General features: G+C 71.8%; 107 protein-coding genes, 1 tRNA gene, 2 pseudogenes and 2 riboswitches (1 of these 112 running past the window's edge). Of the genes and pseudogenes, 42 read left to right on the top strand and 68 right to left on the bottom strand.

Annotated features, from left to right (window positions below; genetic code table 11):
* From FK529_RS13010 to rpmF, 8 genes are all read right to left on the bottom strand, one after another.
* Positions 1-446 carry the 5' portion of an MspA family porin gene (locus tag FK529_RS13010; protein WP_146561780.1) on the bottom strand. It extends 214 nt beyond the left edge of the window, so only the first 446 of its 660 coding nucleotides appear in the window; its start codon is at positions 444-446; its stop codon lies off the left edge, out of view.
* A gap of 420 nt (positions 447-866) precedes the next feature.
* Positions 867-1,076, bottom strand: coding sequence for a hypothetical protein (locus tag FK529_RS13005; RefSeq protein WP_146561778.1), 210 nt, complete (start codon positions 1,074-1,076; stop codon positions 867-869).
* Positions 1,073-1,699, bottom strand: a complete 627-nt coding sequence (locus tag FK529_RS13000) for a MogA/MoaB family molybdenum cofactor biosynthesis protein (protein WP_438947197.1) — start codon at positions 1,697-1,699, stop codon at positions 1,073-1,075. Before FK529_RS13000 ends, FK529_RS13005 begins: the two co-directional genes overlap by 4 nt.
* Positions 1,696-2,964 carry a S1C family serine protease gene (locus FK529_RS12995; protein ID WP_146561776.1) on the bottom strand — a complete coding sequence of 423 codons (1,269 nt, stop codon included), beginning with the start codon at positions 2,962-2,964 and terminating at the stop codon, positions 1,696-1,698. The genes FK529_RS13000 and FK529_RS12995 overlap by 4 nt, the downstream gene beginning before the upstream one ends.
* Positions 2,965-3,062: 98 nt before the next feature.
* On the bottom strand, positions 3,063-4,508 hold the full coding sequence (locus FK529_RS12990; RefSeq protein ID WP_146561774.1) for a HAMP domain-containing sensor histidine kinase: 1,446 nt from the start codon (positions 4,506-4,508) through the stop codon (positions 3,063-3,065).
* A gap of 97 nt (positions 4,509-4,605) precedes the next feature.
* A complete protein-coding gene (locus tag FK529_RS12985) occupies positions 4,606-5,292 on the bottom strand; it encodes a response regulator transcription factor (protein ID WP_146561772.1) in 687 nt (228 codons plus the stop codon).
* A gap of 80 nt (positions 5,293-5,372) precedes the next feature.
* Positions 5,373-6,029 carry a trimeric intracellular cation channel family protein gene (locus tag FK529_RS12980; RefSeq protein ID WP_146561770.1) on the bottom strand — a complete coding sequence of 219 codons (657 nt, stop codon included), beginning with the start codon at positions 6,027-6,029 and terminating at the stop codon, positions 5,373-5,375.
* A 70-nt stretch (positions 6,030-6,099) separates the two neighbouring features.
* A complete protein-coding gene (gene rpmF, locus FK529_RS12975) occupies positions 6,100-6,273 on the bottom strand; it encodes a 50S ribosomal protein L32 (RefSeq protein WP_013127873.1) in 174 nt (57 codons plus the stop codon).
* A gap of 408 nt (positions 6,274-6,681) precedes the next feature.
* On the opposite strand from rpmF, the gene FK529_RS12970 reads away from it, so the two are divergent.
* The 3 genes from FK529_RS12970 (at position 6,682) to FK529_RS12960 (ending at position 9,350) form a co-directional block, all read left to right on the top strand.
* Positions 6,682-7,620: an AEC family transporter gene (locus tag FK529_RS12970; RefSeq protein ID WP_146561767.1), complete on the top strand. Its 939-nt coding sequence runs from the start codon at positions 6,682-6,684 to the stop codon at positions 7,618-7,620.
* A gap of 138 nt (positions 7,621-7,758) precedes the next feature.
* Positions 7,759-8,691 carry a hypothetical protein gene (locus tag FK529_RS20290; RefSeq protein WP_193559702.1) on the top strand — a complete coding sequence of 311 codons (933 nt, stop codon included), beginning with the start codon at positions 7,759-7,761 and terminating at the stop codon, positions 8,689-8,691.
* Between the two features lie 56 nt (positions 8,692-8,747).
* Positions 8,748-9,350, top strand: a complete 603-nt coding sequence (locus tag FK529_RS12960) for a DUF1707 SHOCT-like domain-containing protein (protein ID WP_146561765.1) — start codon at positions 8,748-8,750, stop codon at positions 9,348-9,350.
* On the opposite strand, the gene FK529_RS12955 is transcribed toward FK529_RS12960, so the two are convergent.
* From FK529_RS12955 to FK529_RS12940, 4 genes are all read right to left on the bottom strand, one after another.
* On the bottom strand, positions 9,351-11,339 hold the full coding sequence (locus tag FK529_RS12955; RefSeq protein ID WP_146561763.1) for a vWA domain-containing protein: 1,989 nt from the start codon (positions 11,337-11,339) through the stop codon (positions 9,351-9,353).
* Positions 11,332-12,732 (bottom strand): sigma 54-interacting transcriptional regulator, encoded by a 1,401-nt coding sequence (locus tag FK529_RS12950; protein ID WP_146561761.1) that lies wholly within the window; start codon positions 12,730-12,732, stop codon positions 11,332-11,334. The genes FK529_RS12955 and FK529_RS12950 overlap by 8 nt, the downstream gene beginning before the upstream one ends.
* A gap of 68 nt (positions 12,733-12,800) precedes the next feature.
* Positions 12,801-13,661 (bottom strand): SCO6745 family protein, encoded by an 861-nt coding sequence (locus FK529_RS12945; RefSeq protein ID WP_146561759.1) that lies wholly within the window; start codon positions 13,659-13,661, stop codon positions 12,801-12,803.
* 42 nt (positions 13,662-13,703) lie between these two features.
* Positions 13,704-14,171 carry an SRPBCC domain-containing protein gene (locus FK529_RS12940; RefSeq protein WP_146561756.1) on the bottom strand — a complete coding sequence of 156 codons (468 nt, stop codon included), beginning with the start codon at positions 14,169-14,171 and terminating at the stop codon, positions 13,704-13,706.
* A gap of 16 nt (positions 14,172-14,187) precedes the next feature.
* Here FK529_RS12940 and FK529_RS12935 point away from each other — a divergent pair, with 16 nt between their 5' ends.
* Positions 14,188-14,535: an ArsR/SmtB family transcription factor gene (locus tag FK529_RS12935; protein WP_146561754.1), complete on the top strand. Its 348-nt coding sequence runs from the start codon at positions 14,188-14,190 to the stop codon at positions 14,533-14,535.
* A 401-nt stretch (positions 14,536-14,936) separates the two neighbouring features.
* Here the strand turns inward: FK529_RS12935 and purH are convergent, their stop codons facing one another.
* The 6 genes from purH to sucC form a co-directional block, all read right to left on the bottom strand.
* Positions 14,937-16,484, bottom strand: a complete 1,548-nt coding sequence (gene purH / locus FK529_RS12930; protein ID WP_146561752.1) for a bifunctional phosphoribosylaminoimidazolecarboxamide formyltransferase/IMP cyclohydrolase — start codon at positions 16,482-16,484, stop codon at positions 14,937-14,939.
* Entirely contained in the window at positions 16,481-17,095 is a 615-nt protein-coding gene (gene purN / locus FK529_RS12925; protein WP_146561750.1) for a phosphoribosylglycinamide formyltransferase, read from the bottom strand. Before purN ends, purH begins: the two co-directional genes overlap by 4 nt.
* A 96-nt stretch (positions 17,096-17,191) precedes the next feature.
* Entirely contained in the window at positions 17,192-18,661 is a 1,470-nt protein-coding gene (locus FK529_RS12920) for a cell division protein PerM (protein WP_146561748.1), read from the bottom strand.
* Positions 18,662-18,719: 58 nt separating this feature from the next.
* Positions 18,720-19,883: a DUF5336 domain-containing protein gene (locus tag FK529_RS12915; protein ID WP_146561746.1), complete on the bottom strand. Its 1,164-nt coding sequence runs from the start codon at positions 19,881-19,883 to the stop codon at positions 18,720-18,722.
* 203 nt (positions 19,884-20,086) lie between these two features.
* Positions 20,087-20,989, bottom strand: coding sequence for a succinate--CoA ligase subunit alpha (gene sucD / locus FK529_RS12910; RefSeq protein WP_146561744.1), 903 nt, complete (start codon positions 20,987-20,989; stop codon positions 20,087-20,089).
* Positions 20,990-21,005: 16 nt separating this feature from the next.
* Positions 21,006-22,169: an ADP-forming succinate--CoA ligase subunit beta gene (sucC, locus tag FK529_RS12905; RefSeq protein ID WP_146561742.1), complete on the bottom strand. Its 1,164-nt coding sequence runs from the start codon at positions 22,167-22,169 to the stop codon at positions 21,006-21,008.
* 271 nt (positions 22,170-22,440) lie between these two features.
* Between sucC and FK529_RS12900 the strand changes: the two genes are divergently transcribed.
* Positions 22,441-23,226, top strand: coding sequence for an LppX_LprAFG lipoprotein (locus FK529_RS12900; protein WP_146561740.1), 786 nt, complete (start codon positions 22,441-22,443; stop codon positions 23,224-23,226).
* A gap of 40 nt (positions 23,227-23,266) precedes the next feature.
* The gene (locus FK529_RS12895; protein WP_146561738.1) at positions 23,267-23,647 is read left to right on the top strand and encodes a DUF4189 domain-containing protein; all 381 of its coding nucleotides are present in this window, start codon (positions 23,267-23,269) and stop codon (positions 23,645-23,647) included.
* Between the two features lie 47 nt (positions 23,648-23,694).
* Here FK529_RS12895 and FK529_RS12890 read toward each other — a convergent pair whose 3' ends face one another.
* The 9 genes from FK529_RS12890 to FK529_RS12850 form a co-directional block, all read right to left on the bottom strand.
* Positions 23,695-24,945, bottom strand: a complete 1,251-nt coding sequence (locus tag FK529_RS12890; protein WP_146561736.1) for an ATP-binding protein — start codon at positions 24,943-24,945, stop codon at positions 23,695-23,697.
* A 96-nt stretch (positions 24,946-25,041) separates the two neighbouring features.
* A complete protein-coding gene (locus tag FK529_RS12885) occupies positions 25,042-26,904 on the bottom strand; it encodes an acetoacetate--CoA ligase (RefSeq protein ID WP_146561733.1) in 1,863 nt (620 codons plus the stop codon).
* A 4-nt stretch (positions 26,905-26,908) separates the two neighbouring features.
* Positions 26,909-28,534, bottom strand: a complete 1,626-nt coding sequence (locus FK529_RS12880) for an AMP-binding protein (protein WP_146561731.1) — start codon at positions 28,532-28,534, stop codon at positions 26,909-26,911.
* 20 nt (positions 28,535-28,554) lie between these two features.
* Positions 28,555-29,397: an HpcH/HpaI aldolase/citrate lyase family protein gene (locus tag FK529_RS12875; RefSeq protein WP_146561729.1), complete on the bottom strand. Its 843-nt coding sequence runs from the start codon at positions 29,395-29,397 to the stop codon at positions 28,555-28,557.
* Positions 29,398-29,901 carry a MaoC family dehydratase gene (locus FK529_RS12870; RefSeq protein ID WP_146561727.1) on the bottom strand — a complete coding sequence of 168 codons (504 nt, stop codon included), beginning with the start codon at positions 29,899-29,901 and terminating at the stop codon, positions 29,398-29,400.
* Positions 29,898-31,046, bottom strand: a complete 1,149-nt coding sequence (locus FK529_RS12865) for an acyl-CoA dehydrogenase family protein (protein WP_146561725.1) — start codon at positions 31,044-31,046, stop codon at positions 29,898-29,900. Before FK529_RS12865 ends, FK529_RS12870 begins: the two co-directional genes overlap by 4 nt.
* A gap of 1 nt (position 31,047) precedes the next feature.
* Positions 31,048-33,069, bottom strand: a complete 2,022-nt coding sequence (locus FK529_RS12860) for an acetyl/propionyl/methylcrotonyl-CoA carboxylase subunit alpha (protein ID WP_146561723.1) — start codon at positions 33,067-33,069, stop codon at positions 31,048-31,050.
* An 11-nt stretch (positions 33,070-33,080) separates the two neighbouring features.
* Positions 33,081-34,613 (bottom strand): carboxyl transferase domain-containing protein, encoded by a 1,533-nt coding sequence (locus tag FK529_RS12855; RefSeq protein WP_146561721.1) that lies wholly within the window; start codon positions 34,611-34,613, stop codon positions 33,081-33,083.
* A 118-nt stretch (positions 34,614-34,731) separates the two neighbouring features.
* Entirely contained in the window at positions 34,732-35,346 is a 615-nt protein-coding gene (locus FK529_RS12850) for a TetR/AcrR family transcriptional regulator (protein WP_146561719.1), read from the bottom strand.
* Between the two features lie 58 nt (positions 35,347-35,404).
* Positions 35,405-35,580, top strand: a riboswitch (M-box (ykoK) riboswitch).
* Positions 35,581-35,871: 291 nt separating this feature from the next.
* Between FK529_RS12850 and FK529_RS12845 the strand changes: the two genes are divergently transcribed.
* The 4 genes from FK529_RS12845 to FK529_RS12830 all read left to right on the top strand — a co-directional run bounded on the left by FK529_RS12845 (position 35,872) and on the right by FK529_RS12830 (position 40,911).
* Positions 35,872-36,576, top strand: a complete 705-nt coding sequence (locus FK529_RS12845) for an MgtC/SapB family protein (protein ID WP_146562048.1) — start codon at positions 35,872-35,874, stop codon at positions 36,574-36,576.
* The gene (locus FK529_RS12840; RefSeq protein WP_193559701.1) at positions 36,573-38,342 is read left to right on the top strand and encodes an ABC transporter permease; all 1,770 of its coding nucleotides are present in this window, start codon (positions 36,573-36,575) and stop codon (positions 38,340-38,342) included. Before FK529_RS12845 ends, FK529_RS12840 begins: the two co-directional genes overlap by 4 nt.
* Before the next feature lie 54 nt (positions 38,343-38,396).
* Positions 38,397-39,704, top strand: a complete 1,308-nt coding sequence (locus FK529_RS12835) for an ABC transporter ATP-binding protein (protein WP_146561717.1) — start codon at positions 38,397-38,399, stop codon at positions 39,702-39,704.
* 196 nt (positions 39,705-39,900) lie between these two features.
* Complete coding sequence (locus FK529_RS12830) at positions 39,901-40,911, top strand: M23 family metallopeptidase (RefSeq protein WP_146561715.1); 1,011 nt, start codon at positions 39,901-39,903, stop codon at positions 40,909-40,911.
* Between the two features lie 72 nt (positions 40,912-40,983).
* Here the strand turns inward: FK529_RS12830 and pcrA are convergent, their stop codons facing one another.
* Together pcrA and FK529_RS12820 are read right to left on the bottom strand one after the other, a co-directional pair.
* The gene (pcrA, locus tag FK529_RS12825; RefSeq protein ID WP_146561713.1) at positions 40,984-43,407 is read right to left on the bottom strand and encodes a DNA helicase PcrA; all 2,424 of its coding nucleotides are present in this window, start codon (positions 43,405-43,407) and stop codon (positions 40,984-40,986) included.
* A gap of 70 nt (positions 43,408-43,477) precedes the next feature.
* Positions 43,478-45,307, bottom strand: coding sequence for a hypothetical protein (locus tag FK529_RS12820; RefSeq protein ID WP_146561710.1), 1,830 nt, complete (start codon positions 45,305-45,307; stop codon positions 43,478-43,480).
* Between the two features lie 43 nt (positions 45,308-45,350).
* Between FK529_RS12820 and FK529_RS12815 the strand changes: the two genes are divergently transcribed.
* From FK529_RS12815 to FK529_RS12785, 7 genes are all read left to right on the top strand, one after another.
* Positions 45,351-45,635 (top strand): chorismate mutase, encoded by a 285-nt coding sequence (locus FK529_RS12815; protein ID WP_146561708.1) that lies wholly within the window; start codon positions 45,351-45,353, stop codon positions 45,633-45,635.
* Positions 45,636-45,785: 150 nt separating this feature from the next.
* On the top strand, positions 45,786-46,583 hold the full coding sequence (gene stf0 / locus FK529_RS12810; RefSeq protein WP_146561706.1) for a trehalose 2-sulfotransferase: 798 nt from the start codon (positions 45,786-45,788) through the stop codon (positions 46,581-46,583).
* Positions 46,580-47,521 carry a sulfate adenylyltransferase subunit CysD gene (gene cysD, locus FK529_RS12805; RefSeq protein ID WP_146561704.1) on the top strand — a complete coding sequence of 314 codons (942 nt, stop codon included), beginning with the start codon at positions 46,580-46,582 and terminating at the stop codon, positions 47,519-47,521. Before stf0 ends, cysD begins: the two co-directional genes overlap by 4 nt.
* Complete coding sequence (gene cysC / locus FK529_RS12800) at positions 47,521-49,410, top strand: adenylyl-sulfate kinase (RefSeq protein WP_146561702.1); 1,890 nt, start codon at positions 47,521-47,523, stop codon at positions 49,408-49,410. Before cysD ends, cysC begins: the two co-directional genes overlap by 1 nt.
* Positions 49,407-50,384, top strand: a complete 978-nt coding sequence (locus FK529_RS12795) for a formylglycine-generating enzyme family protein (RefSeq protein WP_166436416.1) — start codon at positions 49,407-49,409, stop codon at positions 50,382-50,384. Before cysC ends, FK529_RS12795 begins: the two co-directional genes overlap by 4 nt.
* Before the next feature lie 24 nt (positions 50,385-50,408).
* Positions 50,409-50,657 carry a hypothetical protein gene (locus FK529_RS12790; RefSeq protein ID WP_146561700.1) on the top strand — a complete coding sequence of 83 codons (249 nt, stop codon included), beginning with the start codon at positions 50,409-50,411 and terminating at the stop codon, positions 50,655-50,657.
* A 4-nt stretch (positions 50,658-50,661) separates the two neighbouring features.
* Positions 50,662-51,090: a PIN domain-containing protein gene (locus FK529_RS12785; protein WP_146561698.1), complete on the top strand. Its 429-nt coding sequence runs from the start codon at positions 50,662-50,664 to the stop codon at positions 51,088-51,090.
* 1 nt (position 51,091) lies between these two features.
* Here the strand turns inward: FK529_RS12785 and FK529_RS12780 are convergent, their stop codons facing one another.
* Together FK529_RS12780 and FK529_RS12775 are read right to left on the bottom strand one after the other, a co-directional pair.
* Positions 51,092-52,531 (bottom strand): sulfatase family protein, encoded by a 1,440-nt coding sequence (locus FK529_RS12780; RefSeq protein WP_146561696.1) that lies wholly within the window; start codon positions 52,529-52,531, stop codon positions 51,092-51,094.
* Positions 52,532-52,660: 129 nt separating this feature from the next.
* A complete protein-coding gene (locus FK529_RS12775; protein ID WP_146561694.1) occupies positions 52,661-54,124 on the bottom strand; it encodes an NAD-dependent succinate-semialdehyde dehydrogenase in 1,464 nt (487 codons plus the stop codon).
* Positions 54,125-54,236: 112 nt separating this feature from the next.
* On the opposite strand from FK529_RS12775, the gene pgi reads away from it, so the two are divergent.
* Complete coding sequence (pgi, locus tag FK529_RS12770; protein WP_146561692.1) at positions 54,237-55,895, top strand: glucose-6-phosphate isomerase; 1,659 nt, start codon at positions 54,237-54,239, stop codon at positions 55,893-55,895.
* 9 nt (positions 55,896-55,904) lie between these two features.
* Here the strand turns inward: pgi and FK529_RS12765 are convergent, their stop codons facing one another.
* The 3 genes from FK529_RS12765 to yczE all read right to left on the bottom strand — a co-directional run bounded on the left by FK529_RS12765 (position 55,905) and on the right by yczE (position 57,604).
* Positions 55,905-56,132 carry a hypothetical protein gene (locus tag FK529_RS12765; protein ID WP_146561690.1) on the bottom strand — a complete coding sequence of 76 codons (228 nt, stop codon included), beginning with the start codon at positions 56,130-56,132 and terminating at the stop codon, positions 55,905-55,907.
* 129 nt (positions 56,133-56,261) lie between these two features.
* Positions 56,262-56,999, bottom strand: coding sequence for an SDR family oxidoreductase (locus FK529_RS12760; RefSeq protein WP_146561688.1), 738 nt, complete (start codon positions 56,997-56,999; stop codon positions 56,262-56,264).
* The gene (gene yczE / locus FK529_RS12755) at positions 56,918-57,604 is read right to left on the bottom strand and encodes a membrane protein YczE (protein WP_146561685.1); all 687 of its coding nucleotides are present in this window, start codon (positions 57,602-57,604) and stop codon (positions 56,918-56,920) included. Before yczE ends, FK529_RS12760 begins: the two co-directional genes overlap by 82 nt.
* 61 nt (positions 57,605-57,665) lie before the next feature.
* On the opposite strand from yczE, the gene yczR reads away from it, so the two are divergent.
* From yczR to FK529_RS12740, 3 genes are all read left to right on the top strand, one after another.
* Positions 57,666-59,111 carry a MocR-like transcription factor YczR gene (gene yczR / locus FK529_RS12750; RefSeq protein ID WP_146561683.1) on the top strand — a complete coding sequence of 482 codons (1,446 nt, stop codon included), beginning with the start codon at positions 57,666-57,668 and terminating at the stop codon, positions 59,109-59,111.
* Positions 59,112-59,185: 74 nt separating this feature from the next.
* Positions 59,186-60,490 (top strand): phthiocerol/phthiodiolone dimycocerosyl transferase family protein, encoded by a 1,305-nt coding sequence (locus FK529_RS12745; protein ID WP_146561681.1) that lies wholly within the window; start codon positions 59,186-59,188, stop codon positions 60,488-60,490.
* A 94-nt stretch (positions 60,491-60,584) separates the two neighbouring features.
* A complete protein-coding gene (locus FK529_RS12740) occupies positions 60,585-61,154 on the top strand; it encodes a DoxX family protein (RefSeq protein ID WP_146561679.1) in 570 nt (189 codons plus the stop codon).
* Between the two features lie 224 nt (positions 61,155-61,378).
* Here FK529_RS12740 and efeB read toward each other — a convergent pair whose 3' ends face one another.
* The 3 genes from efeB to FK529_RS12725 form a co-directional block, all read right to left on the bottom strand.
* Positions 61,379-62,659, bottom strand: coding sequence for an iron uptake transporter deferrochelatase/peroxidase subunit (gene efeB / locus FK529_RS12735; protein WP_146561677.1), 1,281 nt, complete (start codon positions 62,657-62,659; stop codon positions 61,379-61,381).
* Positions 62,649-64,691, bottom strand: a complete 2,043-nt coding sequence (efeU, locus tag FK529_RS12730) for an iron uptake transporter permease EfeU (RefSeq protein ID WP_146561675.1) — start codon at positions 64,689-64,691, stop codon at positions 62,649-62,651. Before efeU ends, efeB begins: the two co-directional genes overlap by 11 nt.
* A gap of 65 nt (positions 64,692-64,756) precedes the next feature.
* A complete protein-coding gene (locus tag FK529_RS12725) occupies positions 64,757-65,629 on the bottom strand; it encodes a DNA-formamidopyrimidine glycosylase family protein (protein ID WP_146561673.1) in 873 nt (290 codons plus the stop codon).
* A gap of 22 nt (positions 65,630-65,651) precedes the next feature.
* Here FK529_RS12725 and FK529_RS12720 point away from each other — a divergent pair, with 22 nt between their 5' ends.
* The gene (locus FK529_RS12720) at positions 65,652-66,404 is read left to right on the top strand and encodes a 3'(2'),5'-bisphosphate nucleotidase CysQ (protein WP_146561670.1); all 753 of its coding nucleotides are present in this window, start codon (positions 65,652-65,654) and stop codon (positions 66,402-66,404) included.
* 2 nt (positions 66,405-66,406) lie between these two features.
* Here the strand turns inward: FK529_RS12720 and FK529_RS20040 are convergent, their stop codons facing one another.
* The 3 genes from FK529_RS20040 to FK529_RS12710 form a co-directional block, all read right to left on the bottom strand.
* Entirely contained in the window at positions 66,407-66,577 is a 171-nt protein-coding gene (locus FK529_RS20040) for a hypothetical protein (RefSeq protein ID WP_158635112.1), read from the bottom strand.
* A 106-nt stretch (positions 66,578-66,683) separates the two neighbouring features.
* On the bottom strand, positions 66,684-67,442 hold the full coding sequence (cobF, locus tag FK529_RS12715; protein WP_146561668.1) for a precorrin-6A synthase (deacetylating): 759 nt from the start codon (positions 67,440-67,442) through the stop codon (positions 66,684-66,686).
* Positions 67,439-68,062, bottom strand: a complete 624-nt coding sequence (locus tag FK529_RS12710; RefSeq protein ID WP_146561666.1) for a TetR/AcrR family transcriptional regulator — start codon at positions 68,060-68,062, stop codon at positions 67,439-67,441. The genes cobF and FK529_RS12710 overlap by 4 nt, the downstream gene beginning before the upstream one ends.
* A 143-nt stretch (positions 68,063-68,205) precedes the next feature.
* Between FK529_RS12710 and FK529_RS12705 the strand changes: the two genes are divergently transcribed.
* Positions 68,206-69,144 (top strand): hypothetical protein, encoded by a 939-nt coding sequence (locus FK529_RS12705; RefSeq protein WP_146561664.1) that lies wholly within the window; start codon positions 68,206-68,208, stop codon positions 69,142-69,144.
* Here FK529_RS12705 and FK529_RS12700 read toward each other — a convergent pair whose 3' ends face one another.
* Positions 69,145-69,753: a pyridoxamine 5'-phosphate oxidase family protein gene (locus FK529_RS12700; RefSeq protein ID WP_146561662.1), complete on the bottom strand. Its 609-nt coding sequence runs from the start codon at positions 69,751-69,753 to the stop codon at positions 69,145-69,147.
* A 37-nt stretch (positions 69,754-69,790) separates the two neighbouring features.
* Between FK529_RS12700 and rnhA the strand changes: the two genes are divergently transcribed.
* On the top strand, positions 69,791-70,234 hold the full coding sequence (gene rnhA, locus FK529_RS12695) for a ribonuclease HI (RefSeq protein WP_146561660.1): 444 nt from the start codon (positions 69,791-69,793) through the stop codon (positions 70,232-70,234).
* Here the strand turns inward: rnhA and FK529_RS12690 are convergent.
* Positions 70,231-71,397, bottom strand: a complete 1,167-nt coding sequence (locus tag FK529_RS12690) for a metallophosphoesterase (RefSeq protein ID WP_231703065.1) — start codon at positions 71,395-71,397, stop codon at positions 70,231-70,233. The two genes, rnhA and FK529_RS12690, sit on opposite strands and share 4 nt — an antisense overlap.
* Positions 71,398-71,477: 80 nt before the next feature.
* Here FK529_RS12690 and FK529_RS12685 point away from each other — a divergent pair.
* Positions 71,478-71,551: transfer RNA gene (locus FK529_RS12685), tRNA-Arg, on the top strand.
* 17 nt (positions 71,552-71,568) lie between these two features.
* Here the strand turns inward: FK529_RS12685 and FK529_RS12680 are convergent.
* The 3 genes from FK529_RS12680 to FK529_RS12670 form a co-directional block, all read right to left on the bottom strand.
* Complete coding sequence (locus tag FK529_RS12680; protein ID WP_146561658.1) at positions 71,569-73,149, bottom strand: VWA domain-containing protein; 1,581 nt, start codon at positions 73,147-73,149, stop codon at positions 71,569-71,571.
* Positions 73,150-73,239: 90 nt separating this feature from the next.
* A complete protein-coding gene (locus FK529_RS12675) occupies positions 73,240-74,340 on the bottom strand; it encodes an MBL fold metallo-hydrolase (protein ID WP_146561656.1) in 1,101 nt (366 codons plus the stop codon).
* Position 74,341: 1 nt separating this feature from the next.
* Positions 74,342-75,076, bottom strand: coding sequence for an enoyl-CoA hydratase (locus tag FK529_RS12670; RefSeq protein ID WP_146561653.1), 735 nt, complete (start codon positions 75,074-75,076; stop codon positions 74,342-74,344).
* Between the two features lie 23 nt (positions 75,077-75,099).
* Between FK529_RS12670 and FK529_RS12665 the strand changes: the two genes are divergently transcribed.
* Positions 75,100-76,206 carry an NAD(P)-binding domain-containing protein gene (locus tag FK529_RS12665; RefSeq protein ID WP_146561651.1) on the top strand — a complete coding sequence of 369 codons (1,107 nt, stop codon included), beginning with the start codon at positions 75,100-75,102 and terminating at the stop codon, positions 76,204-76,206.
* A 332-nt stretch (positions 76,207-76,538) separates the two neighbouring features.
* On the opposite strand, the gene FK529_RS12660 is transcribed toward FK529_RS12665, so the two are convergent.
* Entirely contained in the window at positions 76,539-77,348 is an 810-nt protein-coding gene (locus FK529_RS12660) for an aldo/keto reductase (RefSeq protein WP_146561648.1), read from the bottom strand.
* Positions 77,349-77,413: 65 nt separating this feature from the next.
* Here FK529_RS12660 and FK529_RS12655 point away from each other — a divergent pair, with 65 nt between their 5' ends.
* Entirely contained in the window at positions 77,414-78,925 is a 1,512-nt protein-coding gene (locus FK529_RS12655) for a carboxyl transferase domain-containing protein (protein ID WP_146561646.1), read from the top strand.
* Positions 78,926-78,928: 3 nt separating this feature from the next.
* On the opposite strand, the gene FK529_RS12650 is transcribed toward FK529_RS12655, so the two are convergent.
* Complete coding sequence (locus FK529_RS12650; protein WP_146561644.1) at positions 78,929-79,225, bottom strand: LuxR C-terminal-related transcriptional regulator; 297 nt, start codon at positions 79,223-79,225, stop codon at positions 78,929-78,931.
* A 146-nt stretch (positions 79,226-79,371) separates the two neighbouring features.
* On the opposite strand from FK529_RS12650, the gene FK529_RS12645 reads away from it, so the two are divergent.
* On the top strand, positions 79,372-83,163 hold the full coding sequence (locus FK529_RS12645; RefSeq protein WP_331456328.1) for an nSTAND1 domain-containing NTPase: 3,792 nt from the start codon (positions 79,372-79,374) through the stop codon (positions 83,161-83,163).
* A gap of 16 nt (positions 83,164-83,179) precedes the next feature.
* Here FK529_RS12645 and FK529_RS12640 read toward each other — a convergent pair whose 3' ends face one another.
* The 4 genes from FK529_RS12640 to FK529_RS12625 all read right to left on the bottom strand — a co-directional run bounded on the left by FK529_RS12640 (position 83,180) and on the right by FK529_RS12625 (position 87,325).
* Complete coding sequence (locus tag FK529_RS12640) at positions 83,180-83,704, bottom strand: DUF4333 domain-containing protein (RefSeq protein ID WP_146561640.1); 525 nt, start codon at positions 83,702-83,704, stop codon at positions 83,180-83,182.
* 123 nt (positions 83,705-83,827) lie between these two features.
* Positions 83,828-85,081 carry an Nramp family divalent metal transporter gene (locus tag FK529_RS12635; protein WP_269432092.1) on the bottom strand — a complete coding sequence of 418 codons (1,254 nt, stop codon included), beginning with the start codon at positions 85,079-85,081 and terminating at the stop codon, positions 83,828-83,830.
* A gap of 66 nt (positions 85,082-85,147) precedes the next feature.
* Positions 85,148-85,633 carry a GAF domain-containing protein gene (locus FK529_RS12630; RefSeq protein ID WP_146561638.1) on the bottom strand — a complete coding sequence of 162 codons (486 nt, stop codon included), beginning with the start codon at positions 85,631-85,633 and terminating at the stop codon, positions 85,148-85,150.
* A 66-nt stretch (positions 85,634-85,699) separates the two neighbouring features.
* A complete protein-coding gene (locus FK529_RS12625) occupies positions 85,700-87,325 on the bottom strand; it encodes a hypothetical protein (RefSeq protein WP_146561636.1) in 1,626 nt (541 codons plus the stop codon).
* Between the two features lie 134 nt (positions 87,326-87,459).
* Here FK529_RS12625 and FK529_RS12620 point away from each other — a divergent pair, with 134 nt between their 5' ends.
* Entirely contained in the window at positions 87,460-88,263 is an 804-nt protein-coding gene (locus FK529_RS12620; RefSeq protein WP_146561634.1) for a HugZ family pyridoxamine 5'-phosphate oxidase, read from the top strand.
* A 2-nt stretch (positions 88,264-88,265) separates the two neighbouring features.
* Here FK529_RS12620 and FK529_RS12615 read toward each other — a convergent pair whose 3' ends face one another.
* From FK529_RS12615 to FK529_RS12605, 3 genes are all read right to left on the bottom strand, one after another.
* Entirely contained in the window at positions 88,266-88,625 is a 360-nt protein-coding gene (locus FK529_RS12615; RefSeq protein ID WP_126194976.1) for an FKBP-type peptidyl-prolyl cis-trans isomerase, read from the bottom strand.
* 51 nt (positions 88,626-88,676) lie between these two features.
* Positions 88,677-89,969, bottom strand: a complete 1,293-nt coding sequence (locus FK529_RS12610) for a citrate synthase (protein WP_146561632.1) — start codon at positions 89,967-89,969, stop codon at positions 88,677-88,679.
* An 87-nt stretch (positions 89,970-90,056) separates the two neighbouring features.
* Entirely contained in the window at positions 90,057-90,944 is an 888-nt protein-coding gene (locus FK529_RS12605; protein ID WP_146561630.1) for an aldose 1-epimerase family protein, read from the bottom strand.
* Between the two features lie 99 nt (positions 90,945-91,043).
* Here FK529_RS12605 and FK529_RS12600 point away from each other — a divergent pair, with 99 nt between their 5' ends.
* Positions 91,044-91,949, top strand: coding sequence for an SDR family NAD(P)-dependent oxidoreductase (locus FK529_RS12600; protein ID WP_166436414.1), 906 nt, complete (start codon positions 91,044-91,046; stop codon positions 91,947-91,949).
* Positions 91,950-91,962: 13 nt separating this feature from the next.
* Here the strand turns inward: FK529_RS12600 and FK529_RS12595 are convergent.
* Positions 91,963-92,490: pseudogene (locus FK529_RS12595) on the bottom strand (MFS transporter); the annotation flags it as partial.
* A gap of 121 nt (positions 92,491-92,611) precedes the next feature.
* On the bottom strand, positions 92,612-93,232 hold the full coding sequence (gene pdxH, locus FK529_RS12590) for a pyridoxamine 5'-phosphate oxidase (protein WP_146562033.1): 621 nt from the start codon (positions 93,230-93,232) through the stop codon (positions 92,612-92,614).
* A 46-nt stretch (positions 93,233-93,278) separates the two neighbouring features.
* On the opposite strand from pdxH, the gene FK529_RS12585 reads away from it, so the two are divergent.
* Genes FK529_RS12585 through FK529_RS12570 form a run of 4 tightly spaced genes read left to right on the top strand, consistent with a single transcriptional unit; the run spans position 93,279 to position 97,077 of the window.
* The gene (locus FK529_RS12585; protein ID WP_146561626.1) at positions 93,279-94,382 is read left to right on the top strand and encodes a citrate synthase 2; all 1,104 of its coding nucleotides are present in this window, start codon (positions 93,279-93,281) and stop codon (positions 94,380-94,382) included.
* Positions 94,383-94,385: 3 nt separating this feature from the next.
* Entirely contained in the window at positions 94,386-95,510 is a 1,125-nt protein-coding gene (serC, locus tag FK529_RS12580; protein WP_146561624.1) for a phosphoserine transaminase, read from the top strand.
* A gap of 25 nt (positions 95,511-95,535) precedes the next feature.
* Complete coding sequence (gene sepH, locus FK529_RS12575; protein ID WP_146561623.1) at positions 95,536-96,321, top strand: septation protein SepH; 786 nt, start codon at positions 95,536-95,538, stop codon at positions 96,319-96,321.
* Positions 96,322-96,324: 3 nt separating this feature from the next.
* The gene (locus FK529_RS12570; RefSeq protein ID WP_146561621.1) at positions 96,325-97,077 is read left to right on the top strand and encodes a DUF6928 family protein; all 753 of its coding nucleotides are present in this window, start codon (positions 96,325-96,327) and stop codon (positions 97,075-97,077) included.
* 364 nt (positions 97,078-97,441) lie between these two features.
* Here the strand turns inward: FK529_RS12570 and FK529_RS12565 are convergent, their stop codons facing one another.
* The 4 genes from FK529_RS12565 to FK529_RS12550 form a co-directional block, all read right to left on the bottom strand.
* On the bottom strand, positions 97,442-98,728 hold the full coding sequence (locus tag FK529_RS12565) for an MFS transporter (protein WP_231703064.1): 1,287 nt from the start codon (positions 98,726-98,728) through the stop codon (positions 97,442-97,444).
* 35 nt (positions 98,729-98,763) lie between these two features.
* On the bottom strand, positions 98,764-99,045 hold the full coding sequence (locus FK529_RS12560; protein WP_146561617.1) for a DUF2537 domain-containing protein: 282 nt from the start codon (positions 99,043-99,045) through the stop codon (positions 98,764-98,766).
* Positions 99,042-99,848, bottom strand: coding sequence for a TrmH family RNA methyltransferase (locus FK529_RS12555; protein ID WP_231703063.1), 807 nt, complete (start codon positions 99,846-99,848; stop codon positions 99,042-99,044). Before FK529_RS12555 ends, FK529_RS12560 begins: the two co-directional genes overlap by 4 nt.
* Before the next feature lie 156 nt (positions 99,849-100,004).
* Positions 100,005-100,445, bottom strand: coding sequence for a MarR family winged helix-turn-helix transcriptional regulator (locus FK529_RS12550; protein ID WP_438947196.1), 441 nt, complete (start codon positions 100,443-100,445; stop codon positions 100,005-100,007).
* A 55-nt stretch (positions 100,446-100,500) separates the two neighbouring features.
* Here FK529_RS12550 and FK529_RS12545 point away from each other — a divergent pair, with 55 nt between their 5' ends.
* Positions 100,501-100,770 (top strand): DUF2530 domain-containing protein, encoded by a 270-nt coding sequence (locus tag FK529_RS12545; RefSeq protein WP_146561613.1) that lies wholly within the window; start codon positions 100,501-100,503, stop codon positions 100,768-100,770.
* Here FK529_RS12545 and FK529_RS12540 read toward each other — a convergent pair.
* Genes FK529_RS12540 through FK529_RS12530 form a run of 3 tightly spaced genes read right to left on the bottom strand, consistent with a single transcriptional unit; the run spans position 100,709 to position 104,566 of the window.
* Positions 100,709-101,305, bottom strand: a complete 597-nt coding sequence (locus tag FK529_RS12540) for a phosphatase PAP2 family protein (protein WP_146561611.1) — start codon at positions 101,303-101,305, stop codon at positions 100,709-100,711. The genes FK529_RS12545 and FK529_RS12540 overlap by 62 nt on opposite strands.
* Positions 101,299-103,836, bottom strand: a complete 2,538-nt coding sequence (locus FK529_RS12535; RefSeq protein ID WP_146561609.1) for a sacsin N-terminal ATP-binding-like domain-containing protein — start codon at positions 103,834-103,836, stop codon at positions 101,299-101,301. Before FK529_RS12535 ends, FK529_RS12540 begins: the two co-directional genes overlap by 7 nt.
* A 1-nt stretch (position 103,837) precedes the next feature.
* A complete protein-coding gene (locus tag FK529_RS12530; RefSeq protein WP_146561607.1) occupies positions 103,838-104,566 on the bottom strand; it encodes a DUF3027 domain-containing protein in 729 nt (242 codons plus the stop codon).
* A gap of 86 nt (positions 104,567-104,652) precedes the next feature.
* Here FK529_RS12530 and FK529_RS12525 point away from each other — a divergent pair, with 86 nt between their 5' ends.
* Both FK529_RS12525 and FK529_RS12520 read left to right on the top strand, forming a co-directional pair.
* Positions 104,653-106,356 carry an MFS transporter gene (locus FK529_RS12525; protein WP_146561605.1) on the top strand — a complete coding sequence of 568 codons (1,704 nt, stop codon included), beginning with the start codon at positions 104,653-104,655 and terminating at the stop codon, positions 106,354-106,356.
* A gap of 4 nt (positions 106,357-106,360) precedes the next feature.
* Positions 106,361-106,891, top strand: coding sequence for a DUF2771 family protein (locus tag FK529_RS12520; protein ID WP_146561603.1), 531 nt, complete (start codon positions 106,361-106,363; stop codon positions 106,889-106,891).
* 11 nt (positions 106,892-106,902) lie between these two features.
* Here the strand turns inward: FK529_RS12520 and FK529_RS20725 are convergent, their stop codons facing one another.
* Complete coding sequence (locus FK529_RS20725; RefSeq protein WP_146561601.1) at positions 106,903-107,325, bottom strand: cold-shock protein; 423 nt, start codon at positions 107,323-107,325, stop codon at positions 106,903-106,905.
* An 80-nt stretch (positions 107,326-107,405) separates the two neighbouring features.
* On the opposite strand from FK529_RS20725, the gene FK529_RS12510 reads away from it, so the two are divergent.
* From FK529_RS12510 to FK529_RS12495, 4 genes are all read left to right on the top strand, one after another.
* A complete protein-coding gene (locus FK529_RS12510; protein ID WP_146561599.1) occupies positions 107,406-107,627 on the top strand; it encodes a hypothetical protein in 222 nt (73 codons plus the stop codon).
* Complete coding sequence (gene moaA, locus FK529_RS12505) at positions 107,624-108,613, top strand: GTP 3',8-cyclase MoaA (RefSeq protein ID WP_146561597.1); 990 nt, start codon at positions 107,624-107,626, stop codon at positions 108,611-108,613. The genes FK529_RS12510 and moaA overlap by 4 nt, the downstream gene beginning before the upstream one ends.
* Positions 108,614-108,616: 3 nt before the next feature.
* Positions 108,617-108,856, top strand: a complete 240-nt coding sequence (locus tag FK529_RS20285) for a MoaD/ThiS family protein (RefSeq protein ID WP_146561595.1) — start codon at positions 108,617-108,619, stop codon at positions 108,854-108,856.
* Positions 108,857-109,013: 157 nt separating this feature from the next.
* Positions 109,014-109,170: riboswitch (cyclic di-AMP (ydaO/yuaA leader) on the top strand.
* 10 nt (positions 109,171-109,180) lie between these two features.
* Positions 109,181-109,855 carry a transglycosylase family protein gene (locus FK529_RS12495; protein WP_146561593.1) on the top strand — a complete coding sequence of 225 codons (675 nt, stop codon included), beginning with the start codon at positions 109,181-109,183 and terminating at the stop codon, positions 109,853-109,855.
* 87 nt (positions 109,856-109,942) lie between these two features.
* Here the strand turns inward: FK529_RS12495 and FK529_RS12490 are convergent, their stop codons facing one another.
* Genes FK529_RS12490 through FK529_RS12475 form a run of 4 tightly spaced genes read right to left on the bottom strand, consistent with a single transcriptional unit; the run spans position 109,943 to position 111,539 of the window.
* Positions 109,943-110,383 (bottom strand): molybdenum cofactor biosynthesis protein MoaE, encoded by a 441-nt coding sequence (locus FK529_RS12490; RefSeq protein WP_146561591.1) that lies wholly within the window; start codon positions 110,381-110,383, stop codon positions 109,943-109,945.
* Positions 110,376-110,876: a MogA/MoaB family molybdenum cofactor biosynthesis protein gene (locus tag FK529_RS12485; RefSeq protein ID WP_146561589.1), complete on the bottom strand. Its 501-nt coding sequence runs from the start codon at positions 110,874-110,876 to the stop codon at positions 110,376-110,378. Before FK529_RS12485 ends, FK529_RS12490 begins: the two co-directional genes overlap by 8 nt.
* The gene (gene moaC, locus FK529_RS12480) at positions 110,869-111,348 is read right to left on the bottom strand and encodes a cyclic pyranopterin monophosphate synthase MoaC (protein ID WP_193559705.1); all 480 of its coding nucleotides are present in this window, start codon (positions 111,346-111,348) and stop codon (positions 110,869-110,871) included. The genes FK529_RS12485 and moaC overlap by 8 nt, the downstream gene beginning before the upstream one ends.
* Complete coding sequence (locus FK529_RS12475) at positions 111,345-111,539, bottom strand: hypothetical protein (RefSeq protein WP_146561585.1); 195 nt, start codon at positions 111,537-111,539, stop codon at positions 111,345-111,347. The genes moaC and FK529_RS12475 overlap by 4 nt, the downstream gene beginning before the upstream one ends.
* Positions 111,540-111,578: 39 nt before the next feature.
* On the opposite strand from FK529_RS12475, the pseudogene FK529_RS12470 reads away from it, so the two are divergent.
* Positions 111,579-112,694: pseudogene (locus FK529_RS12470) on the top strand (helicase-associated domain-containing protein); the annotation flags it as partial.

Raw genomic sequence — 112,694 nt, 5'->3', positions numbered from 1 at the left:
CTCGAGGTGGCGCCCGGGGTCAGCGGCACAGTGAGCTTGGGGGATACGCCGCCGAGGCTGGCGCTCGGGCCGTTCGAGTCGAGTACCGCGCCCGGACCCTCCACCGTGACACCCACGCCGATCTGGCCCGGGAACTGGCAGCCGACGATGACGCCGACGCCGAGCTTGCCCTGGATGTCCTTCGCGTCGGCCGGAGCCTTCACCGTGACGGAGCCGTTGGACGTGTACCACGCGGTCCGCGACTGTGCCGTGGCGAGCGAACCCTGGATCGCCGACGAGTTACCCGTCGACTTCAGAACGACGCTCCAGCCCGCGGGGGCCGGGACGATCTTCTCACCGCTGGGCAGCGGACCGGCGTTCGCCGACCCTGCAGCGACCGAGGCGGCCGCGGCCACCGCGATCGCAACGACGCCGGCGCGCCCTGCAACCTTGCTCATCTTGCTCATTCGTTCCCCTCACCAGGAATCATTGTGTGACGCTCCGGTAGGAGCGCCAGCCCGACGGCTCACCCGGCCACGGGCCGAATCCCGGCCGTTCTCAGGCCGGGATCACTATCGGTTCCCCGGAAGTCTTCACTGACCTTCGGTTCCCGCGGAGCATATCCTCAGGTTTCCAGGTCGCGCAACGCTTTCAATCTTCCTAAATGATGATTTCGTCAACCTGTTCGTGGAGATGGTGAATCTCGTACTCATGCAGCCACCTGCACTTATTAGGGTGCACTCATTCAAAATGCGTGCCCACCTGGGCGAAGGCGGGACGGCCCTCCCACTTAGAATTCATTCAGATACACCAGAGACGTAACCTGACCGTTTCACGACACGGCCGTGTTCTTAGTCACACCGCTGGCATTTGTAGTTTCAAGCGAGCTAGCCGCCGTGATGCGGCGGGCGGTTCTCGCGGTACCAGCGGTCGGTGGAGTCACCGTCGGACCCGGCAACGGGCGACGCCGCACCCGGGCGGGGTGCGGCGTCGTCGGACAGATCGTCCCTGGTCTGTGAGGGCAGGACGTCCCCGAAGATCCGCGCGATATCGCGCGCGGAGTACTTCCGCGGCGTGGGATCTCCGCTGGGCGTCACCGGGCCTGGTCGTCCCCGCCCGCGATGTGGCGGATCACGTGGGTGGCGAGCGGCGTCAGCGTCGCCATGCCGTCGCGGATCGCGGCGCGCGAGCTGGCGAGGTTCACCACTACGGTGCTGCCGGAGACGCCGGCCAGGCCCCGGGAGAGGCCCGCGTCGGTCGCGCCGGCGGCCAGCCCGGACGAGCGCAGCGCCTCGCAGATGCCGCGCAGCTTCTTGTCGAGGATCGCCCCGGTGGCCTCCGGCGTCACATCGCGTGCGCCCACGCCCACCCCACCGATGGTCACTGCCAGGTCGACGCCGCCGATCACCGCGGTGTTCAGCGCGTTGCGCACGTCCACCTCCTCGGCCGGGACCACGACCACGGCGTCCACCTCGAAGCCGGCCTCCTCCAGCAGCTCCGTCACCAGCGAGCCCACCGACTTCGACGCGCCGGACGCCCGAGCGGCGCCGGGCTGCAGGTGGTCGTCGACGACCACCACGAGGGCACGGCCGATCACGCCGGCACTGTCGAGCACCGGATCGTCCAGAACGGGCGCATCCAGCACGTCGCCCTCCAGCCATTCGGCATCCGTTGCTCGGCTCTGGCTCATCTCCGCGGTCATCTTCGACTCCTCAGTCACTTGTCCAACTTATCGAGCGTCACCTGCTTGGTCACCGGACTCGTACTACTCGGGCTGTCGAGGTAGGTAACGGTCACGGTAGCCCCCGGTTGGTAGGCCCGCACGGCTCCGATCAGACCGAAGCCGTCGGAGATGTTCAGATCGTCCAGCTTGGTCACCAGCGCGCCCTTCGGGATGCCCGCGCGGCCGAAGCCGCCCGTCGCCGAGACGTCCACCACGAGCGCTCCCGGCCGGTTCACCGACGCGCGCGGGTCCACCGTGATGCCCACGGCCGCGTGCGTGGCCGAGCCCGAATCCATCAGCTCCTTGCTGATCCGCTGCACCTGGTTCGACGGGATCGCGAAGCCCAGACCGATGCTGCCGCCCTGCTGCCCCGTCGCCCTCGAGCCGAGCGTCGCGATCGATGAGTTGATGCCCACGAGGCGTCCCGTCATGTCGACCAGCGCGCCACCCGAGTTGCCCGGGTTGATCGCCGCGTCGGTCTGCACCGAGTTGATCACCGTCGCCTGGTCGGAATCCCTACCGCTGGTCGCCACCGGGCGGTTCAGCGCGGAGACGATGCCGCTGGTCACCGTGCCGGCGAGCCCCAGCGGGGCGCCCACGGCCACGACCTCCTGGCCGACGCTGAGCTTGCTGCTGTCGGCGAAGGCCAACGGCGTGAGGCCGCGCTTGTCCGTCTGGATCACCGCGAGATCGGTGATCGGATCGGTGCCCACCACCGCGCCGTTGCTCACGCTGCCATCGGAGAACGAGACCGTCAGCCTGCCGTTGCCGGCGACGACGTGGTTGTTCGTCACGATCTTGCCGTCCGCGCTGATCACCACGCCCGAGCCGGACGACTCCGAGGCCCCCGCCTGGTTGTCGATCGACACCACGGCCGGCAGCACGCTCTGGGCCACCTCCTGCACGGAGCCCTTGACCACCGGCGGCGCGTCACCCCCGGACACGATCGTCGTCGGCGAACTACCGCCCTGTCCCCACACCAGGTAGGCCCCGGTCACCGAGAGCAGCGACGCGATCAGCGCGATCGCCACCCCCATCGCGACCAGCGCGCCCATCTTCGGGCCGCGCGCGGGCGGGGGCGTCGTGGTCACCGGGGGCAGGCCGCCCGGCCCCGGGTAGCCCGATGGTGCGCCGCCCGGCGCCGGGTAGGCGCTCGAGTACTGCTGCGTGGGCTGGTACTGCCCCGGCTGCTGGCCGGACTGCTGGCCGTACTGCCCGGCCGGCTGCCCCTGCTGATAGGGATTCTGCGGACCCTCGGTCATGGAGCCCCCTCCTTCATCGTCATTCCCCGCCCAGACTGCATACGACTGCTGTGAGGTGCCTGTGAGCAGATTGTCACTTCCCCGGACACCACGCTTCCTCATTTCCCCCGGAGCAGGCGCAGCCGGGGTTCCCGCTGCACCACCTGCGGCGCCCGCTCGCCCGCGACCGGGCTGCCGGGGATCTCGAGGCGCACCAGCGCGCCGCCGCCGTCGGCCGTGCCGACCGCGACGGACCCGCCGTGCCGCTCCACCACCTGTTTGACGATCGCCAGGCCCAGGCCCGAGCCGGGCATCGAGCGGCTCGCCATCGAGCGGTAGAAGCGCTCGAAGACCAGCTCCCGGTCCTCCTCGGGGATGCCCGGACCGCTGTCGGCGACGCTCAGTGCCGCCCGGTCCACGCCGGTCTCGGCCAGCTCGACCCGGACCACCGAGCCGTCGGGCGAGAACTTCGCGGCGTTGTCCAGCACGTTCACCACCGCGCGGCCCAGGCCACCGTTGTCGCCGTAGACGTACCAGGGCGCGCTCGCGACCTCGAAGCGGACCGTCGGGCGGCGGCGCTCCACGCGCTCGACCGCCTTCTGCACGATCTCCTCGAGGTCGACCTCCTCGTTCACCGCCTCGGGGGCGTCCTCGCGCGCGAGGTCGACGAGGTCGCCGACCAGCGTCGTCAGCTCCTCGACCTGGGCGAGGACGTCGTCGGAGAGCTCCTTCATGTCGTCCTCGGGGATCGGCGGAGCGCCCGGCTGGTTCGCGGCGACGAGCAGCTCGACGTTGGTGCGCAGGCTCGTCAGCGGGGTGCGCAGCTCGTGCCCGGCGTCGGCGACGAGGCGCGCCTGCCGGTCGCGGGACTCGGCCACGGCCTTGAGCATCGTGTTGAAACTGGTGGTCAGGCGGGCCAGCTCGTCGCGGCCCACCACGGGGATCGGGGCCAGGTCGTCGGTGCGGGCGACCCGCTCCGCGGCCTCCGTGAGCCGTTGGACGGGGCGCAGCCCGCCCCGCGCGACGGCCGTGCCCGCGATCGCCGCCAGGACGATGCCGCACGCGCCGACCACGACGAGCACGACGCCCAGCTCGCTGAGCAGGCTCTTCGTCGGCGCGAGGTCCTCGGCCACGATGATCGTCACGCCGTTGTCCAGCCGTCGCGCCATGACCCGGGTGTCGCCTTCGGAACGCAGCGACTGCGCCAGCTTGCCCGAGACCACGTCGCGCTCGGGCTGCCCGATCGGCACCTGGCCCGACGGGCCCGAGTGGTACGGCGTCCCGTCGGGATAGACGACCATCGTGCGGTTGACCGACATGTCCGGCCGGAACATCAGCATCATCATCACCGTGGTGAACTGCGTGACCGGCGAGCTCATCGCCGGGGCGACGGAGTCCACCTGCTGGTGCAGGCGATTGTCGACATCCGCGTACATCGCCCGCTTGACCACGAAGAACGCCGACGCCGCCATGAGCGCCACCGTGATCCCGACGACCGCCGCGGCCAGCAGCGTGACCCGCCAGCGGAAGCTGACGTTGCGGGTGATCGGGTTGGGGTCGCGCATCGGTCGACGGTCCTGTACCTGCCGGTCGCGAGGGTGCCGGTCGCGGGCCTGGCGGTCGCGGGGATCCGGGCGCGAGTGCCTCGGCACCGTCATCGCATCACGGCGGGGTCTCGCGCAGGACGTACCCCACGCCCCGCACGGTGTGGATCAGGCGGCTCTCCCCCTCGGCCTCGGTCTTGCGGCGCAGGTATCCGACGTACACCTCGAGCGCGTTGCCCGAGGTCGGGAAGTCGTAGCCCCACACCTCCTCGAGGATGCGGCTGCGGGTGAGCACGCGGCGCGGGTTGCTCATGAGCATCTCGAGCAGGCTGAACTCGGTGCGGGTGAGGCTGATGTTCCGCTCGCCGCGGAGCACCTCACGGGTGGCCGGGTCGAGGCTGAGGTCCTCGAAGCGGAGCACCTCGTTATCGGCGCCCACCTCCGGCGCGGCGCGGCGCAGCAGCGCCCGCATCCGGGCCAGCAGCTCCTCCAGCGCGAAGGGCTTGGGCAGGTAGTCGTCGGCGCCGGCGTCGAGGCCGCTCACCCGGTCGCTGACCGCGTCGCGGGCGGTGAGCACGAGGATCGGCAGGTCGTCGCCCGCGCTGCGCAGGCGCCGACACACCTCCAGACCGTCGATCCGCGGCATGTTCAGGTCCAGGACCAGCGCCTCCGGGCGGTTGCTGGCGATGTGATCGAGCGCGTCCTGCCCGTCGACGGCGGTCTCCACCTGGTACCCGTTGAAGGTCAGCGAGCGGCGCAGGGACTCCCGCACGGCACGATCGTCGTCGACCACCAGAATTCGCATAGTCCACAGTTTTACCGAAGTCGGGTATGAATTCGCTGAACGGGCCCACTTCGGCGCTCGGCCCAGAGCGAACACGCCGCTCAGCGGCGACGGAAGCCGCGCCTGCACGCCCTCAGGAAACGACCGGCGACGTCCTCGGGTGCGATGGGCACCCGCCAGCCCTGCCACAGCGCGAGGAGGCGGAAGCCCGAGGCCAGGACCGCACCGACGAGCAGCGCGCGGGAGTCGGTCGCACCCCACGACGCGGCGAGCACCGTCGCCACGGCGCCGGTCAGGGCGGGGATGGCGTAGAGGTCGCGCTCCTGGATGAGCAGCGGTACCTCGTTGACCAGGATGTCCCGCAGCACGCCGCCGCCGAGGGCGGTGGTGATGCCGATGAGCGCGGCGGCGAAGGGCGAGGCGTCGTGATGCAGGGCGGTCAGCGCGCCGGTGGCGGAGAAGACGCCCATGCCGATCGCGTCGAGCACGAGTACCGAGTTGCGGAGCCGGCTGAACTGCGGATGGAAGACGAAGACGAAGGCCGCCGCGATCGACGCGGTCGTGAGGTTCTCCCAGCCCTGGAACGAGGCGGGCGGATGGATGCCCAACAGCACGTCGCGGGCGACGCCGCCGCCCACGCCGGTGAGCGCGGCGAGCGTCCACACGCCGAACAGGTCGAGCCGCTTGCGGACGCCGATCAGCGCGCCGGAGGCGGCGAAGACCGCGATGCCCGCGTAGTTCAGCACCGCCAGCAGCACGTGCGCCCCCTCGGATACACCTCAAGAGCGGGCCGGCACAGGGCCGACCCGCTCTTGGGGGAAAGATCAGTTAGCGGCGGTCGAGATCGACCAGGCCCAGCTTCGCGGCGCGCACGAGGCGACGCGGAACCAGGTGGGTGCGGCCGCCGACCTGCACGGCCTGCAGCTCGGGGTTGTTCGCCTTCCACTGCGAGCGGCGAGCATGCGTGTTCGCCCGCGACATACGGCGCTTCGGTACAGCCATGATTCTTCCTATCGGTCTTGACGAAAAAAGCTCTCGACGCGAGCCCCGAGGGCTTCCAACGTCACAAGCACTGAAGTCTACCGTCCCGCGGCCCGCCCGCCAAAACGCGAGTGACGGGGCCGTCGGCGGCCTCGTCGAAGCAGTGACGGTGATGACTCGGGCGGCGGACTCTCCGATTCTGTCCGAGTCGGACAACGCCCGCCGAGGACACCGAACGTCGACCATGCTCGAGCTGTCGCCCCGCGGACACCGTCGACCACGCCCCGCCGTCGTCGCCGCCCCGCCCAGCGCGCTGACCGATTCGGACAGAATCGGAGAGTCGCCGCATCGACGGGCCCCGCCACCGCCACCTCCAGCTCCAGGCGGCACCCATCACAGCGATGCTTCGGTCGCGTAATCTTTTCGCACGTGACATCCGTGCTGGCCGGCTTCGCCGTGATCGCGATCATCATCGCGGCGGGGTGGCTGCTGGGCCGGCTGGGGGTACTGGGTGAGCAGCCGGAGAAGCAGCTGTCGCTGCTCGTGTTCTACCTCCTCACGCCGGCCCTACTCCTGCACGCGCTCGCGACCACCGACGTCACGGTGCTGTTCAGCTCCCGACTGTGGGTGAGCGCGGCATCGGCACTGACGATCGCGGCGGTGTACTACGTGATCGTCCGCGTCTTCTGGCGGAGGTCGACGGGCGATGCCACCATCGGCGCGCTCGCCTCGAGCTACGTGAACTCGTCGAACCTGGGAATCCCGATCGCGGTCTTCGTGCTCCACGACACCTCGTACGTCGCGCCGCTGCTGCTGTTCCAGATCCTCGTGTTCTCGACGATCGCCCTGACCGCGCTCGATCTCGCCGAGGCCCGCGAGCGCACCGGCCCGAAGCAGCCGCTGTGGCGCACCGTCGTGACCCCGCTGCGGAACCCGATCGTCGTCGGCGCGCTGATCGGACTCGCGATCTCGCTGACACGGTGGCATCCGCCGGACTGGATGATGAGCCCGGTGAAACTGCTCGGCGACGCCTCCGTGCCGATGGCGCTGATCGTCTTCGGCCTCTCCCTCGGCGGCGTCCGGGTGATGCAGAAAGGCGAGGCACCCCGCCGGGACATCGCCCTCGCGACCGTGCTCAAGATGATCGCAATGCCCGTGCTGGCGTGGGCGATGGCGCGATTCCTGTTCGGCCAGACGGGCCACGCCCTGCTGGCGCAGACGGTGACCGCCGCCCTCCCGACCGCACAGAACGTGCTGGTCTACGCCCTGCGATACAACCGCGGCGTGATTCTCGCGCGGGATTCCGGCCTTATCACAACGGCGCTGTCGATTCCGACGATCATGCTGATCGCGGTCCTTCTCACCTGAACAATGTGACGCACGACCCGGTCACATTACGCCTGTGACCCTCGTTTTGGCTTGGGTTCACGAAACTACTCATGGGTTAATGAACGCACGAGTAGCGCGCTGAACGGCGCGCCGCGAACCGAACCCAGGAGAGACCCCATGGCTCAGACCGCCGCACAGCGCGCCGTCGCCGTCTTCGTCTCTGCCGTCGAGGCCCGCGGGGGCAAGGCAGAGGTGACCACGAAGGGCAGCACCACGCTCGTCACCGTCTCCGCAGCCGGCGGCCGCACCGAGACGCTCCGCGTCAAGGCCACCACCGGCGACGCATGGCAGGCCCGCAAGAGCGAGGCCACCGCCAAGGCCCCCGTCACCGCCTGGGCCCTCGTCGACCTGTCCGACGGTGCGCCCATCGCCCTCGCCCCCGCCGCCGACTACGCCGCGCACGTGGCGAAGCTCGCCGCCGCGTGGGAGGGCAAGAACCCGGGCAAGTCGCTGACCGCCAACACCAACCTCTCGGTGACCGCCGACGCCGTCGCCGCGTGGGAGGACGCCTGGGCACTGCTGGGCCTCGACGGTGCCGAGAAGCCGGCCGCCGAGAAGCCGGCCGCCGAGAAGCCCGCTGCTGAGAAGCCGGCCGCCGCGAAGGCCGCCCCGGCGAAGAAGGCGCCTGCGAAGAAGGCTGCCCCGGCCACGAAGGCCACCCCGGCCGCGAAGAAGGCCGCTCCGGCGAAGAAGGCCCCGGCCAAGAAGGCCCCCGCGAAGAAGGCGCCTGCGAAGAAGGTGTCCGCGAAGCCCGTCGCCAAGACCACCGCCGCCAAGACCACCGCGACCAAGCCCGCCGCGAAGAAGGCGCCGGTCAAGGCGTCGGAGGCCAAGATCACGCCCATCGCCGCACAGAACGACGCCGCCTCGAAGGGCAAGGCGCCCGCCTCGATCGACGCGAAGAAGCCGGCGACCGCACCGGAGCCGAAGGCTGCGCCGAAGGCGAAGGCGCCGTCGAAGGATCTCGAGAAGGCTGCCCCGCAGAAGGGCCGGCCCTCGGGCATCGCGCTGCTGCTCAAGCGTCTCCCCGTGGTCGGCCGCCTCCTCTGACGCCTCCGGCGAACGCCGCTCCGCCGGACGGAGGGGCGTTCGCCTAGAGTCGTGGCATGTCCGACGAGTTGGAACCCCTCCGCCGCGACGTCCTGCGAGCATCCGATCACGATCGCAACCGCGTCGTGGAAATGCTGTCCGAGGCGCTCGGCCTCGGCCAGCTCACGCTCCCCGAGTACGAGGAGCGCTCGCACCAGGCGGTGGCTGCCCGCACCTTCGCCGACCTGGACCGCCTCGTCGCGGATCTGCCCGCAGTGCAGAACCTCCCGGCGTCGGCCGCTCCCGCCTACCGCGCACCGTCGACGGCCCCGGCGGGCGTGGCGCGCCTGGGCGAGACCAAGTGGGCCGTGATGTCGGAGACGAAGGTGCGCGGCCCGGTCGCCGTCGGCGCCGAGCACACGGCGACCGCCTTCTGGGGTGGCGTCACGCTGGACCTGCGGGAGGCGACGTTCCTCGTCGGCGACGTGACACTGAACGTCTACGCCGTGATGGGCGGCGTGCAGATCATCCTGCCGCGCGGCGTGAACGTGCAGGTCGAGGGCGTGGGCGTGATGGGCTGCTTCGATCACAAGAACCCGCAGACGGGCGATCCCACCGGCCCGCGGATCGTGGTGAAGGGCTTCGCCTTCTGGGGCGGCGTCGAGGTGGAGATCAAGTGATCACCGGCGCGTGCGGCTGCCCAGGTAGTCGCTGACCACGGCGGCGCCGAGGCCGTCGAGGTCCGGAGAGACCAGCCGCCCACCCACGCGCCGCACCACCGCCGTGAGGAACCGGGTCAGCCCCGGGTCGTCGCCCAGCTGGAAGACGGTGATCTGCGCGCCCTGCGCGGCCACGGCGTCCAGGGCGCGCACCGTCAGCGCGACGGTCCGCGGGTGCGGCGGGTAGTCGAAGAAGGGTTCGCCGTTCCGCTCGAGGTGGGCGGTCGGCTCGCCGTCGGTGACCACGAGGAGCACGGGCTGCGCGTTCGGGTGCGCGCGGAAGTGCTGCTGCGCCAACGCCAGCGCATGATGCAGGTTGGTGCCCTGCTCGTACACGCCGTCCAGACCGGTCAGCTCGCCGACGCTCAGCGTGCGTGCGTACCGGCCGAAGCTGATGAGCGCCAGGTCATCCCCGCGGAACCGGGTCGAGATCAGTTGGTGCAGAGCCAGAGCCGTCCGCTTCATCGGCAGCCAGCGGTTCTCCATGACCATGGAGAAGCTGGTGTCCACGAGCAGCGCGACGGCCGCGCGGCTGCGCGCCTCGGTCTCGGTCACCTCGATGTCTTTGGCGTCCAGCGTCACCGGACCCGACTCACCCGAGGCCGCCTGGCGGAGAACGCCGTTGAGCACGGTGCGGGTGGCATCCCACGGCTCGGTGTCGCCGAACCGCCATTCGCGGCTCGCGCCCGTGGCCTCGCCGGTGGCGCCGGCGCGGGCGGTGTTGCGCTCGCCTCCGCGGGAGGTGAGACGGTGCGCGACGTCCCGCAGGATCGACTGGCCCAGCCGCCGGATCGCCTTGGGCGAGAGCCGGAGCGCACCGTCGGGATCCCGCGCGAAGTACCCCTGCTCCTTCAGCGCCTTCTCCAGCTCGGCGAGCGTCCGCGCGTCGGCGACGGCCTCCTCGCCCAACTGCCGTTGCAGCGCATCGAGATCGATGTCGTCGAGCGCGGCGCCGTTGTGCTGCTGGCTCAGCTGCTCCGCGAGGGACTCGAGGTCGGCGATGTCCTGCATGGCCTGCGTCGCATCGCCGAGGCCCATGCCCTCGCCGCCCTCGAACTCCTGGCTGCCGTACCAGTCCTCGCCGGGACGGGCGTCCATGAGCTTGCCGGTGAGGTCGCTCAGTGCCTGCGACAGCTGCGGCGAGCCGAAGGCCGCCTGCGAGAGCTCCTCCAGTTCCGCCCGCTGCTCGGGGGTGAGACTGTTGTAGAGCCGCTGCGCCGCCGCGGACCGCCGCGCCAGCGCGTCGATCAGCTCGTCGATGTTCCGCGGGTTCTCGGGGAAGTACTGGCCGTGCGCGGCCATGAACTCCTCGAAGTCCTCCTGCGTCGCCTCGCCGGCATTGTGCTTGTCCAGCAGCGCGTTCAGGTCGTCGAGCATCGTCTGGATCGCCGCGCGATCCTCGTCAGTCGCGCCCTCGAGGGCCTGCTTGATCCCCGCGAACTGCTGGTCCAGCAGCTCGCGGCCGAGGAGGTCGCGGATCGCCTCGTACTTCTGCGCGGCCTCCGGCGAGCGCCACGAGTAATCGCCCAGCTCCCGCACGGCCTGCGCCGCCGACGGCGGCAGGTTCGAGATCCGCATCTCCTGGAACCGGGCGTCGTCGTCCAGCGCCCGCGCGAGCTCCTTGCGCTCCGCGAGCACGGCCTCGTCGAGAAGCTTCTGCACATCCTCGAAGGTCTTGCCGAGGTTGTTGCGCTGCAACAACTCCTGCCGACGACGGTTCGCCAGCTCCGCGAGTCTGTCGAGGCCGCGGCGGTTCTCGCCGCCGCGGCGCAGGTACTCCTGCAGCGCACGCCGCGGGGAGACGCCGTTCATCACGTCGCGGCCGATCTCGTCGAGGGCGTCGCGCAGGTCCACGGGCGGGGCCAGCGGATCGGGCCCGCCGGTGTAGCGGCGGTACCGGGCCAGGTGCCCCCGCCGTGTCCCCTGCCCGCGCCGGGCCCGATCAGCCATAGACAGTCTGGCCCTCGTCGTCGGACTCCTTGCCGATCCGCCGCGCGAGATACAGCCCCTCCAGCGCGAACTCGGCGGCCGCGGCCCGCTCCCCCGGCGACTCCGCCTCGAGCCGGCGGTAGACCTCCGCGAGGACCGGGACCTCCGGGAGCGCGGACAGCAGCTCCTCGGCGGTCACGTCGTCGCCCGTGACGATCGGCCCGCCGGCCTCGATGGCCTCCACGAGCGGCCCCAGATCGACGCCGAGCAGGTACTCGCTGATGGTCCCGGCCGTCGCGCGCCGCAGCAGGTGCACGAGCGTCGCGATCTCGCGCCCCTCCTCGCCGGCCTCGAACTCGACCTTGCCGCGCAGCACGTCGGGCACCGTCATCAGGTCGACGGGCCGCGCGACGGGCAGCTCCTCGCCGCCCACGGCCGCGCGGTGCAGCGCCGCGGCGGCGATGGTCTCCTGCGCGGCGATCGCGAACCGGGCGGAGACGCCCGAGCGCTGATCGACCGCGGACGACTCCCGCAGCTCGCGGGTGAAGCGGGCCAAGACCTCGGTGAGGTAGTGCGGGACGGAGGCGACGACGTCGGCCTCCTGCTCGATGACCGCCACCTCGTCCTCGAGATCCAGCGGGTAGTGCGTGCGGATCTCCGCGCCGAAGCGGTCCTTGAGCGGCGTGATGATGCGGCCGCGGTTGGTGTAGTCCTCGGGGTTCGCGGACGCCAGGAGCAGCACGTCGAGCGGCAGGCGCAGCGTGTAGCCGCGCACCTGGATGTCGCGCTCCTCCATCACGTTGAGCATCGCGACCTGGATGCGTTCGGCGAGGTCGGGCAGCTCGTTGACCGCGACGATGCCGCGGTGCGCCCGCGGGATGAGACCGAAGTGGATGGTCTCGGGGTCGCCCAGGCTGCGGCCCTGCGCCACCTTCACAGGGTCGACATCGCCCACCAGGTCGCCGACGGAGGTGTCCGGCGTCGCCAACTTCTCGGAGTAGCGCTCGTCGCGGTGGCGCCACGCGACGGGCAGCTCGTCGCCCAGCTCCTGCGCGCGACGGATCGAGGCGGGCGTGATCGGGTGGTACGGGTGCTCGCCGAGCTCGGCACCGTCGATCACGGGGGTCCACTCGTCGAGCAGGCCGACGATGGTGCGGATCAGGCGGGTCTTGCCCTGGCCGCGCTCGCCGAGCAGGACCACGTCGTGGCCCGCGAGGAGGGCGCGTTCGAGCTGCGGGATGACGGTGTCGTCGAAGCCCTGGATGCCGTCCCAAGGGTCGGTATCGGCGCGCAGCGCGGCCAGCAGGTTGTTGCGGAGCTCGTCCTTGATCCCACGGTAGACGTGGCCGGAGGCCCGGAGCTCTCCGACGGTGGCGGGCAGGTCGGGGCGTTCATCAGCGCGTGCGGTGCTCACGAGAACAACGCTACGCCGATCCCCGCCCCCGCCCCACCGGGTAAGCCCGGAGCGAAACCGGGAACAGGCTACTTCTTCCTGGTCCCGGGGAGGACGCCGGAGTCGATCACGGCCTTGCTGACCGGGCGCATCCGATCGACGAGGCCCTCAGCGGCGTCGCTGAATGCGGCGCCGCTCACGGCGTCGGTGCCCGCCTCGATGTCGTCGTACAGGGCCATGCCCTCCGGGGTCAGACGGTGCGCCTCCGGCTCGCCCTCGACGATGCCGCGGGCGGCGAGCCCGGCCACCGCCTCGGCCCACTGGTCCTCGCTCCAGCCGCGGGTGAGGCGGAAGAACTGACGGCCCAGGACCCGGCGGCGGACCGTCGGATCGGGCAGGTCGGCCTCGTGGAGAACCCCGGCCTCGAGGCCCGTCAGGCCGTGCCGGATCAGCTCGGCGAGGTGGTTGTCGCCGCGCCATTCGCGCACGACCGCGACGTTGCGCCACAGGGCGAGCGCCGGAGAGTCCGGGACGGGCGACGCCGCCCACGCGGAGGCGAGCGCCCGTCCGGCCAGCGGCAGACCGTCGATGACGGCGCCGAATCCCTGCGCGAGGGACTCGATCTCGGCGGGGTCGATGCCGGCCAGGATCGTGCCGAACTGCTCGGCGAGCATGGCGTAGCGGCGGTCGTCGACCTCGGCGAGCCCGGCCTGCAGGGCCTGCGACCATCCGTTCTCGATGACGGGGGGCGCGAAGTTGTAGAACGCGGCCGTCACCACCGAGGCGTGCGCCTCGCCCATCGGCGCCGCGCGGGCGCCCACATAGAGCGCGTGCTGGTCGATCTCCAGGTCCGTGCAGGCGGCGTGGATGCCGGGGTTGAAGTAGGCGACCACGTGGAAGGGTTCGACGGTCTCGTAGGCGCGACGGGCGAGGGCGGCGGTCTCGGACATACCTCCACCCTGTCAGGACCGGCGCGGGATGTCGACGGTGGGCTACACGTAGAAGCCTTCGCGCAGGTTGATCCCGTGCTCGACCCAGGCCTTCATCGCGGCGAGCATGCCCGTCCAGCCCATGCAGTTGCCGAAAGCGGCCTTCGCGCCGCCCTCGGTGGCGGTCCAGGCGGATTCGGTGATGGTGACCAGCGTGCGGGTGTCGTCGTCGATCGGGGCGAACTCGAACGTCGTGGTGGTGTGGCCGTCGCCGGCGACGCCGTTCTCGGCCTCCCAACGGATCACGATCTTCGAGTGCGGGTTCGCCTCGACGACCTGCACGGGGAAGGCGCCTGGGAAGTCGGCGAAGTCCCAGGTGACCTCGGTGCCGGGCTCGAGCCGCCCGCGGGCGCCGCCGGTGGTGAAGTACTGGGAGAGCTGTTCCGGGTCGGCGACGGCCTCGTAGACCTGGGCCGTGGGGCGCGCCACGTAGCCGGAGACGGTGAAGGTGAGTTCCTTGAGTTCGGACATGTGATAAAACTACAACATGTCTACGAGTGGTCGCAAGGGCTCCGCGGACCCCGCCGGCGACGAGGATGCGGACGACGCCGTCTTCAAGGCCCTCGCCAACGCCACGCGCCGACGCATACTGGACGTGCTCAAGGAGTCGCCGCGCACCACCGGCGACCTGTGCGATCACTTCCCCGACCTCGACCGCACCACGGTGTTGCAGCACCTGCGCGTGCTCGAGCGCGCGCAACTGGTCATCGGCCGCAAGGTCGGCCGCGAGCGTCACCTCACCCTGGCGCCCGTGCCCATCAAGCGCATCCACGACCGCTGGATCGGCGAGTACGCCCGCGCGGCGGTGAGTCTCCTCGACGAGCTGAGCCGGTGATCGAAGCGCGGGAGGTGCGGCGGGGCGATCTCCACTAGGCTATGCGCCGCACGCATACCCCATCTGAACTGCACATATGCAGCCTCGCCCATGCGTCGGACGCATGGCACCCGCGACGCAGGACAAGCCGCGAGGCGAGGCACGCCGGTTCGACACGGGCACCGTGGGTCGACGGATCATCCGGGCGGTCGGCTCAGCCGGGCGGTCGGCCGGGCCGTAGGCCCAGGCGCAGGGCAGGCGCAGGGCAGCCGCACGTAGAGGTCTCCGCGTGTGCCATGCACGGCACGCATGGCACACGCGGAAACCCGCAGGTCACAGCCATGCGTCTCACGCATGGCTGTTCAGCGATGGTGCCGCCGGATTTCAGCCGGGCACAGACTCGCGATCACCCCACCGTGCGATCAGTGGAAGAAGTGGCGGGTGCCCGTGAAGTACATCGTCACGCCGGCCTCGGCTGCCGCCTCGATGACCTCTTTGTCGCGGATGGAGCCGCCCGGCTGCACGATCGCCTTCACGCCCGCGTCGATGAGGATCTGCGGGCCGTCGGGGAAGGGGAAGAAGGCGTCGGACGCGGCGACGGAGCCCAGCACGCGATCGCCCGCGCGGGTCACGGCGAGCTGTGCGGAGTCGACGCGGTTGACCTGTCCCATGCCCACGCCCACGGCCGCACCCCGGGAGGCCAGCAGAATCGCGTTCGACTTCACGGCACGGCAGGCGCGCCAGGCGAATTCGAGATCGGCGAGGGTGGCCTCGTCGGCCGGATCACCCGCGGCCAGCGTCCACTCGGCGGGGTCGTCCCCGTTCGCATCGATGGCGTCCGACTGCTGCACCAGCAGGCCACCGGTGATCTGCTTGAACTCGGTGCCCGGAGCCGGCGGCTCGGCCAGCAGCACGCGGATGTTCTTCTTGCGCTGCAGCACCGCGACGGCACCGTCGGCGTACGCGGGCGCGATGATGACCTCGGTGAAGATCTCCGAGACCTGCTCGGCCATCTCCAGGCTGATCTCGCGGTTGGCGGCGATCACGCCGCCGTACGCGGAGACCGGGTCGCACGCGTGCGCCTTGCGATGCGCCTGCGCGATGTCCTTACCGATCGCGATGCCACACGGGTTGGCGTGCTTGATGATCGCGACGGCGGGCACGTTGAAGTCGTACGCGGCGCGCCAGGCGGCGTCACCGTCGGTGTAGTTGTTGTAGCTCATCTCCTTGCCGTGCAGCTGCTGCGCCTGCGCCAGCCCGGCCTTCACGCCGCCCACGTAGAGTGCCGCACCCTGATGCGGGTTCTCTCCGTAGCGCAGCACGGACTCGCGGGTCCAGGTGGCGCCCACCCACGACGGGAACTCCTGGTCCGGTTCGGGCGCCACGACGCTCGTCATGTAGGAGGCGACGGCCACGTCGTAGTCCGCCGTGTGCCGGAAGGCCTTCGCGGCGAAGGCCTTGCGCTCCTCCAGCGAGAAGCCCAGCCGCGCACTGTCGATCACGGAGCCGTAGTCGTCGGGCGAGACCACCACCGTCACCGACGGGTGGTTCTTCGCGGCGGCGCGCACCATCGACGGTCCGCCGATGTCGATCTGCTCGATGCACTCGTCCTCCGAGGCGCCGGACGCCACGGTCTCGCTGAACGGGTAGAGGTTCACCACGACCAGCTCGAACTTCTTCACGTCCAGCTCGCGCAGTTGCTGGACGTGCTCGGGCACGCGGGTGTCGGCGAGGATGCCGGCGTGGATCTTGGGGTGCAGCGTCTTCACTCGGCCGTCGAGGCACTCGGGGAAGCCGGTGACGTCCTCGACGCGGGTCACGGCGACGCCGGCGTCGGCGATGGTGCGCGCGGTCGAGCCGGTCGAGACGATCTCGACGCCCGCCTGATTCAGGCCTGTGGCCAGCTCCACCAGGCCCGACTTGTCGTACACGCTGATGAGCGCGCGCTTGATCGGGATTGTGCTGCTCATGGAATGGTGACCTTTCGTCCAACCGTGCTGTAGCCCTGGCGGGCGACCGCGGCGACGACCTCTGTCAGAAGCCGACGCTCAACGACCTTGATCCGTTCGTGCAGAGTGTCCTCGGTGTCCCCGGGCTGCACCGCGACCGCCTCCTGCGCGAGGATCGGCCCGGTGTCGAGTCCCGCGTCCACGAGGTGCACGGTGGAGCCGGTGACTTTGACTCCGTGCTCGAGGGCGGCGGGAACGGCGTGGGCGCCCGGGAAGGCGGGCAGCAGCGCGGGATGCGCGTTGATGACCCGGCCATCGAAGGCGGCGAGGAAGGCGGGACCGAGAATCTTCATGAAGCCGGCCGCGACCACCAGATGCGGCTCCAGCTCGGCGACGGCGGCGGTCAGCGCCGCGTCCCACGCCGCCCGGTCCCCGTAGGCCCGCACGGGCACCGCGGTGGCCTCCACGCCGGCGCCCGCGGCGATCTCCAGCGCGCGACACGGCCGGTCCGCGACGACGCCGACCACGGAGCCCGGGTACCCGGGTGCCGCCGCGGCGGCCAGCAGCGCCTCGAGCAGCGACCCGGTACCGGACGCCAGCACGACGATCCGGGCGGGCGCGCACGGCGGCACGACCGTGGGGCTGGGCGTGTTCAGGATGCACTCCTCGCAGAGGGACGATTCGGCACCAGCCTAGCGTCGGCCCTGCGCGCCACTGCTCGAAGGGTGCTACTGCCCGAACGTGTAGCTGTCGAGTTCCTCGATGTCTGCGATGTCACGCTCGCGCTTCGTGGCGGCGGGCCCGACAGACTGCCGGGACACCGGCCGGACCTCCTCGGTGGGCTGCTCGGCGACGGCGTCGAAATCGCCGGTGTCGGCGGTGTCGTCCGGGCCGGCGGGATCGGCGGTGTCGTCCTCGGCCGGATCGGCGGCGTGCGCCTCGCGGTCGGCGGGTTCGATCTCGACGGTCTCGCCGTCGTCGATCACGTCCGCCTCGTCGGCGTAGGTGGTGTAGCCCGACGGTGCCTCCTCCTCGGCCCGGCGCGCGGCCCGCACGGCGCGGGACTCGCCCGCCTGCTGCAGTACCAGCGCGGCGAGCACGCCGACGAGGCCGATCCAGCCGAGGGTGAAACCGAACACCTGGAGCAGATCGGCGCCGGCGTAGCCGAAGCCGCCGAGCTCGCCGCCCGCGACGAAGGCCGCGGCGGCGAAACCGGTCGCGGTGAGCACGGCGGTCGCGGCGACCGCGGTCACCGTCGGCCCCAGCTCGAGGGAGCGGGCGGCGCACCGTCGGCCCACCTGGACCGCTACGAGCGCGGGCACGACGAGCAGGGGCAGCAGATACCAGGGCGACGGGCCCTGGGGCAGCACCGCGAGGATCGGCACGCCCGGCGCGCGGCCGGGCACGGCGGAGAAGACACTCATCGAGAGGGGGCCGAGGTCCACGGTCGCGCCGAGGGGCAGCGCGGCGGCGGCGATGACGGCGTTGGGCAGGTACAGCAGCGAGAGCAGGACCAGCGAGACCATGCCGACGCCGTCGTTGCCGGAGCGGACCAACTCGAAGACCGTCTCCCAGCGGATCACGAGCCGGACGACGACGATGGCCAGGCCGACGGCGCCGAAGGCGAGCAGCGCGCGACCGGCGAGGCGGGCGCAGTCGTCGACCCAGGTGGGGATGCGGAGGAAGCGGGCGACATCGCGCCAGTAGGCGGGCGCGAGGCCGAGCAGGGCCGCGCCGAGATGGACCGCGACAGTGGCGACGAAGGCGGTGAGCGGCGGCGGCGTGCTGATGGTGAACCGCCCCGCGGCGTCGTTGATGACGGCCAGCGCGATGGCGGTGAAGAGGGCGGGGCCGGCGATGGCGCACAGCAGCACCGAGCGCAGATCCGCGAGCGAGCGGCCCACGCCGCCGGCGTGGCGGGCGGCCCTGGCGACGCCCACGACCAGCGCGGCCGTGGGAACCAACGGCAGCAAGCCGAGGGTGATGTCACTGATGGTGACCGGCACCTGGTGCACGGCCAACCACAGACCGGCGACGGTCGGGGCGATCGCCCCGAGCCCCGTCGACGTGGTGAGCAGGACCACCACGCCCACCAGCAAGATGGACGCGAGGGTCACGAGCGACGGCCCGAAGGCCATCACGAACAGCGGCCGGGTCTCGCTCGGGCCCGGCCCGGCGGCGCGCGCTGAGTCGATCATCTTCACCACTGTGACATCGGAGTGGCCGATGGTGGCTCAGGCGCGCCGCGGGCGGTGGCTACTGACCCTGCGGCTTGTTCTCGCCCTCGGACGAGTGCGCGCCGTGCTGCGGCGTCGACGGGGATCCGAAGGACTGCGTGCCGGCCGTGGAGGCCTGGCCGAAGGCCGTGGTCACCTCGTCGCCGGAGGCCGAGGCGCCCGGGTTCGACGGCGCGCTCGACGGGAAGCCCGTCGTGGCCGGCGCCGCGGGGGTCGACGGAGTCGAGGCGGGCGCCTGGTAGCCCGACGAGGCCGGCGCCTGGTAGCCGCCGTACGAGGGCCACTGCGACTGGCCCTGCGACTGCGGAGCCTGCTGCTCCTGCTGGGCCGAGCCCGAGGCCGGGACGGCCGGGTTCGACGGGGCGGAGGCGGCCTCGGGGGCGGACGACGTGGCGGTCTCGGAGGTCGTCGCGCCGGCCGCGGCCGCGGCCTCGGCGGCCGGGTTCTTCACGATGCCCGCGTCGACCAGCACCAGCACCACCGCGGTGGCCGCGGTGAACAGCGCGAAGACGAGCGCGATCCAGTAACCGTAGGCCTGGTTCTCCCACGAGAACGTGCCGACCAGGAAGCCGAGGAAACCGGCGACCGCGAGCGCGGCGGCCGGAGTGCGGCCGGTGGAGCCCTTCGCGATCAGGCTCAGGCCCGCCGCGATGCCCGCCGCGAGCAGCAGCACGAGGAGGGGCTGCGTCGGGCTCTCGAAGCCCGAAGCGGAGGCGCTGGTCGAGAACGACCCGGCGGCCACCGTGCGCTCGTAGAAGGTGAGGAAGCCCAGGAGGAAGGTGATCACGCCCAGCGCGGCGGTGGCGATCGACAGCACGAGGGCCAGGTCGAGCGGCTTCGACGGCGCGGCGGGCGCCTGCTGGTAGCCGCCGCCGTACTGCTGACCGTAGCCCTGCTGCTGCGGGTAGCCCTGGCCGTACCCCTGCTGCTGCGGGTAGCCCTGGCCGTACCCCGGCTGACCGTAGCCCTGCTGGGAGTAGTCGGGCTGCTGGCCGTAGCCCTGCTGACCCGGCTGCTGGCCGTAGCCGCCCTGCTGGGCGGGCTGCTGACCCGGCTGCTGGCCGTAGCCCTGCTGCCCCGGCTGCCCGTATCCCTGCTGGCCGTAGCCCTGCTGCGAGTAGTCCGGCTGCCCGTAGCCCCCCTGGCCCGGCTGCTGCCCGTACCCTCCACCTGAGTAGGTCATGTTCTTCTCCCCGAAGGTCGACGCGGCTCCCGTGGAGCCAGTACCTCACCACCCTATACACGGACTCCGACGCGGTCGGGGTTCAACTCATGTGAATGTGATGTTCCGCGACAGTCACCAGGGCGCGGCACCGTCGAGCCGGAGAGACGGGACGACCCCGCCTCCCTGGCGGGAGACGGGGTCGTGGACCGAATGTGCTGCGGTTACAGCGACTGCAGGATCTCGCGGGCGAGAGCGGCGGTCTCGGAAGGCGTCTTGCCCACCTTGACGCCGGCGGCCTCGAGGGCCTCCTTCTTCGCGGCGGCCGTGCCCGAGGAGCCGGAGACGATGGCGCCGGCGTGGCCCATGGTCTTGCCCTCGGGAGCGGTGAAGCCCGCCACATAACCGACGACGGGCTTGGTGACGTTGGCCTGGATGTACGCCGCGGCGCGCTCCTCGGCGTCGCCGCCGATCTCGCCGATCATGACGATGAGCTTGGTGTTCGGATCCTTCTCGAACGCCTCGATCGCGTCGATGTGGGTGGTGCCGATCACCGGGTCGCCGCCGATGCCGATGGCGGTGGAGAAGCCGAAATCGCGCAGCTCGTACATCATCTGGTAGGTCAGCGTGCCCGACTTCGAGACCAGGCCCACGGGGCCGGTGCCGGTGATGTTCGCCGGGGTGATGCCGACGAGGGCCTCGCCCGGGGTGATGATGCCGGGGCAGTTCGGGCCGATGATGCGGGTCTTCTGGCCCTTGTCGACGTTGTAGGCCCAGGCGTACGCCGAGTCCTGCACGGGGATGCCCTCGGTGATGACCACCAGGAGCGGGATCTCGGCGTCGATGGCCTCGACGATGGCGTCCTTGGAGAACGCCGGCGGCACGAAGGCGATCGACGTGTCGGCGCCGGTCTTCTCGATGGCCTCGGCGACGGAGCCGAAGACGGGGAGCTCGATGTCGTTGCCGTCCTTGTCGACGTGCTTGACGGTGGTGCCCGCCTTGCGCGCGTTGACGCCGCCCACGACGTTGGTGCCGGCCTTGAGCATCAGCGCGGTGTGCTTGGTGCCTTCGCCGCCGGTGATGCCCTGAACGATGACCTTGTTGTCCTTGGTCAGGAAGATAGCCATTTTTCTGTTGTCTCCCTTACTTGTTCGCCAACTCGGCGGCCTTGTCGGCGCCTTCGTCCATGGTCTCCGCGAGCGTCACCAGCGGGTGGTTCGCGGCGGCCAGGATCGCCCGGCCCTCCTCGACCTTGTTGCCGTCGAGGCGGACGACCAGCGGCTTGGAGGCCGTGTCGCCCAGGGTGTTCAGGGCGCCGACGATGCCGTTGGCGACCGCGTCGCACGCGGTGATGCCGCCGAAGACGTTGACGAAGACGCTCTTGACCTGCTCGTCACCGAGGATGACGTCCAGACCGGCGGCCATGACCTCGGCCGAGGCGCCACCGCCGATGTCGAGGAAGTTGGCGGGCTTGACGCCGCCGTGGTTCTCACCGGCGTAGGCGACCACGTCGAGGGTCGACATGACCAGGCCCGCACCGTTGCCGATGACGCCGACCTGACCGTCGAGCTTGACGTAGTTGAGGTCGTTCTCCTTGGCCTTGAGCTCGAGCGGGTCGGTGGACCCGGCGTCGGCGAAGGCCTCGTGATCGGGGTGGCGGAAGTCGGCGTTCTCGTCCAGCGAGACCTTGCCGTCCAGCGCGAGGATCTGATCGTCCGGCGTGCGGACGAGCGGGTTGACCTCGACCAGGGTGGCGTCCTCGCCGACGAAGACCTCCCACAGCTTCTGGATGGTGACGGCCGCGGCGTCGAGCACCTCGGCGGGCAGCTTGCCGGCCTCGGCAATCGCGCGGGCGGTGGCCAGGTCGACGCCCTTGGTCGCGTCCACGGCGATCTTCGCCAGCGCGTCCGGGTTCTCCTCGGCGGTGACCTCGATCTCCACGCCGCCCTCGACCGAGCACATGGCCAGGTAGGTGCGGTTCGCGCGGTCGAGCAGGAAGGAGATGTAGTACTCCTCGGCGATGTCGCTCGCCTCGGCGACCAGGAGCTTCTTGACGACGTGGCCCTTGATGTCCAGGCCCAGGATGTCGTTCGCGTAGCGCTCCGCGTCGTCCGGCGTCGCGGCGTACTTCACGCCACCGGCCTTACCGCGGCCACCCACCTTCACCTGCGCCTTGACCATCACAGGCTTGCCGACTTCTTCGGCAATCGCGCGTGCATCGGCGACGTTGTCCGTCACGCGGCCCGGCGAGGTCGGTACGCCGTGCTTGACGAACAGTTCCTTCGCTTGATATTCGAAGAGATCCATCAGCTCACCATCTGTCTGGTTACTCGGTCCACCCGCACTCTTCACGGGTCCTGTTCGACTCTATGCCTCCGCGAATCCGCTCGGGCGGCGACCCTTGCTCAATGACCTATCTCACTTGACCTGCGGTTATCAGGTTTCGCAACCTACCCGTCAGTAAGTTTCGGATCTGCCCAGGCTAGTTAGCCACGAAAACCGATTCAGGCGGTGGCAAGCGGCCGTTAAGTCCGATCTTCGAAACTCTCCTCAGCCCTACCGAAGGAGAGCCACACCCATGAAGCGCACGTCCCACCCCGCCCTCATCGCCGCCTCGGCAGCCCTCGCGCTGAGCGTCGTCCTCACCGGCTGCGCCGACAAGGGCACCTCGACGGCCGGCTCCGAGACCACCGCCTCGGCCGGCGCCTCGAACGTCGACGCCGCGGCGCTGCTCGCATCCGCCGCCGAGGCCGCCAAGAAGGTCACGAGCACCCACTTCACCGTCGACGTAGCCGGCAAGGTGCCCAACCTCCCCCTCTCCAAGGTCGACGGTGACCTCCGGGTCAAGCCGTCCACGCAGGCGCAGGGCACGGCGGTGATCCAGCCGGGCAACGCCGAGGGCAAGTTCACCTTCATCGACGGCCACATGTACGCCTCGCTTTACGGCGACAAGTACGCGGACTACGGCGACGGCGCCTCGATCTACGACGTCTCCGCGCTCTTCGACGAGGCCAAGGGCATCCCCAACATCCTCACGAAGGTCACCGGAGCGAAGGCCGCGGGCACCGAGACGATCGGCGGCCAGGAGACGACCAAGATCACCGGCACCGTGCCCGCCACCGAGATCGCCACGATCTCCGGCTCGCGCGTCGACCCCGCGAAGAGCGTCCCCGTCCCCACGACGCTGTGGATCCAGAACTCCGGCGACAAGCAGCTCGTCCGCATCGAGGTCAAGCCCTCGACCGAGGGCACCATCACCCTCACGTTCTCGAAGTGGGGCCAGACGGTGTCCGTCACCAAGCCCGACGTCACGCCCGTCGAGACCACCAGCAACCCGGGGCCGGGCGAGAGCCTTCCCCGCTGATCATCACCACACTCCCCCGCTTCACGAAAGGCACCCCACCATGAAGACGTTCACCAAGAAGGCCCTGATCGCCGCGGTCGCCACCGCCAGTGTCGCCGGCGGCGCCCAGGTCGCGGCGGCGCCGGCCGCCAACGCCGCGGTCAACTTCGGCGCGATCGCGGTCGCCAGCAACGGCGCCACGGGCCGCGCCTGGGACTACGCCAGCCCCGGTGCCGCCGAACGCGCCGCGCTCGGTTCGTGCGGCTACGCGAGCTGCAAGGTCCTCGCGTCGTTCTCCGACGGCTGCGGCGCCGTCGCGCAGAAGCCCGGCTGGTTCCAGGGCGGCACCGGCCGCTCGATCCGCGCAGCGCAGTCCAGCGCCCTCACGCGCAACGGCGGCGGCGCGATCCTGGTCTGGCAGTGCACTTCGGGCCACCTCTGATCCGGGTCCGGAGGCTCCACCTGCGACCGTCTGCAAGCGCCGCGTCGTCACGGTCCGAGAAGCGCCAGCGGGACCACGGCGACGCCGTCGGGCCGCCGGTAGGCCATTCTCCCGGTGGTGATCACCACGAGGTCCGCAACCCGATCCGGCATCTTCTCGCGCAGCCAGAGCAGATGACGCACGTCTCGCTCGTTCACATCCGGCGCCAGTTTCACCTCGATACCGAGAATCTGTCCATCTGGACCCTCGACGATCAGATCGACCTCGCGGTCACCACCGGTCAGGCGGAGGTGGCTCACCCGCGCCTCCGCTGCCTGTGCCATGACGCGGACACCGAGCGCCACGAGCGATTCGAAGAGTGGGCCGATCATGTGCGCACCGGCGGTGCCCACCAACGACGCCTCCGAGAGGTTCAGGAGGCGTGCGGCCAATGCGGGGTCGGCGAGCTGGTGCTTCGGCGCCTGTTGGAGGCGCCGAATCGCATTATTCGCGGGAATCCACCCCGGAACGGGATCCAGCAGCCACAGCTGCGTGAGATGGTCACGGTAGGCGACGGTGGTGGTCTTCGCAGGTTGCGATCCGTCTCCACCGGTGGTCGCGTCGAGCAGGCTCGAGTACGCCGCCGTGGTCGACGACGCCGCGGCGTACGCCGACAGCCACCGCCGCAGGGTCTCGGGCCGGCGAACGTCGTAGCCCTGCTCGGGAAGGTCACGATCGATGACGCGTTGGATGTACGCGTCCAGCATGCGTCGGCGCAATCGCGGCACCGCGGTCATGATCCCGGGGAATCCGCTGGCAACGATGGCCTCCGCATACTCCCGGAGCCCGAAGCAACTTTCGCCCGCTATCGCCCCGGAGGCATCGGAGAGCAGCGCCGATAGGGACACGGTCGGTTCGACCAGCCCTCGCTCATGCAGGCCCATCGGCCGCATGCGAAGGGACAGGATCCTTCCTGCACCACTGTGGGTTCCGGTTGGATCGATAGGCGTCGCGGAGCCCGTCATGAGGAAGCGTGCGGGGGGCGCGCCGGCGTCGACCCGCCTTCGCACCGCGTCCCATATCTGCGGAATCTTCTGCCACTCGTCGAGCAGGACCGTCCCGCTCGGCAGCGTCGAGAGCCCGAAATCCGCCCGTGCGACCTCGCGTTGAGCAGGATCGTCCAGATACCAAACCGCGTCCGCGCGACGCCTGGCCGTGTCGGTCTTTCCTACGCCCTTCGGGCCGTCCAGCGCCACAGCCGACGCGATGGGCAGCAACTCATCCAGCTCTCGGTCGACAGTGCGCTCCAGGTAGTCCACGACGCAAGACTACCCTGCGCGACCGATCAACCCTACCTTTTGCGAGCTTTCTACGCTACCATTTGCGAGTTGGCTACGCTACCGTTTGCGAGCACGCTACCACCTGTGGGCGCGACCCTGCTCCTCGTACCAGCCGAGCAACTCCGGGTCGTCGACGGACTTCGGATCGACGTTCACGTCTCGGCCGGCCAGCATGCCGGTCACGGGGATCTCCAGCTTCTTGCCCGTCTTGGTGTGCGGGATGCCGGGGGCGAGGATCACCTCATCGGGCACGTGGCGCGGCGACAGCCTGGTACGCACGTCGGTGCGGATGCGGCCCACCAGCTCGTCCGTCAGCTCCGCGCCGGGCACGAGCGTCAGGAACAGCGGCATCCAGTACTTGGCGTCAGGTCCGTCGACACCCACGACCATCGCCTCGGCGATCTCCGGGATGGCCTCGACCACCTCGTAGATGTCGGCGGAGCCCATGCGGATGCCGTTGCGGTTCAACGTCGCATCGCTGCGGCCGTGGATGGTGATCGACCCGCGGTCGGTCAGCTCCACCCAGTCGCCGTGCCGCCAGACATTGGGCGCGACGCCGTCGGTCCACTCGTGCTCGAAGTAGGCGGCCCGGTACTTCGCTCCGTCCGGGTCGTTCCAGAAGTTCGTCGGCATCGACGGCATCGGGACGGTGATGACCATCTCGCCGACCTCGCCGACGAGCGGGGTCCGGTCCGGCGCCCACGCCTCCAGGGCGCAACCGAGGTAGCGCACGGTCAGCTCACCGGGGACGTGCGGGACGGACGCGGTGCCGCCGCAGAAGGCACTGCACACGTCGGTGCCGCCGGACACCGAGCTCACTGGGAGCCCCTGCGCCACATGCTCGTCCACCCACACGAACAGGTCGGGCGCCAGCGGCGAGCCGGTGCTGCCGATGGTCTTGAGCACCAGCTCGTGGTCGGTCCCCGGGTTCAGGCCGGCCTTGCGGGAGGCCTGCAGCTGACCGGGGCTGGTGCCGAAGAAGGTGACCTTCTCGTCCTCGCACACCTGCCACAGACGGTCCGCCGTGGGCGCGAGGGGGTGTCCGGAGAAGGTGACGATCGTCGCCCCCATCAGCAACCCGGCCACCTGGTAGTTCCACATCATCCACGACAGCGCGGTGTGCCAGAAGAAGACGTCGCCGGGGCCGATCTCGTTGTGCAGGCCCAGTACCTTCACGTGCTCGACGAGGATGCCGCCGTGGCCCTGGACGATGCCCTTCGGCTTGCCGGTCGTGCCCGACGAGAACAGTACCCACAGCGGGTGGTCGAAGGGCACCTGCACGGGCGCGAGCTCCGGCGTCTCGGCCGTCGGCTCGGGCAGCTCGGTGATCACGTGCGAGGCCGGAACCCCCAGCAGGGCGGCGAGTTCCGCGGTGTCGGCGCGCTTGTCGACGTACTTCTCGCCGAAGGCGTAGCCGTCGCGAGCGAAGAGCACCTTCGGCGCCAGTTGCGCCATCCGGCCCGCCGCGCCCTCCGGCGCGTAGTCCTGCCCGCAGCCGGACCAGACCGCGCCGATCGACGCCGTCGCCAGGAACGCGAGCACCGCGAAGGGCTCGTCCGGCAGGTACGCCGCGACCGTGTCCCCCAGGCCCACGCCGAGCGAGCGCAGCAGCTCCGCGATCGCGGACACCCGAGCCGGCAGCTCCGACCACGGGACCTCCACCCGCGCACCATCGTCCGAGAGGCCCACGATCGCGTTCCCCGGCCGGTCCGCGAACCGCAGCACACGGTCCACGTAGTTCAGCGTCACGTCCGGGAACCAGCGGGCGCCGGGCATCTCCCGCGCCACCAGCACGGGGCCGGTCCGCTCCCCGAGATCGAAGAAGTCCCACACCGCGCCCCAGAACGCCTCGGGCTCGGACACGGACCACTCGTGGACGGCACCGTAGTCCCCGGCGGGGAGGCCGACGGACTCTGCGAAACGATCGATCGAATGCACCCCGTCAGCCTTCCAGACCGAGCAACGTCACGGACTCTTCCCGCATCTGCACCTTCCGGATCTTCCCCGACACCGTCATGGGGAAGGTCGCGACCACGTGCACGTACCGCGGGATCTTGTGCCGCGCGATCTTCCCGTCCGCGAAGGCCCTCAGGTCCTCGACGGTGAACGAGGCCACTCCCTCGCGGAGCTGAATCCAGGCCATGAGCTCCTCGCCGTACTTCTCGTCGGGCACGCCGATCACCTGCGCGTCCAGGATGTCCGGGTGGGTGTAGAGGAACTCCTCGATCTCGCGCGGGTAGATGTTCTCCCCGCCGCGGATCACCATGTCCTTGATCCGGCCGGTGATCCGCACGTAGCCGTCGTCGTCCATCGTCGCGAGGTCGCCGGTGTGCATCCAGCCCTCGGCGTCGATCGCCTCTGCGGTCTTCTCCGCGTTGTTCCAGTAGCCCTTCATGACGGAATAGCCACGGGTACACAGCTCCCCGACCTCGCCACGCGGCATGACGGTGCCGTCGATCGGGTCGATCACCTGGATCTCCAGGTGCGGTCCCACCCGCCCGACGGTGCCGACCCGCAGCTCGAGCGCGTCATCGACGCGGGTCTGCGTGGACACGGGCGAGGTCTCCGTCATGCCGTAGCAGATCGAGACCTCGGTCATGCCCATCCGGTCGACCACCTTCCGCATGACCTCCTCCGGGCACGGCGAGCCCGCCATGACGCCGGTCCGCAGGCTGGTGAGGTCGTAGGAGTCGAAGTTCCCGAGGGCGAGCTCGGCGATGAACATGGTGGGGACGCCGTACAGGCTCGTGCACTTCTCGGCGGCGACGGCGGCGAGCGCGTCCTCCGGCACGAAGGCGGGCCCGGGGATCACCATGGCGGCGCCGTGGGTGATCGCCGCGAGGTTGCCCATCACCATGCCGAAGCAGTGGTAGAAGGGCACAGGGATGCAGATGGAGTCCCGCTCCGTGTAGTTCAGCAACTCGCCCACGAGGTAGCCGTTGTTGAGGATGTTGCGGTGGGTCAGCGTGGCGCCCTTGGGGAAACCCGTGGTGCCGGAGGTGTACTGGATGTTGATCGCGTCGTCCGGGCTCAGCTCGTCGCCGAGATCGGCGAGGTCGCCGAGCTCGTCCTCGGTGGGCGCGACGAGGTAGTCGTCCCACGCCGGGGTGCCGAACGCCACCACGTCGCGCAGCGCAGGCGCCTCGGGCCGTGCGGCCTCCAGCATCGCGGCGTACTCGGAGGTCTTGAAGCTGGTCATCGTGAACACCGCCACGATGCCCGACTGGTTGAGGGCGTACTCGAGTTCGCGCTGCCGGTACGCGGGGTTGAGATTGACCAGGACGACGCCCGCCAGCGCGGTGCCGAACTGCACGATCACCCACTCGGGGGTGTTGGGGGCCCACACTCCCACGCGATCGCCACGGCGGATCCCGTTGCGGAGCAGCCCCGCCGCGAACGCGCGGCAGTCGGCGAGCAGCTCGTCGTAGGTCCAGCGGCGGCCCGAGGGCACGTCGACGAGCGCGGTGCGCTCGCCGAACCGGTCCGCGGTCATCTCGACCTGGGCGCCGATAGTGGCAGTGAGCAGCGCAGGCTCGGTCTCGCCGCGATCGTAGGACGGGGTGGTCATCTCTTCGCTCCTCCAGAACCTCAGTCGGCCCGGGCGACGATCGCGCGGGCCTGGGCGAGCAGTGGCGCGTCGATCATCTGACCCCGCACCTGGTAGACGCCGTTGCTGCCGGCCTCCGCCTGAAGCACCTCCCGGGCCCAGGCGATCTCGTCGTCCGTGGGCCGGTAGGCGGCACGGATCACCGCCGCCTGCGAGGGGTGGATGCAGACGGTGGCGGCGAAGCCGAGCGCCACGGCGTCCTCGGCCTCGGCGGCGAGGCCGTCGGTATCGGCGATGTCGATGTGCACCGCGTCGAGCGCGAACTTGCCGTGCGCGGCGGCCGCGAGCCGGGTCGCCGACCGGACGTGCCGCGGGACGTCGCGGTACGTGGCATCGGGGAAGCGGCTGGACCGCCCGCCCATCGCCGCCACCAGATCCTCCGCGCCCCACATGAGCCCGATGCACCGCGGGTGCGCCGCGATCTCGTTGACGTTCACCGCTCCCAGTGGCGTCTCGATGAGCGCGAGCACCTGCACGCCGTCGACCTGCGCCAGCCGGTCCAGCTGGTGCGCCGATTCCGTCTTGGCGAGCATCACCACGCGGTACGCGGTGCGCCGCAGCGCCTCGATGTCCTCGGCGAAGTCGTGGGTGCCGAAGGCGTTCACCCGCACGATCGTCGACGCCGGGTCGAGATCACTGGCGATCAGCGCCTCCCGGGCCGCGGGCCGCGCATCGGCGGTCACCGCGTCCTCGAGGTCGAGGATCACCGCGTCGGCCCGCTCCGCCGCCTTCGCGTACCGCTCGGGCCGGTCGGCCGGGCAGAACAGGATCGCGGGGCCGGGCGGCCGCCAGGCGGGGGCGTTCAGGTCCTCATGGTGGTGCACCTACGCCTCCTCGCCCGACGGTGCCTTGCGCACCAGGGTGGATCGCTCGGCCACGGCGACGACGGCGCCGTCCTGGTTCCGGGCGACGTGCCGCAGGTTGACGATGCCCTCCCCGGGCCGCGACTTCGACTCCCGCTTGCCCGTGCAGAGCGTCTCCGCGTACAGGGTGTCGCCGGCGAAGACCGGCGCGGGGAAGGCGATCTCGGAGAAGCCGAGGTTCGCCACCAGCGTGCCCTGGGTGAGCTGCGCGACAGACAGCCCCACCAGGGTGGACAGCGTGTACATCGAATTCACCAGGCGCTGGCCGCCGAAGCCGGGCTGCTGCGCCGACCAGTGCGCATCCAGGTGCAGCGCCTGGGTGTTCATGGTCAGCTTGGTGAACAGCACGTTGTCGGCCTCGGTCACGGTGACGCCGGGCCGATGTTCGTACAGCACCCCGTCCTCGAACTCGTCGAACCACAGGCCGCGCTGGGTCACCCGCCGCACGGGCTCCTGCTCGCTCACGAGTTCAGCCCCAGCGAGCGCGCGATCAGCATGAGCTGCACCTCGGTGGTTCCCTCGCCGATCTCGAGGATCTTCGAATCGCGGTAGTGCCGCGCGACGGGGTACTCGTTCATGAAGCCGTAGCCGCCGTGGATCTGGGTGGCCATGCGCGCGTTGTCCATCGCGGCCTCGGAGGAGATCATCTTCGCGATGGCGGCTTCCTTCTTGAAGGGCTTGCCGGCCAGCATCAGGCGGGCCGCTTCGTAGTAGGCCACCCGGGAGGTGTGCGCCCGCGCCTCCATCCGCGCGATGGCGAAGGCGATGGACTGGAACTCGCCGATCGGCTTGCCGAAGGCGTTGCGCTCCTTGGCGTACTTCACCGACTCGTCGACGCAGCCCTGCGCGGCGCCGGTCGCGACCGCAGCGATGGCGATGCGGCCCTCGTCGAGGATGGAGAGGAAGTTCGCGTAGCCGCGCCCCTCCTCGCCCAGCAGGTTCTCCTTCGGCACCCGCACGTCGGAGAAGCTCAGCGGGTGCGTGTCGGAGGCGTTCCAGCCCACCTTGTTGTACGCGGGCTCGACCGTGAAACCGGGCGTGCCGCTGGGCACGATGATCGTGGAGATCTGCTTGCGGCCGTCCGGCTTGGTGCCGGTCACCGCGGTCACCGTCACCAGGCTGGTGATGTCGGTGCCCGAGTTGGTGATGAACTGCTTGGAGCCGTTGATGACCCACTCGTCGCCGTCGAGCTTGGCGGTGGTCTGCGTGCCCGAGGCGTCCGAGCCGCAGCCGGGCTCGGTGAGGCCGAAGCCGGCCAGGTTCTCGCCTGCCGCGAGGGAGGGCAGGTACTTCTGCTTCTGCTCCTCGGTGCCGAACTTGTAGATCGGCATGGCGCCGAGGCCGACGCCGGCCTCGACCGTCATCGCCACCGACTGATCGACGCGGGCCAGCTCCTCCAGCGCGAGGGCGAGGGCGAAGTAGTCGCCGCCCATCCCGCCGTACTCCTCGGGGAAGGGCAGGCCGAACAGGCCCATCTGGCCCATCTGCTTCACGACCTCGTAGGGGAAGGAGTGCTCCTCGTCGTGCTTGGCCGAGACCGGCGCGACCACCCGATCGGCGAAGTCGCGCACCGTGTCCCGCAGGTCCGCGTAGTCCTGGGTCAGTTCCATGTCAGCTCTCTTCCGTTTCCGTGGCCGTGACGCTCGCGAGCACCTGGGCCGCGGTCACCTTGTCTCCTGCACGCACCGCGATCGACACCACACCGTCGTGCGGCGCGGTCAGCGGCTGCTCCATCTTCATCGCCTCGATGATCACCAGGGTCTCGCCCTTGGTCACCGTCTGGCCATCCTCGACCGGCACCGCGACGACGGCGCCCGGCATGGGGCTCACGACATCGCCGCCGTGGGCACCGTCGCGGTCCTTCGACGTGGACTTCGCGAGCTGCAGCTCGTACGTGCCGTCCTCGCCGCTGACCCAGTACGTTCCGCGGTCGAGCGCGACGGTGACCGGCGTGGAGAAGCCGTCCACCACCGGGCGCTCGGCAGCGTCAGTCGGCCCGCTCTCTCCGCTCCCGGCGCCGGCGATCCGGGCGGTGCCCGACCAGTCCAGGCGGGGCTCGTCGCCGGTGCCGCGCACCGTCACCGCGTCGCCGAGCACGGAGACGTGGACCTCGCCCGTCTCCTCGGTACCCGTGAACCGCACGACGGTGGGCTGCGCCCCCCCGATGCGCCAGCCGGTCTCGGTGCCCCACGGGCCGGCACCGCGGGAGGCGGCGACCGCGGTGAGCGCGGCGGCGGCGTAGGCACGGACCGTCGGCTCGGGGCGGGTGTAGGTGGGGGCCAGGCGATCCAGCAGCTCGGTGTCGAGCTTGCCCGAGACCACGTCGGCGTCGGCGAGGACGAACCGGCAGAAGTCGACGTTGGTGCGCAGGCCGGTGAGCTGCGTGCCGGCGAGAGCCTCGTCGAGCCGGCGCAATGCCTGCTCGCGATCGTCGGCGTGCACGATCACCTTGGCGAGCATGGGGTCGTAGTCGCTGCCGACGACGCTGCCGGCCTCGATGCCCGTGTCCACGCGGACCGGGCCGCGACGATCGCTGCGCGGATACCGCAGGGCCGTCACCGTGCCGCCGGTCGGCAGGAAGCCGGCCGCCGGGTCCTCCGCGTAGACCCGCGCCTCGACCGCGTGGCCGGTGAGCACGATGTCGTCCTGGGACAGCGCCAGCACCTCGCCGTTGGCGACGCGGATCTGCTGCTCCACCAAGTCGACTCCGGTCACCAGCTCGGTGACGGGGTGCTCGACCTGCAGGCGCGTGTTCATCTCCATGAAGAAGAAGGCGTCGGGCCGCTTGGCCGAGACGATGAACTCGACGGTGCCCACGCCCGTGTAACCGACGGAGCGCGCGGCGTCGCAAGCGGCGCGGCCGATCTCCGCGCGCGTGGCCTCGTCGAGCAGGGCCGACGGGGCCTCCTCGATCACCTTCTGGTGGCGGCGCTGCAGCGAGCACTCGCGCTCGCCGAGGTGGATCACGTTGCCGTGCTTGTCGGCGAGCACCTGCACCTCGATGTGGCGCGGAGTGTCCACGAAGTGCTCCATGAACAGCGTGTCGTCGCCGAAGGCCGCCGCGGCCTCGCGGCGGGCAGCGGCGACCGCGGCCGGCAGGTCCGCGGGGTTCTCCACCCGGTGCATGCCCTTGCCGCCGCCGCCCGCGCTCGGCTTGATGAGCACGGGGAAGCCGATGCCCTCGGCCGCGTCGATGAGATCGGCGTCCGTGAGGCCCGGCCGGCTGATGCCGGGGACCACGGGTACGTCGCGCTCGATCACCGCGGCGCGCGCCGTGATCTTGTCGCCCATCGTTTCGATGGATTCGACGGGCGGGCCGAGGAATTCGATGCCGGCCTCCGACAGCGCCCGCGCGAAGGCCGCGTTCTCGGAGAGGAAGCCGTAGCCGGGGTGCACCGCGTCCGCACCGGTGGCGCGGGCCGCCTCGACGACCCTGTCGATGCGCAGGTAACTCTCGGTGGCGGCGGCCGGGCCGAGGCGCACGGCCTCGTCGGCGAGCCGCACGTGCCGGGCGTCGGCGTCCGCATCGGAGTACACCGCGACGCTGGCGATCCCCAAGGTGCGCAGGGTGTCGATGACGCGGCAGGCGATCTCGCCGCGGTTCGCGATCAGGACCTTCTCGATCTTGCTCATCTTCTTCTGCCTCACATCCGGAAGACGCCGTAGGAGACCTCGGCGAGCGGCGTCCGGGACGCCGCCTCCAGCGCGAGGCCGAGGACGGTGCGGGTGTCGGCGGGGTCGATCACGCCGTCGTCCCACAGCCGGGCCGTGGAGTAGTAGGCCTGCGACTGGCGTTCGAACTGGTCGCGCACCTCCTGCTTGAACTCCTCCATGCCCTCCTGCTCGCGGCGGACCGAGCCGAGGGTGTCGGCGGCCTGCGGGCCGCCCATCACGGAGATCCGCGCGTTGGGCCACATCCAGAGGAAGCGCGGCGAGTAGGCACGGCCGCACATGGAGTAGTTGCCGGCGCCGAAGGAGCCGCCCACGATCACGGTGAACTTGGGGACACGGGCGCACGCGACGGCGGTCACCATCTTGGCACCGTGCTTGGCGATGCCGCCCTCCTCGTACTGCCGGCCCACCATGAACCCGGTGATGTTCTGCAGGAAGACCAGGGGGATGCGGCGCTTGTCGCACAGCTCGATGAAGTGGGCGCCCTTCTGCGCGGCCTCGGCGAAGAGCACGCCGTTGTTGCCGATGATCCCCACCGGGTGGCCGTGGATCCGCGCGAAGGCGGTCACCAGCGTGGTGCCGAAGAGCTCCTTGAACTCGTCGAACTCGCCACCGTCGGCGATGATCCCGATGAGCTTCCGCACGTCGTAACCGATTCTCGGATCGGTCGGCACCACGTCGTACAGGTCGGTCTGCGGGCGCGCCGGGGGCAGCGCCGGGCGCACGTCCCACTGCACCTCGCCGACGGGGCCGAGCCGCCCGACGATCTGCCGGACCTTCTCCAGGGCCTCGTCGTCGGAGTCCACGAGGTGGTCGGTGACGCCGGACTTCGTGGAGTGCATGAGGCCGCCGCCGAGGTCCTCGGCCGTCACGTCCTCGCCCGTCGCGGCCTTCACCAGCGGCGGGCCCGCCAGGAAGATGGTGCCCTGGTCGCGGACGATGACCGTCTCGTCGCTCATGGCCGGCACGTACGCGCCGCCCGCGGTGGAACTGCCCAGTACGGCGGCGATCTGCGGGATGCCCGCGGCGCTCATGGTCGCCTGGTTGTAGAAGATGCGCCCGAAATGCTCGCGGTCGGGGAAGACGTCGTCCTGGTTGAGCAGCATGGCGCCGCCCGAGTCCACCAGGTAGACGCAGGGCAGCCGGTTCTGCAACGCGATCTCCTGCGCGCGCAGGTGCTTCTTCACGGTGATCGGGTAGTAGGTGCCGCCCGAGACCGTCGCGTCGTTCGCGACGATCATCACCTGCCGGCCGGAGACCGTGCCGATGCCGGCGACGGCGCCCGCCGAGGGCGCCTTGCCGTCGTACATGTCCTCGGCGGCGAGCGGCGCCACCTCCAGGAACGGGCTGGCCGTGTCCAGTAGGCGCCGGATTCGCTCGCGGACCAGGAGCTTGCCGCGGCTCTCGTGCCGGGCGCGCGCCCGTTCGCCACCACCCTGCGCCACCCTCTCGAGCCGCTCCCGCAGCTCGGCGACGTTCGCCTCGTGTTCCTCGCGGAATGTCACGCCCGCTCCTTTGGGTTATTCATCATTAACTGAGAATGAGAATATGTGACCTCGGCCACCCTGTCCAGTCTTACTCGGGGGTAGCTTCAGCGCGGCGGATTACGCGGATTGGCCGGACTCAGACGCCCAGCGCGGCGAGCGCCTTCTCGCGCAGCAGCGCGCGGAGCCGGGGCTGCGGCAGCGCCGGCAGACTCGGGGCGGCGTTGATCAGACCGAAGACGGCGTGCACCACGGCGCGGTTGTCCACCGCATCGCCGCCGAGCGCGGTGAGTGCATCGGTCCAGACCTCCACGTACTGCCGCTGCAGCCGGCGCACACGGCGCGCCGATTCCGGTGCGAGCGACCACATGTCGCGGTACTGCACGCGAATCAGGTCCGGCTCCGAGGCGGCGAATTCCACGTGGAAATCGACGAGGTCGTGCAGCGCCCGCCGCGGGTCCCCGGCCCGCTCCTCCGCGACCCGGCGGCCACCGTCGTACAGGTACTCGGAGATCTCCACCAGCAGCGCGGCGAGCACGTCCTGCTTGCCCGCGAAGTGGCGGTACATGGCCGGACCGGAGACCCCCACGGCCGCGCCGATGTCCTCCAGCCGCACGCCGGCGAAGCCGCGCTCGGCCATGAGCGTCGCCGCGGCGGCGAGCAGTTCGCGGCGGCGGGCCGCCTTGGCGCGCTCGCGCGGCGTCCCCGCCTCGGGCCCGGCAGCGAGGGTCCGGCCGGTCGTCGGTACCTCCATGGCGGGAACATTACTCGGCTTGCCCACGGGGCGACCTCGTGTCATGCTTGATCGGTAAGGCGCCATTCGTTCGCTGAGGCTCCTTCGCGGAAACAGGCCAGCGACCCCGAACGTCGAGAGACGCCCCGGGTCAGGACAGGTGCATCCGGCTTAAGGGTGCGCCCCGATTGGCTCCCGTACTACCTGTACGGGTTCACGCCGCGAAGTGCTGAAGGTCTGACGTGGAGGGGCGTACGATCTTCATCTTCCCTCCATCGGCGCGTGGATTTCCCGCCACATGGAGGTGATGCAATGCCCGACGACAGTCATAGTATTCAGCTCGGCGCTTCCCGCATCACCGAACGGGATCCGCTGAGCCCCAACCTTTTCAGGTAGCAACAACAGCACCCCCGGCGCGACCGTCGGCGGTTGCGCGCTGCCTGTCGACAGCGCTCATCACACACACAGTGTCACGCCGCGATCCATCGTCGCGGCGCGATCCGACGTGTCCCGACGAGGGAGAGAATCATGCACGTCACCTCGACCATCACCCAGTTCGACATCCTGCTGCGGATCGCCGCCGGCGTCGGTTTCGGCACCCTGATCGGCCTCGAGCGGCAGTACCGTGCGCGCATGGCGGGCCTGCGCACCAACGCGCTGGTCTCCGTGGGCTCCGCGCTGTTCGTGGTGTTGTCCGCCTTCGGTTTCGAGGGCGGCGACCCCACCCGCGTCGCGGCGCAGATCGTCTCCGGCATCGGCTTCCTGGGCGGCGGCGTGATCCTTCGCGACGGCCTGACGGTGCGCGGCCTCAACACCGCCGCAACGCTGTGGTGCTCCGCCGCGGTGGGCGCTCTCGCCGGATCCGGGCTGTACTTCGCCGCCGCGGCCGGCACCGCCGTCGTGATCGCCGTCAACACGGCGCTGCGCTCGGTCGGCCACGTCGTCGACAAGGCGCCGGACACGGGTAAGGAGGCGCCGAGCCACTACGAGTTCGTCGCGGTGACCCGCGACGAGAACGAGGCGCACGTCCGCGTCCTGCTCGTGCAGGCGCTCAGCCGCACCGTCTTCCACCTCCAGTCGATCAGCAGTAACAACGTGGACGGCGGCCTCGTCGAGGTGCGCGCCACCCTGGCCGCCGACGGCCGCGACGACCGGGCCCTCGAGTCCGCGATCAGCCAACTGAGCATGGAACCGTCGGTCACCGCCGTGCGCTGGAACGTACTCACCGAGCCCGAGGAGGCTGACCTGTGACCACCACACCCCTTGCCGGAGGCCTGCTCTCGGCGCGCGGCCGCGCCGGACGGCGCTCCCGCGGCGCGGGCATCGCCGCCGACCTCCTCGTCGTCATCGGGGCCGCCGCCCTGATCTGGCTCGTGATCCGGGTCGGACAGGGCATGAACACCCCCGTCGACCTGACCCACGCCCAGTCCGGCGTCGACACGGACCCGGCACAACTCCCCTACTACGCGGCCCGCTCCCTGCTGCGGATGTTCGTCGCGCTCGCGGCGTCGCTGGTCTTCACGTTCGTCTACGCGACGCTCGCCGCCCGCTCGCGCCGTGCGCGGGCCGTGCTCATGCCGCTGCTCGACGTGCTGCAGTCGGTGCCGATCCTCGGCTTCCTCTCCATCACGGTGACGCTGTTCATCGCCCTGTTCCCCGGGTCCACCCTGGGCCTGGAGTTCGCCGCGATCTTCGCGATCTTCACCTCGCAGGCCTGGAACATGACCTTCGCCTTCTATCAGAGCCTGATCAGCCAGCCCCGCGAGTTGGGCGAGGCGGCCGAGAACCTCGGCCTGTCCCGCTGGCAGCGATTCTGGCGGCTCGACGTGCCCAGCGGCATGATCCCCCTGGTCTGGAACGCGATGATGAGCTTCGGCGGCGGATGGTTCTTCCTCACCGCCTCCGAGGCCGTGTCGGTGGCCGGAAACGATTACGCCCTCCCGGGCATCGGCGCCTACGTCGCGTCCGCCTCCACCGACGGCGACCTCGGCCGCGTCGGCTGGGCCGTCCTCGCGATGATCGTGGTGATCGTCGGCGTCAACTTCCTGTTCTGGAGCCCGCTCACGGCCTGGGCGGAGCGCTTCCGGCTGGAGGACTCCGCGACGGGCCGCGAACCGAAGTCGGCGGTGCTCACCCTGCTGCGCCGCTCGCACGTCAGCGCCGTCGCCGGGCGCCTGCTCGCGCCGGTCATCGTGGTCTGCGACCGCGTCTTCGGCGTCCTCGGCGGCCGGGCGAGGACGGCCACCGTCGTGGCACCCGCCCGGCGGCGCCTCGGCGACCTGGTCTTCGCCGCAGTCGTGCTCACCCTCCTCGGCTACGGCATCTACCGCTGCGTCGAGGTGATCCTGCGCGACGCGGGCCTCACCGAGGTGGGCCACGTCCTCCTGCTCGGCCTGGCGACCATGGCGCGCGTCGCCGTGGTGATGCTGGTCGCCACCGCCGTGTGGGTTCCGATCGGCGTGATCATCGGCCTGAACCCGGCGCTGAGCCGAGCCCTGCAGCCGATCATCCAGATCTTCGCGAGCTTCCCCGCGAACTTCCTGTTCCCCGTGGTCACCGCGGTCTTCATCGCATGGAACATTCCACTGAACTTCGGCGGGATCCTGCTCATGGCGCTGGGCACCCAGTGGTACATCCTGTTCAACGTGATCGCCGCGGCCAGCGCGATCCCCGGCGATCTGCTCGAGGCCGCCGACGACATGCGGCTGCCGCGGCTGATGAAGTGGCGGTACGTGCTGCTCCCCGGCGTCTTCGCCGGTTACGTGACCGGCGGCATCACCGCCGCGGGCGGTGCCTGGAACGCGTCGATCGTCGCCGAGGTCGTCTCGTACAACGGCCAGGACTACCACGCGTTCGGCCTCGGCGACTACATCGCGCAGGCCACCGCGGCAACCGGCGCCGACCACACCGCGCACTTGCTGCTCGGCATCGTCGTCATGTGTTTGTTCGTGGTCGGGACGAACGCCGCCCTGTGGCGCCGCCTGTACCGCGTGGCCGAGCGCCGCTACTCCCTCTGACCCCTGCTTCCGGCACCCCTTATTCCGCTACCCCTTATTACAAGGAGGAATCCCATGACCACCGTGACCCGTCCCGGCGACCGGCCCCTCATCCACCTCTCCGGCCTCACCAAGAGCTTCGAAGGCGCCACCGGCGAGACCCTCACCGTGCTCGACGACATCGACCTCACCATCCGCCCGGGCGAGATCGTCGCGCTGCTGGGCCGCTCGGGCTCCGGCAAGTCGACCCTCCTGCGGATCATCGCCGGGCTCATCCCGGCGACGTCGGGCACCGTCGAGGCCGACGGTGCGGCCCTGACCGGGCCCAACCCCGGCACCGCGATGATCTTCCAGTCCTTCGCCCTCATGCCCTGGCTGACCGTCCAGGACAACGTGGAGCTGGGGCTGATAGCCCGGAACGTCGAGCGCGACGCCCGGCGGGACCGCGCGCTCGCGGCGATCGACACGATCGGACTCGACGGCTTCGAATCGGCCTACCCGCGCGAGCTCTCCGGCGGGATGCGCCAGCGCGTCGGCTTCGCCCGCGCGCTGGTACTCGAGCCCGACCTGCTGCTCATGGACGAGCCCTTCTCCGCGCTGGACGTGCTGACCGCAGAGAACCTGCGGAACGAGATCGTCGAGCTGTGGGGGCAGGACGACTTCCCGACGCGCAGCGTCTGCATCGTCACCCACAACATCGAGGAGGCGGTGCTGCTGGCCGACCGCGTCGTGGTCCTCGGCTCCAAGCCCGGCCGCATCGTGCACGAGACGTCGATCCCGCTCGCCCGGCCGCGGGACCGGGCGTCGTCCGAGTTCGAAGCCATCGTCGACGAGCTGTACCAGGCCCTGACGGGCCGCAGCGCCGAGATCCAGCACGCCCCGGACCCGAGCGAGGCGACGCCCGTGAGCCGGCCCCTGCCGGACGCGACCGTCGGCGGGCTGGCCGGCCTCGTCGAACTCGTCCACGCGCACGGCGATCATGCCGACCTGCCCGATCTCGCGGCGGACCTGAACTTCGAGCTGGACGACATCATGCCGCTCGTGGACGCCGCGGCGATGCTGGGCTTCGTCGAGGTGGACGGCAACGACATCAGCATCACCGAGGAGGGCCGCACGTTCGTGACGGTGCCGCTGACGGAGGCGAAGGAGGTCTTCGCGCGGCAGGCCGCGTCCCGCGCACCCCTCGTCCGCACGGTGCTGCGCACCCTGCACGCGTCGAGTGACTCCGCCGTCCGGCTCGGCTTCTTCGTCGACCTGCTCCGCCGCGGCTTCGGCCCGGAGGACGCCGAACGCCAGATGCGGCTGGCGATCGACTGGGGCCGGTACGCCGAGTTGTACGACTACGACGCCGACGACGACCGGATCCGGCTCGACCAGCACTGACGCCATCGTGATCCGCGTCTTTGTGATCGCATTGTGACCAAGAGCACATTCGCGCGAACCGCGCCCCTTGAGGTTGTCTCGTCGCAATCATTTCGTTATCGTCGACGGGACGCGGATCACGAAGCGGTCACGATGAGGACATCGTCGGATCACCACGTGGTCCGAAGTGCGGTTTTACGGTTGGAGTAGGCGAGATATGACACGGAGTCGCGAGAACCACGCGGGCTGGCAGGGTGGCACGCAGGTCCTCGATGAAGAGTCGATCACCGCGATCATCCCGCTGGATGAGCTCGAGAAGCGCCTCGACGAGGCCTACTCCGAGACCTGGGCCGACACGCCGGACGACACCGCGCTGGTCTACCGCCCCTCCAGCTCCGAGGTCACCCAGGACCTCATGATCCCCGAGGTGCTGTTCACCGGGGACACCGAGCTCGACGCGCCCGAGGCGGACGAACTCGAGGACACCGCACTCCTCGGCTCGCCCGAGGTCGCCCCCGAGCTCCTCCCGGCGCCCGTCCGCAAGGGCGGCAAGCACCGCATCCCCACCGCCCCGCACGCCCTCAAGGGCCGCGCCGCCCTGGTCGCGCTCGCCGCGGGCGCCAGCGTGGCCGGCGCCGCCGTGGTCAACGCCACCGGCAGCGAGGCCCCATCGACCTCGCAGCAGCCGATCGTGCCGCCCGCCGCGGGCCCCGAGGCCAACGCCGGGCGTCAGGCTCCCCTGCCCGCCGCGCAGGACACCGAGCAGTTCGCCTCCGGCCTCGCCGGCGGCAAGGCCCGCAAGGACGCGGACGACAAGCGCATCATCGACTCGATGCGCCCGAAGGTGACCGCGCCCGTGAACGGCGCCACCCTCACCTCGAACTTCGGCACCCGCTGGGGCGCCATGCACGGCGGCCTCGACCTGGCCGCCCCGCTCGGCACCCCGCTGTTCGCGGCCGCCGACGGCGTGGTCACCGACGCCGGCCCCGCCTCGGGCTTCGGCATCTGGATCAAGATCCGGCTCTCGGACGGCACCGTGCTCGTCTACGGACACATGTACAACGTGAACGTCCAGGCGGGTCAGACCGTCAAGGCGGGCGACCTCATCAGCTGGGTGGGCAACAACGGCTATTCCACCGGCCCGCACCTGCACTTCGAGGTCCACGGCGCCGGCGGCGCGAAGCTGGACCCGCAGGCCTGGCTCGCGGAGCGCGGAATCCGCGTCTAACTCGCACCCCACGAACGCTGAAAGGCGCCCCGGATCACCGGGGCGCCTTTCGCGTCGTTCGGGGTGGGACGACTACAGCTTCTCCATCGGCAGGCCGCCGAAGGTCATCAGGGTGACGGTGCCCGACGAGCCGAAGTCGAAGGTCGCGCGCTCCATCGGCCCGGCGCCGGTGACGGCCGTGACCGTGCCGAGCCCGAACGAGTCGTGCGACACCCGATCGCCCACCGCCAGCGTGAGCTTGTTGGCGCGGCGCGTGGGCTTGGGCGCGCGCTTGGGCGTCCAGCCACCGTCGGACCCCGCGGACCGGCCGCGGCCGCCGAACTGACCGCCCCCGTTCTGCCCGCCCCAGGACGGCCGATCCTGCCCGAAGACGCCGCGGGAGCCGCCGAACTGGCTCCGCTTGGGCTCCAGCCGGCGCCAGTCGATGAGGTGCTGCGGGATCTCGGCGAGGAACCGGGACTCCGGGTTCTGCATCGGATCGCCCCAGGTGGCGCGGACCATCGCACGGGAGAGATAGAGGCGCTCCCGGGCGCGGGTGATACCCACGTAGGCGAGCCGCCGCTCCTCGGCGAGCTCCGCCTCGTCGCCCAGGGCGCGCATGTGCGGGAACTGCCCGTCCTCCCAGCCCGTCACGAAGACCACCGGGAACTCCAGGCCCTTGGCGGTGTGCAGGGTCATCATCGTGACGACGCCGGCCTCGCTGTCGGGCACCTGGTCGGCGTCCGCCACGAGCGACACCCGCTCCAGGAAGGCGGCCAGGGAACCGGGCTCGGGCGCGCCCTCGTCGACCACCACGTCGGTGACGTCCTGCGCGGAGAACTCCCGCGCGACGCTGATCAGCTCCTCGATGTTCTCAAGGCGCGCGCCGTCCTGCGGATCCGACGAGCCCTCCAGCTCGGCCCGGTAGCCCGTCTTCTCGACGACGGCCTCGAGCAGGTCCCCGAGGTCCTGATCCTCGTCCGCCGCCGTGCGGCGCAGATCCGCCATGAGACCGGCGAAGGTGGCGATCGCGTTGCGCGAGCGCGGGTTCAGCATGGCGACGGTGCCCTCGACAGCGTCCTCGATGGCGGTGCTGAACGTGCCCCCGTGGTTCTCGGCGTGCACGGTGAGGCAGGCCTGGGCGCGATCGCCGATGCCGCGGCGCGGGGTGTTGACGATGCGCTGCAGGCTGACGGTGTCGTTCGGGTTGTCGATCGCGCGCAAGTAGGCGACGAGATCGCGTACCTCCTTGCGTTCGTAGAAGCGCACGCCGCCGACCACCTTGTAGGGCACGCCGTGGCGGATGAAGACCTCCTCCAGCACGCGCGCGGCGGTGTTGGTGCGGTAGAAGACCGCCACGTCGCTGTACTTGACGCCCTGGTCGGCCAGCGCGTCGATCTCCGAGACCACGAAGCTCGCCTCGTCGTGCTCGTTGTCGGCGACGTAGCCGGTGATGAGGTCACCGTCGCCCTGGTCGGTCCAGAGCTTCTTCTCGCGGCGGCCGGCGTTGCGGGCGATCACCGCGTTGGCCGCGGAGAGGATGGTCTGGGTGGAGCGGTAGTTCTGCTCCAGCAGGATGGTCTCCGCGTTCGGGAAGTCGCGCTCGAACTCCTCGATGTTGCGGATCGTCGCGCCGCGGAAGGCGTAGATCGACTGGTCCGCATCGCCCACCACGCACAGTTCGCTGGGCTCCACACCGTCGGCGTCGGTCTCCAGGCCGACGAGCTCGCGGACCAGCACGTACTGCGCGTGGTTGGTGTCCTGGTACTCGTCCACCATCACGTGGCGGAACCGGCGCCGGTAGTACTGCGCGACATTGGGGTGCGACTGCAGCAGCGCCACCGTCTCCCCGATGAGATCGTCGAAGTCGAAGGCGTTCGCGCCCCGCAGGCGGGCCTGGTAGGTGCCGTAGACCTCGGCGACGGTGACCGCGAACGGCTCCCCCGCCTGCGCCGCGTCCGCGGCGGCCCGCTCCGGATCGATCAGCTCGTTCTTGAGGTTGCTGATGTGGGTGGCGAGGGCCCGCGGCGCGAACTTCTTCGCGTCCAGCCCCATGTCCTTGACGATCATGGTGAGCAGGCGGCGGGAATCGTCCGCATCGTAGATGGAGAAGTTGGAGTTCATCCCCGGCAGCAGGCCGGCCTGGGCACGCAGGATGCGCACGCAGGTGGAGTGGAACGTGGAGACCCACATGATCTTCGCGCGGTTGCCGATGATGCCGGCGACGCGCTCCCGCATCTCCGCGGCGGCCTTGTTGGTGAACGTGATCGCGAGGATCTGGCCGGGGTGCAGGTTGCGGGCCGCCAGGAGGTAGGCGATCCGGCGCGTGAGCACGGCCGTCTTGCCCGAACCCGCGCCCGCGACGATGAGCAGCGGCGATCCCTCGTGCAGCACCGCCGCGCGCTGCTGCGGATTGAGCCCGTCGAGCAGTTCCTGGCCGCGTTCCCGCCGCTCCGGCCCGCGGGAAAAGGGCTGACGCTGGCGGAGTCCGGACTGCTGCGGTGCTGGGCTACTCATCTCCCGTCCAGGGTAACCGGGCGGACCGACAGTTTCGTGCGCCGCACGCCGCGGCCGGGCCGGCGGCCGATCAGCGGGCGGCCGACGCCGGCACCAGCAGGCCCACCGGCCCGCTCCCCACGCACGCGACCAGGCCCGGCGTCTCCGACCGCGCGACGAGCCCGTCGCCCGTGCCCGTCACCCGGGCGTAGACGGTGTGCGCGCCCTGGCGCACCGGCACCCGGACCGGCGTCGCGCCGCGTTGCTGCTGCAGCACGACGACCCCGTCGGACGAGGCGAGGTAGTTGAACTCGACGACCCAGTCCCAGAACGCCAGCGGACCCTCGTAGGCCAGGGTCGTCGGGGCGGCGTCGTCGACCCGGGTGCCGCAGGGGAACGGCCCGAGCGGCAGGCTGCGGACGCGCGTGACTCCGCCGGGCTGGAAGCGTCCCTGCGTGTCGACGACGGTGGCCTCCCCCGCGTGCTCGGCGAACCGTGGGTGGGCGGGCTGGGTCGCGAGGATCCGCGAGAGCCGGTTGTTCGGGCGGGCGAGCCGCGCCAGGACGTCGCCGGGGACCTCCTGGTCGAGCACCTCGCGATCCGCGTAGGCGGCGGACCCGGCGCGGAGGTTCTGCAGGTAGGCGCCGGTCGGGTTGTCGTGCCAGAGCGGGACGAACCGGACGGCGGAGACGGCCCCGCTCACGGCGAACGCGATCACGACGGCGACCCACAGGCGACGGTCCCTCGTGAATCCGTGCGATATCGACCTCGAGAAGCCCGATTCGGCTTCGTGCCCTCGATATCGCCCGGTTTCACAACGCAGAACGATCGCGGCGGCCAAGGTGAGCACCCACGCGAAATCGGCGAAGTAGCGCAGCGAGAGCGGGAGCAGCGGCGACGTGAACTCCGAGCTGCGGAGGAAGAAGACCGTCGACGAGGCGCCGAGGAAGTAGGCGGCGGCCGCGCCCCACGCCGCGAGCCCCCGCGGCGCCACCCGCCACGTGACCGCGAGGATCGCGGCGATCGCGACCAACCCCACGACGGTGAGCGTCGCGTCGGTGACCACGAGCGGCGGCCCGGGGTTCTCGCGCCGCCACGTCCACGGCCCGCCCACCGCGGCCGGCGCGAGCACCGCGTTCACCGAGCGCCACAGCACCCGCGCCGTGAACCCGGCGGTGTGGTTGCCGGGCCGCGACGCCGTGATCGCCAGCCACAGCACGAGCCACGCGGCGACCACCAGAGCGAACGCGACCCACAGCCACAGCCCGCGGCGCAGCACGGTCCGCACCGGCCGGCGGTGCCCGCGCACGTACGGCAGCAGGCACGCCGTGGCCAGCGCGACGAACGGGATGACCAGCGCCTTCTCGAAGAACAGCAGCGAGAGCAGGAGCGCCGCGACGGCGTACATGCCGGATCGCCGGTGGCCGCGCAGGTACCGCACCGTCTCCGCGACGACCACCGCGAGCCCGATCTGCAGCGGCAGGGCGTTGAGCGCCGCCGCCCACCACGCCGTCGCCGTGAGCGTGAGCGGGCTGAACAGCAGGAAGACGAACGGGACCAGCACCACCGGGCGACGCCCCGCGACGATCACCAGCGTGCGTAGCGTGAGCACCGAGGCCACCAGCTGCAGCAGCAGGATCGACGCGGCCGCCGCCGGCCAACTCAGCGGCGCGACCGTGGTGATCGCCGCGGCCGCGAACAGCGTGCCGGGCATGAAGTGGCCGTCGTAGTCGACGAACCAGGCACTGAGATCGGTCAGCGGGCGGGCGGCCCGGCCGATGAAGGCCACGTCGTCCCAGTAGAAGTTGCCCCGCGCGAGCACGTACCCACGGACCGCGAGCTGCGCGACGAGGAGCACCGCCGCGCCGATCCACAGCACCCGCCGCGCGGCGGGTGGGGTGGTCGATTCGGCGGCGGGCACGGTCCCCGATAGTAGGTGCCGTGGCTGTGGAAAACTTGAACCCATGAGCACACCGGACGACACCGGCGCCGAGACGCCGCTCGCCGACGAGGAGATCCAGGCCCTCCGCGAGGAGATCGACCGCCTCGACGCGGAGATCCTCGCCGCGGTCAAGCGTCGCAGCGAGGTCTCGCGGATCATCGGCCGCACGCGCATGGCGTCGGGCGGAACTCGCCTGGTGCACTCGCGGGAGATGAAGGTGCTCGAGCGGTTCTCCGAGCTCGGCCGCGAGGGCCACACCCTCGCGATGCTCCTCCTGCGCCTCGGCCGGGGGCCGCTCGGCCGGTAGCCGGCTGGTTCCTCGCCGGCTCGACCTGATCCTCGCGGGCATCGACGCCGTCCAGCCCCTCGGACCACACGGCCCGCCATCCGTCAAGAATCACGTTCACGCTGCCACCGAAACCCGGTCCGGAATGCCCTTCTACGCCAGACTGACGGCATGCCCCCGCCGTCCGACTATCTCGTGTGCGCCAGCCAGCGCAGCGGGAGCACCCTCCTCGTGGAATCCCTCGCGGCCACCGGCGTCGCCGGGAGGCCGCAGGAGTTCTTCCAGTACTACCCGTCCTCGTCGCTGCCGCCGCAGCCCCGCGAGTGGTTCGCCGGCGTCGACGATCCGTCGCTGCTCGACCTGCTCGACCCGATCGATCCCGGCACCGTCGACCCGCGCAGTCCCGAGCAGTGGCTCGACGACGTGCGGCGCGAGGGGCGGACGCCGAACGGCGTGTGGGGCGGCAAGCTCATGTGGAACCAGACCCCCGTCCTCGTGACCCGCACGCGGACCGCGTCGGCGTCGGTGCGGACCGCCATCCGCACCCTGTTCGACGGTGCCGACCCCCTCTACGTGCACGTGCACCGGCCGGACGTGGTCTCCCAGGCGGTCTCCATGTGGCGGGCCGTGCAGACCCGCGTGTGGCGCGATGACCCCGATCACGACCGCGAACGCGACGAGCGCGCGGTGTACCGCGCCGACGGGATCGCCCACCTCGCCTGGATCCTCCGCGAGCAGGAGCGGTCCTGGCGGGCGTGGTTCGCGTTCGAGGGCATCACGCCCCTCGAGATCGACTTCCACGAGCTCGCCGCCGACCCGCAGAAGACGACGGCCCGCGTCCTCGATGCGATCGGGCAGGACCCGCAGCTCGCGCCCCCACCGCCGCTCAAGCCCCAGTCCAACGACCGCTCCAAGGAGTGGGCCGAACGCTACCGCGCCGACGCCGCGACGAACGGATATCCACTATGACCACAGCGACCCCCGAATCGATCGCCGCCGTCGACGAGCTCCGCGTCCTCGAGTCCGAGGCCGTGCACATCATCCGCGAGGTGGCGGCGGAACTGGAGCGCCCCGTCCTGCTGTTCTCGGGCGGCAAGGACTCCATCGTGCTGCTGCGGCTCGCGGAGAAGGCCTTCCGCCCCTCGCCTCTGCCCTTCCCGATCCTGCACGTGGACACGGGCCACAACTTCCCCGAGGTGATCGACTTCCGCGACCGCCGCGTGGCCCCGACGGCCGAGAACCCCGACGGCATCGAGCTCATCGTCGCCTCGGTGCAGGAGTCCATCGACTCCGGCCGGGTCGCCGAGTCGACCGAAGCCTCGGGCTCGCGGAACCGGCTGCAGACGCGCACCCTGCTGGACGCCCTGGAGGCCGGGAACTTCGACGCCGCGTTCGGCGGGGCGCGGCGCGACGAGGAGCGGGCCCGCGCCAAGGAGCGGGTGTTCAGCTTCCGCAACGAGTTCGGCCAGTGGGACCCGCGGGCGCAGCGCCCCGAACCGTGGTCGCTGTACAACGGACGGATCCGCCGCGGCGAATCCGTCCGGGTGTTCCCCCTGTCCAACTGGACCGAGCTCGACATCTGGCGCTACATCGAGCTCGAGGGCCTGGAGCTGCCGCCGATCTACTACGCGAGCGAGCGTGAGGTCTTCGAGCGCGACGGGATCCTGCTCGCCGTCTCGGAGTTCACGCAGCCGCGGGCCGACGAGACCGTGCGCCGGGAGTGGGTGCGCTACCGCACCGTCGGCGACCTGACGATCACCGGCGCGGTCCGCAGCCGCGCCACCGCCATCGCCGACGTCATCGCGGAGATCTCGGCCGCCACCGTCTCGGAGCGGGGCGAGACCCGCGCCGACGACCGCACGTCCGCCGCCGCCATGGAGGACCGCAAGAAGGAGGGGTACTTCTGATGACGGACGTACTGACACCGCCGACCACGCGGCAGCTGCTGCGTCTCGCCACCGCGGGATCGGTCGACGACGGCAAGTCGACGCTGATCGGCCGCCTGCTGCACGACACCGGCAGCCTGCCGACGGACCACCTGGACGCCGTCACCGACGGCGACGAGGTGGACCTCGCGGCGCTCTCCGACGGCCTGCGCGCCGAGCGGGAGCAGGGCATCACCATCGACGTGGCCTACCGCTTCTTCTCCACCGAGTCGCGCAGCTACGTGCTCGCCGACACCCCCGGCCACGAGCGGTACACCCGCAACATGTTCACCGGTGCGTCCAACGCGCACGTCGCGGTGCTGCTGGTGGACGCCCGCCAGGGCGTGCTGCGCCAGACCCGTCGGCACGCGCGCATCGCGACGCTCCTCGGCGTGCCGAACGTCATCGCCGCGGTGAACAAGATCGACCTCGTGGACTTCTCCGCCGAGCGGTTCGCGGAGGTCGAGGCCGAGCTCGCCGAGCTCGCCGTGCGGCTCGGCCTGGACGCGATTCCCGCGATACCGCTGGCTGCCAAGCTCGGCGACAACGTGGTGCACCGCTCGGCGCACACCCCCTGGTACGAGGGCCCCACCCTGCTGGAACACCTCGAGGCGGTGCCGCTGCGCGCACCGTCGGCCGTGGCCACGGAGCTGCGCCTCCCGGTCCAGTGGGTCTCCCGGCCCACCGCCGAGCGGCGCCGACGGTACGCCGGCCGCGTCGCCGCGGGAACGCTGACGGTGGGCGACGAGGTGCTGGTCCTGCCGTCGGGCAGCCGGTCGACGGTGACCGCGCTCGACACCCTCGACGACGATCGGACGACCGCCGTCGCCCCGCTGTCCGTCTCGGTCGAGCTGGCCGACGACATCGACGTGGGCCGGGGCGACGTCCTCGTCTCGGGCGCCGCGGACGCGCATCTGCCGGTCACCGCCCGCGAGCTCGAGGTCACCGTCTGCTGGCTGGCCGAGAAGCCCCTGCGCGCCGGGGACCGCGTCGCGCTCAAGCACGCCACGGCGACGGTCCGCGCGACCGTCCAGTCGCTCGAACGCCGCCTGGACCCCGAGACGCTCATCGAGCAGGTGGGGCCGACCGAGCTGGCACTCAACGACATCGGGACGGTGACGCTGCGGACCTCGTCGGTCGTGGTGGCCGACCCGTACGCGCAGAACCGGGACACCGGGGCCCTCATCCTCATCGACGAGGCGAGCAACGACACCGTGGGCGCGGGCACGATCGCCGAGGCCCGCGAGGTGATCCCCGGACAGGCGACCCGCAACGACATCCGCTGGCACCCGAGCTCGCTCGGCCGCGCCGAGCGGTGGGCCCGGACGGGCCAGCGCGGCGCCACGGTGTGGTTCACGGGGCTACCGGCCTCCGGCAAGTCGACGGTGGCGGTCGCCCTGGAGCGGGCGATCGTCGCGCGGGGCCGCGTCGCCTACCTGATCGACGGCGACAACATCCGCCACGGCATCTCCGACGACCTGGGCTTCTCCCCCGGCGACCGGGCCGAGAACATCCGCCGCGTGGGGCACCTGACCCGCCTGTTCGCGGACGCCGGCGTGATCTCGATCGCGTCGCTGGTCTCGCCGCTCCGCTCCGACCGGGACATCGCCCGCGAGCTCAACCTGGCGGCCGAGATCGATTTCCTGGAGGTGCACGTCTCTACGCCCGTGAGCGAGTGCCGCCGGCGCGACCCGAAGGGCCTCTACGCCCGAGCGGATCGCGGCGAGCTGCGGGGGCTCACCGGCGTCGACGGCCCGTACGAGAAGCCGACGGACCCCGACCTGCGGTTCGACACCACCGGCGCCGACACGGACGAGCTCGCGCAGCGGGTGATCGCGCTGCTCGTGGAGCGGGGAATACTCGACGAGTGACCTGCTGTACGCCCCCCGGACCGGACCTGCCGCCGCGCCACGCTGCGGCGCCGGGCGGCGGTGCGGGCCCGGGCGGCGGTGCGGTCCCGGGCGGCGGTGCGGTCCCGGGCGGGGTGCACGGCGGCGGGGTGCACCCGATCACGCAGGCCCGCGTCCCCGCGGGCGCGTTCGCGATGGGCGACGCGCACGGCGACGGCTACCGCGCCGACGGTGAGCTCCCCGTGCACCGCGTCGTGCTGCCCGCGTTCACCATCGACGCGACGACGGTGACGGTGGCCGCGTTCGCGGCCTTCGTCGACGCGACCGGGCACGTCACCGACGCGGAGCGGTTCGGTTCCTCCGCGGTCTTCCACGCCTGCGCCGCGGACCCGTCCGCGGGGGTGCCGATCCCGGGCACGCCGTGGTGGCTGACGACGGCGGACGCGAGTTTCCGCACGCCCGGCGGGCCGGGCACCGTCGCCCACGACGATCATCCGGTCGTGCACGTCTCGCACGCGGACGCCCTCGCCTATTGCGCGTGGGCCGGCCGGGCCCTGCCGACGGAGGCGCAGTGGGAGTACGCGGCGCGCGGCGGCCTCGAGGGCGCGCGCTACCCGTGGGGCGACGAGCACCCGGTCCCCGGGCGGGACTGCGCCATCTTCGTCGGGGACTTCCCCGAGCCCGACGGTGCCGCCGGGACCGCGCCGGCCGCGGCGTACGCACCGAACGGCTACGGCCTGTACCAGGCGGTGGGGAACGTGTGGGAGTGGTGCGCCGACCGGTTCTCCGTCCGCTATTACCGGGTTTCGCCCGAGCACACCCCCTCCGGGCCGGACCGCGGGACCGCCCGGGTGCTGCGCGGCGGCAGCCACCTGTGCCACGACTCCTACTGCTACCGCTACCGCGTGGCGGCCCGCAGCCACAACACCCCGCGCTCGACGGCGAGCAACATCGGATTCCGCACCGTGTCCGATTCTGATATACTTCGACCATAATTCATATATACAGTGGAGGTTGACATGACAGCCCACTTGGAAGAATTCCGTGATGCGCCACTGAGGATGACCTCGCTCCGGGCACCGGAAGGACTGTTCGACAGAGCACGCGAGGAGCTGGGTTACGCCTCGAATCAGGACATGGTGGTCAGCCTGGTCGAGCGTGCACTGCTCCAGTCGCTCCAGCGGAGGATGATCCGCGACCTGGCAGGATCCGACGGGAGCGTCGGGCTCCTCGCAGACCCGGAATTCCTCGCAGAGGCTCGACGGTGAGGTCGTGACCGACTCGGCCGCGGCGACGACCGTTCCGTGTATCGTCGACAACTCCGTCCTCAGCAGGATCGCCGTCGGACAGATCCCTCCCGCTGCGCTCGAGCCGTACTTTCACGACGAGCACGTCCTCGCCACCTGCACACCCCACCTCCTCGAGGCTCTCTACTCCGCCAGCTCTCCGAAGGAATGGGCCGACGACTACCGGATGCGCTGGTCGCTGCTCACGGTTCTTCACGCCGATCGAGAGACGCACGCGATCGCGGTCGAGCTGCAACGTCGCCTCTGGAATTCCGGTAGCGTCCGTGCGGCCGGACCCGTCGACACGATGATCGCGGCGATCGCTGTGCAGCACGGCGCGATCGTCGTGCATCGCGACAGGGACTACGAGCGGATCGCGGAGGTCGCGCCGGAGTTCCGGCAGGTCCGGGTGTAGGTCAGGCGTTCGCGGCGCGGGCCCGCGGGCCCGACGCGTGCTCGCCGGCCTCGGATTGAGCCAGCTCGCGGCGGGCGCCCTGCGGGCGGCGCGAGGGCAGCGGCGTCTCGTCGGCGTCGGGCTGCGCTCGGCTCGCGAAGAAGTCGGCCATGAAGGCCTCGGCGATCGCGGCGCCCTCCGCCTCGGACGGCAGAACGTCGCCGGTCTCCTCCCGCCAGTTCGCCAGCACGCCGGCGAGGCGGCGGGCCACCCACTGGTAGGCGGGCTCGTCGACCACGTTGTGCCGCTCGTAGGGGTCCACGACCAGGTCGTACAGCTCCCGGCGGGGCCGCGGCGCGGCGATCGCGTACGGGTCGAGCGAGGTGGCGGAGGAACTGTCCGCGATGTCGAGCGGTAGGAGCAGCGCCGGCCGGTCGGCGTAGTTCTCGATGTAGCTGAACTGCTTGGTGCGCACGGCGCGGATCGGATCGTAGGCGTCGTGGTAGGTCTTCTGGGTGAACAGTCCGGCGCGCACCTGCTCGCCCGTCGGCTCGAGGAGCTCCGCCGCGTGGGTCTCGCCGTCGAGATCCTCCGGCAGGGGCACGCCGACGACGTCGAGCACGGTCGGGGTCAGGTCGACGCCCGAGAACAGGTCGTCGTAGACGCGGGGCGCGAGGCCGAGGGCGCGGGGCGGGCGTGCGATGAAGGCGACGCCGGTGCCCTCGCCGTAGAGCGTGGATTTGGCGCGCGGGAAGGCGAGGCCGTGATCGGTGATGAAGAAGATCCAGGTGTTCTCGGCCAGCCCCAGCTCGTCGACGGTGTCGAGCAGGCGCCCGACCGCGGCGTCGGCCGCTGTGATGCTGCCGTGCAGCCCGGCGAGGTCCTCGCGGACCTGCGCGGTGTCCGGCAGGAAGCCCGGGACGCCGATCGCGTCGGGATCGGCGGCCGCGTACTGGTCGGCCGGGTACGGGCGGTGCGTCTCGAAGAAGCCGGCGGTGAGGAAGAAGGGCTCCGCGCGCGTGGCCGCGTCGGCCAGCCACTCCTGCGACCGCGCCACGACGTAGTCGCACAGCGAGTCGGAGACGTCGGCGGTATCGAAACCGAGCCGGGAGGGGTCGGCACTCTCGTGCTGCATGCCGAACAGGGCGCTGCGGTAGCCGGCCTCACCGAGCAGCGACGGCAGGGTGCGCACGTCGTCGTGGTACTCGAAGCCGTGGTGCGCCAGCCCGACGAGGCCGTTGCGGTGCGGGTGCAGGCCCGTGAAGAGCGAGCCGCGCGCGGGCGAGCAGAGCGGCGCCGTCGCGTGGGCGTCGGTGAAGCGGATGCCCTCGGCCGCGAGGCGGTCCACGTTGGGGCTGACGACGCCCTCCGCCCCGTAACAGGTGAGATGACGACCCAGGTCGTGCCAGTGCACCAGGATCACGTTCTCCCGAGTGCCCGTACCCACCTGCTTCTCCGCCATCCCTCCACGCTGCCACGGCGCTCGACGACGCCGCGAGGTTCCACTCACCCCGATCGCAATTGAACACTGTTTACGACCGAGAAACCGCAGGTCGCGGTGATCATGAACAGTGTTCAATCCCCGGGGCCGTCACTGCAGGGCGATGTAGCGGGTCTCCAGGTACTCCTCGATGCCCTCGCTGCCGCCCTCGCGGCCGAAGCCGGAGGCCTTGACGCCGCCGAAGGGGCCGGCGGGGTCGGAGATGACGCCGCGGTTCACGCCGACCATGCCGGCCTCGATCCGGTCGGCGACGCGCAGCGCGCGGTCCAGGTCCTTGGTGAAGATGTACGCGGCCAGGCCGTACTCGGTGGCGTTCGCCGCGGCGACGCCCGCGTCCTCGTCGGCGAAGGAGACGATCGGAGCGACGGGGCCGAACACCTCCTCCGTGAGGATCCGGGCGTCGGCGGGGACGTCGGCGAGCACCGTCGGCGGGAAGAAGTGCCCCGGTCCCTCGGGCGCCACCCCGCCGAGCCGGAGCGTCGCGCCCTTGGCGACCGCGTCCTGCACCAGCTCCGAGACGATGGCCTGCTGATCCGCGGAGACCAGCGGCCCGAGGGTCACGCCGTCGTCGATGCCACGCCCGAGCACGTACTGCCCCATCCCGTCGACGAGCTTCGCGGTGAACTCCTCGATCACGGACTCGTGGACGTGGAAGCGGTTGGCGGCGGTGCAGGCCTCGCCGCCGTTGCGCAGCTTGGCGAGCAGGGCCTGCGCGACCGCATGGTCGACGTCGGCGTCGTCGAAGACGACGAACGGCGCGTTGCCGCCCAACTCCATGGACGTGCGCAGGATGCCGGGCGCCGCCTGCGCGACGAGCGCGGCGCCGACCTCCGTCGATCCGGTGAAGGTGAGCTTGCGCAGCCGCCGGTCGTCGAGCAACGGCCCCGTCAGCGCGCCGGACTTCGAGGTGGGCAGCACGGAGATCACGCCGTCGGGCACGCCCGCGTCGCGGAGCACCTCGGCGAGCAGCAGCATCGTCAGCGGGGTGAGCCCCGCGGGCTTGACCAGCATCGTGGCACCGGCCGCCAGCGCGGGCCCGATCTTGCGGGTGCCCATCGCCAGCGGGAAGTTCCACGGGGTGATCGCGAGGCACGGCCCGACGGGGGCCTTACTCACCAGGATCCGGCCCGTGCCGGCGGGGGCGGGGGTGTACCGGCCGGCGATGCGCACGGCCTCCTCGGAGAACCAGCGGAAGAATTCCGCACCGTACTTCACCTCGTTCGCCGATTCCGGCAGCGCCTTGCCCATCTCGAGAGTCATCAACAGGGCGAAGTCGTCGGTACGCGCGACGAGCCCCTCGTACGCGGCGCGGAGGATCTCGGCGCGCTGCCGGGTCGGCGTCGCCGCCCACTCCGGCCCCGCGGCGACGGCCGCATCCAGGGCCGCGGCACCGTCCTCCGGCGTCGCGTCGGCGACCTCGACCAGCACCTCTTCGGTGGCGGGATCGTGCACCGGAAAGGTTGCGCCCGAACTCGAATCGCGGAAGGCGCCGTTCGCGAAGATCCCCGTCGGGACGCGGTCGAGGAGGTCACGGACACGCTGCTCGGTTGCCATACCGCCACCCTAGCCCCGGGCCGCGCGTGCGCGCAGAGGGTCGCACTCCGGTGCCCGTGTGACCTCGTTCGTCCACCGCCCGCGCGGGCTCCCCGGACACTAGGCTGGCGCCATGAGCGACAGCGACATCACCGCGTCCACCGCCTGGCGGAACCTCGTCGACCATCACCGCGAGATCGCCGGGACCACGCTGCGGGAGCTGTTCGCCGCCGACCCCCGCCGCGGCTCCGAACTCGTCTTCGAGGTCGGCGACCTGTACATCGATTACTCCAAGCACCGCGTCACCCGCGAGACGCTCGGCCTCCTGGCCGCGCTCGCCGACGAGGCCGGGGTCGCCGCGCGGCGCGACGCGATGTTCGCCGGCGAGCACATCAACACCACCGAGGACCGGGCCGTCCTACACACGGCGTTGCGCGCACCGTCGAGCCTGGACCTGCGCGTGGACGGGCAGGACGTGACCCGCGACGTGCACGACGTGCTGGAGAAGATGGGCGCCTTCAGCGACGAGGTGCGCTCACGGCGCTGGCGCGGCGCGACGGGCGAGCCGATCACCGACGTGGTGAACATCGGCATCGGCGGCAGCGACCTGGGGCCGGCGATGGTCTACCGCGCGCTGCGCGCGTACGTGCAGCGCGGCATCGCCTGTCACTTCGTCTCGAACGTCGATCCCGCGGACGTCACCGCGACCCTCGCGCACCTGAACCCCGCGACCACGCTCTTCATCGTCGCGTCGAAGACCTTCTCCACGCAGGAGACGCTCACCAACGCGCACGCCGCGAAGCGCTGGCTCCTCGAGGGGCTCGGCACCGGCGAGGAGGCCGTCGCCAAGCACTTCGTGGCCGTCTCCACCAACGCGGAGCGGGTGGCCGATTTCGGGATCGACACCGCGAACATGTTCGGCTTCTGGGACTGGGTCGGCGGCCGCTACTCGGTGGACTCGGCGATCGGCCTGTCGGTGATGATCGCCGTCGGCCGCGAGCGGTTCGCCGAGTTCCTCGCCGGTTTCCGCGCCGTCGACGAGCATTTCCGCACCCGCCCCGTCGCGCAGAACGCCCCGATCATGCTGGGGCTCATCGGGCTGTGGTACTCCGACTTCTTCGGCGCGCAGTCCCGCGCGGTGCTCCCCTATGCGCAGGACCTGGCCCGCTTCCCCGCCTACCTGCAGCAGCTGACGATGGAGTCCAACGGCAAGTCGGTACGGCTGGACGGCTCCCCCGTCACCGTCGATACCGGCGAGATCTTCTGGGGCGAGCCGGGCACGAACGGCCAGCACGCCTTCTTCCAGCTGCTGCACCAGGGCACGCGGCTCGTGCCGGCGGACTTCCTCGGCTTCGCCGAGTCCACCGACGACCTGCCCACCACGGACGGCGTCGGCACCATGCAGGACCTGCTCATGAGCAACCTGTTCGCGCAGACGAAGGTGCTCGCCTTCGGGAAGACGGCCGAGGCGATCGCCGCCGAGGGAACTGATGCGGCCGTCGTGCCGCACAAGGTGATGCCCGGGAACCGGCCCTCCACGACCATCCTCGCGCCGAAGCTCACGCCGTCGGTGGTGGGCCAGCTCATCGCGCTCTACGAGCACCAGGTGTTCACCGAGGCCGCCGTGTGGGGCATCAACGCCTTCGACCAGTGGGGCGTCGAGCTGGGAAAGACGCAGGCCAAGGCGCTGCTCCCCGTCATCGCCGACGCCGACGCGCCGCAGGCCGACGTGGACTCGTCGACGCAGGCGCAGGTGCGCTGGTACCGCGCGCAGCGCGGCCGCGCCGTCTAGGCGCAGGAATCACGACCCCTTCGGGATCTGCCAGGTGCCGTCGGGGGTGCAGGTGAGCACGAAGCCCTGGCTGCGCTCGAGCGCCAGCTTGCCGACGGGGTACCCGGCGCAGCTCTCGCCGATGCCGCCGCTGGCGTAGTCGCTGATATCGGGCTCGGCATGGGCGGGGGCCGCCGCGATGAGGAGGGAGATTCCGGCTGCGGAAGCAATCGCGGCCGTCTTGATGAATGTGCGCATTTCGCACCACCTTTCGTCCCTACTCACGCTAGGGACGTCGGGCGCGATGCACATCAGGGCCGATCCCCCACGCCGGAGGGGCGGCGCCTCAGGGCTGAGCCCCTAGTCCTTCCGGGGTGGTACCCGCGGTCAGATCAGGCGCCGGGTGAGCTCGTCGGGGGCGTGGCGCAGCACGGCGCCGAGCGGGGTCCACGGCCACGCCGGGACGGCGGCCTCCTTCGGCTCGCGGTCGATGGCCTTGACGAGCGCCTTCACGCCGTCGTCGAGCGAGGACTTCAGGGAGGTCTTCACCCCCTTGTTGATGTCGGTGTCGATGAAGCCCGGCTTGATGACGGTGACCGTGATGTCGCTGCCCGCGAACTCGGCCTGCAGCCCCTCGCCGAGGGCCGTGAGGCCGGCCTTGCTGGCGGAGTACGCGGCCTGCGCCTTCGGCATGCCCCGTTGCCCCGCGATGGACGAGATGAGGACCAGATGGCCGCGGCCCTGCGCGCGGAACACCTCGAGCACCGCCTCCGCCTGCGCGAGCGCGCCGGTGAGGTTGGTCTGCACCGTCTCCAGGTTGGCGTGGGCCTTGCCCGTGCCGACGGGAGCGCCCTTGCCGATCCCGGCGTTGACGATCGCGCGGTCGAGGCCGCCGAGCCTTTCGACCACGTCGCCGATCGCGACCGGCACGGCGTCGAAGTCCGTCACGTCGAGTCGGCCGATCTCCACTGCGCCCGCCCGGGGGCAGGAGGCCAGCTCGGCGCGCAGCGCCTCGAGCCGGTCGAGGCGACGGGCCAGCAGGCCTACGTCCTCGCCGCGCTCCGCATACGTCCGAGCCATGCCTTCGCCGAGACCGGAGCTGGCTCCGGTGATGAGGATCCGCATTCCCCCACCCTATCCGCGCCGCGGGCGAGCGCGGGTCCGCCCAGGCCGGTCTTCGCGAACAGTTGGATCAGCGGGCCGACACCGACGGCGTAGAGCAGGGTGCCGATCCCGAGGGTGCCGCCGAGCAGGAAGCCCACGACGACCACCAGGACCTCCATGGTCGTGCGGACCACGCGCACCGAGCCGCCGGTCCGCGCGACGAGGCCCGTCATCAGGCCGTCGCGCGGGCCGGGTCCCATGCCGGCCCCGATGTAGAGCACGGTGGCGAAGGCATTGAGGACGATGCCGCCGAGCATCATCGGGACGGCGACGACCAGCGCGGGGTTCTCCGGGAACAGCGGCGCCATGGTGTCGAACGCGACGCCGATGACGATCACGTTGGCGACGGTGCCGATGCCCGGCTTCTGCCGGATCGGGATCCACGCGAGCAGCACGAGCGCGCCGACCACGATCGACGTCATTCCCACCGACAGCCCGATCTTCTCCGCGAGCCCCTGGTGCAGCACGTCCCAGGGCATGTTGCCGAGGCCGGCGCGGAGGATCGCGACCATCGCCGTGCCGTACAGCCACAGGCCGACGAACAGCTTCCCGAGTCGCATCATCATGGCACCCACTCTGACGCCAAGTGGTATGTGAATCCATAGCCAGTCCTGGCATACTGGCCTCGTGTTCCCTGCAACTGGCACTGTCGGCGCGGCCGCCCTCACCCGTCAGCTCGGCTCCTGGCGCCCCGACGGTCCGCGCCCGGCTTACCTCGCGCTCGCCGAGGCGCTGCGCCTGCTCGTGCTGGACGGGCGGGTCCCCGTCGGGACCGCGCTGCCGAGCGAGCGCGCCCTGGCCGCGCACCTCGGGGTCAGCCGCACGACGGTGACCGCCGCCTACGCCGAGCTGCGCGACAGCGGGCACCTGCAGTCGCGGCAGGGCGCGCGGAGCGTGCTCTCGCTGCCGCACGCCGTGCCCGCCGAGCCCGCGGACACCGGCCCCGAGGCCGACCTGATCCGGCTGAACATCGCGGCACCGTCAGCCCCCGACCAGATCGTGCACGACGGCTACCGGCACGCCCTCGAATGCGCGCCGCCGTACCTCGCGGGCATCGGCCTCTACCCCGGCGGCGTGCTGGCGCTGCGCGAGGCCATCGCGCGGCGCTACACCGACCGCGGCCTGCCGACCCGCTCCGACCAGGTGCTGGTGACCTCCGGTGCGCAGCACGCGCTGCGCGTCGTGCTGGACACACTGGTGCACCCCGGCGACCGGGTGGTCATCGAACAGCCCACGCACCACGGCACCATCCTGGCGCTGCGGCGGCACAGCGCACGGCCCGTCGCCGTAGGTCTGCACCCGGAGCACGGCTGGGACCTCGACCAGCTCGAGGCGGTGGTCAAGCAGCAGAACCCGCGGATCATCTTCACCATCCCCGACTTCCACAACCCGACGGGGCTGCTGCTCGACGAGGCGGGGCGGCGGCGGCTCGGCGAGATCTCCGCGCGGTACCGGGTTCCCGTGATCGTCGACGAGACGATGGCGGAGCTGGCCCTCGACGTTCCCGCCCCGCCACCGGTCGCGGCGTTCGCGCCGCGCGGCGCCCGGATCATCACGGTCGGCTCCGCCAGCAAGACCATCTGGGCGGGCCTGCGGGTGGGCTGGATCCGCACCGAGACCTCGCCGGATGCGCTGACCGCCGCCCGCTACGACATGGACCTCGCCGGCGCCGTCTTCGAGCAGCTCGCCGCGGGCTACGCCCTCGACCACCTGGCCGACTTCCTTCCCGGCCGGCTCGACGCGCTGCGCGCGTCGCGCTCGGTGGCGCTGCGGGCCGTCGCCGAGCACCTGCCCGGCGCGACGGTCTCCCCCGGCGTCGGCGGCCTGTGCCTGTGGGTGACGCTGCCGCGGCCCGTCGGAACGGCCACCGCGGCCGCCGCCGCCGGCCTCGGCGTGCGCATCGCCGCCGGCTCCGCCTTCGGGGTCGACGGCGCCCTCGAGCGCAACCTCCGCATCCCGTACTCGCTGCCCGCGGACCAGCTCGAGCGGGCGATCGAGCTGGTCGGGGCGGCGTACCGTCGGGCGACGGGCGGCCTCGACGTCCCCGACCTGGCGAGCCATCTCGTCGTCTGAGCGACGCCGAATCCCCTATGTGTCCGGTCACATTCCGTGGCCGCGCAGGCAAGCGATCCCCTACCGTTAAGTAGATGAAGTCCGCAACTAACTGTTCAGTCTCCACCGCGACCATTCGAGAGCTGACGACCACGGAAGCCTTCTTCCTCATCGGCGACGGCCTGTACGTGGGCTACGGCGTGACCGCCGACGGTGCGCTCGACCTGGACGCGCTGCAGCGGGCCGCGATCAGGCTCTCGGACGCCCACCCCGGACTCCGTGCGCGCATCGTGACCGACGCTCCGACGGGCGACGCCCCCGCCTCCCCCACCGGCGCCTTCGTCGCTCGGGAGAGCCCCACCCCCGTCGCCGTCACGCGGAGCGTCGGCCCGGCCGACGGCACCGCCCCGCTCCCCGATGTCGCCCTCGCCCAGGGCAGCGCCCTCGCCGGCGTGCACGTGGTGACGGATCCCGGTGGCGGGCACCTCGTCTACCTGCTCGTCCACCACGCCCTCGCCGACGGCCACCACGCCCTCGCGCTGCTGCAGTCCCTGTGGACCGCGTACACGGCGATCGTCACCGGGACCGAGGAGGCGCCCCTCGCCCCCACCGACTTCCCGAAGCCGCTGGAGGACCTCCTCACCGAACGGGGCTACTCGAGCGCCTCGGACCTCCCCGCCGAAGCGCCGACCGTCGCGGGCGCGGTTCCGGCCGCCGACGGCGCGTTCGCGGCGCCCGCCGACGAGGCCACCCCCGCTCTGCGCCGCATCCAGCTCACCCGGGACGAGACCGCGGCGCTGATCGGGTACGGCCACCGAGCAGGTCGAACGGTCAACCAGCTCGTCTCGGCCGCCTTCATCGCCGCGACCGCCACGACCCGTGATCTGGGTGCCACCCGCGTCGTCTACGGCTACCCGGTCGATCTGCGCCGCCGGCTGGGCGAGCCGGCCGCCGGCTTCACCGAGATCACCAATGCGCTCGGGATGGCCTTCTTCCAGGCCGGCTCCGACGATGCGGGCCTCGACGATCTCGCCGCCCAGGTGGGCGACGCCCTCGCCCGCGACCTGGCCGCGGGCACCGTCCAGCGGCCGTTGGCCGTCGGCGCCGCCGTGCAGCCACCGGAGGGCAGCACCGTCGCGGTGCTCACCAACTGGGGCCCGGTGCCCCACCTGCCCACGCCGCCCGGACTCACCCTCACCGACTTCCACCCGGCGCTGCACGTCGCGGCCGGCTCCCCGTCGGACACCGCGGCGTGGGACGCCCTCGCCGCGACCCTGACCATCGGCATCGTCTCGTCGTTCCAGGGGCGCCTGAGCATCGACGTCTCCGGTTCCGCCGTCTCCGACGTGCTCGTCACCGAGACCCTCCGCAACCTCCGGTCCTTCACGCTCGGCGAATGATCCGCGTCACATCTCCCGCGTCAGGAATCATCTGGACCTCGGTCCGGTTGAACTGACACGACACCGCCGACCTCCGCTGGAAGGAACACCAGACATGGGACAGAACAGCACCGCACGTGACCTCGGACTCCTCGCCCTGCGCACCGCCGTCGGCGGGGCGCTCGCGTACCACGGCTCGCAGAAGCTGTTCGGATGGTTCGGCGGGCATGGCCTCGAGGCCACCGGCCAGGGCTTCGAGTCCATGGGCTTCGCGCCCGGCAAGCCCAACGCCGCACTCGCCGGCGCGGGCGAGCTGGCCGGTGCCGCCCTCGTGCTCGGCGCCGCGACCCCGCTGGCCGCCGCCGGCGGCGTGGGCGCGATGCTGGTCGCCGCCGAGGTGCACCGCCCGCAGGGCTTCGCCGCGCAGAGCGGCGGCAACGAGTACCCGATCACCCTCGGCGTCGCCGCCGCCGCGCTGGCCCTGACCGGCCCCGGCAAGTACTCCGTCGACCACCTGCTGGGCGATCGCCTGAACACGCCGTGGCTCGCCGCGCTCGCGCTGGGCGGCGCGGTCGCCGGCGGCGCGATCACCATCGCCCGCCGCAACGCCGCGCTCGCGCAGGCCGAGGACGTCTCCCGAGCGGAGACGGGCACGAACGACGGCGCGGACGAGCTCACCACCTAGTCCCCGCCGCCGCGGCACTCACCGGCCGCACGAAGAAAGACGCATGCCGCCGTTCCCGTCACCCGGGGGACGGCGGCATCGTCGTCCGTGGGGCCGCGGGTTCCGCACCGAACCCGCGCCGAGGAGCGAAGTGCATGCGGCTCTCGTGACCGACACATGCCCCACCCGCCACCTCGCGCCACCCACCTCACGGCACGCGGCACACGACGTCTCGGGTGCCGCAGCTACCGGAACAGCCCCGCCCCCAGGAAGTCGTCCGCACCCCGGACCCCGGGGACGACGAAGAAGTAGCCGCCGCCGAAGGGGGTCACGTAGTCGGTGAGCGGCTCGTCGATCAGGCGCTTCTGCACCTCCTCGAACTGCGCCTCGACGTCCTGCTGGAAGCACAGGAAGACGTGGCCGCACGCCATGTTGCCGTTCATGTCCAGGCCCAGGTCGTAGTTGTACGACCGCCGCACCAGGCGCTGCTTCTCCGTCTTCTCCCCCTCGCGCGGGTTCGCCAGCCGGATGTGCGAGTCCATCGGGATCACGTCGCCCTCGGGGTCGGCGGCGTAGTCCGGTTCATCGGCCTCGACGGCTCCGTCGAGCGGAGCGCCGGAGTCGCGTCGCCGGCCGAACATGCCCTCCTGCTCGGCGATCGACACGCGGTCCCAGAACTCCACCATCATCCGGATCAGCCGCACCACGAGATACGTGCCGCCCGCGGTCCATGAGGGCTCGCCGGCTCCGTTCTCGGGGTCCACCCAGATCAGCTCCTCGGCCTGCGAGCCCACGGGGTTGGCGCTGCCGTCCTTGAAGCCCAGGAGATTGCGCGCCGAGCCCTCGGGCCGCGGCGGCGCGCCGTAGCCCTGCATCTTCCACCGCAGCTGCATCGCGCCGCGGGTGTGCTTGGCGATGTCGCGCAGCGCGTGGTGCACGGTGTCGGGGTTGTTGGCACACAGCTGCAGCACCAGGTCGCCGTGCAGCTGCGCGGGGTCGGGCTGGTCGTTGGGGAAGACCGTCATCGGCTTGAGCTTGTGGGGCTTGCGCCCACCCAGCCCGAACCGGTCGTCGAACAGCGACGAGCCCACGCCGAGCGTGATGGTCAGGCCGTCCGCCGGGACCACCGGCCCCAGCACCGCGCTGTCGGCGGGCGGCTTGCCCACGCCCAGGTTCGCCGGGGTGCCGCCCGCGGTGAGGAACCGCGCCCGGTCGGTGATCGTGCGCAGCAGCTTCTCCAGGCCCGCGCGGTCGGTGATCACGTCGAACGCCGCGACCATCAGCGCGGCCTGCTTCTCCGCCGGCGCGGGCGTCAGGATGCCCGACTGGTGCTCGCCCTCGAACGGGAAGGACTCCGAGGCCGTCGGGGCTCCGCTCTTCCCCGCCCGTGCCGCGTCGCTGCGCGCGCCCCCGGCGAGCACGCCGCCGGCGGCGGCCACGCCGACAGCGCCGACCGCCGCGCCCTGCAGGAATCTCCGCCGCCCGGTCCCGGACTCGTCGGGGACGGCGTTCTGCTCATCGCTCATGCTTGGGGATCTCCAGGAGGTTGGGCACGGCGGACAGGGTCTCGAGGGCCTGCCCGACGGTGCCGTTGATCTTCTGCCGCAGCGCCAGCGCGGGCTGCTCGAGCGGCGGGTAGGTGCCGTCGGGCCGCTTCACGGCGTCGAGGGCCGTGGTGATGTCGTCCAGCTCGCGGCGGGCCGTCGGCAGCAGGTCCGGCACGCGGGGCGCGAGCAGCGGATCGAGCACGCGGAGCACGGCGCGGGTGGCCTCGACGTCGGCGGCGGTCGCGGCGTAGCCGGCGTGCGCGCCCTGGTCGCTGACGCCCGTGAGGTGGTCGCGAAGCGCGTCCTCGAGGATCTCCTGCGCGCGCTTGGTGAGCGTGATCGGGTCGCCCGCGATGTCGTCGGTGCGCAGGTCGGTGCGGACCTTCGCCAGCCCCTCGAGGGTCTTGTCGACCTGCGCGGTCAGGGCGGCCGGCGGTTCGCCGGCCCACAGCCCGTACTCGATCCGCCGGATTCCGGAGAACTCCGGGTCGCGGACCCCGCCGGCGAATCCGTCGGGCAGGCCCGCGACGGCGGTGCCTGCCTCGCCGAAGCTGTTGTACGACGCGCCGACCCTCTCCCACGCGGTCATGGCGTCGAGCCACGCCGCCTTGGCGCCCGCGGTGTCGCCGCCGCCCAGCGCCGCCTTCACGCGGTTCAGGGCGGATTCGACGGCGGGGAGCACCGTCAGCACGTAGTCCTGGTACGTCGCGTTGGCCCCGTCGAGGTCGTCCTTGGTCACGCGCGCGACGGGCTTCGGCGCGTCGCCCGCGCCGCCCGTGACGGTGAACTGCGCGGAGCGGGTCTCCTGCTGGCCGGCGAGGTAGCAGACGAACTGGTAGCTCCCGCCCGCGAGCGTCGCCGACAGGTCGGCGGTGGTGGCCGGACCGAGGGTCTCGATCTCGCCGACCACCGCGTCGCCGCCGTCGACGAGCGTGATCTCGCCGGACTTGCCGGACTTGTTGGTGACGGTGATCCGCTGCTGCCCGGCGGAGGCGCCGCTGAAGCCCCGGGCGCAGTCCGCCTCGGTGACGGTGACCGCGCCCGCGGCGGCGGGCTTGGCCGGCAGGATCGCGATGATCAGGCCCGCGACCAGCAGCGGCACCAGCACGACGACGACGGCCGCGAGGGATGTCCGCGTGCCGGCGAGGCGCGCGGCCTGCCGGGTCACAGCGTCGAACCGCCCCTTCTCGCCCGGCGTCGCGGGCGCAGGCGTCGTGCCGAGGAAGATCCCCAGCACGATCACCAGGTAAGCGAGCCACGCGAGCACCTGAAGCACCGTCATCTTCGGCGCGAGGTTGGTGATGCCGCCGATCAGCGCCACCCACCACGAGTCGGTACTGATGCTGCCGGACAGGTCGAACGCGATCCAGGTGCGGCCGGGCAGGACGCCCGCGTTCTGCAGGTCGCCGAGACCGTAGGCGAGCACGCCCGCGGCCACGACGACGAGCAGGATCCCGGTGTACCGGAAGAACGTCGCGAGGTTCAGCCGCACCGCCTGGCGGTAGAGCAGCACGCAGATCCCGAACGCGACCGCGAGGCCCAGCGCGGCGCCGACGGCCGGACCCACCGCGTCGCCCGACGCGCGGGCCGCGGTCCACAGGAACAGCGTGGTCTCCAGGCCCTCCCGCGCGACGGCGAAGAAGGAGGTGAGCACCAGGGCGCCCGCGCCGAGCACCAGCGCGGTCTCGACGTCGGCGCGCAGCCCCGTCGAGAGCGACGCCGCGGTGCGCCGCATCCAGAAGATCATCATCGTCACCAGGAGCACGGCCACCACGCTCAACGTGCCCGCGACCACCTCGCGCGCGGTGGCCGACAGCTCCGACGTGGTGAAGGTCAGCACCGCGCCGAAACTCAGCGACAACGACGCCGCGCCCAGCGCGCCCAACCACACCGGCACCCGCGAACCGCCCGACTTCCTCACGGCGGCGAGCAGGATGCTCACGATCAGTCCCGCTTCCAGGCCCTCACGCAGGCCGATCAGGAAGTTCGGGACGGCATCACCCCAGTTCATGTGTAGAAGGTAAGGCACGCCTTCAATCGACTATGCAGCGATGCCTAACCTCAGGGCGGTTTAGGCTATTTCAGCAGTTTGGACATCCGACGGTCCGCGAGCACCTTGCCGCCCGTCTGGCACGTGGCGCAGTACTGGAAGGAACGGTCGGCGAAGGAGACCTCGCGCACCGCGTCACCGCACACGGGGCACGGGCTGCCGGTGCGCGCGTGCACCTTCATGCCCGAGCGCTTCTCCGCCTTGAGCGTGGCGACGTGCTGCCCGACGGACCGCTCGACCGCGTCCTGCAGCTCGGACCGCATCGCCGCGTAGAGCGCGTCGGCCTGGTGGGCGTCCAGGGACTTGGCCGCCGCGAACGGCGAGAGCTTCGCCGCGTGCAGGATCTCGTCGGAGTAGGCGTTGCCGATGCCGGCGATCGTGCGCTGATCGCGCAGCAGCGTCTTGAGCTGCGCCCGCGAGCCGGCGAGGATCGCGCCGAACTCGTCGCGGGTCACGGCCAGCGCGTCCGGACCCAGCGTGGCGACCATCTCGATCTCCTGCGGGTCGCGGACGATCCACACCGCGAGCCGCTTCTGCGTGCCCGCCTCGGTGAGGTCGAAGCCCTCCCCCTCGGGCCCGACGTGCACGCGCAGCGCGATCGGCGACTTGCCTCCGGGTTTGAGCGGCGTCGGCGAGAGCTTCTCGGACCAGCGCAGCCAGCCGGCGCGGGAGAGGTGCACGACGAGAGCGAGGGCATCGTCGCCCTTACGCGCATCGAGGATGAAGTACTTGCCGATGCGGCGCGTGCCGGTGACGGTGGCGCCGACCAGGTCCTGCGGACCCGGCGCGTAGGTCTTGAGCACGGACAACGCCGCCACGTCGACCCGCCGGACCTGCGTGCCGACGGCCTTGGCGCCCACGTAGTCGGCGATCGCGGTGATCTCGGGAAGCTCCGGCATACGTCCAATCTAATGTGGGGGTATGACGTTCTTCGGCCGTTCCGACGGCGGTGCCCTGTCCGACATCGAGCTCGCGGCCGAGATCGCCGACGGTGCTGGGCGGATCCTGCAGGCCATCCGCCACGGCTCGCTGCTGGACGACGGGGTCCTGGGCGACACGGGCGACCGCCTCGCGCAGGCCTGGATCGCGCGCGTCCTGCGTCGGCACCGGCCCCACGACGCGGTGCTGTCGGAGGAGGCGCCGGATTCCACTCATCGGCTCACCGAGGACCGGGTGTGGGTGATCGACCCGTTGGACGGCACCCGCGACTACTCCGCGCACCGACCCGACTACGCGGTGCACGTCGCGCTCACGCAGGGCGGGCAGCCGGTGCACAGCGCGGTCTCGCTGCCCGCGATGGACCGGGTCTTCCGCTCCGACACGGTGACGGCTCCGACCGGGGCGCTGACCGGGAACCTCGCCCTGTCGCGCAGCCGCGCGACCCCCGGCATGTTCCGGGTCGCGGAGCAGCTGGGCCTCACGCCCGTCTCGCTCGGCTCCGCGGGCGTGAAGACGATGGCCGTCGTCACCGGGCAGGTCGACGTGTACCTGCACGCCGGCGGCCAGTACGAGTGGGACTCGTGCGCGCCCGTCGGCGTCGCGCGGGCCGCGGGCCTGCACTGCTCTCGCCTCGACGGCTCCGAGCTCACCTACAACAACCCCGACCCCTACCTGCCGGACCTGATCGTCTGCCGGCCGGAGCTGGCGGAGAAGGTCCTCGCCGCGCTCGCCTAGAGCTACTCGGCAGACGCAGCCTCCGTCGCGAGCCGGTCGTTCCGGCGCGTGCCCTCGAACAGCAACCCCGAGGCGACGGCCATGATCGGCCACGGCGTGCGCGTCAGGACGACGGCGCACTGGGCCGTCCACGCGGCGAGTATTCCGGTGAGCAGGTACGACCACCCGGGCACCACGCGCGCCGCGGTGATTCAGCGCGCGGGCGACCTGATTCTGAAACCGGCAAGATAGGGCGCTACGAAGCCAGAATCGGCCTCGTAGCGTTCGATTCCGCCGGATTCACGGACGGCGGAGCAGGTAGACGTCCATGATCCAGCCGTGCTTCGCGCGGGCCTCGGCGCGGGTGCGGGCGATCAGGTCGCCCACCTCGCCGACGGGGCCGTCGAGCAGGATCTCGTCAGGGGTGCCCAGGTAGGCGCCCCAGTAGATGTGGTCCGTGGGCTCGGCGGTCTCGCGGAAGGTGCAGTCGGCGTCCAGCATCACGACGGTGTTGCGGCCGTCGTCATCGTGCAGGCGCCGCCCGGTGGTGATGTGGATCGGCTCGCCCACCCGGTTGAGCAGGATCGCGTGGGCGGCGGTCAGCGCCTGCACACTCGTGATGCCGGGGATCACCCTCGGCGCCAGCGGGATCGAGCGCGCCACGCGCTCGAGGACCCGCAGCGTCGAGTCGTACAGCGACGGGTCGCCCCACACCAGGAAGCCTGCGTTCCCACCCTCGGGCACGTGCTCGGCGATCGCCGCGGCGAGCGCGCCCGCCCGCGCGTCGTGCCAGGCATCGACGTTGGCCGCGTAGGCACCGTCGGGCCGGGAGTCGCCGCGCTCGGCGGACCGGTCCCGCGGCGGATCGGGCACGAGCACGACGGGGGTGTCCGGCGCGTGCCGGTCGACGATCTCCTGCCGGATCCCGGTGAGCGTGCCCGCGTTCGGCTTGTCGAGGACGAACAGGGCGTCGGCGGCGCGCATCGCGTCGATCGCGCCGACGGTGACGTGCCCCGGGTCGCCGGCGCCGATGCCGATGACCAGAGCGGTGCGGGTCACCGCATCGGCTCGCTGTACATGTTGAGCGTCGCGGTGAGCAGGTCGATGCGGTTCTGCTTGAGGGTCTCGCTGTCCGGATCGATGACGCAGTACGACGCGGTGCCCTCGTGCACCGCGAGCAGCGCGTAGCCGAGCGCCTCGGGCTTGGTCACGCGGCGGCCGGCGGCCTCCAGCACGTGCATCACGGTGGGGATCATGTTGGCGAGCAGCATCTGCTGGGCGTCGCGGACCGTCTGGTTGAGCTCCGGCGTACGGGTGCACAGCGCCACGAAGTCGCTGTTCACGCGCTGCCAGCGCTCGTTGACGGGGATCGCGCGAACGGCCATCTCGATGAGCTTGCCGTAGTCGGCTCCCCGCACGGTGTAGGTGTCGACCACCTTGGCCATGATGTCCATGATCCACTGCACGTGGTAACGCCAGACCTCGATGAACAACTCCTCGAGGCTGGTGAAGTTCGAGTAGAAGGCGCCGCGGGTGAAGCCCGCGGCCTCGCACACCATCTTCACGGTGGTGGCGCCGTAGCCGTGCTGGGCGAAGACGAAATAGGCGGCGCGGATCAGCTTCCGTCGAGTGCGCGCCCGGCCCTTCGGATCGTCGTCCGTCAGGAGCGCCGCGGTCATCCCGCCGTCCCGTTGGGACAGAATGCGCGTCGCTGTGTCATCGGCTCAGTGTACCCGCCGGTAGCCTCGGCTTCAGCGGTACTTCAGCGGTTGCCAACCGCGACGCCCTAGCGTTACGGACATCACATCGTAGGAGGTCCGCAATGCCCGATTCACCGCGCGCATCCGCATCCGGCGCGGCCCGGATCGCCGGGCTCGCCCTCGCCGTGGCGGGCGCCGTCGGCCTGGCCGCCTCCGCGTTCGTCACCTGGTATCGCGTGACGGCGCCGCTCCCCGACATCGCCCGGCTGGGCGGCCTCCCCTCGGAGATCGAGGCGCGGATCAACGGATTCGGCAGCGTCACGGTGCCCGCCTACGGCAACCTCGACGTCTCCTCCTCCGTCCCGAACGACGTCGCGTGGGGCGGCTGGGCCGCCATCGCGCTCGCCGTTGTGGCCGTGGCCGGCGCGGCCGCGGCCGCCTTCGGCCCCGCCACCTGGCGCGCCGTCGGCGCCTGGGGCGCGCTCGCCTGCGGCGTCCTCGGCGCCGCCCTGGGGCTCTACGCGCAGCTCGTCCCCGTCGGTGCGCAGCCGGTCTCCGTCGGCGGGTTCACAGTGCAGGTCGACACCGCGGCCTCCGTCGGGCCGCCCCTCGTGTGGATCGCGGCCCTGCCTCTGCTTCTCGGCGCAGTCCTGCTGGATCGAGCCCGACGGTCCGCCCCCGCCACCGTCGCGCCGCCCGTGCCGCCCGCGCAGCCCGTACAGTCCGCGCCGCGGCGACCGGCGCCGCCCTTCGCCCCCGCCCCGCAGCGACCCGGGGCGCCGCAGTCCAACCCGGGCTGGGCGCGCCCCGTCCCGCCGGCCCCGGTGCCGGAGGAGCAGATCCGGACCGCCGTGGCGCCGGTGGCGCAGCGCCGCCCGAGGCCGGACTGGGACCGGAACTGGCCCGGCGCCGTGCCGACGAAGCCGGGGCCGCGCACCCCGTCGGAGCAGCACACCCAGGTCGTGAAGCGCCCGCCCCGGCCCGTGCGGGTCTCGCCCAAGCCCGAGACCGAGGCGATCCCGCGCCGCGACCCGCGCTACGACAGCCCGACGCAGCCCTGATCAGTCCCGGTCGGCCTCGAGTTCGGCGACGCGGGCGCGCAGCCGGTCGATCTCGGCCTGCAGCTCGGCCTCGCGTTCCGCCGCGGCCTTCTGGTACGCCTCCCCGAGCTGCGTGAGGTACTCGCGGTCGAAGCGCGGGATGATGCTGCGCTGGCAGTTCCAGTCGTAGGCCTCGACGGCGATCTCGATGACCCGGCGGCCCTCGGTCTCGCGCACCGTGCCGCGGCCGAAGACCTTGAGCCGCACGCGCCGCGGGTAGTCGACGAAGAACATGGCGAGCCGGTCGTCGTCGGCGAGGTTGCCGAGCGTGACGAACTGGTTGTTGCCCGGCAGGTCGACGAAGCCGAGCCGCCCCGTCGCGGGGTCGTGCTGCACGAAACCCGCCGGGCCGCTGCGGTACTGCAGGTAGGGCCAGCCCCGCGGGGTGACGGTGGCGAGGCAGAACTGGTCGGCGCGCGAGATCATGCGCAGTTCGCGGTCGGTGAGCGCCTGCGGCCCGTCGTCGCCCCGCTCGAGCTGCCGGCCGTAGGCCACGTAGCTGCCGTTGCGGCGCTGGCGCTCCAGTGCGTCGTCGCCGAAGACCAGGTGGTGGTAGTGGTTGTTCGGCACGGCTTCACGGTAGCGCGCCCCGCTAGGATGGCTCCTCGTGGCGGACGAGATCGTGATCTACACCGACGGTGCGTGCCTGGGGAACCCCGGGCCCGGGGGCTGGGGCGCGGTGCTGCGCTTCGGCGAGCACCAGAAGGAGCTGTACGGCGCCGAGAAGGACACGACGAACAACCGCATGGAGCTCATGGGCGCCATCTCGGCGCTGGAGGCCATCACGCGGCCGATGCCCGTCGTGCTGTACACCGACAGCTCGTACGTGATGAACGGCATCACCAAGTGGATCGCCGGCTGGAAGCGCAACGGCTGGAAGACCGCCGCCAAGCAACCCGTGAAGAACGCCGAGCTGTGGCAGCGCCTGGAGCAGGCGGCGGCGCAGTACGAGATCGACTGGCGCTGGGTCAAGGGCCACGCGGGCAACGAGGGTAACGAGCTCGCCGACCAGCTGGCCTCCCGCGGCGCGCAGGAGGCGCGGGACTCCTAGCGCGGCGAGTTCGGGGGGCTCGCGGCCGCGTTCAGCTCCAGAATCGCGATCTCGGGCGGAGCACCCACCCGCACCGGCGGGCCCCAGGCCCCGGCGCCGCGGCTGGTGTAGACGGGCATCCCGTCGACCGATTCGAGCCCCTGCAGCGCCGGTTGCTGCAGCTTCACGAGGTATCGGAAGGGCCAGAGCTGACCGCCGTGCGTGTGCCCCGCGACCTGCAGATCCACTCCGCGCTTCGCGAACTCGCGGCCCTGCAGCGGCTCGTGCGCGACGGCCACGGTGAACGCGGCCGGGTCGACGCCGGCGAAGGCGGCGGCGTAGTCCACCTCGTGGGGCGCCGTGCCGGTGCGGTCGTTGGCGCCCAAGATCGTCACCGTCGCGCCGCCCCGCTCGAGTCGCGCGGAGGCGTTGGTGAGGGGCGTGACGCCGACGTCGCGCCACCGCTGCACCCAGTTCACGACGTCGCCCGCGTAGTACTCGTGGTTGCCGGTCACGGCGAACACCCCCAGCGGGGCGCGCAGGTCGCGCAGCGGCGTCAGGTCGTCGCCGATCTGCGCCACCGTGCCGTCGATGAGGTCGCCGGCCATCAACACCAGGTCGGGGCGCTCGGCATTGGTGCGGTCGACGACGCCCTGCACGAACCCTCGGCTGCGCACCGGGCCCGCGTGGAGGTCGGTGATCAGCGCGACCTTGAGCGGACCGAACGCGGCGGGCATCGACGCGAGCCGGATCTCGGTGTGCGTCACCCGCGGCGTCGCGGCCTCGACCAGCCCGTACAGCGTCGCGCCGACCGCACCCACCACGCCCACCAGGGCGACGACGCGGCGCAGCGGCGCACCGTCGAACCCGGGGCGGACGAGCCGGGCCAGGCGGCCGAGCACCCACAGCACCCCCAGCACCAGCAGGGTGAGCACCAGGTAGAAGACCGTCGCGAGCCAAGTGAGCCCGGCGGCGCTGATCCACCGCACCCGGTCGGGATCGATGCGACCCCGGCCGGCGAGCATCCCGACGGGCGCGGCCAGCGTCAGGAGCGTGGCGGCCACGACGGCGACGGTGCCGGCCACGCGCGCCGGGCGGGAGCCCCAGCGGCGCACCACGCGCCACTGGACCGCGGCGAGCGCACCCAGCGTGATGATGAGAACCCCGATGACACCGGTGGGCACGTGCGCCTCCCCTATGATGATGCAAACTCGGACATCCGAATGTACCCGGAGGGGTCCGCGTCGCTACACTCGTGCCGCACGCCCTCGTAGCTCAGTCGGATAGAGCGGATCTCTCCTAAAGATCAGGTCGCAGGTTCGATTCCTGTCGGGGGCACTCCCGCGCCACGGCGCCTACTTCGCGCGCTGGGCGATCGCGTTGACGAAATCCTCGAGCATCTGCTGCTCCGTTTCGGCCGACTGCGCGGTGCCGCCCGTGGCGTCCGAGATCCGCTTCAGGGCGGGCAGGTCGGCGTCCTTGCTGATGCCGACGGTGTGGATGTTCACCGGGCGCGTCGGGTCCACGAGCCTGCGCAGCTCCGCCACCAGCCCGTCGAGGGTGGTGCCGCCGTTCTTCTCGTTACCGCCGTCGGAGAGCAGGATCAGCGAGTTCGAGTAGGCGGGGTCGAAGTCGGCCACGGCCTGCCGGTACGCCGCGAGCGTCGTGTCGTAGAGGCCGGTGCCGCCGCGGACGCGACCGGGCAGGGAGTTCACCCCGTCGAGCAGCGCCTGCCGCTGCGTCTTGTCCCCCCTCTTGTCGGACAGCCGCGCGGTGGGGACGACCTCGGTCCAGTCCCTGCCCCCGTTCGCCGCGAGGGAGAACGTCCACAGGCCGACGGCGTTCGCGTCGGGGATCTGCGTGACCACCTTGGTGAAGCCCGACGCCAGCATCCCGATGCGGGAGGTGTCGCCGACCTTCTCGTTCATCGAGCCGGAGGTGTCGACCACCACGAGCGCCTTGAGCGGCACCGCGAGCGTCGAATAGGTCCGCCCGGCGCTCGCGAGGCGGGCGCGATCGGGGTCCGGGAGCGCGGTGACCGCGCCCACGCCGCCCGACGGTGCCTCGGCCAGCGCGGTGCCGCGCAGGCCGTCGCGGGCGAGGGCGGCGCGGCCGTCGTCGGAGGTGAAGGTCGCGGAGAGGCGCTCGCCGGCCTCCGTGGCGGCGGCTTTCCGGTCGCCGCCGGCGACGACGGCGAGCAGCAGCTCGTCGCGGGGTGCGCCGGTCTTCGGCACGACGGCGGCGAGGTCGCCGCGGCCCTTCTTCGCCGCGAGGTAGGCGTACTCGGGCACGATGACGACGCCGCGATCGGTGGCCGCGGCCGCGACGGGCTCGCCGGTCACGCGCTTGGCCGCCTGCGCGTACTGGGCCAGGACGGAGTTGAGGGCCTGATCGTCGCCCGCGCCGGGCCGGGTGGACTCGGCGACGGCCGCGGCGACGGGCGCCCCGGCGTACGGGGAGTCCGCGGGCACGGCGCGGATGGTGGCCTGCGTCAACGCCTCGGACCAGCTCGCGGGCTGCGGGATCGCGGTGCCCGCCAGCACGATCGGGGAGCCGGCGACGGCGGTGGTCGGCAGCTCGCGCCCGAGCTGGGCGGAGACGGCGTCGGCGCGCAGCCGCGACGGGGCCAGCCACAGGTCGGCCGCGCCGCTCGCGAGACGGCCGGCGGCCTCACGATCGGGCGCTTCGGTGACCGCGAAAGTGGTGCACCGGTCGGAGGCGAGCGAGGCCTGCGACCGCGCGGCTGCCGCGACCGACGGATCGGCCATCACCGTGACGGTGTTGGTCGCGCCGCAGCCGGCGAACCTCCCGCCGACGATCGCGACGATCCCGGCCACGAGGACCGCGACCAGCGCGGCGGCGAGCAGAAGGCGGGCGACGTTCCTGCCGCGCGGCTTCGCCGGCGCCGGATCAACCGGTGCGTCATGACGACCCATGAGAGCAGTGTCGCCCTTTCTGAAGGTGTATTCCTGCTGGTCCTGCCGGCCCTGCTGGGGACGGGGTTCGTGAGGTCCGTGCCTGCCAGGCTAGCGGACCGTCGCCCACCAGTCGGCCGTCGCGGGCGCGCCCGGCCCGTCGGCACCGTCGACCCGGCCGCCCGGCATGGGGATGATCGTGGCCACCCCGGCCTCCTCCGCGGCGGCCAACAGCCGCTCGACGGGCTCGGACCAGTCGTGGAATGCCAGGTTGAACGTGGCCCAGTGCACCGGGACGAGCGGGGCGCCGGGCTTGGCGATCATCGCGTGGATCGCGACGGCCTCCTCCGGATTGGTGTGCACGTCGGGCCAGAGCGGGTCGTAGGCGCCGATCGGCAGCAGCGTGAGATCGAACGGGCCGAAGTGGTCGCCGACCAGCTTGAACCGCTCGGTGAAGCCGGTGTCGCCGCCGAAGAAGACGGAGTGCTGCGGGCCCACGAGCGACCAGGAGGCCCACTGCGTGGAGTTGCGGGTGAGACCGCGGCCGGAGAAGTGCCTGGCCTCGGTGCACACCACCTTGAGCTCTGTGCCGTCGCGGGTGAGCGTGTGCGCCTGGTCCCAGTCCAGCTCGACGATCCGGTCCTCCGGGACGCCCCACGCGCGCAGGTGCCCGCCCACGCCGACCGGGACGCAGAAGGGCACGTCGCGGTCGCGGGTGAGCTCGTCGATGGTGGGCAGGTCGAGGTGGTCGTAGTGATCGTGGCTGATGATCACCGCGTCGATCCGTGGCAGCGCGCTCAGGGCGACGGGGACCGGGTGCAGGCGGGAGGGGCCGATCGTCGGCGACGGGGAGACCCGCTCGCCCCAGACCGGGTCGGCGAGGATCCGAAACCCGTCGACCTCGATGAGCACTGACGAGTGCCCGAACCACGTGACGGCCAGGTCGGAGGCCTGCTCGGGGCTCGGATCCGCGGCCAACGGGATCGGGCCCGACGGTGCGCCGACTCCGTGGCGGGCGCGGCCCAGGACGCCGCGGGCGATCTTGACCGCGTCGAACCGCTGGTGCGGGCTGTCCGGGTCGGAGTTGGTGTAGACGGTGTCCACCTGCGCGCCCATCGACCGCTTCAGCCCGCTCGCGGCGCGGAGCCCCGCGGCGCCGGCCACCCCGGCGGCCGCGCCTGCGACGAAGGTGAGGACGTTGCCCAGCCGCATGTCAGCGCCCCGTGAAGCGCGGCTCGCGCTTCTCGATCCGGGCCATGACCGCCTCTTTGAGGTCTTCCGAGTCCCACACCGCGTGCAGGCGCGCGAGCTCCTCCTCCGTTGCCGGCTCGGCCGCGGCGTCGGCCTTGAAGAGCGCCTTGTAGTTCTGCAGCGACAGCGGCGCGAGCTTCGCGATGCCGTGCGCGAACTCGAGGGCGGCCTCGCGGTCGCCGATGGCGTTGGCGAAGCCCAGATCCAGCAGCTTCTCCGCGCCGATCTTCTGCGCGGCCAACAGAACGCCGCGCGCGTGGCCCCCGCCCACCAGATCCTCGAGGCGGCGCAGCGTCCACTTGTCGATGGTGACGCCCAGCTTGGCCGCGGGGATCGCGATGGTCGCGCTGGGATCGAGCACGCGCAGGTCCGCGAGCATCGCCATCTGCACGCCCGCCCCGACGGCCGGACCGTTGAGCGCGGCCACCAGGATCTGCTTCATCGACTCGACCCGGCGGTAGAACTGGATGACCCGCTCCATGAAGTTCTTGTCCAGCACCGCGCCCGATCGCAGGTCCGCCCCCGCGGAGAACACGGTGCCCTGGCCCGTGAGCACGATGACGAAGACCTCGTCGGCCTCCGCGCGGTCGAACGCGGCCTCCAGGCCGTCCATGATCTCGGGGTTGAGAGCGTTCCGCGCTTCCGGGCGCTGGAACTCGATGACGGCGACCTTCTCCACCAGCGTGTAACCAATCATGGCCCGCAATCTACGCTACGGGGGTGACGGATGTCGTCGTGGTCGGTGCTGGCCAGGCCGGTCTCTCGGCCGCCTACTTCCTACCCAGGTTCGGTATCGAGAATCCCGTTGTGCTCGATCACAACGCCGGTCCCGGGGGCGCGTGGCGGCAGCGCTGGCCGTCGTTGACGCTCCGCTCGGCGAACCACGTGCACGACCTGCCGGGCTGGGGCCTGCAGGACGCGCTGGGCACCGACTGCGACGACGTCCCGGCCGCCACCGGCGTCGCGCGGTACTTCGGCGCCTACGAGGAGCGCTTCGGGATCGACGTGCACCGGCCCGCCCACGTCGCGTCGGTGTCGCGGTGCGACGACGGCTACCTCGTCGCGGGCCACGGCGCCGAGGGGCCCTTCGAATACCGGGCCGCCGCACTCATCAACTGCACCGGCACGTGGGACCGGCCCTTCTGGCCGACGGTGCCCGGCGCACCGTCGTTCCGCGGAACCCAGGTGCACGCGCACGACTACCGCACCCCCGAGCCCTTCGCCGGGAAGCGCGTGGCCGTCGTCGGCGCCGGCATCACGGCGGTACAGCTACTGCTGGAGATCGCCGAGGTCGCGGAGACGGCGTGGTTCACCCGCCGCGAGGTGCAGTGGGACACCACGCCCTTCGACCCCGACAAGGGGCGCCGCGCCGTCGCGCGCGTCGAGGAGCGGGTGCGCGCGGGCCTGCCGCCCGGGTCCGTCGTCTCGGTGACGGGACTGCCGATGACCGACGCCATGCGCCGGGGCATCGAGGCCGGGGTGCTGGTCCGGCGACCGATGTTCACCGCCCTCACGCCCGACGGTCCGCAGCTCGCCGACGGTTCCCTCGTGGCCGCCGACGTGATCCTGTGGTGCACCGGATTCCGCTATTCGATGGACCACCTGGCGCCGCTGAACCTGCGCTCCCCCGGCGGCGGCATCGTGATGACCGGGCCGCTGGCGACCGAGGTCGCCGGCGAACCGCGGCTGCACCTGTTGGGCTACGGCCCGTCCGCGTCGACGATCGGCGCGAACCGCGCGGGGAGGGAGGCCGCCCGAGCGGTCGCCGCGGTGGTCGGCGGGTCCGGCGAGTCCGGCGGGTCCAGTGGGCCTGGAGTACTGGGTTAGTCGAGCGGGCGGCTCTCCGATTCTGTCCACGATGGACAGGGTCGCCGTGCCGCGCTACAGCCTTCGCACCGCTCCGATCCGAGCGGCCGACGTTCCGTCCCCCACTCGACGCCGTTCGTGTGGTGGGGGGTCGGCCGTCCCCCACTCGACGCCGAATCCCCCACCGGACGCCACACCTCCCCCACCCGAAGCCGTCTCCCGCTTCGGACGCCGCCGTCCTCCGCGCAGACTCAGCGGCGGCGGGCTTGTCCGAGTCGGACAGAATCGGAGAGTCGCGTGGCAGGGGCACCGTCGCACCCCGACCCCGGGCCCGGCGCCCGCCGGCCGACGGGTCAGCGCAGGTTGAAGGTGACGGGGTCGGGGCCGATGCGCTTGCCCTCGATCGCGCTGATCCGGGCGACCTCGTCGTCCGTGAGCGCGAACACGAAGACGTCGAAGTTCTCGGCGATGCGGGCGGGCGTCACCGACTTGGGGATCACGACGTTGCCCAGCTGCAGGTGCCAGCGCAGGATCGCCTGCGCGGGCGTCACGCCGTGCGCGGCCGCGACCTCGACGACGGCCGCGTCGGTCAGGGACTCGCCCTGCCCCAGCGGCGACCAGGCCTCGGTGGCGATGCCGTGCTCGGCGTGGAAGGCGCGCAGCTCGTCCTGCGGCAGCCCGGGGTGCAGCTCGATCTGGTTGACCGCCGGGGTCTCGCCGGTCTCGTCGATGAGGCGGCGGAGGTTCTCCACGGTGAAGTTGCTGACGCCGATCGCCTTCGCGCGCCCGGAGTCCCGGATCTGCTGGAAGGCCTTGAAGGTGGCGACGTAGCGGTCGTACTCGGGGACGGGCCAGTGAATGAGGTAGAGGTCCACGTAGTCGGTGCCGAGGCGCTCGAGCGAGCCGTCGAAGGCGCGCAGCGTCTCGTCGAAGCCCTGGTCCGAATTCCACAGCTTGGTGGTGAGGAAGACCTCCTCGCGGGCGAGGCCGCTCTCGGCGATCGCACGGCCCGTGCCCGCCTCGTTCTCGTACACCTTGGCCGTGTCCACACTGCGATAACCGACCCGCAGGGCCTCGGCGACGGCGTCGTGGGCACCGTCGTCCGACACCTGCCAGACGCCGAAGCCGAGCTGGGGGATCGAGGTTCCGTTATTGAGCTTCACATTCGGTACGGTCATACCCGAACAACGCGCTCGCGACGCTCGGTGTTCCCAGTAATCTCGAATCCATGGCGATCACGGCGCAGGACCTCATCGATGCGATCCTCGACCGCGGCACCTTCACCAGCTGGGACGGCCCGCTGCCGGACGTCGCGCCGGACGCGGAGTACGCCGCAGCGCTGGAGCGCGCGAGGGAGCGCTCGCACCACGACGAGGCGGTGATCACCGGGGAGGGCCGCATCCGCGGGCAACGGGTCGCGCTGATCGCGTGCGACTTCGCGTTCCTCGGCGGCTCGATCGGCGTGGCCGCGGCGGAGCGGATCGTCACCGCGGTCGAGCGCGCGACGGCGCTGCGACTGCCCGTGCTGGCGGCGCCCACGTCGGGCGGCACGCGGATGCAGGAGGGGACCGTCGCCTTCCTGCAGATGGTGAAGATCTCGGCGGCCGTCACGCTGCACAAGCAGTCGGGCCTGCCGTACCTCGTGTACCTGCGCGATCCCACGATGGGCGGGGTCTTCGCGTCGTGGGGCTCGCTGGGGCACGTGACCATCGCGGAGCCGGGCGCACGCGTCGGCTTCCTCGGCCCGCGCGTCTACGAGGCGCTGCGCGGCGAGCCCTTCCCCGACGGGGTGCAGACCGCCGAGCACCTCTTCGAGAACGGACTCATCGACGGGGTGGTGCCGCTGCGCTTCGTCCGACTGCTGGCGCACCGCACGCTGCGGGTGCTCGCGGGCGTGCAGGACGCGGACCCGCTGGCGCCGCACCTCGGCGTGCGCGGCGAGCTCGACGCCGCGGAGGACGAGACCCCCGCGTGGGAGTCGGTGCAGATCAGCCGGCAGGCCGGGCGGCCCGGCGTGCGGGCCTTCCTGCGGCACTCGGCCACCGACCGGCTGCCGCTCTCGGGCACCGGCGAGGGCGAGACCGACCACACGCTACTGCTCTCGCTCGCGCGGGTGCAGGGCTATCCGTGCGTCGTCGTCGGCCAGGACACCACCCGGGCCGACGGTGCGGCTCCCCCGCTCCTCGGTCCCGCGGCGCTCCGCGCGGCGCGGCGGGGCATGCGGCTGGCCGCCGAGCTGAACCTGCCGCTCGTGCTCATGATCGACACCTGGGGCGCGGCGCTCTCCCCCGAGGCGGAGGAGGGCGGCCTCGCGGGCGAGGTGGCGCGCAGCCTGTCGGACCTCGTGACGATCCGGGTCCCGACGGTGTCGGTGCTGCTCGGGCAGGGAACGGGCGGCGGGGCACTGGCGATGCTGCCGGCCGACCGCGTGCTGTGCGCCCAGCACGCCTGGCTCGCGCCGCTGCCGCCGGAGGGCGCGAGCGCCGTCATGTACCGCGACGTCGAGCACGCCGCGGAGATGGCCGACCGGCAGCGCATCCGCGCGGCCGACCTGCTGGAGGACGGCATCGTCGACCGGGTGATCCCGGAGCGGCCGAACGCGGCCGACGAGCCGACGGAGTTCTCCCGCCGGGTGGGGCTCGCGGTGAGCGACGCCCTCGCGGAGCTCTCGCTCATCCCCGATCCGATCCGCATCAGCCGCCGGCTGGACCGGTACCGGTTCCTGGGCGGCGGGAGGTAGCGCTCACCAGTCCCAGAGGCTGGTGTAGCCGTCCTCGAGGAACCGGGCGAACAAGGCCGTCTTGGTGCGCGCGCTCCGCCCGGCGCCGGCGTACTTCCCGCGGACCCTGGCGATGTGGGTGGCGACGGTGGCCGGGCTGATGAACATCAGCCGCGCAGCGCCCTCCTTGGAGTCGCTGGCGAACCAGGCGAGCAGCACTTCGATTTCCCGTTCCGACAGTGCAACAATCCCCCGTTGTCGCAAAGCTGCAATCTGGAATTCGGGGCCGGCCGCGTTCTCGACCGATTCCACCACCGTCATGATTCACCCATTCCTTTCACGACCCGCTCGGATCGCGGCGGTATCAGCGTTTCAGTCCGACACCCGAATTCCCTCCTCGACGGCGTTGTTCGTACTATCTCCGTACGCCGACCAGGCTCATCGACGATGTACGGGGGAGATCGGACATGCCATCGGACGAGAATCCACCGCCGCGGCCCTCCCCTGACTCCGTCACAACCCGCCCCGAGTTGGGGGCCGCGCTCCAGGCGCTGCGTGACGCTGCAGGTCTGACCGTACGAGAACTCGTCGAGCAGTCCGAGGGCTATCTCGGCACGCTGTCCGGGTGGCTGTCGGGGGCGCACGCTCCGACAGCGGCGAATCGCGACCTCTTCGATCGCGTCCTGACTGTGTGCGGGGTTCCGGAATCCGAATTCGGAGAATGGTGGGACGCGGTTGCGCGGGCACGTGTTCGTTCGCGCACCAAAGCGTCGGCGCCGTTGACACAGCCTCCCTATCGGGGCTTCGCAGCATTCGATATCGCCGACGCCGACGACTTCTTCGGACGCGACGGTGATATTCGCATCGTGCGCGAACGAATCGATGCGATCACACTGCGCCGAATCGCCCCGACGCCCGTTCTCGTCGTCGGCGGCAGCGGGATCGGGAAGTCGTCCGTGGTGCGCGCGGGCCTGGCCCGGACCCTGGCCGACGACGCCGGCTGGGACCACGTGGTGATCACGCCGGGCGTCGCGCCGATGACCGCCCTCGATGAGGCGGTCGCCGCGCTCCGTGCCCGGTCGGCGCCGCACCGCGTGCTCGTCGTCGACCAACTCGAGGAGATCTGGACCCAGGGCGACGCGGCGGCCGCCCACGAGGTGCTCGCCCGGATCCTCACCCTCGCCGGCGACGGGACCGGCGCGGGCCAGGGGGACCTGGTGGTGATCCTCGTCCTGCGTTCCGATTTCCTCGACCGATTGCTCGCCGAACCCGGCTACGCGGCCGTGTCGGCGGCGGGCCCGGTGGTGATCGGCCCGTTGGACCGGGAGGGCCTGCGGGCCGCCATCACGGGTCCCGCGGACCGGGCCGCGATCACCATCGCGCCCGGGTTCGTGGATCTGCTTCTCGACGACGCCGAGGCGACCGGCGACGCTGCCGGCGTCCTCCCGCTTCTTTCACACTCCCTGCTGACCACGTGGGAGCGCTCCGGCGGGGCCGGGCTCACGGTCGACGCCTATCTCGAGACCGGCCGTCTCGCGGGCGCAGTGCAGCAGAGCGCCGAGGCGGTGTACACCGCGCTCGACGGGGCCGAGCGCAGGGCCATGCCCGAACTCCTGCTCGCCCTGATCAACGTCGGTGAGGACCGCGTCACCCGCCGCATCACGCCCGTCGCCCAACTGGGCGTCGACGATCCGGTCACCGGCGCGGTCCTGAACAGGCTCGTGGAGGCCCGTCTCGTCACCGTCGGCGACGACGGGGCGCAGATCGCGCACGAGGCCCTGGTCCAGGCGTGGCCCCGCCTGACGCAGTGGGTGGACGACAATCGCGCGCGCATGCGGCTCGAGCACCGGATCCGGGTCGCCGCCGAGCACTGGGCGCAGGCCGGCGAGGACGATGACCTGCTGCTCTCCGCTGGAATGCTGGACCTCGTCGAGCCCCTCTCCGCCGAGCGCCCCGGCCGCTGGGGAGAGGCCGAGCGCCGCATGATCGCGCGGAGCGTCCGGCGCCGGGAGGAACGCCGCGACCGCGAGCGGCGGCAGGTCCGCAAACTCCGCGCGGTGGCGATCTCCGCCGGCGCCCTGGCCGTGGTGGCGGTCCTCGCGGCGACCATGGCCTGGATCGGCCTCGCGAGCACCGCGCGCGCGAGGGACACCGCCACCCAGGCGAACAACGAATCGACCAGCCGCCAGCTCGCTCTGGAATCGCGGCGGCTGCGGCCCCGGGACTCCGCGCTCGCGGCGCAGCTGGCGGTGGCGGCGTACCGGATCTCCGAGACCGTCGAAGCCCGGTCGAACCTGCTGGACACGTTGTCCGAGCCCCTGTCCGCGCGACGGCTGATCGGCGGCCCGTTCGAGGTCGCGCCGGCGCCGTCCGGCGGCGTCGCCGTGATCCGCACCGAACGACGCGTCGACCTGTACCGGGTCGACGCGCGCGGCCTCGCGGACCGCCTCGGCAGCGCCGACATCGACCCGGGCGAACTCCCCGGTTCCGGACTGCAATTCACCCCCGACGGCACCGCCCTGCTCGTGGGTACGGGGCGCGGTGTCCTCGAGATCGATGTCCGCGACGCGGCGAACCCGCGCGTGGGTCGCACCGTCGACGTCGGACGACCGGTCGTGCGCGTGTCGATGTCCGGCGACGGGCGCACCGTCCTCGCCTCCAGGGCCGACGCCTCCCCGGTCCTGCTCCGTCGCGGCGGCGCCGCCGACGTCCCGCCCGTCGAGTTCCCCCGGGGTGCCTACGCGGAGACGCAGGCGTCGGTCGCGCTCAGCGCGGACGCCCGTATCGCCGCAGTCTCCGCGCCCGGCCAGGGCATCAGCCTGTGGGACGTCAGCGGCCCGGTTCCCGTGGCCCGGGGGACCCTGCCGCTCACGGGGGCGTCGAATCAGGCGGTCCGCATGGTCTTCCACGGGAATTCCCTCGCGGCGGGCCTCCGCAGCCGGGAGGCGATCGTCGTCGACACCTCCGATCCCGCGGCGCCGGCGCTGCGCCGGACGGTGCCGGGCTTCACCAGCTACGTCAACGACGTCGAGGTTTCGGCCGACGGTGCGCGACTGGTCGCCGCGAGCTCCGACGGGCAGGTCCGGGTCGTTCCCCTCACCGGCGACGCGCCGGAGATGGTCTTCAGCGGACCGGAACCGATCGGACTCGCCACCGTGGCGGGCGGCGTGATCCTCGCGGCCGCCGACGGCGGCGTACTACGCACCTGGCCACTCCGCGACGCCGCGATCAAACTCGGCGAGCGCGCCGTCTTCCAGATCCCCACCCACGGATCCGACCTCCTCGTCGCCAACGGCGGCCCCGATACTGCGGTCGGCCAGTGGCGCACCGTATCCGGACCAGCATTGGAACGCTCGGGACCGGACATCGCGGCACCGTCGGGTGACCTGTTCTCGGGTGCGCTGGCCCTCTCCACCGACGGCGCGCTGGCCGCGCTCGGCACGGCGAACGGGCGGATTCTGCTCGCGGACCTGCGGGATCGGTCGAGACCGCAACTCTCCCGCGAGGCGGCGCAGGCCCTGGGCTCGATCGTCGAGACCATCGCCATCTCGCCGGACGGTCGCACCGCGATCGCCGGCGGGCTCTCGACGACCCGGGTGGCGATCCTCGACATCGCCGACCCTGCCGCACCGCGGGTGGTCGGCGGGATCGACCTGAACAGCGGCGCGCCGTCGGTGGGCTTCCTGAGTGATCGGTCCGCGGTGCTCGGCACCGCGGACGGGGATCTGGTCCGCATCGATCTGAGCGACCGCGCCGCGCCGCGCGTGGTACGCACCACCCATGTCTTCGAGGCGGCCATCGCGGCGTTGACGGTGTCCCCGGACCGCCGCACCCTGCTCCTCTCCGCGTCCGGGGGCGGTCACCTGGCTCAGATCGATCGGCTCGACGACCGCGAGCCGCGCGTGATCCGGTTCGGCGGGCCGAGCGGATCCGTCTCCGGCGGCGCGTTCTCCCCCGACGGATCCCGCCTCGTCCTCGCCTCGTCCAGCGGCGAGGTCCGCGTCCTCCGCCACCGCGACGGGGCGGCTCCCGAACTGCAGGCGACCTTGACGGTGGACGGCGCGATCCTCTACGACGCGCGATTCACCGCCGACGGGACGATGGTCGTCGCGTCCGGCAACAGCGGGCGCCTGCGGGTCTGGGATCTCGACCCGCAGAAGGCCATCGAGGCCGTATGCTCCTCCGGCTCCGCGCCCATCACCGACGAGGAGTGGGACCGCCTCGCCCTGGGTGCGGGCTACTTCGACCCCTGCGACTGAGCGCGGCGGCCGTCGGTCACCCGGCGACGGTGACGCCCCACTGCACCCGGGTGGGGTCCACCGTCGTCACGGTGACGGTCACGTCGTGCCGGTGTCCGCTCGCGGTCATCGCGCAGCTCTGCCGGGCCCCGACGGTGCCCGCGAGCGCTCCGGCGCAGGTCACGGCGTCGACGGGGCGCTCGCGGGCGAGCACGTCGCGGGTGCGCTGCTCGAGTTCCGCGACGGCCACCCGTTGCCCGGACCGCGGTACGCCGGAGACGGTCGAGTCCCAGCGGACCCGATCGCCGTCGACGTCGGTCACGCGCAGTTGCACCGCGAACTCCTCGCCGCCGCGGGAGAGCACGCAGGACTGCGCCGCACCCACCTGTGCCGTCAGCCCGCCGTCGCAGCGCAGAGCGTCCGACGGTGCCGCCGCGACCTGCGCGAGCGTGCCGGATTCGACCTGTTCCTGCGGGAGCTCGGTGGGCGCGAGCATGGCCCAGCACGCGGCGATCGCGACGCCGGCACCGCCGGCCACGACCGCCACCGCCCGCAGACCCATCGCGACCCGTTTCCGTGATTGAACTCCGTCTTCACGACGTGAGGATTGCGTTTATTGAATCACGGCGGGTCCGCGATCTCAATGCCCCCGACGACGCCGCGTCCGCAGCGACCCCGTCAGGTCTCAGCCGGCGCCGGTGACGGTGAGGTAGATCAGCGCGACGTTGAGCGTCACGATCAGCACTCCTGCGGCCGCGGACGCCCAGCGCAGGGGCGCCCGATCGGCGAACTCCCCCATCAACGTCCGGTCGGCGGTGAAGCGGCGCAGGGGCAGCAGCGCGAAGGGGATGCCGAAGCTCAGCACCACCTGCGAGATGATCAGCGCCTCGGTGGGCGGGACGCCGATCGCGAGCACGCCGATCGCCGGGATCATCGTGACCAGCCGGCGGACCAGCACCGGGATCCGCTTGCGCAGGAGGCCCGCCATGATCGTGCCGCCCGCGTAACTGCCCACCGACGTGGAGGCGAGACCGGACGCCAGCAGCCCGACGGCGAAGAGCCCGGCCACAGCAGGCCCGAGTGCGTCCCGCACCGCGGCGTGCGCGCCCTCGATGGAATCGGTGCCCTCGCGGCCGTACAGCGCGCTCGCCGCCAGCACGAGCAGGGCGATGTTGACGGCGCCCGCGATGATCAACGCGAGCACCACGTCCACCCGGGTGACCTTGAGCAGCCGGCGCGCGCGCTCGACGGCGCCCTCGGCGGGCGGGGTGCCGTGCCGGTCGACGACCAGCGCGGAGTGCAGGTAGATCGCGTGGGGCATGACGGTGGCACCGAGCATCGACGCGGCCAGCAGCACCGTCTCCGTGCCCTGCAGGCGCGGGACGAGCCCGCCGAGGACGGCGGCACCGTCGGGCGGCGCGACGATGAGGCCCGCGAGGAAACCGACCACGATGATCGCGAGCATCCCGATGATCACCAGCTCGAACCGGTACTGGCGCCGGCCGTCGGCGAGCACGAGGAGGGCCGTCGAGATCGCGCCGACGATGAGCCCACCCCAGACCAGCGGCACCCCGAACAGCAGGTTCAGAGCCAGCGCGCCGCCGATGACCTCGGCGATGTCGGTGGCGGCGGCGACTAGTTCGGCCTGCCCCCAGAACGCCAGGCGCGCACGGCGCGGCAGCCGGTCACCCAGGACCTGCGGCAGCGAGCGGCCGGTCACCACGCCCAGCTTGGCGGACTGGTACTGGATCATCACGGCCATGACGTTGGCCAGCACCAGCACCCACACCAGCAGGTAGCCGTACTTGGCGCCCGCGGTGACGTTCGCGGCCACGTTGCCCGGGTCGACGTAGGCGATCGCGGCGACGAACGCGGGGCCGAGCAGCATCAGGGCTCGGACCGGGGTCTGCTTCGTCGGCGCAGCGGAATCGGTCAGCACGCTACGAGGCTAGGCGAAGACAATGTTTCGGGCAACCGAAACATTGTCTTCGCGTTCCGGAGGACGTCAACTCAGGGCGTCGGGATCCTCGCGCAGGAGGGACTCCACGGAGTCGCGCAGCCGCGCGAGCTCGCGGCGCTGATCCTCGCCGTACTCGCGGGCGGTGTCGTCGAGCACGCAGACCGTGCCCACCACGGCGCCGTCCGCGTCGTGGACCGGGAGGCCGAGGTAGTTGATCAGCCCGTACTCCGTCTCGTCCTCGTTGCCCGCGAACACCGCATCGGCCCGCGAGTCCCGCACGTAGACCGCTTCGTCGCCGTCGACGACCCGCTCGCAGTACAGCGGGACCCGCCCCGGGGCGCCGAGCGCCTTCGCTCCGGCTCCGCCGACGACGTAGGTGTGCGCCGCCTCCCCTGCCGTGCCGGCCACCACCATCGACTCCGCGTCGCTGCGCATCACCAGCACGGACTTGACACGGAAATCGGTTGCCACGCGGGCGAGTTCGTCGGCCACCGGGCCGAGCCCACGGGTGGTGTCGGGACGTGAAGTCATGCCCCCAGGGTCCGGAGGCGATCGCAGGCCGTCAAGCTCTGCGATCCCCGCGCACGGAAATCCGGGCTACGTCGCCGGGGCCACCGTCGTGGTCGTGACCGGCGCCTGCACCGTCGTCCGGGGCGCGATCGGGATCGGAATCTCACGGGTCGGCACGGGGACCGGCACGGTCGTCGTCGGAATCGGCACAGTCGTCGTCGGGACCGGCGCGACAGTGCGCGTCGGCACCGGCACGGTCGTCGTCGGGACCGGCGCGACGGTGCGCGTCGGCACCGGCACGGTGATCGGGACCGGCGCGACGGTGGTGGGCACGGGGGCCACCGTGGTCGGCACCGGCGCAACGGTCGTGATCGGCGGCGCGAGCGTCGTCGTCGGGATCAGGGCGGGCACCGTCGGGCTGGGCGCGCCGGGTGCGGCGCTGGTGGTGGGGACCGTCGTCCCGCCCGCCGGCGTACCCGGGTCACCGGCCCGCGCCCCGGACGGTGCCGGTGCCTGGGCCGGGGAGGTCGCGGCTCCGGTGCCGGGGGCCGTGGCCGTTCCGGTGCCGGGCGCGGTCGTGCCCGTGCTCCCGCGACCGGCGGTGTCCGCAGCGGCCGTGGTCGCCGTCGTGGTCGGCGCCGAGCTCGGGTTCGCCACCGACACCTTGACGCTGGTGCCGACGGCAGCCTCGACCTCCGCACGGCTGCCGGCCTGGATCACCGCGCCGTCGAGCGCGGCGGCGACCGGGGCCACGATCGTGGGATTGATGTTGACGTTGCCGGGGATCCGCGCGCCGGGCAGCGCGAGGATCGGTTCGATCTTCGCCGACGTCGGCAGCGGCGCAAGCACCACCCCGGGGGCGACGGGCGCGCTGATCACGGTCGTCGTGGTCGTGGTCGTCGAGGTGTACACCGGCGCGACGATCATGTCCTGCCCGCACACGTCGACGGGCCGGCCCGGCGTGACGGCCCAGACCGGGAAGAACGGGTCGCCGAAGCGCGGGTTGACCCTGCGGTACGGATTGGTGCCGATGTTGATCGTGATCGACACCGAGATGATCGGCTGCGGCCTCGGCTGCGTCCAGCCGCGCGGGTAGATCCACATCACGGGGACATCCGCGCGGAAGCCCGGGTCGAACCACGGCCGCGGGTATCCGGGCCGGTCCCAGGGCCGCGGCTGGCCCGGGACCCACGGCCGGACGCCGAGCTGGCGGCCGTAGACACTCCAGCAGACCTGCGTCTGGTACTCGGGGCCCGCGATCCACGAGCCCCAGCGACCGGTGTCGCAGATGGTGCGGTACGCGTCGATCTGACGCGGCGTGTACTGCCACGGCCGGGTGTTCGCGGGCCGGGCCAGCGGCTCCGGCACCGGGGGCTGCGGGGCGGGACGGATGTCGGGCGGGAGCGCGTCCGCGGGGACGGGCGGGTAGTAGACCGTGGTGTTGTTGCTGGTCGAGGTGATCGTGGCCTGCGGCAGACCCGAGTTCACGACGGCCTGCGCGGCCACCGGATCGCCCACCATCATCACGCTCTTGGGCGGCACGGCCACGCCGTCGGTCTGGAAGGCGCCCGGGTTCGCCGTGTACTGGTCTCCCGTGACCGGGCTGAACGCGACCGGCGACTCCTCCGTCGCCGAATCCTTGCCGCACGCCGTGAGCAACCCCGCAACCGACAGCACCGCGGCCGCAGCGGCCCCAACCTTCAACCCGTTCATCGAGTCCTCCGAACCAGCTCCTGGCCGCGAGGATTCCCGCGACGACGCACTCATTCTTGTACTCCGGGGCCACCGGCGCCATCCTCCGAACGGGTGGATTTCAGGCCGCCCGGTCCTCACCTACGCTCGGACCCATGACCGTACGAGACCACGGGGACCCCGGCGACGCCCCCACGATCGCCCCGCCGTTGACCGACATCGCCCGCCCCGCACGTCCCTCCGCGGCGGAGGAGGCGCGCACCGTCGCCGCGGGCACGTTCACCGCGACCCTCGCGACCCTCTCCTCCGACGGCGCGCCCTGGGCCTCCCTGGTGACCTACGGCCTGGTCGGGGGCGAGCCGGTGCTGTGCGTCTCCCACCTGGCCGAACACGGCCGCAACCTGCGGCGCGATCCCCGCGCGAGCCTGTCGATCGTCGCCCCCGCGACACCCGAGGACCCGCTCGCCAACACGCGGATCACCCTGGCCGGGCGGGTGCGCGAGCCCGCGGGCGACGAGGCCGCAGCGGCGCGGCAGGCGCACCTCGACGCGGTCCCGGCCGCCCGGCACTACATCGACTTCAGCGACTTCACGCTGTGGGTGCTCGGGGTCGAGCGGGTGCGGTGGGTCGGCGGCTACGGCCGCATGGACTCGGCGAGCGGCGCCGACTACGCGGCGGCCGCGCCCGACCCAGTGGCCCCCGTCTCCGACGGGGCGGTGCGGCACCTCAACGACGATCACGCGGACGCGCTGCTGGCGATGGCTCAGCGCTTCGGCGGCTACCCGGACGCCGTCTCGGCCCGCTGCGAGCGCGCCGATCGCTACGGCCTCGACCTGCGGGTCGACACGCCCCGCGGGTGGGCCGTCACGCGCGTCGGCTACCTCGCGCCGCTCGACGACGCCGCCGGGCTCCGCGGCGCGACGGTGCAGCTCGCCCGCCTCGCCGCGGAAACGGACTGACGCTACTTGACGCCGAGCAGGTCGATCACGAAGACGAGCGTCTTGCCCGACAGGCGGTGGCCACCGCCGGCGGGGCCGTAGGCCAGGGCGGGCGGGCAGATCAGCTGGCGACGGCCGCCGACCTTCATGCCCGGGATGCCCTCCTGCCAGCCTGCGATGAGGCTGCGCAGCGGGAAGTTGATGGACTCGCCGCGGCTCCACGAGGAGTCGAACTCCTCGCCGCTGTCGAACTCGACGCCCACGTAGTGCACGTCCACGACGCTGCCGGGCTGGGCCTCGGCACCGTCGCCCACCACGATGTCCTTGATGACGAGCTCGGTGGGCGCGGGGCCCTCGATGAACTCGATCTCGGGCTTGGTCATAGAGACTCCTTTGATCAGGCGGTGCAGATTGTCACGCCGGATGGGCGGCATCTACACGCCGGGGTAGTCACGGGCCGTCGAGCCCGTGTAGATCTGCTGAGGACGGCCGATCTTGGTGGTCGGGTCCTCGTGCATCTCGCGCCAGTGGGCGATCCAGCCGGGGAGCCGGCCGAGCGCGAACAGCACCGTGAACATGCGCGTCGGGAAGCCCATCGCGCGGTAGATCAGTCCGGTGTAGAAGTCCACGTTCGGGTAGAGCTTGCGCTCGATGAAGTAGTCGTCGTGCAGCGCGACGTCCTCCAGGCCCTTGGCGATGTCGAGCAGCTCGTCGGACACGCCGAGCAGCTCGAAGATGCGGTCCGCGGTCTGCTTCACGATCGCCGCACGGGGGTCGTAGTTCTTGTAGACGCGATGCCCGAAGCCCATGAGCTTCACGCCGTCTTCCTTGTTCTTGACCTTGGTCATGAAGGCGGTGGTGTCGCCACCCGACGCCTTGATGTCGTCGAGCATCTCGAGGACGGCCTGGTTGGCGCCGCCGTGCAGCGGGCCCCACAGGGCGTTGATGCCGCCCGAGATCGAGGTGAACATGTTGGCGTTCGACGAGCCCACCAGGCGCACGGTCGACGTGGAGCAGTTCTGCTCGTGGTCGGCGTGCAGGATGAACAGCATGTCGAGGGCCTTGACGATCTCCGGGTCCACCTCGTAGGGCTCGGCCGGGAAACCGAAGGTCATGCGGAGGAAGTTCTCCACCAGCGACAGCGAGTTGTCCGGGTAGAGGAAGGGCTGGCCGACCGACTTCTTGTAGGCGTAGGCACAGATCGTCGGGAACTTGGCGAGCAGGCGGATGGTCGACAGCTCGACCTGCGCCGGATCGTTGTGGTCCAGCGAGTCCGGGTAGTACGCCGAGAGCGCGTTGACCGCCGAGGAGACGACGGGCATCGGATGCGCGTTGCGGGGGAAGCCGTTGAAGAACAGCTTGAGGTCCTCGTGGAGCAGGGTGTGCCGCTGGATCTTCGCGGTGAACTCCGCGAGCTGCTCCGGGGTCGGCAGCTCGCCGTGGATCAGGAGGTAGCTGACCTCGATGAACGTCGACTTCTCCGCGAGCTGCTCGATCGGGTATCCGCGATAGCGCAGGATCCCCTCGTTGCCGTCGATGTAGGTGATCGCGGACTTGCAGGAGGCGGTGTTGACGAAGCCGTTGTCGAAGGTGCTGTAGCCCGACTGCGCGAGGAACTTGCCGAGAGCGATGCCGTCTGCACCCTCGGTCGCGTTGACGATCGGCAGCTCGATCTGGCCGCCGGGATAGGCGACCGTAGCGTTCGCGGTGTTGTCATCAGTGGACAATGTTCGTATCCCCTCGCTGTGGTCGGCGGATAAAAGCTACCTGGCTAGAACCTAGCGGTACCGCGGTTCCCCGCGGAAATCGGGCCGTCACCGGAGGCCCCATTCGGTGCTCCACCCCGCCCCCGGCGCCAGCCGGATCACGTCCGTTCCCGTGTGGAGGGCATTGCCCGGGGCGGACATCGGCTCCACCGCCAGGGCGCGGCCGCGACCGGGGTAGCCCTTGCCGTTGACCGGGTCGGCGATGAACACCTGGGCCCACGGCAATGTCGGCGCCGTCCACAGTTCCGTCTGCCCCGTCGGGCCGCGGAGCACGGTGTTCCGCGGCACATCGGTGAAGGGTGTGTCGATCTGCACACCGTCGAGGGCGCGCGGGGTGCGGTAGTCGTACGGCGTCCCGTCGACGGGGCGCGGCGGACCGTCGGGCAGCAGGCGCCCGTCGAGCGGCTGCCAGCGCCCGGCCCCGAACTCGAGGGTGCAGGCGTCGACGGAGTCGTCGCCGACGCGCAGGTAGGTGTGGAAGCCGACGGCGAGCGGCAGGTCCGTGCCGCCGTCGTTGCGGGCCTCGAAGGCGCAGGTCAGGCCGTCGGCGGCGACGCTGTACCGGATCCGCAGGTGCAGGTCGAAGGGCCACCCGGGGTGGTGCCCGACGTCGCGGACCAGGGTCACGGCGTCGGCGGCGACCTCCACGTCGTCCCATTCGACGCGGCGCACGAGCCCGTGGTCGGCGGTTCCGGTGACGTCGCTGGTCACCGCGAGCCGGTAGACCTCGCCGTCCCAGCTGTAGAGGCCGTCCTCGGTGCGGCCCGGCCACGGCGCGAGCACGAGGCCGGCGGACAGCGGCGGCTTCTCCCCGAGCGGCCACTCCTCGGTGAGGGCGACGCCGTCGCGGCGGAGGCCGCGCAGGCCGGCGCCCACCCGTGCGATCTCCGCGACATAGCCGCCGGCCGCGATCGTGAATCCGGGTTGGACCGACATGGCGCAATAGTACGGCGGCGGCGCGCGCCGCGAGCACCGTCGGCCGGAGTGGGCGAGGCCGGCGCGCTAGCCTGGGTCGCAGGCCCCCGAGGAGTGCGCATGAGCTGGACCGAGAAGGATGTCCCCACCCAGGCCGGACGGGTCGCCGTCGTCACCGGCGCGAACACCGGCCTGGGCTTCGAGACCGCGCGTGTGCTCGCGCAGAAGGGCGCCGAGGTCGTGCTCGCGGTGCGCGACACCGGCAAGGGCGCCGACGCCGCGCGGCGCATCGCCGCCCTCGCCCCGGGTGCGACGGTGCGCGTGCAGCGCCTGGACCTCGGTTCGCTCGCCTCGGTGGGTGAGGCGGCCGCGGAGCTGCGCTCGAGCACCCCGCGCGTGGACCTGCTGATCAACAACGCCGGCGTCATGTACCCGCCGAAGCAGACCACCACCGATGGTTTCGAGCTGCAGTTCGGCACCAACCACTTGGGCCACTTCGCGTGGACCGCACAGGTGCTCGACCTGCTGCTCGCGGTGCCGGGGTCCCGCGTGGTGACCGTCGCCAGCCTCGCCCACCGCATCCGCGGGGCCATCCATTTCGACGACCTGCAGTGGGAGCGCTCCTACGACCGGGTCGCCGCGTACGGGCAGAGCAAACTGGCGAACCTGCTGTTCCACTACGAGCTCCAGCGCCGCCTCGCCGCGCGTGCCGCCGAGCGGGGCACCGTCGCCATCGCCGCGCACCCGGGAGTCGCCGATACCGAGCTCGTCCGCCACCTGCCGCGGGCGCTGCAGGTCGCTGCGCCGTTGATCTCGCACGACGCGCACCACGGCGCGCTCTCCCAGCTGCGCGCCGCGACCGATCCCGGCGCCCTTGGCGGCCAGTACTACGGCCCCGACGGAATCGGCGGAAGCCGCGGCGCCCCGACCGTCGTGACCTCCAGCGCGCAGTCCTACGACCTGGACCTGCAACGTCGCCTGTGGGCGGTCTCCGAGGAACTCACCGGCGCCACCTTCCCCGTCTAGCCCGAACAGGGGCTCAGCGGGCGACGCGGTAGCGGACGAAGGCGGGGACCGCGAGGGCCGCGAGCACCGTGAAGACGATCACGAGCACGCCGCCGCCCGCCGCCGCCATCGCCGCGCCGGCGGAGACGGCGGCCGCGCCGTGCACCGCGTCGCCGATGCGCGGCCCGCCGGCCACGACCACGGTGAAGACGCCCTGCAGCCGCCCGCGCACGTCGTCGGTCGCGGCCTCCTGCAGCATCGTCGTGCGGAAGGCGGCGGAGAACATGTCGGCCGCGCCGCCCAGCGCGAGCAGCACCAGCGCCGCCCACAGCCAGCCGAACTGGGCGGCCACGCCGAAGCCGCCGATCGCCAGGCCCCACAGTACGATCATCACGATCACGGCGAGGCCCTGCCGCGCGACGCGCGACGTCCAGCCCGAGAGCACCCCGCCGAGCACGGCGCCCACCGACATCGCCGCGAACAGGGCGCCGAACACCCAGCCGCCCTCGACGGGATCCCCGAAGTTCTCGTGCGCGATCTGCGGGAACAGGGCGCGGGGCACGGCCAGGAGTCTCGGCACCCGACAGATACTACGACTTCCTCACGATCGCCGCGAACCCCGCAATTGAACGACGTTCTGGAGATTCCGACCTGGGGTTTTCCTCTCCAGAACATCGTTCAATTCAGGGTTGGAGGCGCACGGGCGCGTACTCGGGCGCGACGAGCCGCACCCGGTTGTGCACCCGGTTCTCCCGGCCCTGCCAGAACTCGACGACCTGCGGCGCGATCCGGTAGCCGCCCCACTCCGGCGGCACGGGCACGTCGACGCCCTCGAACCGGGCCTCGACCTCGGCGAACCGCTCCGCCATCGCGGCCCGGGAGGCCACCGGCCGGGACTGGTCCGACGCCCACGCGCCGAGCTGCGAGCCCCGCGGCCGCGCCGCCCAGTAGGCGGCGGTCTCCGCCGGGAGCACCTTGGTGACGGACCCGCGGATGTGCACCTGCCGATGGATCGCGATCCACGGAAAAGTCACGGAAGCAACCGGATTCGCCTCGACGGCGCGGGCCTTATCGGAGCCGTAGTTGGTGTAGAAGACCACGCCCCGCTCGTCGAGCCCCTTGCACAGGACGGTGCGAGTGGCGGGGAGCCCGGTCTCGTCGACGGTGGCGAGCACCATCGCGTTGGGCTCCGGCGCCCCGGCGGCGACGGCCTCGTCGAACCAGGAGCGCCACAGCGGCACCCAGCCGGCGGCGAGGTCCTCGGGCTGCAGGTCGAAGGAGTCGCCGTCGTACTTCTCGCGCATCGCCTGAAGATCCACGAGCCCGAGCCTACTCACTAGGCTGCACACCATGACTGAGATTCCGGGCGGGCTCGAAGGCGTCGTCGCGTTCTCCACGGAGATCGCCGAGCCGGACAAGCAGGGCGGGGTGCTGCGATACCGGGGCGTCGACGTGGCCGACCTCGTGCGCGACCGGGTCACCTACGGCCAGGTGTGGGGCCTGCTCGTGGACGGCGAGTTCGGCAACCCGCTGCCCGCCGCCGAACCCTTCCCCCTGCCCATCCACAGCGGCGACGTGCGCGTGGACGCGCAGGCCGGCCTCGCGATGCTGGGCCCGCTGTGGGGCTTCGAGCCGCTCCTCGACATCGACGACGCCACCGCCCGCGAGAACCTGGCGCGCGCCTCGGTGATGACGCTGAGCTTCGTCGCGCAGTCGGCCCGCGGCCTCGAGCGCCCGGCCGTGCCGCAGCGGATCATCGACCGGTCCCCCACCATCACGCACCGGTTCATGACCCGCTGGCACGGCGAACCCGACCCGGACCATGTGCGCGCCATCGACGCGTACTGGGTGGCGGCCGCCGAACACGGCCTCAACACGTCCACGCTCACGGCGCGGGTCATCGCGTCGACGGGCGCCGACGTCTCGACGGCGCTCTCGGGTGCGGTCGGTGCGCTGTCGGGCCCGCTGCACGGCGGCGCACCGTCGCGCGTGCTGCCGATGCTCGACGAGGTGGTGCGCACCGACGACCCCCGGGGCGTGGTCACCGCGCGGCTGGACCGGGGCGAGAAGATCATGGGCTTCGGCCACCGCATCTACCGCGCGGAGGACCCCCGCGCCGGGGTCCTGCGGTCGGTGGCGCGCGACCTGCACGCGCCGCGGTACGAGGCCGCCGCCGCACTCGAGCGGGAGGCGAACGCGGTCTTCGCCGAGCGCCGGCCCGACCGGGCGATCTCGACGAACGTCGAGTTCTGGGCGGCGGTGATCCTCGACTACGCGGGCGTGCCGCCGCGGATGATGCCGGCCATGTTCACCTGCGCGCGGACCGCCGGCTGGTGCGCCCACATCCTCGAGCAGAAGCGCGCGGACAAACTGATCCGGCCGTCCGCGCAGTACACCGGGTACGGCCCGCGGCAGCCGGAGGACGTGCCCGGGTGGGACACCATTAGGATTTAGGGCATGACGATCGAGATCCCCGCCGCGCTCAAGCCCGTCGACGGCCGCTTCGGCTGCGGTCCGTCCAAGGTCCGCCCCGAGCAGCTGCAGTCGCTCGTCGATACCGGCGCCTCGGTGTTCGGCACCAGCCACCGCCAGGCCCCGGTGAAGAACGTCGTCGGCCGCGTGCGCGAGGGTCTGAAGGACCTCTTCTCCCTCCCCGAGGGGTACGAGGTCGTGCTCGGCAACGGCGGCACCACCGCCTTCTGGGACGCCGCCGCCTTCGGCCTGATCCGGGAGCGCAGCCAGCACTTCACCTACGGCGAGTTCTCCACCAAGTTCGCCTCGGTGGCCAAGGGCAATCCCTTCATCGGCGACCCGATCGTCGTCTCGAGCGACCCGGGCTCGGCGCCCGAGCTGATCGCGGACGGGTCCGCCGACCTCATCGGCTGGGCGCACAACGAGACCTCGACGGGCGTCGCGGTGCCGGTCAGCCGCCTCGCGGGCAGCGAGAACGCGCTCATCGCGATCGACGCCACCTCGGGCGCCGGCGGCCTGCCCGTCGACATCGCCGACACCGACGTCTACTACTTCGCGCCGCAGAAGTGCTTCGCCGCCGACGGTGGCCTCTGGGTCGCGATCATGAGCCCCGCCGCCCTGGCGCGCGTCGAGGAGATCAAGGCCTCGGGCCGCTACACCCCCGAGTTCCTCTCGCTCCCCGTCGCCGTGGACAACTCGAGCAAGAACCAGACGTACAACACCCCCGCGCTGGCGACGCTGCTGCTGTTCGCGAACCAGATCGAGTGGATCAACGGCAACGGCGGCCTCGACTGGGCCGTGGCCCGCACTAAGGATTCGAGCGACCGTCTCTACCAGTGGGCCGAGGCCAGCGGGTTCGCGACGCCCTTCGTCACCGACCCCGCGCTGCGCAGCCAGGTCGTCGGCACCATCGACTTCGACGAGAAGGTCGACGCCGCCGCCGTGGCCAAGACGCTGCGGGAGAACGGCATCGTCGATACCGAGCCGTACCGCAAGCTGGGCCGCAACCAGCTGCGGATCGGCCTGTTCCCTGCGATCGATCCCGAGGACGTCACCGCTTTGACCACGTGCATCGATTTCGTGGTCGAGCGCGTGTCGGCCGACGCATAGCGATTCGAACAACTACCCTGGCACCATGCAGGAACTGCGGGTTGTGGGAGTGGACGACGACGGGACGTCGGTGGTCTGCGAGGGCCCTGCGGGACGGTTCCGCCTGCCGATCGACGACACGTTGAAGGCGGCCGTGAGCGGTGAACTCGGAAGCGGCACACAGACGGAGCTCGAACTGGGCGCCGACCTGTCGCCGCGCGAGATCCAGGCCCGCATTCGGGCCGGCGCGACGATCGAGGAGATCGCGGAGCTCACCGGCGCCCCGAATCACCGGATCAAGCGGTTCGCGGGCCCGGTGCTGCTGGAGCGTTCCCGCGCGGCGGAGATGGCGCAGCTCGCTCACCCGGTGCGCGGCGACGGCCCGATGCACGTCACCCTCGCCGAGGTGATCGGCACGGCCCTGGCCGAGCGCGGCCACGCCGACACCACCGAGTGGGACGCCTTCAAGGGTGCCGACAACCGCTGGGTGGTCGCGATCAGCTGGAGCGTGGGCAAGTCCCGCAACCAGGCGCATTTCAAGTACGCGCCGGGCGCGAACGGCGGCACCGCCAGCCCCGTCGACGAGACGGCCCGCGGGCTGCTCGATCCCGATGCCCGGCAGGGTCTGCGGAGTATCGACCGGTCCGCCGACGAGCCCCTGCGCGCGGTTCCCCGCTCCGTCGCGGGCCCCGTCGTGGAGGGCAGCGTCGAGGAGCGTCGCCCCGCCCAGGCCCCCGCGGCCGCGGCGGGCGGCCAGCACGGTCGCCGGCACCCGGAGATGCCGTCCTGGGAGGACGTTCTCCTCGGTGTCCGCGGCGGGAAGAACGGGTAGGCCGTGGGAGCTCCAGCTGCGACGATCTGGTTCATCGATGTCGCGGAGCCGAAGGGCATTCTCGCGATCGTCGGCCGGCCCGACGAGGCCGCGTCCCGCGTGATCGCCGAGCAGGTGCTCGGTGAGCCCGCCGTCGGGCGCCCCGAGTCCCTCGCCCGCGCCGCCGCTCCACTGCCGGGGCACGTCTACGTGGGCGCGTGGGGCGGGCTGACCGTCGTGACCCACGCGGGCCTACGCGTGGACCGACCGAGCGAGCTCGACGAGTCCTGGTGGAACCTGGTGCCCGCCCACCGCTCGTTCCTGCTGACCACGGCCCCGGAGCGGGCCGTCGGCGGGTTCGCCCTGCGCACCGACGGCACGCCGAAGCGCTCCTTCTCCGCCCACCCCGTCGACATCCTCGAGGACGAGGGCCTGCCCGAGCTCTTCGAGGGTCCGTTCTGGGCGGGCGAGCACCCGCTCACCTATGCCGAGGGCGCCGTCCCCGACCCGCGGGCCCTGCCCTTCCACCCGATGGAGTTCGCGGAGCAGGCGAACCGCGAGATCCTCGGCTTCCGCTTCACGCACCCCCTCGCGCCGACGGACCTCGACCCCGCCCGCATCCAGGTCATCGACTTCGTGCCGGCCTCCGGCGTCCCCGGTCCCGCCCCGCAGCAGGGCCAGGCCGCCGGCCCCGACGGTGCGCCGCAGCCCCCCGCCGGGCAGCAGGACACGAGCTACGAGGACCGCGGCAAGGTGCGCAGCTTCTTCGGTTTCTGACGCGCTCGCCGACACCGCAGAGCTCGACTGGCGCTGTGGCCCTCCGGGCGCGAGCACCGCATGGCTCGCGTTCTGCGCGGCCCATTCAGAAACTGAATACCCAGCACGCCGGGCTACGGCGAACGGTCTTACGCCACCTAGTAACTGACGTCCTCCAGGCTGCGGACGTCCGCATGCTGGGTGCGACCGAGCCCACCAGGTGCGGCATGCGCGCCTCAATCGCCAGAGTCGCCGTCTGATCGTGAATCGCAGTTCGGTGTCTAAGCTCGCGCTATGGGAGCAGGATGAGACGACCACCGGCAATCGCGAAAAGCCGGATCGCTGAACTGGCATTATGCGCGGGGCGCATGGCTGTTCCACGCGACTACTGATCCCCGCGCGCCACGGCATCTCCGCCCACAGCACCGGCCGACGCACCCCGTGCTCCGTCCCCCCGCAGCGCGTCGGCGGCCGCGGACCGTCGGAGCGCGTACAGGCCGCACAGCGCGCAGGTGACCGCGGAGACCACCCCGCCCACGAGCAGCGGCGCGGCGGGGGTGGTCACGTCGGCGATGGCGCCGAGCAGCGGCGCACCCAGGGGCGTGCCACCGAGGAAGGCGAGCATGTAGATGCCCATCACACGGCCGCGGTACTCGGGATCCACGGAGAGCTGCATGATGCTCATCGCAGAGGTGGTGAAGGCCATCTGCAGCAGCCCGACGAACGCCAGCAGCACCGCCACCAGCCAGAACCACGGTGCCAGCCCCGCCAGCACGGAAGCCACCCCGAAAGCGAAGCCGCCCACGAGGCAGGTCCGCAGCGACGCCCTCCCGGTGCGGCGCGCGGCGAGCAGCGCCCCGGTCAGCGTGCCGACGGCGAGCACCGTCGACAACAGCCCGTAGGCGTCGGCACCCAGCCCGAAGCCGTGGCGCGCCAGCAGCGAGAGCGCCAGCGGGAAGTTGATGCCGAAGGTGGAGACGAAGAAGACCGCGATCATCACCAGCGTCAGCTCGCGGCGTCGCCGCACGTACGCGAAGCCGGCCCGCAGCTGCCCGCGTGCCCGCTCCACCGGCGGCGACGGGAGCAACTCCCCCACCCGCATCAGCAGGAGGGCCGCGACGATGGCGCCCGTGAACACCGCGTTCACCGCGAACACCCACCCGGTGCCCACCCCGGCGATGAGCAGGCCGGCGATCGCGGGCCCCACGATCCGGGCGGCGTTGAAGACCATGGAGTTCAGGCCGATCGCGTTCGGCAGCAGCTCGGGCCCCACCATCTCGATCGTGAAGGCCTGCCGGAAGGGACCGGCGATCGCCGTCACGCAGCCGAAGACGAAGGCGAGGACGAAGACGTGCCACAGCGCGACGACCCCGGTCAGCGTCAGCACCGCCAGCACCGCGGCGCAGGCCGCCGCGGCGGTCTGCGTGACGATGAGCACGCGGCGCTTGTCGTAGCGGTCGGCGAGCAGGCCCGCCCAGGCGGAGAGGAAGAGGGTGGGCCCGAACTGCAGCGCCATCACCACGCCGAGCACCCAGCCGCGGCCGTGCGCGAGGTCCAGCACCAGCCAGTCCTCGGCGACGCGCTGCATCCAGGTGCCCACCAGGCTGACCGTCTGGCCTCCGGCCCAGAGTCGGTAGTTCCTCGCTCGCAGGGAAACGAAGACGCCGGGCACCCGTCCGATAGTAGTCCTAAGTTTTCTGCCCTGGTTCAGACGAGCCCGCTCGTCAGCGCCACGACGGCCGCGAGCAGGGCGAACGCGATCGCGCCGGCGAAGCCCGCGCAGAACCATCGGGCCACCGGCCGCTCCCGGTACGCGGCCAGCACCGGCACGGCGCCCGCGGCGCCCAGGGCGAGCAGGAACAGCCCGAGCCACCGGTTGACCGCCATCACCGACACGAAGAGCCCGGAAAGAACGCCGCCGACGAGCAGCGCCACCAGTACCGCGACCGCGGTGCCGGTGATCCGGGGCGGGTAGCGGGGAGCGCTCACGTGCGCGCCCGCTCGTACAGCGCCAGCGCGGCGGCGGTGGCGACGTTGAGCGAATCGGTGCCGCGCGACATCGGGATCCGCGCGCGCACGTCGGCCGCGGCCATCGCCTCGGGCGTGAGCCCGGGGCCCTCCGCGCCCACCAGGTACGCCACCCGGGAGGGCCCGCCCGCCACGGCGTCCGCGACCGTCGCCTCCCCCGACGGGGTCAGCGCCACCGTCCGGAAGCCGTGCTCCGCCAGCACCCCCAGACCCGCAGCGGGCCACCCGTCAGCCGGCAGGTGCGCGAAGGGCACCAGCAGGACGTGCCCCATCGACACCCGCACCGCGCGCCGGTACAGCGGATCGGAACAGCGCGGCCCGAAGAGCACGGCGTCGGCGCTCAGGCCCGCGCCGTTGCGGAAGATCGAGCCGAGGTTCTCGTGGTCGTTGACGCCCTCCAGCACCACGACGGTGCGCGCACCGTCGAGCAGGGCGCCCGCCTCCAGCGGCACGGGCCGGCGGGCGGCCGCGAGAACCCCGCGGTTGAGGTGGAAGCCCACCACCCGCGCCATCAGTTCGGCCGTCACGAGGTAGCGCGGCACGAGGGGCGCCAGGCCCTCCAGCCGCTCCAGCTTGGACTCGACGCCCATGATCGCGTGCGGCACGAACCGCGAGGCCAGCATCCGCTCCACCACGGGCACGCCCTCGGCGAGCACCACGCCGCGGGCGAGGTCGGGCCGCTTGTCCGCGGCGGAAAGGTCCCGGAAGTCGTTGAGGCGCGGGTCATTCGCGTCGCGAATCAGATGAATCGGTTGCGCCGGCACCACACCACCCTAATATCGGCCACGGCGAACCAAACGCATTCCCGACCGCGGGTACCGTAAACGGCGACCCGAACGAATTAATACCGAAATGGGAATAATTCTGTCCGGGTCATTCCTCGAGCGCCGTTCGATATTTGGATCGGGAATCGCCGGGATTCAGCTTTTCTTCTCTTCGCCCGCGATGAGGCCGTTGAGAATTCCCACCGCGTCGCCGAGGGTCGCGCGCTGCGCGGGTGAAAGCTCGTCGAGCTTGCTGCGCAGCCACGCCTCGCGGGCCGCGGCCTCACCCGTGATGATCTGCTCCCCCTCGTCGGAGAGGCTGACGATCACCTGGCGGCCGTCGGTGGGATGCGGCGCGCGACGGACCAGCCCCAGGTCGGCGAGGGAGGCGATGACCCGGGTCATCGACGGTGGCTGCACGCGTTCGCGGGCCGCGAGTTGCCCCGGGGTGAGGGGCCCGTCGTTCGCGAGCGCGTTGAGCGCGGAGAGCTGCGTCAGGGAGACGAGCGAATCGCGACGCCGGCCGCGCAGGTGGCGGGCGAACCGCACGGTGGCGAGAGCAAGATCCCCCGCCAGCCGATCGTCATTATCAGTCACGGCGCTAGAATACATGCGATAAGTGCAATTGCGCGCATGAACCCCGGGAGCACGGATGAACCTTCAAGGAAGCGAGCCGGAAAACGGCGTCTCGGCGCCGGAACTCCCCCGCGCCGTGACCGAACCGCGGCCCGTCGTCGTCGCAGGTACCGTTGCATTCGCAATGGCTCTCGTGATTACGCTGCTCTTTCGGGAGACCTTCGGCGACGCCTGGATCGTGTGTGCCTGCGGCGTCGGCATGGGGCTATTAGGGGCCACGGTCCTCACCCTGCAGCGGCGGGCGGCCCTGCGCGGCGATCGGGGAGCACAGCGCGGCCTCGTCTGAGCCGCAGGACCAGCAGCCCGGCCGCGACCACCGTCGCCCCGATCGCCCAGCCCGCCAGCACGTCGAGCAGCCAATGCGCCGCCAGGTACACCCGGCTCATGCCGATGACGACCGACGCGGCCACCGCGGCCACCAGGGGCCACCACCGGCCGCTGAGCGCGTAGGCGGCCACCGCGAACGTCCCGAGGACCACCATCGACACGAGCGCGTGCCCGGATGGAAAGCTCTCCGACGAGATCACCACGAGCCGCGGCGGCAACGGCGGCCGCTCGCGCCCGAAGATCCTCTTGAGCACCACCATCAGCCCCAGCCCGAACAACTGGGTGACTCCGCAGTACACCGCCCATCCGCGTTCCTTGCGGAGCAGCAGCAGGTACAGGAACCCCGCGATGCCGATCACCCACATCGACGCCGTGTTCCCGACCGTCGTGATCACGCGCATCACCGCGGTCAAGGCGTCGCTGCGGATCGCGAGCATCCAGTCGAGCGCGCCCTGATCGACGGGGTTCGGCCATGCGTTCGGGTCCGTCACCATCTTCCCGACTGTACGTGCAACACACCGTCGACGACGACGTACGGCACGCGACGCTCGCCCCCGGCGACGTCCACGACCAGGTCGTCGTGGACGTGGACCGCCACCGCGTCGGGCAGCGCTCCGAGCGCCTGCGCGAGCGTGACGCCGGGATGTGCGCCGCGGGCGAACCGCGCGCCTCCCGCGGGGATCCCGACGGGCCCGGTGCCCGCCAGCGGCAGGTCCAGGGTGTCGGCGAGCGCCGCGGCGACGTCCAGCCCGCCGAAGACCAGCGACCCGGCGGTGAACCGGGCGTGCGGCACGTCGAGCACGGCGGCGTCGTCGGCGTCGAGCACCGCGCCGTCGATGCCGCGCACCCGCGCGGGGAGTACGGGCAGCCGGTGGCCGGCGATCGCCCGGTGCGCCGCGATCACCACCGCGGGTGCGGGCGTGCGAGCGGGATCGGCGAGGGCGTCGGCGAGGACCTGCGCGTCCGCGGGCGTCCGCACGGAGCGCAGCAGCGCGGCCCCCAGCCGCGGCGCGGCGGGGTGCGTGCACGGGTCGAGCAGGCCGGCGAAGGTCTCGTCGTCCGGGGAGCGCAGCCGCCCCAGCTCGGTGCGGGTGTGCAGCCACCAGGCGGTGTAGCCGTCGGGATCGTCCAGCACGCCGGGCAGTTCCGCGAGCAGCGCGTACGCGGGCTCCCAGTGCTCCACCAAGTCCAGGTCGCGGGCGGCGACGAGCTCGTCGGGCTCGGCGGGCAGCTGCGCCCACCACTCCTCCGCGCCGTCGAGCGTCGCGTCGGGCCCGGTCGGCAGCGGTTCGCGGAGCACCCCGAAGGACCAGCCGACGCCGAGGGCCCGCAGCGCCTCCGCCGGGTGCCGCGCCTCGAAATCCGGGTCGACGGTGCCGTACGGGTGATCCTCCCCCAGCGCCGCCCGCAGCGGAGCATCCGCGGCCAGGAGCTCGTCCGCGGGGTACAGCGCCCCGTCGTCGCCCGGGACGGGGAGCGCGCCCAGCCAGGTCGGCCCGACGGTGCCGCCGGCGCCCAGCAGGCCCAGGACGGCCTCGGTGAGCGCGACGTCCTCGTCGGCGGCGCCCGTCTCCCAATCGATGCGGCCGACCTCATCGCGGAGCGCGGGAAAGCCCAGCAGGTCGGCGGCGGCGAGGGTGCGGGCGCCCGCGCGCTCCAGGAGCGGGTGGGCCGCCGCGGGGTGCACGATCCGCGCCCACGTGACCAGGGCCAGCGCCGCGGGATCACCCGCGACCAGCGCCGCGCCGCGCGCCCCGGTCACCACGCGGCCGTCGGCCAGCGGGACGGGCAGCGCGCCCAGGTCGTCGGCGGGGAGCCGCGCGGCGTCCAGCGCCGCGTACAGCTCGCCGTACCAGGCGGGATCGCGGTCGCGCGGTACGGCGTCGGCGAGGTCGGCCGCGGTCAGCTCGCGGGCGCCGAGGGCCACCAGGCGCGCCGCGTCCGGCGCGGAGGAGTACTCCGGCGGGACGAGCGGGAGCGTCCCGCACACCAGCGTGTTCAGCTCGGCGGTGAGCCCGGGAAGCACCGCGGCGCGGTCGGGGCGCAGCCGCGCACCGTCGGGCCCGGGGACCCAGGCGTGCCCGCGCAGCTCCTCCTCGACCGCCGCCCGCAGCAGCGCGTCGACGGGGCCGGCGGGCGGGCGGCGCGGCGGCAGCAGCGGCAGCGGGTCGGGTTGCGCGGCCACGAAGGCGGCGTAGCCGCGGGCCGCGAGCGCGACGTCGGCGTCGGGATGCAGGCGGCGCCGGTCCGGCGTGGTCGGCAGGCCGGCGATGACCCGCACGGGCAGGGTCAGCGGCTCGTCGGTGCGGGTCGGGGAGTGGAGGAACCGTGCGTCGGCCCCGATCACCCAGCGGGCGTGCGGGCCGTGCCCGGTCACGAGGTCGGGGGCGGCGAACCGCTCCTCGTCGACGGTGATCGTGGCCAGTGCGGGCAGGTCCAGCAGGAGGTCCTCGGCCTGGCCGGCGAACTCGGCGAGCAGCGCGGGATCGGCGCCGACGAGCACGACCTCGGTGGCGAAGCCCGCGCGGGGCGGCGTCGCGACCGGGTAGGGCAGCCGCATCGCGGCGACCTCGTCGAGGCCGGCGTCGGCGCGCGAGCGCGCGGCGGAGAAGGAGATGCCGCCGTCGGCGGAGCGGATCTCGACGTGGTCGGTCACCGTCAGGACGGCGGCGAAGCCGACCCCGAACCGCCCGACGGTAGGAGTGGCGCCCCCGGAACCACCGGACTTGGGCGAGACGCGCAGCGCCGCGAGGGAGGCGACCCCGGCCTTCGTCAGCGGCGCGCCGGTGTTGGCGACGTGCACCCCGTCGGGCTCGGCCCAGACGGCCAGCGCGCCGGGGATCCCGGCGGCCGTGGCGGCGTCCGCGGCGTTCTGCGCCAGCTCGACGGCGACCCGGTCGCGGTAGCCGACGGTGACGAGGTCCCGCTCGGCCGCGAGGTCCTCGGCGGCGCGGGTGGGCGAATCGCGCCAGGCGGCGAGCGTCGCGCTGCGCAGCGCGGCCGTACCGAAGGGATCGGCGGCCATGTCAGGCCGGCTCGGCGGGGACCTTCTCGACGGCGCCGTCGTCGTAGGGCTCGTACGCGGGGCTCCCCTGGCCCGGCGGTGCCGGCACCGAGGAGTGCGCGCCGCAGCCGTAATGCGCGTGCACGACGTGGCCGTCGGCCGAGTACTCGTTGCCGCAGGCGCCGAAGGCCGCGCCCAGCGCACCGGCCAGCGGGAGGAAGAAGGCGCAGTCCCCGCAGTGGTAGCGCGTGGCGCGGGCCATCTCCGACTCCGGGCCGAAGTCGCCGGCCAGCCAGCGCTCCGCCGCGTCGAGCCGGCCGAACCGCGACATCACCCGCTCCAGGTTGACGCCGATCTCGCCGGCCACGTCGTCGAGCGCCGGGTCGCCGGAGAGGGCGTGGCCGGGTTCGATGCGGGGGTCGTTCTCGCGGGGCGGCAGCGTATCGCCCGGGGCGAGGTCGCCGGCGCGGATGCGCTCCTCCCACGGCACCCACTCCGGGGCCGTGAGGGAACCGGGGCCCGGGAGCAGCGCGGTCTCGGACACCGTGAGCTCGCCCCCCGGGGTGGCGGCGATCACGGCGCACCACTGCCAGCCGCGGTACGCGGGCAGGTCGGCCTCGAAGTAATGGGCCACCGCGAACTCGTCCTCGACCACCGTGGCGACGTGCGCGCCCACCCGGGCGCCCTCGTCGGCCTCCAGTACGGCGCGCGCGAGGTCGACCGCGGCACCTGACTGCAATGCGGAACTCACCCGTCCGATTGTGCCGGATGGCGGCGACGCCGGTGCAGGCGGGCGGCGCGCGCCCCCGAGAACGGCATCGTCGCGGATGCGGAACAATGGTCCGCGTGAGCGGTCATCCGGGGCAGCAGCAGTATCCCCCCGACGAGCCCCGGCGCCGTCCGGGGCCGACGCCGCGTACCCACAGCGGGCAGTCCGTGCGCCAGGGGGCGGGGGCGGGCGGCGAAGAGCGCCCGCAGCACACGTCGAACCATCACCTGCCCCCGCTCGAGGACACCCCGACCGCGGCCGAGCGGCGCGCGGCCGAGGAGGAGCAGCGGCGGATGCCGCGCAAGATCACCGTCACCCGGGTGGCGGCCATGCGCAGCCGCGAGATCACCGAGGCCGGGATCGCGAAGTGGCACCGGGCCACCCGGGCCGACGGTGCCGACAAGTCCGGCCTCACCGCGCTCACCTACCCGGTGATCCTCAACAACGCCGTCGACGCCGCGATGATGGTCGCGCTGGCGAACACCCTGTTCTTCGCGGCGGCGCAGGCCGAGTCGAAGTCGAAGGTCGCGCTGTACCTGCTGGTGAACATCGCGCCCTTCGCGATCATCGCGCCCTTCATGGGGCCGCTGCTCGACCGCATCCAGCACGGGCGCCGGGTGGCGCTGGCCGCGTCCTTCGGAATCCGCATCGCGCTGGCGGTCCTACTCATCACGAACTGCGAGTACGACCCGGTCGCGAACACGGTGAACTTCGATCCGTGGGTGCTCTATCCCAGCGCGCTCGCCATGCTGGTGATGAGTAAATCCTTCTCGGTGCTCAAATCCGCGGTGGTGCCGCGGGTGCTGCCACCATCGATCGACCTGGCCCGGGTCAACTCGCGACTGACACTGTTCGGCCTGGTCGTGGGCTCGGGCGTGGGGGGCGCGATCGCCGCCGGCGCCGAGTTCGGCCTCAGCCGGATGCTGCACATCCCGGGCGGGATGTACGCCCTCATGGTCTTCGCGGCGCTCGGCGCGGTGACGTGCATGCGCCTCCCGAAACGCGTCGAGAGCACGGCGGGCGAGGTGCCCACCACGCTGTCGTACACCGACGCGATGGCCCGCGACGCCGAGCGCGGGCGGTTCGGGCAGGCGCAGGACGTGCGTGGGCGCGCCAAGCTGGGCGCCGCGTTCAAGAACCTGCGGGTGCCGCTCGGCCGCAGCGTCGTGACCGGACTGTGGGGCAACACCACCATCCGCATACTCACCGGCTTCCTCACCCTCTACATCGCCTTCTACGGCAAGGCCCAGCAGGCGGCCGGCGGATCCGCCACCGAATCCCTGCTGATGATCGGCGCGGTCGGCGCCGCCGCCGGAGTCGGCAACTTCCTCGGCAACGGCATCGGCGCCCGGCTGCAGCTGCCGCGGCCCGCGCGGATCGTCGTGCAGGCGACGATCGCGGCCACCGTCGGCGCGATCGTCGGGGCGGCCTTCAGCAACCTCGTGGTGATCGCGGCCGTGACCTTCCTCGCGTCCGGGGTGTCGGCGATCGGCAAGGTCTCGCTCGACGCGTCCATCCAGGACGGCCTGCCCGACGAGTCGCGGGCCTCCGCCTTCGGCCGGTCCGAGACCGCGCTGCAGCTCGGCTGGGTCGGCGGCGCCGCGTTGGGCGTGCTGCTGCCGCCCACGCTGTGGATCGGCTTCGCGACCGTCGCCGCGATCATGGTCGTGGGCACGGTGCAGACGGTGCTGACCTACCGCGGCGGCTCCCTCGTCCCGAACCTCGGCGGCAAGCGACCGGAACACGTCCCACCCACGATGAACGGGGTCTGAAAAGATGATCAAGCCCAGCCCGAAGCTGCTCGTCGCCGGGGCGGTGTTCGCCGTCGCGGCCGCGGTCCTGCTCGCGTACGCGGTCGTCGCCGGCCTGGACAAGCGCAACGAGCCCGGGCCGCGGCCCACGCTGCAGGCCACCGTCGGCGACCAGCTGGTGCCCGTCGCGCCGATGCAGTTCTGCACCAACGTGCAGGCGGGCGAGTGCGACACCCCGCAGCGACCGGCGAAGATGCCGGTGGAGTTCGGTAAGGCGATCGTGATCTCGCTCCCCGACTACATCACCGAGCGCCCGTGGTTCCTCACGGTGCAGCGCTACGACAGCAAGCTCGGGCAGCCGAAGCTGGAGACCATCACCCACCTGGAGCCGAAGTCGGCCACGCTGGTGCTCAAGTCGACCGAGGAGCTGTGGGTCGCGGCGGTGGAGATCAACGTCCCGTCGCAGTACCAGGACGCGTCGGGCAACCTCATCGCGCAGGCCGTCTGGGGCATCGACACGACCCCCAAGGACTTCGCGCTGGTCCAGAAGCCGTAGCGGCCGCGCGCCTACGAGTCCAGCTCGCGGGCGATCTCGCGGAGCACCGTGGCGATCTGCTCGGAGGCCTTGCGGTCCGGATAACGGCCCTTGCGCAGCTCGGGCTGCACGCCCACGTCGAGAAGCTGGATCATGTCCTCGATCAGCACGTTCAGGTCCTCGGCAGGTCGACGGTTCGCGGCCGGCCGGCGGCCGCGCTGCGCCCCCGCTGCCCCGCGCGAGACCGACGGCGCAGGCTCGAGCACGGTCACCGTCAGCGCCTGAGGGCCGCGACGTCCCGCGGCCACGCTGAACTCGACCCGCTGGCCCTGCTTGAGCCCGTCGGTACCGTCGGGCAGCGCCGACGACCGGACGTAGACGTCCTCGCCGTCCTCCTGGGAGAGGAAGCCGAAGCCCTTGTCGGAGTCGTACCACTTGACCTTGCCGGTAGGCATTCGTCGTCACCCGCTCTGCACTCAGAACAACAAAACGCGCCCCGCGAGCGGCGAGACGCACTGGCACTAGTCTAGAGGTTATGGGCAAGTTGGTTTCCGGCGCCGTCTCCGTTTCGATCGCACTCTTCGCGATCGGGCTGATCGCGCTCGCCGCCCTGTTCCTCACGCCGCTCCTCGCGGACGGCACCACCGCCCCCACCTGGGTGTACCTGCTGACGCCGCTCGCGCCCGTCGGCTTCCTCGCGGGCGTGATCGCGGTCATCCTCGGCGGGCGGACCCGGGACGACGAGCCGCGGCCATGAAGCCGCTGGTCGACCGCTACGGTCGTGTCGCCCGCGATCTGCGGGTCTCCCTCACCGACCGCTGCAACCTGCGGTGCACCTACTGCATGCCGGCCGAGGGGCTGCCGTGGCTGGCCGGCGAGCACGTCCTGACGGGCCCGGAGATCGACCGGCTGATCGCGATCGGCGTCCGCGACCTGGGGATCACGGAGATCCGATTCACCGGTGGCGAACCGCTGCTGCGCGCGGACCTCGCCCGGATCGTCGCGCACGCCGCGCAGCTCGAGCCGCGCCCCGAGATCTCGCTGACCACGAACGGCCTGTCGCTCGCGCGGCACGCGGCCACGCTCGCCGGCGCGGGTCTGGACCGCGTGAATGTCTCCCTCGACACCGTCGACCGGGAGGAGTACGCGAAGGTCACCCGCCGCGACCGGCTCGACGACGCCCTGGCGGGCCTCCGCGCCGCCGCGGATGCCGGCCTGACCCCCGTGAAGGTCAACGCCGTCCTCGGCCCGGGGCGGCTCGACGATGCGCGCCCCCTGCTGCGCCTGTGCCTCGAGGCCGGCTACGAACTGCGGATCATCGAGCACATGCCGCTGGACGCCGACCACACCTGGGACCGCGGCACGATGATCACCGCGGAGCAGATCCTGGCGGAGCTGCGCCGCGAGTTCGCGCTCACCCCGCACGGCGAGGCCCGGGGTAGCGCGCCCGCCGAGCGCTTCACGGTTGACGGTGGCCCCGCGACCGTCGGCATCATCGCCTCGGTCACGCGTCCCTTCTGCGGCGACTGCGACCGCGTGCGCCTCACCGCCGACGGCCAGATCCGCACGTGCCTGTTCGCGGCCGAGGAGACCGATCTCAAGCCCCTCCTCCGCGGCGGCGCGACGGACGAGGAGATCGCCGACGCGTGGCTCGCCGCGATGCTCGGCAAGCAGGCCGGCCACGGCATCGACGACCCGGCCTTCCTGCAGCCCTCGCGACCCATGAGCGCGATCGGAGGCTGACCGATGCTGATCCGTTACTTCGCCGCCGCGCGCGCCGCGGCGGGCGTCGCCGAGGAGACGGTGCCGGTACCCGACGGCGCCACGGTCGCCGAGGTCTCCGACCTCCTCGCCGCCCGGCATCCCGAGCTCCTCCGGGTGCTCACCCGCTGCAGCTTCCTGCTCGACGAGGTGGCGGTTCGCGACGTCGAGACGCCCGCGACGGGGTCGATGCTCGACGTCTTGCCGCCCTTCGCCGGCGGGTGATCCACCGCGCCCGGGCGTGATATCGATCACACAATATAAAATCACGGTCCGGTAACGGTTGGGCCTCGGGCCGGGGTCTGTTACCGTCGCTGAGGGCCGCAGCAGCAGCCACCCCGATCGTTCGCAGCGCAGAGCTTCGTCCAGCGTGCGATTCGGGACACATGCATCACGATCTACACCTGGACGAAGGCGGAGGAACCATCCGCGGCCGCGAGGCCGCAGGGCACTCGCCCTAGGGGTCAAGCCGGGCAACCGGCCGAGCAGCCTCTCGCTCGAACCCGACAGCTAACTTCGCACGCGCGTAGAGAGGAAAGACTTCACACGATGACCGGTCGTCACCGCAAGCAGTCCACCACCAGCCTGAGCGCCGCCAAGGTCGCCGCCGCGGGCGCGATGCTGGGTGGCGCGGGTCTCGCGCTCGCCGCCCCCGCCGCGAACGCCGCCCCCGATTCCCAGTGGGACAAGGTCGCCGCCTGCGAGTCCGGCGGTAACTGGGCCATCAACACGGGTAACGGCTACCACGGCGGCCTGCAGTTCAGCCCGTCCACGTGGGCCGGCTACGGCGGCACGCAGTACGCCCCCACTGCCAACCAGGCCAGCCGCGAGCAGCAGATCGCGATCGCCGAGAAGGTTCTCGCCGGCCAGGGCAAGGGCGCATGGCCCACCTGCGGCCGGGGCCTCGGCTCGCCGACCCCCCGCACGGTCTCCCCGACGGACACCGACACCACCAAGCCGGTCACGAAGCCCGTCACCAAGCCGGCCACGAAGCCCGCCCCGAAGCCGGTGGCCGCCCCTGCGCCGAAGCCGGTCGCCAAGCCCGCCCCGAAGCCGGTTGCCAACCCTGCTCCGAAGCCGGTCGCCAAGCCCGTCGCGCAGCCCGGCCAGTCCGTGAACGCGCAGTACATCAACCAGGTCATCTCGCAGGCCCAGGCCGGCGGCCAGAAGATCGACCCCGCCGTGCTCGCCCTGCTGCAGCAGGCCGCGGCCAAGGGCTACTGAGCCCACCGCACCACGCACTACCGAGAGGGGCCTCCGGCATCACGCCGCAGGCCCCTCTCGGCGTTTCCGATGTCGTGGGGGTGGCCGCTATGCGCTGCCGACCCACTCGTCCGTTCCGTCCAGGAACAGCTGGTGCTTCCACACCGGGAGCGCCTCCTTGACCGCGTCGACGAGCCGCGCGCACGTCGCGAACGCCGCCGCCCGGTGATCGGCCGCGACGGCGACGACGAACGCCGCATCGCCGATCGCCAGCGGGCCCACGCGGTGCGAGACGGCGACGGCCCGCACGCCCTCGGCGGCGTCCGCCTCGCGCTGCACGACCTCGGCGATGACCCGCTCGGCCGTGGGGTGCGCCGAGTACTCCAGCGCGGTCACGCCGCGGCCACCGTCGTGATCGCGCACGGCCCCGACGAAGCCCACGACCGCGCCCGCCTCGCGCCGCGCCACCGCGGACTCGTGCGCGGCGAGGTCGATCGGCTCCTCTACCACCCGGGCGAAGACGACCTCCGCCGCGGGCTCGTCAGCCATGGTCCCCGCCGCGGATCTGGTCGAGCGCGTGGTGCAGGACCCCGTCGAGCACGGCGAGGCCGTCGCGGACCCCGCCCGACGAGCCCGGCAGGTTCACCACCAGCGACGAGCCGGCGACGCCGGCCAGGCCGCGGCTGAGCACTGTGGTCGGCACGTCGGGCAGGCCCGACGTGCGGATGGCGCTGGCGAGGCCCGGGATCTCGAAGGTCAGCGCGCCGCGTGTCTCCTCGGGGGTGCGGTCGGAGGGCGTGAGGCCGGTGCCGCCGGTGGTGAGCACCACGGCGTCGCCGCGGCGGACCGCGGAGCGGATGGCGGCGCCCACCTCCTCGCCGTCGGGCACCACGACGGGGCCGTAGACCTCGAAGCCGCGCTCACCGAGCCACGCCGCGATGGCGGGGCCGGTGGTGTCCTCGCGCTCGCCCAGGGCGGCGCGGGTGGAGGCGACCACGACGGTGGCGCAGCGATCGCGGGACGGGCGGTGCGGTTCAGTCATTGGATCTCTCCCAGTGGCCGGTCTTTCCGCCGTCCTTGGTGAGCACGCGGACGTCCGTCATGACGGCGGCGGGGTCGAGTGCCTTGACCATGTCGTGCAGAGTCAGCCCCGCGACCGCGACGGCGGTGAGCGCCTCCATCTCGACGCCCGTACGGCCCGTGCAGCGCACGGTGGCGGTGACGGCGATCTCCGCGCCCGACGGTTCCAGGTCGACGGTCACGCCGGAGATCGGCAGCGGGTGGCACAGAGGGATCAGGTCGGCCGTGCGCTTGACCGCCATGATTCCCGCGATACGGGCGGTGGCGAGCACGTCGCCTTTGGGCACGGCACCGCCGGCGATGGCGGCCACGACGGCCTCGGTGGTGCGGAACGTGCCGGCCGCGACCGCCGTGCGGGCGGTGACGGCCTTGCCGGACACGTCGACCATGCGGGCGGCACCCGTCGGGTCGATGTGTGTCAGCTCTCCGGTCAGCGGTTGATCCGGGTCGAGGGGTGCACGTACGGGATGTGCTGCTGCGGGAACTCCAGATCGCCGAACGGCGACAGCGCACCGACCACCGGGGCCACCAGCTCGGTCACGGCGTGATCGGCCGTGCCCTGGTCCGCGCCGGGCCAGCCGTTGTCGACGTAGCCGGGCTTCTTCGCATTCGAGGTCTCAGACACGCCGCTATTCTGACATGCCCCGGTGTCTAGGCTGTATCGGTGAGCAGTAATACCTCGTCGACGGGGCCCGCGGCGTGGCTGCGTGGGCGCACCGACGCGGAGATCGCGGCGCTGCTCGACGTCCGGCGCGACGTCGCGACGCCCGTCCCCGCGGGCTTCGCCGTCCTCGCGAGCCGCCTGAACAGTCCGTCGTCGCTGGGCCGCGTCGCGGAGCGGCTGACCCTGCTCGACCTGGCCGTTCTCGAGGTGCTCCTCACCGAGCCGCTGGACCCCGACGCCCTCGCCCGCCGGCTCCGCGGCAGGGCGCTCAAGAAGCAGGTGCTCGCGGCGGCGGAGAAGCTGCGCGGCCTGGCGCTCGCCTGGGGCGACGACGTCCTGCACACCACGGCCGCCGCCCGCGAGGCCCTGCCGTGGCGATCGACCCAGCTGACGACCCCGCCAGACCTCGACGCGATCGACGCCGCCCTGGCCGCCGCCGGCCCCGACGAGCGCGCCCTCCTCGAGCGCTTGGCCGAGGGCTCGCCGCTGGGCCGCACCGCGGCAGCGGGTTCGGGCACGTCCCCCGACCATCCGGTGCAGCGCATGCTCGCGTCCGGCCTGCTGGCGCGCGTCGACCACCAGACCGTCGAGCTGCCGTGGGAGGTCCGCGCCCGGCTGCGGGGCGAGCTCCCCCTGGGCACCTCCCTCAAGCCGCCCGTGCTCGACGGTCCGCCCGTCCCCGGTGCCGACGGGGCCGGCGCGGTCGCGGCGCTGGAGCTGCTGCGGCACGCCGACGACGTGCTCGACGCGCTGGGCGCGGTCCCGGCGCAGCGAGTGAAGGCGGGCGGCATCGGCATCCGCGAGCTGCGCCGCGTCGCGAAGGCCACCGGACTCGCCGAGGACCGCGCCGCGCTCCTCCTGGAGCTGCTCGCGGCCGCCGGTCTCATCGTGGAGGGCGAGCTCGACGGCGAGGAGGACTCGGTCTTCGCGCCCACGGTCACGGTCGACGAGTGGCAGCGTTCCGCGCCCGCCGAGCGCTGGGCGCTGCTGGCGCGCACCTGGCTGGACCTGCGCCGGCAGCCCGCTCTCATCGGCACCCGCGGCGAGGAGGGCATCGTCGGGCCGCTGCACCGGGCCGCGCGCAGCACCGTCGCCCCGCAGGACCGCGCGGCCGTG

Origin of the sequence: Tsukamurella asaccharolytica (genome assembly GCF_007858435.1) — a bacterium.
In the GTDB taxonomy this organism is placed as follows: domain Bacteria; phylum Actinomycetota; class Actinomycetes; order Mycobacteriales; family Mycobacteriaceae; genus Tsukamurella; species Tsukamurella asaccharolytica.
This window is presented reverse-complemented; position numbering and strand designations above follow the sequence as displayed.

Coding starts and splice junctions, on each gene's coding strand:
- FK529_RS12650 (WP_146561644.1), bottom strand. CDS start 79,225: ATGACGGTGGTGGAATCGGTCGAGAACGCGGCCGGCCCCGAATTCCAG.
- pdxH (WP_146562033.1), bottom strand. CDS start 93,232: ATGCGCGAGAAGTACGACGGCGACTCCTTCGACCTGCAGCCCGAGGAC.
- FK529_RS12765 (WP_146561690.1), bottom strand. CDS start 56,132: ATGCGCACATTCATCAAGACGGCCGCGATTGCTTCCGCAGCCGGAATC.
- FK529_RS20725 (WP_146561601.1), bottom strand. CDS start 107,325: ATGCCTACCGGCAAGGTCAAGTGGTACGACTCCGACAAGGGCTTCGGC.
- FK529_RS12865 (WP_146561725.1), bottom strand. CDS start 31,046: ATGGAACTGACCCAGGACTACGCGGACCTGCGGGACACGGTGCGCGAC.
- FK529_RS12615 (WP_126194976.1), bottom strand. CDS start 88,625: ATGACCAAGCCCGAGATCGAGTTCATCGAGGGCCCCGCGCCCACCGAG.
- FK529_RS12670 (WP_146561653.1), bottom strand. CDS start 75,076: ATGATTGGTTACACGCTGGTGGAGAAGGTCGCCGTCATCGAGTTCCAG.
- FK529_RS12995 (WP_146561776.1), bottom strand. CDS start 2,964: ATGACCGAGGGTCCGCAGAATCCCTATCAGCAGGGGCAGCCGGCCGGG.
- rpmF (WP_013127873.1), bottom strand. CDS start 6,273: ATGGCTGTACCGAAGCGCCGTATGTCGCGGGCGAACACGCATGCTCGC.
- FK529_RS12895 (WP_146561738.1), top strand. CDS start 23,267: ATGAAGACGTTCACCAAGAAGGCCCTGATCGCCGCGGTCGCCACCGCC.
- FK529_RS12725 (WP_146561673.1), bottom strand. CDS start 65,629: ATGCCGGAGCTTCCCGAGATCACCGCGATCGCCGACTACGTGGGCGCC.
- FK529_RS12745 (WP_146561681.1), top strand. CDS start 59,186: ATGAAGTCCGCAACTAACTGTTCAGTCTCCACCGCGACCATTCGAGAG.
- FK529_RS12775 (WP_146561694.1), bottom strand. CDS start 54,124: ATGGCAACCGAGCAGCGTGTCCGTGACCTCCTCGACCGCGTCCCGACG.
- FK529_RS12915 (WP_146561746.1), bottom strand. CDS start 19,883: ATGACCTACTCAGGTGGAGGGTACGGGCAGCAGCCGGGCCAGGGGGGC.
- FK529_RS12625 (WP_146561636.1), bottom strand. CDS start 87,325: ATGAACGGGTTGAAGGTTGGGGCCGCTGCGGCCGCGGTGCTGTCGGTT.
- FK529_RS12600 (WP_166436414.1), top strand. CDS start 91,044: ATGAGCTGGACCGAGAAGGATGTCCCCACCCAGGCCGGACGGGTCGCC.
- FK529_RS12535 (WP_146561609.1), bottom strand. CDS start 103,836: ATGGCCGCCGATCCCTTCGGTACGGCCGCGCTGCGCAGCGCGACGCTC.
- efeB (WP_146561677.1), bottom strand. CDS start 62,659: ATGAGCGATGAGCAGAACGCCGTCCCCGACGAGTCCGGGACCGGGCGG.
- FK529_RS12960 (WP_146561765.1), top strand. CDS start 8,748: ATGTCCGACGAGTTGGAACCCCTCCGCCGCGACGTCCTGCGAGCATCC.
- FK529_RS12740 (WP_146561679.1), top strand. CDS start 60,585: ATGGGACAGAACAGCACCGCACGTGACCTCGGACTCCTCGCCCTGCGC.
- FK529_RS12790 (WP_146561700.1), top strand. CDS start 50,409: ATGACAGCCCACTTGGAAGAATTCCGTGATGCGCCACTGAGGATGACC.
- sucC (WP_146561742.1), bottom strand. CDS start 22,169: ATGGATCTCTTCGAATATCAAGCGAAGGAACTGTTCGTCAAGCACGGC.
- FK529_RS12525 (WP_146561605.1), top strand. CDS start 104,653: ATGGTCCGCGTGAGCGGTCATCCGGGGCAGCAGCAGTATCCCCCCGAC.
- FK529_RS12655 (WP_146561646.1), top strand. CDS start 77,414: ATGGCGATCACGGCGCAGGACCTCATCGATGCGATCCTCGACCGCGGC.
- sucD (WP_146561744.1), bottom strand. CDS start 20,989: ATGGCTATCTTCCTGACCAAGGACAACAAGGTCATCGTTCAGGGCATC.
- FK529_RS12520 (WP_146561603.1), top strand. CDS start 106,361: ATGATCAAGCCCAGCCCGAAGCTGCTCGTCGCCGGGGCGGTGTTCGCC.
- FK529_RS12780 (WP_146561696.1), bottom strand. CDS start 52,531: ATGGCGGAGAAGCAGGTGGGTACGGGCACTCGGGAGAACGTGATCCTG.
- efeU (WP_146561675.1), bottom strand. CDS start 64,691: ATGAACTGGGGTGATGCCGTCCCGAACTTCCTGATCGGCCTGCGTGAG.
- FK529_RS20290 (WP_193559702.1), top strand. CDS start 7,759: ATGGCTCAGACCGCCGCACAGCGCGCCGTCGCCGTCTTCGTCTCTGCC.
- FK529_RS12545 (WP_146561613.1), top strand. CDS start 100,501: ATGAACCTTCAAGGAAGCGAGCCGGAAAACGGCGTCTCGGCGCCGGAA.
- FK529_RS12850 (WP_146561719.1), bottom strand. CDS start 35,346: ATGGAGGTACCGACGACCGGCCGGACCCTCGCTGCCGGGCCCGAGGCG.
- FK529_RS12540 (WP_146561611.1), bottom strand. CDS start 101,305: ATGGTGACGGACCCGAACGCATGGCCGAACCCCGTCGATCAGGGCGCG.
- FK529_RS12955 (WP_146561763.1), bottom strand. CDS start 11,339: ATGGCTGATCGGGCCCGGCGCGGGCAGGGGACACGGCGGGGGCACCTG.
- FK529_RS12835 (WP_146561717.1), top strand. CDS start 38,397: ATGACCACCGTGACCCGTCCCGGCGACCGGCCCCTCATCCACCTCTCC.
- FK529_RS12985 (WP_146561772.1), bottom strand. CDS start 5,292: ATGCGAATTCTGGTGGTCGACGACGATCGTGCCGTGCGGGAGTCCCTG.
- purH (WP_146561752.1), bottom strand. CDS start 16,484: ATGAGCAGCACAATCCCGATCAAGCGCGCGCTCATCAGCGTGTACGAC.
- moaA (WP_146561597.1), top strand. CDS start 107,624: ATGAAGCCGCTGGTCGACCGCTACGGTCGTGTCGCCCGCGATCTGCGG.
- FK529_RS12760 (WP_146561688.1), bottom strand. CDS start 56,999: ATGCGGATCCTCATCACCGGAGCCAGCTCCGGTCTCGGCGAAGGCATG.
- stf0 (WP_146561706.1), top strand. CDS start 45,786: ATGCCCCCGCCGTCCGACTATCTCGTGTGCGCCAGCCAGCGCAGCGGG.
- FK529_RS12920 (WP_146561748.1), bottom strand. CDS start 18,661: ATGATCGACTCAGCGCGCGCCGCCGGGCCGGGCCCGAGCGAGACCCGG.
- FK529_RS12645 (WP_331456328.1), top strand. CDS start 79,372: ATGCCATCGGACGAGAATCCACCGCCGCGGCCCTCCCCTGACTCCGTC.
- FK529_RS12830 (WP_146561715.1), top strand. CDS start 39,901: ATGACACGGAGTCGCGAGAACCACGCGGGCTGGCAGGGTGGCACGCAG.
- FK529_RS20285 (WP_146561595.1), top strand. CDS start 108,617: ATGCTGATCCGTTACTTCGCCGCCGCGCGCGCCGCGGCGGGCGTCGCC.
- pcrA (WP_146561713.1), bottom strand. CDS start 43,407: ATGAGTAGCCCAGCACCGCAGCAGTCCGGACTCCGCCAGCGTCAGCCC.
- serC (WP_146561624.1), top strand. CDS start 94,386: ATGACGATCGAGATCCCCGCCGCGCTCAAGCCCGTCGACGGCCGCTTC.
- FK529_RS12940 (WP_146561756.1), bottom strand. CDS start 14,171: ATGTCCGAACTCAAGGAACTCACCTTCACCGTCTCCGGCTACGTGGCG.
- FK529_RS12640 (WP_146561640.1), bottom strand. CDS start 83,704: ATGGGTCTGCGGGCGGTGGCGGTCGTGGCCGGCGGTGCCGGCGTCGCG.
- pgi (WP_146561692.1), top strand. CDS start 54,237: ATGAGCGACAGCGACATCACCGCGTCCACCGCCTGGCGGAACCTCGTC.
- FK529_RS12605 (WP_146561630.1), bottom strand. CDS start 90,944: ATGTCGGTCCAACCCGGATTCACGATCGCGGCCGGCGGCTATGTCGCG.
- FK529_RS12945 (WP_146561759.1), bottom strand. CDS start 13,661: ATGTCCGAGACCGCCGCCCTCGCCCGTCGCGCCTACGAGACCGTCGAA.
- FK529_RS12495 (WP_146561593.1), top strand. CDS start 109,181: ATGACCGGTCGTCACCGCAAGCAGTCCACCACCAGCCTGAGCGCCGCC.
- FK529_RS12990 (WP_146561774.1), bottom strand. CDS start 4,508: ATGCGCGACCCCAACCCGATCACCCGCAACGTCAGCTTCCGCTGGCGG.
- FK529_RS12710 (WP_146561666.1), bottom strand. CDS start 68,062: ATGACCGCGGCGCTCCTGACGGACGACGATCCGAAGGGCCGGGCGCGC.
- FK529_RS12490 (WP_146561591.1), bottom strand. CDS start 110,383: ATGGCTGACGAGCCCGCGGCGGAGGTCGTCTTCGCCCGGGTGGTAGAG.
- FK529_RS12720 (WP_146561670.1), top strand. CDS start 65,652: ATGACGTTCTTCGGCCGTTCCGACGGCGGTGCCCTGTCCGACATCGAG.
- FK529_RS12675 (WP_146561656.1), bottom strand. CDS start 74,340: ATGCGGCTGGGCAACGTCCTCACCTTCGTCGCAGGCGCGGCCGCCGGG.
- FK529_RS12630 (WP_146561638.1), bottom strand. CDS start 85,633: ATGACTTCACGTCCCGACACCACCCGTGGGCTCGGCCCGGTGGCCGAC.
- FK529_RS12880 (WP_146561731.1), bottom strand. CDS start 28,534: ATGACCACCCCGTCCTACGATCGCGGCGAGACCGAGCCTGCGCTGCTC.
- sepH (WP_146561623.1), top strand. CDS start 95,536: ATGCAGGAACTGCGGGTTGTGGGAGTGGACGACGACGGGACGTCGGTG.
- FK529_RS12705 (WP_146561664.1), top strand. CDS start 68,206: ATGCCCGATTCACCGCGCGCATCCGCATCCGGCGCGGCCCGGATCGCC.
- FK529_RS12510 (WP_146561599.1), top strand. CDS start 107,406: ATGGGCAAGTTGGTTTCCGGCGCCGTCTCCGTTTCGATCGCACTCTTC.
- FK529_RS12935 (WP_146561754.1), top strand. CDS start 14,188: ATGTCTACGAGTGGTCGCAAGGGCTCCGCGGACCCCGCCGGCGACGAG.
- FK529_RS12485 (WP_146561589.1), bottom strand. CDS start 110,876: ATGACTGAACCGCACCGCCCGTCCCGCGATCGCTGCGCCACCGTCGTG.
- FK529_RS12860 (WP_146561723.1), bottom strand. CDS start 33,069: ATGAGCAAGATCGAGAAGGTCCTGATCGCGAACCGCGGCGAGATCGCC.
- FK529_RS12815 (WP_146561708.1), top strand. CDS start 45,351: ATGAGCACACCGGACGACACCGGCGCCGAGACGCCGCTCGCCGACGAG.
- cysC (WP_146561702.1), top strand. CDS start 47,521: ATGACGGACGTACTGACACCGCCGACCACGCGGCAGCTGCTGCGTCTC.
- FK529_RS12680 (WP_146561658.1), bottom strand. CDS start 73,149: ATGGGTCGTCATGACGCACCGGTTGATCCGGCGCCGGCGAAGCCGCGC.
- cysD (WP_146561704.1), top strand. CDS start 46,580: ATGACCACAGCGACCCCCGAATCGATCGCCGCCGTCGACGAGCTCCGC.
- yczE (WP_146561685.1), bottom strand. CDS start 57,604: ATGATGATGCGACTCGGGAAGCTGTTCGTCGGCCTGTGGCTGTACGGC.
- FK529_RS12900 (WP_146561740.1), top strand. CDS start 22,441: ATGAAGCGCACGTCCCACCCCGCCCTCATCGCCGCCTCGGCAGCCCTC.
- FK529_RS12620 (WP_146561634.1), top strand. CDS start 87,460: ATGACCGTACGAGACCACGGGGACCCCGGCGACGCCCCCACGATCGCC.
- FK529_RS12585 (WP_146561626.1), top strand. CDS start 93,279: ATGACTGAGATTCCGGGCGGGCTCGAAGGCGTCGTCGCGTTCTCCACG.